At 39.0% G+C, this 115,343-nt stretch carries 100 protein-coding genes, 4 tRNA genes, 6 rRNA genes and 10 pseudogenes (2 of these 120 running past the window's edge); 34 read left to right on the plus strand and 86 right to left on the minus strand.

The genetic code is table 11. The annotated features are described in order from the left end of the window. Positions 1-92 carry the final stretch of a DUF6261 family protein gene (locus AC0IWE_RS16115; protein ID WP_471793830.1) on the plus strand. Its footprint begins 640 nt before the window's first position, so 92 of the gene's 732 nt are visible here — the last part of the coding sequence; the start codon falls outside the window, past its left edge; it ends in the stop codon at positions 90-92. 232 nt (positions 93-324) lie between these two features. Here AC0IWE_RS16115 and AC0IWE_RS16120 read toward each other — a convergent pair whose 3' ends face one another. The 10 genes and pseudogenes from AC0IWE_RS16120 to AC0IWE_RS16165 all read right to left on the minus strand — a co-directional run bounded on the left by AC0IWE_RS16120 (position 325) and on the right by AC0IWE_RS16165 (position 9,962). Then, positions 325-1,740 (minus strand): arylsulfatase, encoded by a 1,416-nt coding sequence (locus AC0IWE_RS16120; RefSeq protein ID WP_471793831.1) that lies wholly within the window; start codon positions 1,738-1,740, stop codon positions 325-327. A 6-nt stretch (positions 1,741-1,746) separates the two neighbouring features. Then, positions 1,747-3,237 (minus strand): RagB/SusD family nutrient uptake outer membrane protein, encoded by a 1,491-nt coding sequence (locus AC0IWE_RS16125; RefSeq protein WP_471793832.1) that lies wholly within the window; start codon positions 3,235-3,237, stop codon positions 1,747-1,749. Between the two features lie 9 nt (positions 3,238-3,246). After that, on the minus strand, positions 3,247-5,511 hold the full coding sequence (locus AC0IWE_RS16130) for a SusC/RagA family TonB-linked outer membrane protein (RefSeq protein ID WP_471794050.1): 2,265 nt from the start codon (positions 5,509-5,511) through the stop codon (positions 3,247-3,249). After that, positions 5,474-6,028 carry a TonB-dependent receptor plug domain-containing protein gene (locus AC0IWE_RS16135; RefSeq protein WP_471793833.1) on the minus strand — a complete coding sequence of 185 codons (555 nt, stop codon included), beginning with the start codon at positions 6,026-6,028 and terminating at the stop codon, positions 5,474-5,476. Before AC0IWE_RS16135 ends, AC0IWE_RS16130 begins: the two co-directional genes overlap by 38 nt. An 86-nt stretch (positions 6,029-6,114) precedes the next feature. Further along, entirely contained in the window at positions 6,115-6,618 is a 504-nt protein-coding gene (locus AC0IWE_RS16140) for a carboxypeptidase-like regulatory domain-containing protein (protein ID WP_471793834.1), read from the minus strand. 835 nt (positions 6,619-7,453) lie between these two features. Beyond that, positions 7,454-7,648 (minus strand): annotated as a pseudogene (locus AC0IWE_RS16145) (helix-turn-helix domain-containing protein); the annotation flags it as partial. Positions 7,649-7,667: 19 nt separating this feature from the next. Continuing rightward, the gene (locus tag AC0IWE_RS16150; protein WP_471793835.1) at positions 7,668-8,033 is read right to left on the minus strand and encodes a DUF2200 domain-containing protein; all 366 of its coding nucleotides are present in this window, start codon (positions 8,031-8,033) and stop codon (positions 7,668-7,670) included. A gap of 196 nt (positions 8,034-8,229) precedes the next feature. Continuing rightward, positions 8,230-8,763, minus strand: coding sequence for a DinB family protein (locus AC0IWE_RS16155; RefSeq protein ID WP_471793836.1), 534 nt, complete (start codon positions 8,761-8,763; stop codon positions 8,230-8,232). A gap of 19 nt (positions 8,764-8,782) precedes the next feature. Beyond that, entirely contained in the window at positions 8,783-8,944 is a 162-nt protein-coding gene (locus AC0IWE_RS16160; RefSeq protein WP_471793837.1) for a hypothetical protein, read from the minus strand. Between the two features lie 223 nt (positions 8,945-9,167). Further along, on the minus strand, positions 9,168-9,962 hold the full coding sequence (locus tag AC0IWE_RS16165; protein WP_055909609.1) for an SDR family NAD(P)-dependent oxidoreductase: 795 nt from the start codon (positions 9,960-9,962) through the stop codon (positions 9,168-9,170). Positions 9,963-10,183: 221 nt separating this feature from the next. Here AC0IWE_RS16165 and AC0IWE_RS16170 point away from each other — a divergent pair, with 221 nt between their 5' ends. Further along, complete coding sequence (locus tag AC0IWE_RS16170; RefSeq protein WP_471793838.1) at positions 10,184-10,822, plus strand: hypothetical protein; 639 nt, start codon at positions 10,184-10,186, stop codon at positions 10,820-10,822. Between the two features lie 125 nt (positions 10,823-10,947). Here the strand turns inward: AC0IWE_RS16170 and AC0IWE_RS16175 are convergent, their stop codons facing one another. The 13 genes and pseudogenes from AC0IWE_RS16175 to AC0IWE_RS16235 form a co-directional block, all read right to left on the minus strand. After that, complete coding sequence (locus AC0IWE_RS16175; RefSeq protein ID WP_055909604.1) at positions 10,948-11,490, minus strand: DoxX family membrane protein; 543 nt, start codon at positions 11,488-11,490, stop codon at positions 10,948-10,950. Positions 11,491-11,671: 181 nt separating this feature from the next. Then, positions 11,672-13,456, minus strand: coding sequence for an ATP-binding protein (locus AC0IWE_RS16180; RefSeq protein ID WP_471793839.1), 1,785 nt, complete (start codon positions 13,454-13,456; stop codon positions 11,672-11,674). Between the two features lie 147 nt (positions 13,457-13,603). Further along, positions 13,604-13,972 (minus strand): response regulator, encoded by a 369-nt coding sequence (locus AC0IWE_RS16185; RefSeq protein ID WP_055909601.1) that lies wholly within the window; start codon positions 13,970-13,972, stop codon positions 13,604-13,606. A gap of 186 nt (positions 13,973-14,158) precedes the next feature. Beyond that, complete coding sequence (locus AC0IWE_RS16190) at positions 14,159-14,524, minus strand: hypothetical protein (RefSeq protein WP_471793840.1); 366 nt, start codon at positions 14,522-14,524, stop codon at positions 14,159-14,161. Between the two features lie 165 nt (positions 14,525-14,689). Continuing rightward, positions 14,690-15,820 (minus strand): sensor protein KdpD, encoded by a 1,131-nt coding sequence (locus AC0IWE_RS16195; protein ID WP_471793841.1) that lies wholly within the window; start codon positions 15,818-15,820, stop codon positions 14,690-14,692. 6 nt (positions 15,821-15,826) lie between these two features. Further along, a complete protein-coding gene (locus tag AC0IWE_RS16200; protein ID WP_471793842.1) occupies positions 15,827-16,075 on the minus strand; it encodes a hypothetical protein in 249 nt (82 codons plus the stop codon). Positions 16,076-16,208: 133 nt separating this feature from the next. Next, the gene (locus tag AC0IWE_RS16205) at positions 16,209-17,279 is read right to left on the minus strand and encodes a porin (protein WP_471793843.1); all 1,071 of its coding nucleotides are present in this window, start codon (positions 17,277-17,279) and stop codon (positions 16,209-16,211) included. A gap of 138 nt (positions 17,280-17,417) precedes the next feature. Continuing rightward, positions 17,418-17,978, minus strand: a complete 561-nt coding sequence (locus tag AC0IWE_RS16210) for a K(+)-transporting ATPase subunit C (RefSeq protein WP_471793844.1) — start codon at positions 17,976-17,978, stop codon at positions 17,418-17,420. 36 nt (positions 17,979-18,014) lie between these two features. Beyond that, positions 18,015-20,043 (minus strand): annotated as a pseudogene (gene kdpB, locus AC0IWE_RS16215) (potassium-transporting ATPase subunit KdpB). An 88-nt stretch (positions 20,044-20,131) separates the two neighbouring features. Continuing rightward, on the minus strand, positions 20,132-21,850 hold the full coding sequence (kdpA, locus tag AC0IWE_RS16220; RefSeq protein ID WP_471793845.1) for a potassium-transporting ATPase subunit KdpA: 1,719 nt from the start codon (positions 21,848-21,850) through the stop codon (positions 20,132-20,134). 40 nt (positions 21,851-21,890) lie between these two features. Then, positions 21,891-21,968, minus strand: a complete 78-nt coding sequence (locus tag AC0IWE_RS16225; protein ID WP_082035969.1) for a potassium-transporting ATPase subunit F — start codon at positions 21,966-21,968, stop codon at positions 21,891-21,893. Positions 21,969-22,448: 480 nt separating this feature from the next. Beyond that, complete coding sequence (locus tag AC0IWE_RS16230) at positions 22,449-23,552, minus strand: M20/M25/M40 family metallo-hydrolase (RefSeq protein ID WP_471793846.1); 1,104 nt, start codon at positions 23,550-23,552, stop codon at positions 22,449-22,451. An 18-nt stretch (positions 23,553-23,570) separates the two neighbouring features. Continuing rightward, positions 23,571-24,176: an N-acetyltransferase gene (locus tag AC0IWE_RS16235; RefSeq protein ID WP_463492568.1), complete on the minus strand. Its 606-nt coding sequence runs from the start codon at positions 24,174-24,176 to the stop codon at positions 23,571-23,573. A 352-nt stretch (positions 24,177-24,528) separates the two neighbouring features. Here AC0IWE_RS16235 and AC0IWE_RS16240 point away from each other — a divergent pair, with 352 nt between their 5' ends. Next, positions 24,529-25,158: a Crp/Fnr family transcriptional regulator gene (locus AC0IWE_RS16240; RefSeq protein ID WP_471793847.1), complete on the plus strand. Its 630-nt coding sequence runs from the start codon at positions 24,529-24,531 to the stop codon at positions 25,156-25,158. A gap of 223 nt (positions 25,159-25,381) precedes the next feature. Here AC0IWE_RS16240 and AC0IWE_RS16245 read toward each other — a convergent pair whose 3' ends face one another. Both AC0IWE_RS16245 and AC0IWE_RS16250 read right to left on the minus strand, forming a co-directional pair. Further along, complete coding sequence (locus AC0IWE_RS16245; RefSeq protein ID WP_471793848.1) at positions 25,382-26,350, minus strand: phosphatidylinositol-specific phospholipase C; 969 nt, start codon at positions 26,348-26,350, stop codon at positions 25,382-25,384. A gap of 507 nt (positions 26,351-26,857) precedes the next feature. Beyond that, positions 26,858-29,248, minus strand: coding sequence for a hypothetical protein (locus tag AC0IWE_RS16250; RefSeq protein WP_471793849.1), 2,391 nt, complete (start codon positions 29,246-29,248; stop codon positions 26,858-26,860). A 249-nt stretch (positions 29,249-29,497) separates the two neighbouring features. On the opposite strand from AC0IWE_RS16250, the gene AC0IWE_RS16255 reads away from it, so the two are divergent. The 5 genes from AC0IWE_RS16255 to AC0IWE_RS16275 all read left to right on the plus strand — a co-directional run bounded on the left by AC0IWE_RS16255 (position 29,498) and on the right by AC0IWE_RS16275 (position 33,682). Then, positions 29,498-30,799, plus strand: a complete 1,302-nt coding sequence (locus tag AC0IWE_RS16255) for a hypothetical protein (RefSeq protein WP_471793850.1) — start codon at positions 29,498-29,500, stop codon at positions 30,797-30,799. A 104-nt stretch (positions 30,800-30,903) separates the two neighbouring features. Next, positions 30,904-32,091, plus strand: coding sequence for a glycosyltransferase family 87 protein (locus tag AC0IWE_RS16260; RefSeq protein WP_471793851.1), 1,188 nt, complete (start codon positions 30,904-30,906; stop codon positions 32,089-32,091). After that, a complete protein-coding gene (locus tag AC0IWE_RS16265; protein WP_471793852.1) occupies positions 32,084-32,389 on the plus strand; it encodes a glycosyltransferase in 306 nt (101 codons plus the stop codon). The genes AC0IWE_RS16260 and AC0IWE_RS16265 overlap by 8 nt, the downstream gene beginning before the upstream one ends. 14 nt (positions 32,390-32,403) lie before the next feature. Continuing rightward, positions 32,404-33,018 carry a glycosyltransferase family protein gene (locus AC0IWE_RS16270; RefSeq protein WP_471793853.1) on the plus strand — a complete coding sequence of 205 codons (615 nt, stop codon included), beginning with the start codon at positions 32,404-32,406 and terminating at the stop codon, positions 33,016-33,018. A gap of 1 nt (position 33,019) precedes the next feature. Further along, positions 33,020-33,682, plus strand: coding sequence for a polysaccharide deacetylase family protein (locus AC0IWE_RS16275; RefSeq protein WP_471793854.1), 663 nt, complete (start codon positions 33,020-33,022; stop codon positions 33,680-33,682). 136 nt (positions 33,683-33,818) lie between these two features. Here AC0IWE_RS16275 and AC0IWE_RS16280 read toward each other — a convergent pair whose 3' ends face one another. The 12 genes from AC0IWE_RS16280 to AC0IWE_RS16335 all read right to left on the minus strand — a co-directional run bounded on the left by AC0IWE_RS16280 (position 33,819) and on the right by AC0IWE_RS16335 (position 49,205). Beyond that, positions 33,819-35,585, minus strand: a complete 1,767-nt coding sequence (locus tag AC0IWE_RS16280) for a S8 family peptidase (RefSeq protein ID WP_471794051.1) — start codon at positions 35,583-35,585, stop codon at positions 33,819-33,821. Between the two features lie 386 nt (positions 35,586-35,971). Next, a 5S ribosomal RNA gene (gene rrf / locus AC0IWE_RS16285) occupies positions 35,972-36,083 on the minus strand. A 127-nt stretch (positions 36,084-36,210) separates the two neighbouring features. Beyond that, positions 36,211-39,089: ribosomal RNA gene (locus AC0IWE_RS16290) — 23S ribosomal RNA — on the minus strand. A gap of 412 nt (positions 39,090-39,501) precedes the next feature. Continuing rightward, a tRNA-Ala gene (locus tag AC0IWE_RS16295) sits at positions 39,502-39,575 on the minus strand. A 17-nt stretch (positions 39,576-39,592) separates the two neighbouring features. Further along, positions 39,593-39,667: transfer RNA gene (locus tag AC0IWE_RS16300), tRNA-Ile, on the minus strand. A 255-nt stretch (positions 39,668-39,922) separates the two neighbouring features. Beyond that, positions 39,923-41,444: ribosomal RNA gene (locus AC0IWE_RS16305) — 16S ribosomal RNA — on the minus strand. The 16S, 23S and 5S rRNA genes sit together here with 2 tRNA genes alongside, the layout of an rRNA operon. A 913-nt stretch (positions 41,445-42,357) precedes the next feature. Next, positions 42,358-43,224, minus strand: a complete 867-nt coding sequence (locus AC0IWE_RS16310; protein WP_471793855.1) for a DUF808 domain-containing protein — start codon at positions 43,222-43,224, stop codon at positions 42,358-42,360. 511 nt (positions 43,225-43,735) lie between these two features. Continuing rightward, positions 43,736-43,847, minus strand: a 5S ribosomal RNA gene (rrf, locus tag AC0IWE_RS16315). Positions 43,848-43,974: 127 nt separating this feature from the next. Beyond that, positions 43,975-46,851, minus strand: a 23S ribosomal RNA gene (locus AC0IWE_RS16320). Positions 46,852-47,263: 412 nt separating this feature from the next. Beyond that, positions 47,264-47,337, minus strand: a tRNA-Ala gene (locus AC0IWE_RS16325). Between the two features lie 17 nt (positions 47,338-47,354). Beyond that, positions 47,355-47,429, minus strand: a tRNA-Ile gene (locus tag AC0IWE_RS16330). Positions 47,430-47,684: 255 nt separating this feature from the next. Further along, positions 47,685-49,205, minus strand: a 16S ribosomal RNA gene (locus AC0IWE_RS16335). 1,011 nt (positions 49,206-50,216) lie between these two features. On the opposite strand from AC0IWE_RS16335, the gene AC0IWE_RS16340 reads away from it, so the two are divergent. The 3 genes and pseudogenes from AC0IWE_RS16340 to AC0IWE_RS16350 all read left to right on the plus strand — a co-directional run bounded on the left by AC0IWE_RS16340 (position 50,217) and on the right by AC0IWE_RS16350 (position 52,293). Further along, complete coding sequence (locus AC0IWE_RS16340) at positions 50,217-50,621, plus strand: lipid A-modifier LpxR family protein (RefSeq protein WP_471793856.1); 405 nt, start codon at positions 50,217-50,219, stop codon at positions 50,619-50,621. A gap of 326 nt (positions 50,622-50,947) precedes the next feature. Next, positions 50,948-51,184: pseudogene (locus AC0IWE_RS16345) on the plus strand (lipid A-modifier LpxR family protein); the annotation flags it as partial. Continuing rightward, entirely contained in the window at positions 51,184-52,293 is a 1,110-nt protein-coding gene (locus AC0IWE_RS16350) for an acyloxyacyl hydrolase (RefSeq protein WP_471793857.1), read from the plus strand. The pseudogene AC0IWE_RS16345 and the gene AC0IWE_RS16350, both read left to right, overlap by 1 nt. Here the strand turns inward: AC0IWE_RS16350 and AC0IWE_RS16355 are convergent. Genes AC0IWE_RS16355 through AC0IWE_RS16365 form a run of 3 tightly spaced genes read right to left on the minus strand, consistent with a single transcriptional unit; the run spans position 52,290 to position 54,732 of the window. Next, the gene (locus AC0IWE_RS16355; RefSeq protein WP_025145522.1) at positions 52,290-52,649 is read right to left on the minus strand and encodes a CoA-binding protein; all 360 of its coding nucleotides are present in this window, start codon (positions 52,647-52,649) and stop codon (positions 52,290-52,292) included. The two genes, AC0IWE_RS16350 and AC0IWE_RS16355, sit on opposite strands and share 4 nt — an antisense overlap. A 40-nt stretch (positions 52,650-52,689) precedes the next feature. After that, a complete protein-coding gene (locus AC0IWE_RS16360) occupies positions 52,690-53,157 on the minus strand; it encodes a DinB family protein (protein ID WP_471793858.1) in 468 nt (155 codons plus the stop codon). Between the two features lie 33 nt (positions 53,158-53,190). Continuing rightward, positions 53,191-54,732 carry an NAD(P)/FAD-dependent oxidoreductase gene (locus tag AC0IWE_RS16365; protein ID WP_471793859.1) on the minus strand — a complete coding sequence of 514 codons (1,542 nt, stop codon included), beginning with the start codon at positions 54,730-54,732 and terminating at the stop codon, positions 53,191-53,193. Between the two features lie 588 nt (positions 54,733-55,320). Here AC0IWE_RS16365 and AC0IWE_RS16370 point away from each other — a divergent pair. The 5 genes from AC0IWE_RS16370 to AC0IWE_RS16390 all read left to right on the plus strand — a co-directional run bounded on the left by AC0IWE_RS16370 (position 55,321) and on the right by AC0IWE_RS16390 (position 58,297). After that, the gene (locus AC0IWE_RS16370) at positions 55,321-55,902 is read left to right on the plus strand and encodes a LemA family protein (protein ID WP_055907879.1); all 582 of its coding nucleotides are present in this window, start codon (positions 55,321-55,323) and stop codon (positions 55,900-55,902) included. Between the two features lie 84 nt (positions 55,903-55,986). Beyond that, positions 55,987-56,430 carry a TPM domain-containing protein gene (locus tag AC0IWE_RS16375; RefSeq protein ID WP_471793860.1) on the plus strand — a complete coding sequence of 148 codons (444 nt, stop codon included), beginning with the start codon at positions 55,987-55,989 and terminating at the stop codon, positions 56,428-56,430. Positions 56,431-56,433: 3 nt separating this feature from the next. Beyond that, positions 56,434-57,207 carry a TPM domain-containing protein gene (locus tag AC0IWE_RS16380; protein ID WP_471793861.1) on the plus strand — a complete coding sequence of 258 codons (774 nt, stop codon included), beginning with the start codon at positions 56,434-56,436 and terminating at the stop codon, positions 57,205-57,207. Between the two features lie 108 nt (positions 57,208-57,315). Then, the gene (locus AC0IWE_RS16385) at positions 57,316-57,705 is read left to right on the plus strand and encodes a hypothetical protein (protein ID WP_471793862.1); all 390 of its coding nucleotides are present in this window, start codon (positions 57,316-57,318) and stop codon (positions 57,703-57,705) included. A 43-nt stretch (positions 57,706-57,748) separates the two neighbouring features. After that, positions 57,749-58,297: an NUDIX hydrolase gene (locus AC0IWE_RS16390; protein WP_471793863.1), complete on the plus strand. Its 549-nt coding sequence runs from the start codon at positions 57,749-57,751 to the stop codon at positions 58,295-58,297. Positions 58,298-58,351: 54 nt separating this feature from the next. Here the strand turns inward: AC0IWE_RS16390 and AC0IWE_RS16395 are convergent, their stop codons facing one another. From AC0IWE_RS16395 to AC0IWE_RS16410, 4 genes are all read right to left on the minus strand, one after another. Continuing rightward, positions 58,352-58,555 carry a hypothetical protein gene (locus AC0IWE_RS16395; RefSeq protein WP_471793864.1) on the minus strand — a complete coding sequence of 68 codons (204 nt, stop codon included), beginning with the start codon at positions 58,553-58,555 and terminating at the stop codon, positions 58,352-58,354. Positions 58,556-58,689: 134 nt separating this feature from the next. Continuing rightward, complete coding sequence (gene dnaA / locus AC0IWE_RS16400) at positions 58,690-60,120, minus strand: chromosomal replication initiator protein DnaA (protein ID WP_025145530.1); 1,431 nt, start codon at positions 60,118-60,120, stop codon at positions 58,690-58,692. 535 nt (positions 60,121-60,655) lie between these two features. Further along, positions 60,656-62,203, minus strand: coding sequence for an acyl-CoA mutase large subunit family protein (locus AC0IWE_RS16405; RefSeq protein ID WP_471793865.1), 1,548 nt, complete (start codon positions 62,201-62,203; stop codon positions 60,656-60,658). Positions 62,204-62,329: 126 nt separating this feature from the next. Beyond that, positions 62,330-62,860, minus strand: a complete 531-nt coding sequence (locus tag AC0IWE_RS16410; protein ID WP_471793866.1) for a DUF7935 family protein — start codon at positions 62,858-62,860, stop codon at positions 62,330-62,332. A 92-nt stretch (positions 62,861-62,952) separates the two neighbouring features. Between AC0IWE_RS16410 and AC0IWE_RS16415 the strand changes: the two genes are divergently transcribed. Beyond that, positions 62,953-63,306, plus strand: a complete 354-nt coding sequence (locus AC0IWE_RS16415; RefSeq protein WP_471793867.1) for a HesB/IscA family protein — start codon at positions 62,953-62,955, stop codon at positions 63,304-63,306. Positions 63,307-63,407: 101 nt separating this feature from the next. Continuing rightward, positions 63,408-64,637 (plus strand): ABC transporter permease, encoded by a 1,230-nt coding sequence (locus AC0IWE_RS16420; protein ID WP_471793868.1) that lies wholly within the window; start codon positions 63,408-63,410, stop codon positions 64,635-64,637. A gap of 175 nt (positions 64,638-64,812) precedes the next feature. Here AC0IWE_RS16420 and AC0IWE_RS16425 read toward each other — a convergent pair whose 3' ends face one another. Genes AC0IWE_RS16425 through AC0IWE_RS16445 form a run of 5 tightly spaced genes read right to left on the minus strand, consistent with a single transcriptional unit; the run spans position 64,813 to position 69,451 of the window. Further along, complete coding sequence (locus AC0IWE_RS16425) at positions 64,813-65,550, minus strand: tyrosine-protein phosphatase (protein ID WP_463492553.1); 738 nt, start codon at positions 65,548-65,550, stop codon at positions 64,813-64,815. A gap of 17 nt (positions 65,551-65,567) precedes the next feature. Beyond that, complete coding sequence (locus tag AC0IWE_RS16430; protein ID WP_471793869.1) at positions 65,568-66,125, minus strand: hypothetical protein; 558 nt, start codon at positions 66,123-66,125, stop codon at positions 65,568-65,570. After that, on the minus strand, positions 66,126-67,148 hold the full coding sequence (gene galE / locus AC0IWE_RS16435; protein ID WP_471793870.1) for a UDP-glucose 4-epimerase GalE: 1,023 nt from the start codon (positions 67,146-67,148) through the stop codon (positions 66,126-66,128). It lies immediately after the preceding gene. Position 67,149: 1 nt separating this feature from the next. After that, positions 67,150-68,139, minus strand: a complete 990-nt coding sequence (locus AC0IWE_RS16440; protein ID WP_055907923.1) for a UDP-glucuronic acid decarboxylase family protein — start codon at positions 68,137-68,139, stop codon at positions 67,150-67,152. 1 nt (position 68,140) lies between these two features. Beyond that, a complete protein-coding gene (locus AC0IWE_RS16445) occupies positions 68,141-69,451 on the minus strand; it encodes a UDP-glucose dehydrogenase family protein (RefSeq protein ID WP_471793871.1) in 1,311 nt (436 codons plus the stop codon). A gap of 122 nt (positions 69,452-69,573) precedes the next feature. Between AC0IWE_RS16445 and AC0IWE_RS16450 the strand changes: the two genes are divergently transcribed. Next, positions 69,574-70,833, plus strand: coding sequence for a 3-deoxy-D-manno-octulosonic acid transferase (locus AC0IWE_RS16450; RefSeq protein WP_471793872.1), 1,260 nt, complete (start codon positions 69,574-69,576; stop codon positions 70,831-70,833). Here AC0IWE_RS16450 and AC0IWE_RS16455 read toward each other — a convergent pair. From AC0IWE_RS16455 to AC0IWE_RS16495, 9 genes and pseudogenes are all read right to left on the minus strand, one after another. Further along, entirely contained in the window at positions 70,811-71,320 is a 510-nt protein-coding gene (locus AC0IWE_RS16455) for a gluconokinase (RefSeq protein WP_471793873.1), read from the minus strand. The genes AC0IWE_RS16450 and AC0IWE_RS16455 overlap by 23 nt on opposite strands. An 11-nt stretch (positions 71,321-71,331) precedes the next feature. Next, a pseudogene (gene hemH, locus AC0IWE_RS16460) lies at positions 71,332-72,345 on the minus strand (ferrochelatase). Between the two features lie 344 nt (positions 72,346-72,689). Next, entirely contained in the window at positions 72,690-73,364 is a 675-nt protein-coding gene (locus tag AC0IWE_RS16465; RefSeq protein WP_471793874.1) for a fatty acid desaturase, read from the minus strand. Positions 73,365-73,519: 155 nt separating this feature from the next. Next, a pseudogene (locus AC0IWE_RS16470) lies at positions 73,520-74,372 on the minus strand (4-hydroxy-3-methylbut-2-enyl diphosphate reductase). Between the two features lie 365 nt (positions 74,373-74,737). Further along, positions 74,738-75,436, minus strand: coding sequence for a carotenoid biosynthesis protein (locus AC0IWE_RS16475; protein ID WP_471793875.1), 699 nt, complete (start codon positions 75,434-75,436; stop codon positions 74,738-74,740). After that, positions 75,406-75,894: a hypothetical protein gene (locus AC0IWE_RS16480; protein ID WP_471793876.1), complete on the minus strand. Its 489-nt coding sequence runs from the start codon at positions 75,892-75,894 to the stop codon at positions 75,406-75,408. The genes AC0IWE_RS16475 and AC0IWE_RS16480 overlap by 31 nt, the downstream gene beginning before the upstream one ends. Next, a complete protein-coding gene (locus AC0IWE_RS16485) occupies positions 75,884-76,336 on the minus strand; it encodes a glycosyltransferase family 2 protein (RefSeq protein ID WP_471793877.1) in 453 nt (150 codons plus the stop codon). Before AC0IWE_RS16485 ends, AC0IWE_RS16480 begins: the two co-directional genes overlap by 11 nt. A 164-nt stretch (positions 76,337-76,500) precedes the next feature. After that, positions 76,501-77,124, minus strand: a complete 624-nt coding sequence (locus AC0IWE_RS16490) for a 1-acyl-sn-glycerol-3-phosphate acyltransferase (protein WP_471793878.1) — start codon at positions 77,122-77,124, stop codon at positions 76,501-76,503. A 236-nt stretch (positions 77,125-77,360) separates the two neighbouring features. Continuing rightward, a pseudogene (locus AC0IWE_RS16495) lies at positions 77,361-77,866 on the minus strand (phosphoribosyltransferase family protein). A 192-nt stretch (positions 77,867-78,058) separates the two neighbouring features. Here AC0IWE_RS16495 and AC0IWE_RS16500 point away from each other — a divergent pair. Further along, the gene (locus AC0IWE_RS16500; RefSeq protein WP_471793879.1) at positions 78,059-78,484 is read left to right on the plus strand and encodes a GIN domain-containing protein; all 426 of its coding nucleotides are present in this window, start codon (positions 78,059-78,061) and stop codon (positions 78,482-78,484) included. Continuing rightward, positions 78,396-78,764 carry a GIN domain-containing protein gene (locus AC0IWE_RS16505; RefSeq protein WP_471793880.1) on the plus strand — a complete coding sequence of 123 codons (369 nt, stop codon included), beginning with the start codon at positions 78,396-78,398 and terminating at the stop codon, positions 78,762-78,764. Before AC0IWE_RS16500 ends, AC0IWE_RS16505 begins: the two co-directional genes overlap by 89 nt. 121 nt (positions 78,765-78,885) lie before the next feature. On the opposite strand, the gene AC0IWE_RS16510 is transcribed toward AC0IWE_RS16505, so the two are convergent. The 3 genes from AC0IWE_RS16510 to AC0IWE_RS16520 all read right to left on the minus strand — a co-directional run bounded on the left by AC0IWE_RS16510 (position 78,886) and on the right by AC0IWE_RS16520 (position 81,092). Then, complete coding sequence (locus AC0IWE_RS16510) at positions 78,886-79,293, minus strand: hypothetical protein (RefSeq protein ID WP_055907966.1); 408 nt, start codon at positions 79,291-79,293, stop codon at positions 78,886-78,888. An 84-nt stretch (positions 79,294-79,377) separates the two neighbouring features. Continuing rightward, positions 79,378-80,787 (minus strand): 23S rRNA (uracil(1939)-C(5))-methyltransferase RlmD, encoded by a 1,410-nt coding sequence (gene rlmD, locus AC0IWE_RS16515; RefSeq protein WP_471793881.1) that lies wholly within the window; start codon positions 80,785-80,787, stop codon positions 79,378-79,380. 194 nt (positions 80,788-80,981) lie between these two features. Continuing rightward, complete coding sequence (locus AC0IWE_RS16520) at positions 80,982-81,092, minus strand: hypothetical protein (protein ID WP_025145553.1); 111 nt, start codon at positions 81,090-81,092, stop codon at positions 80,982-80,984. Between the two features lie 213 nt (positions 81,093-81,305). Here AC0IWE_RS16520 and AC0IWE_RS16525 point away from each other — a divergent pair, with 213 nt between their 5' ends. Genes AC0IWE_RS16525 through crtD form a run of 3 tightly spaced genes read left to right on the plus strand, consistent with a single transcriptional unit; the run spans position 81,306 to position 85,004 of the window. Then, entirely contained in the window at positions 81,306-81,764 is a 459-nt protein-coding gene (locus tag AC0IWE_RS16525; RefSeq protein ID WP_471793882.1) for a DoxX family protein, read from the plus strand. Positions 81,765-81,808: 44 nt separating this feature from the next. Next, complete coding sequence (locus tag AC0IWE_RS16530) at positions 81,809-83,512, plus strand: M28 family peptidase (RefSeq protein WP_471793883.1); 1,704 nt, start codon at positions 81,809-81,811, stop codon at positions 83,510-83,512. A gap of 4 nt (positions 83,513-83,516) precedes the next feature. Next, positions 83,517-85,004 (plus strand): 1-hydroxycarotenoid 3,4-desaturase CrtD, encoded by a 1,488-nt coding sequence (crtD, locus tag AC0IWE_RS16535; protein WP_471793884.1) that lies wholly within the window; start codon positions 83,517-83,519, stop codon positions 85,002-85,004. Between the two features lie 56 nt (positions 85,005-85,060). Here crtD and AC0IWE_RS16540 read toward each other — a convergent pair whose 3' ends face one another. The 5 genes from AC0IWE_RS16540 to AC0IWE_RS16560 all read right to left on the minus strand — a co-directional run bounded on the left by AC0IWE_RS16540 (position 85,061) and on the right by AC0IWE_RS16560 (position 88,831). Then, positions 85,061-85,561, minus strand: a complete 501-nt coding sequence (locus AC0IWE_RS16540) for a shikimate kinase (protein ID WP_471793885.1) — start codon at positions 85,559-85,561, stop codon at positions 85,061-85,063. A gap of 20 nt (positions 85,562-85,581) precedes the next feature. Next, positions 85,582-86,028: a DinB family protein gene (locus AC0IWE_RS16545; RefSeq protein ID WP_471793886.1), complete on the minus strand. Its 447-nt coding sequence runs from the start codon at positions 86,026-86,028 to the stop codon at positions 85,582-85,584. Between the two features lie 3 nt (positions 86,029-86,031). Next, a complete protein-coding gene (locus AC0IWE_RS16550; RefSeq protein ID WP_471793887.1) occupies positions 86,032-87,087 on the minus strand; it encodes an ABC transporter permease in 1,056 nt (351 codons plus the stop codon). 66 nt (positions 87,088-87,153) lie between these two features. Continuing rightward, on the minus strand, positions 87,154-88,242 hold the full coding sequence (locus tag AC0IWE_RS16555) for a BT_3928 family protein (protein WP_471793888.1): 1,089 nt from the start codon (positions 88,240-88,242) through the stop codon (positions 87,154-87,156). 37 nt (positions 88,243-88,279) lie between these two features. Further along, positions 88,280-88,831, minus strand: coding sequence for a DUF1599 domain-containing protein (locus tag AC0IWE_RS16560; RefSeq protein WP_471793889.1), 552 nt, complete (start codon positions 88,829-88,831; stop codon positions 88,280-88,282). Between the two features lie 93 nt (positions 88,832-88,924). On the opposite strand from AC0IWE_RS16560, the gene folP reads away from it, so the two are divergent. Beyond that, positions 88,925-89,779 (plus strand): dihydropteroate synthase, encoded by an 855-nt coding sequence (folP, locus tag AC0IWE_RS16565; protein WP_471793890.1) that lies wholly within the window; start codon positions 88,925-88,927, stop codon positions 89,777-89,779. 185 nt (positions 89,780-89,964) lie between these two features. Beyond that, positions 89,965-90,756 (plus strand): diadenylate cyclase CdaA, encoded by a 792-nt coding sequence (gene cdaA / locus AC0IWE_RS16570; protein ID WP_055907998.1) that lies wholly within the window; start codon positions 89,965-89,967, stop codon positions 90,754-90,756. Positions 90,757-90,976: 220 nt separating this feature from the next. Here the strand turns inward: cdaA and AC0IWE_RS16575 are convergent, their stop codons facing one another. The 12 genes and pseudogenes from AC0IWE_RS16575 to AC0IWE_RS16630 all read right to left on the minus strand — a co-directional run bounded on the left by AC0IWE_RS16575 (position 90,977) and on the right by AC0IWE_RS16630 (position 100,576). After that, a complete protein-coding gene (locus tag AC0IWE_RS16575; protein ID WP_471793891.1) occupies positions 90,977-91,387 on the minus strand; it encodes a BrxA/BrxB family bacilliredoxin in 411 nt (136 codons plus the stop codon). Between the two features lie 103 nt (positions 91,388-91,490). After that, a complete protein-coding gene (locus AC0IWE_RS16580) occupies positions 91,491-91,979 on the minus strand; it encodes a CCC motif membrane protein (RefSeq protein ID WP_200912292.1) in 489 nt (162 codons plus the stop codon). A gap of 8 nt (positions 91,980-91,987) precedes the next feature. Further along, positions 91,988-92,308 carry a DUF2752 domain-containing protein gene (locus AC0IWE_RS16585; protein ID WP_471793892.1) on the minus strand — a complete coding sequence of 107 codons (321 nt, stop codon included), beginning with the start codon at positions 92,306-92,308 and terminating at the stop codon, positions 91,988-91,990. Next, a complete protein-coding gene (locus AC0IWE_RS16590; protein WP_463492536.1) occupies positions 92,289-92,723 on the minus strand; it encodes a YkvA family protein in 435 nt (144 codons plus the stop codon). Before AC0IWE_RS16590 ends, AC0IWE_RS16585 begins: the two co-directional genes overlap by 20 nt. An 18-nt stretch (positions 92,724-92,741) precedes the next feature. Continuing rightward, positions 92,742-93,626: a YARHG domain-containing protein gene (locus AC0IWE_RS16595; RefSeq protein WP_471793893.1), complete on the minus strand. Its 885-nt coding sequence runs from the start codon at positions 93,624-93,626 to the stop codon at positions 92,742-92,744. Between the two features lie 16 nt (positions 93,627-93,642). Then, a complete protein-coding gene (locus AC0IWE_RS16600; RefSeq protein WP_471793894.1) occupies positions 93,643-94,275 on the minus strand; it encodes a DUF2306 domain-containing protein in 633 nt (210 codons plus the stop codon). After that, positions 94,276-94,683, minus strand: coding sequence for a hypothetical protein (locus AC0IWE_RS16605; RefSeq protein ID WP_471793895.1), 408 nt, complete (start codon positions 94,681-94,683; stop codon positions 94,276-94,278). It lies immediately after the preceding gene. A gap of 295 nt (positions 94,684-94,978) precedes the next feature. Further along, positions 94,979-96,496, minus strand: a complete 1,518-nt coding sequence (locus AC0IWE_RS16610) for a GH3 auxin-responsive promoter family protein (protein ID WP_055908018.1) — start codon at positions 96,494-96,496, stop codon at positions 94,979-94,981. A gap of 158 nt (positions 96,497-96,654) precedes the next feature. After that, a pseudogene (lptB, locus tag AC0IWE_RS16615) lies at positions 96,655-97,396 on the minus strand (LPS export ABC transporter ATP-binding protein). A gap of 87 nt (positions 97,397-97,483) precedes the next feature. Continuing rightward, a pseudogene (recJ, locus tag AC0IWE_RS16620) lies at positions 97,484-99,186 on the minus strand (single-stranded-DNA-specific exonuclease RecJ). A gap of 102 nt (positions 99,187-99,288) precedes the next feature. Further along, complete coding sequence (locus AC0IWE_RS16625; protein ID WP_471793896.1) at positions 99,289-99,960, minus strand: sulfatase-like hydrolase/transferase; 672 nt, start codon at positions 99,958-99,960, stop codon at positions 99,289-99,291. Next, positions 99,917-100,576, minus strand: coding sequence for a sulfatase-like hydrolase/transferase (locus AC0IWE_RS16630; protein WP_471793897.1), 660 nt, complete (start codon positions 100,574-100,576; stop codon positions 99,917-99,919). The genes AC0IWE_RS16625 and AC0IWE_RS16630 overlap by 44 nt, the downstream gene beginning before the upstream one ends. A gap of 151 nt (positions 100,577-100,727) precedes the next feature. Here AC0IWE_RS16630 and AC0IWE_RS16635 point away from each other — a divergent pair, with 151 nt between their 5' ends. Together AC0IWE_RS16635 and AC0IWE_RS16640 are read left to right on the plus strand one after the other, a co-directional pair. After that, the gene (locus tag AC0IWE_RS16635) at positions 100,728-100,892 is read left to right on the plus strand and encodes a hypothetical protein (RefSeq protein WP_471793898.1); all 165 of its coding nucleotides are present in this window, start codon (positions 100,728-100,730) and stop codon (positions 100,890-100,892) included. A 283-nt stretch (positions 100,893-101,175) separates the two neighbouring features. Further along, complete coding sequence (locus AC0IWE_RS16640; RefSeq protein WP_471793899.1) at positions 101,176-101,631, plus strand: hypothetical protein; 456 nt, start codon at positions 101,176-101,178, stop codon at positions 101,629-101,631. A gap of 501 nt (positions 101,632-102,132) precedes the next feature. On the opposite strand, the gene AC0IWE_RS16645 is transcribed toward AC0IWE_RS16640, so the two are convergent. Next, positions 102,133-102,435 (minus strand): YceI family protein, encoded by a 303-nt coding sequence (locus tag AC0IWE_RS16645; RefSeq protein ID WP_471794052.1) that lies wholly within the window; start codon positions 102,433-102,435, stop codon positions 102,133-102,135. Beyond that, positions 102,416-102,721 carry a YceI family protein gene (locus tag AC0IWE_RS16650; protein ID WP_471793900.1) on the minus strand — a complete coding sequence of 102 codons (306 nt, stop codon included), beginning with the start codon at positions 102,719-102,721 and terminating at the stop codon, positions 102,416-102,418. The genes AC0IWE_RS16645 and AC0IWE_RS16650 overlap by 20 nt, the downstream gene beginning before the upstream one ends. A 408-nt stretch (positions 102,722-103,129) precedes the next feature. On the opposite strand from AC0IWE_RS16650, the gene AC0IWE_RS16655 reads away from it, so the two are divergent. Continuing rightward, positions 103,130-103,696 (plus strand): eCIS core domain-containing protein, encoded by a 567-nt coding sequence (locus AC0IWE_RS16655; RefSeq protein WP_471793901.1) that lies wholly within the window; start codon positions 103,130-103,132, stop codon positions 103,694-103,696. A 437-nt stretch (positions 103,697-104,133) separates the two neighbouring features. On the opposite strand, the pseudogene gcvP reads toward AC0IWE_RS16655, so the two are convergent. Beyond that, positions 104,134-107,011, minus strand: a pseudogene (gene gcvP, locus AC0IWE_RS16660) (aminomethyl-transferring glycine dehydrogenase). A 350-nt stretch (positions 107,012-107,361) separates the two neighbouring features. On the opposite strand from gcvP, the gene AC0IWE_RS16665 reads away from it, so the two are divergent. Beyond that, positions 107,362-108,123, plus strand: a complete 762-nt coding sequence (locus AC0IWE_RS16665) for a hypothetical protein (RefSeq protein WP_471793902.1) — start codon at positions 107,362-107,364, stop codon at positions 108,121-108,123. Between the two features lie 116 nt (positions 108,124-108,239). On the opposite strand, the gene AC0IWE_RS16670 is transcribed toward AC0IWE_RS16665, so the two are convergent. The 3 genes and pseudogenes from AC0IWE_RS16670 to AC0IWE_RS16680 all read right to left on the minus strand — a co-directional run bounded on the left by AC0IWE_RS16670 (position 108,240) and on the right by AC0IWE_RS16680 (position 110,735). Continuing rightward, entirely contained in the window at positions 108,240-108,803 is a 564-nt protein-coding gene (locus tag AC0IWE_RS16670) for a hypothetical protein (protein WP_463492527.1), read from the minus strand. Between the two features lie 198 nt (positions 108,804-109,001). Next, positions 109,002-109,892, minus strand: a complete 891-nt coding sequence (locus AC0IWE_RS16675) for an EamA family transporter (RefSeq protein ID WP_471793903.1) — start codon at positions 109,890-109,892, stop codon at positions 109,002-109,004. A 125-nt stretch (positions 109,893-110,017) separates the two neighbouring features. Then, positions 110,018-110,735: pseudogene (locus AC0IWE_RS16680) on the minus strand (pyridoxine 5'-phosphate synthase). An 83-nt stretch (positions 110,736-110,818) separates the two neighbouring features. Between AC0IWE_RS16680 and AC0IWE_RS16685 the strand changes: the two are divergent. The 4 genes from AC0IWE_RS16685 (at position 110,819) to AC0IWE_RS16700 (ending at position 114,106) form a co-directional block, all read left to right on the plus strand. Further along, complete coding sequence (locus AC0IWE_RS16685) at positions 110,819-112,459, plus strand: ArnT family glycosyltransferase (RefSeq protein ID WP_471793904.1); 1,641 nt, start codon at positions 110,819-110,821, stop codon at positions 112,457-112,459. Between the two features lie 2 nt (positions 112,460-112,461). Next, complete coding sequence (locus tag AC0IWE_RS16690) at positions 112,462-112,842, plus strand: GtrA family protein (RefSeq protein WP_471793905.1); 381 nt, start codon at positions 112,462-112,464, stop codon at positions 112,840-112,842. A 284-nt stretch (positions 112,843-113,126) separates the two neighbouring features. Continuing rightward, a complete protein-coding gene (locus AC0IWE_RS16695) occupies positions 113,127-113,780 on the plus strand; it encodes a polysaccharide deacetylase family protein (protein WP_471793906.1) in 654 nt (217 codons plus the stop codon). 29 nt (positions 113,781-113,809) lie between these two features. Next, positions 113,810-114,106, plus strand: coding sequence for a polysaccharide deacetylase family protein (locus AC0IWE_RS16700; protein ID WP_471793907.1), 297 nt, complete (start codon positions 113,810-113,812; stop codon positions 114,104-114,106). A gap of 535 nt (positions 114,107-114,641) precedes the next feature. On the opposite strand, the gene AC0IWE_RS16705 is transcribed toward AC0IWE_RS16700, so the two are convergent. Together AC0IWE_RS16705 and ahcY are read right to left on the minus strand one after the other, a co-directional pair. Next, positions 114,642-114,983 (minus strand): DUF6370 family protein, encoded by a 342-nt coding sequence (locus AC0IWE_RS16705; protein ID WP_471793908.1) that lies wholly within the window; start codon positions 114,981-114,983, stop codon positions 114,642-114,644. 302 nt (positions 114,984-115,285) lie between these two features. Then, positions 115,286-115,343, minus strand: partial view of an adenosylhomocysteinase gene (gene ahcY, locus AC0IWE_RS16710; RefSeq protein WP_055908063.1) — the final stretch only. Its footprint extends 1,259 nt past the window's final position; only the last 58 of its 1,317 coding nucleotides appear in the window; the start codon falls outside the window, past its right edge; the stop codon is at positions 115,286-115,288.

Below are 115,343 nucleotides of genomic sequence, written 5' to 3' on the forward strand. Positions count from 1 at the left end.
ATAATATCCTGAACACCATTAACCAAGCACGCAAATCTTATTTTAACCTTACGGCCAAGCGAAATGCTAAACCTGATGTTGACCTGGTTTAGCTGATTCCTTTTTAGCAGCAATTGCTAAACCGCTAAACAAAAATCGTCATTGCGAGAAAGCATTTTAAACCGAGCTCCTGCAATGACGATTTTAACATATTTAACCGGGTAACGATAACCCATAGATGCATTTGTTTTATTATTTTAATTGTGTTTGCACCAACTGAAAACTACTTAAATAGAAGCGAATAATTACCTAAAAATCACGCCCGCCACCTATGGTTACACGGCTTTACTTCACCGTCCAATAAGGCGAATCAGTTCTGGCGGTTAAAAGATAATCCTCAATTTTTTTTACCACATCAGGATGCGCCGCAGCAACATCATTAGTTTCGCCAATGTCTGTTTTAATGTCGTAAAGTTCCAGCTTATGGTGTCTTTTTACTGCTTTCCATCGGCCGTACCGTACACCCTGTTCAAAGCCCAGCTCGAAAAACTCCCAATATAAAAACCGGTCAGTTTTAACTTTTGCTCCCTTCATTATCGGATAGATACTGGTGCCATCTGTACGGAATCCGGAGGTTTTACCGGCAATTTCTCCAAACGTTGGCATAATATCAGGAAAATATCCAGGCACATCGCTTGTTTTCGGGGCGTTTTTAATAAACGGTGCCCAGGCAATAAACGGGATTCTGATTCCTCCATCATACATATCCCTTTTGTAGCCTTTAAGCTTACCGTTCGAATCAAAAAATTCTGATACCGCTTTGAGCTGGCTCGTTGGCTCCGATCTTGGCCCGTTATCGGATGCAAAGAACACGATTGTATTCTCCGACAATCCGCTTTTTACCAGGTAATCTTTTATTTTTCCTACCGATTGATCTAAATAATACACCATTGCGGCATAGGTTTTCATATCTTCCGGCCAATTTTTATTCTTGTAAATGGCCTGGTCTGGCACATCAAGCGGTGAATGCGGATTGTTGAAGTTCAGCATTAAAAAGAAAGGCTTTTTATTGTTTTTCTGCGTTTGCAGATAGGTCAATGCTTCATCCGTACACATATTGGTTTCATAGTATCCTTTTTTTGCATCGGCATTTGGTGCCACGTTTACAAGTTTTCCGTTGATGTAACGGTGATCGGGCCAATAGGTGCTGGCATAGGTGGAAGGAATATTAATCAGCCAGCCCGAAAATTGATCAAAGCCCCTTTGTAAAGGTGTAGCAAGCGAATCGTAACCATCTACATGCCATTTTCCAACCAGCGAAGTTTCATATCCGGCATCCTGCATCAGGTTTCCTATGGTATAATCATCTTTGGTAAGGTTGGCGCGGTAAACTACATTTTTACCTTTCTTACCTGCAATTCCGCCTTGCTCGGTTGCATTGCCCCTAATGGTGGCATGCCCGGTGTTAAGCCCGGTAAGTATTGATCCGCGAGAGGGCGAGCATACCGGTGCCCCGGCATAAAAATCGGTAAAACGCGTGCCTTCATTGGCCAGCTTATCAATATTAGGGGTCAGGATCTGCTTCTGCCCGTACACGCCAACATCGCCATAACCCAGGTCGTCGGCCAAAATAAAAACAATGTTAGGTTTTTGCTCCGCCTTTCGCTGGGCAAAAACTGCTCCGCTGTAAAGCAGCGAAAAGCCTATGATGATTAAACTTCTTATGGTCATTTTATTAAAATCAACACTTGTAATTCTCATAATATACTAGTTATAACCCGGGTTTTGAATATATAGGCCAGGTGCTGTCTGAATTTCTGCCGCAGGTACCGGATAAATTACATAATTGGGTACAATTTCATTAATTTTAGCAATCCCATCGGCCACCCTCCAGGCATTCATCTGTGTAACGGCAAGTCCTTCGCGCACAAGATCGTTCCAACGGAGGCCTTCGCCCAAAAATTCTCTCTGCCGCTCCTGCATTAAAGTCTGTATGGTTACATTAGTTAATGCACCTACACCTGCCCTGTCCCTAACTTTATTAACCGCTGCATCAACATCGCTCTGCGTGCCTGCCGCTCCATGCAAAATACATTCGGCTTTCATAAGCAAAATATCGGTATAACGCAGTACGATAAAGTTAACAGACCAATCTTTGCCAGACAAGCCTTTTTTGGCTACATCGATATATTTTTTAATAAAAGGCCCCGCAGTATAGGTTGTGGCTACGTTAAATGGGTACCGCGTATCTGTTCCGCTAACCGTATTGGTGGTGTAAGCAGTAACAAGACTTTTGGCCACCGGAAAGGTACTGGCACCATAACCATTTCCAAAGCTGTTGGATATTCCGTTGCCCGTCCAATACGCTACAGGTACCAGATGTGAAGGAAAACCAGCTCCGTTTAAACTGGATGCAAACTGCACATCGAACACCACTTCACTGTTGTTTTCGTTGGTATACGAAAAGATGGAAGCATAATTAGCGGCAAAACTATAAGGGCTGCCGGTAAGTACCGCATCAAACAGGGCCGCAGCCTTATCATATTCGTTGCTGTTAAGGCCAGGTCCGTTTATACCATAAGTGGGGCCCGATTTGGTTAAATAAACCAAGCCCAATAAGCCTTTTGCAGCATACGAGGTTGGCCTTCCAAGGTCGGCACCTGTAAAGGTGGCCGGCAGGTTGGCCGCAGCATATTGCAGGTCCGATTCAATCAGCGCATACACTTCAGCTACCGGGCTTCGGGGAATACTGGTTACTTCTGCAGCACTCTTAACCGTTGCAATTAAGGGCACCTGCCCAAAGGTACGAACCAGGGAAAAGTAGTATAAAGCCCTCAAAAAACGAACTTCAGCTGCATACCTGGTGGCGTTTGCAGGGGTAAGCACGCTTCCTTTGGTTTCTAATGCTGCAAGTACTGTGTTTGCATTGTATATGCCATTGTAATTTGCTTTCCATGCGGTGGCGATGAAGCCTGTTGTGGTAATGCTTGGTGTAAAATTATTAATCCCATCCCAATCGCGGTTACCATCAGATGTGGCATTTAAGTTATCGCTCCGCATTTCACCTAACCATAAGGCCTGGCTTGGGTAATTACTCAATTGTGCATACACACCATTTACGGCCTGAAGAAAGTCGTTGTTGTTCGTAAAAAAATTATCGGTGGCTAAACTCGATTCTGGTGTTTGATTTAATTCCTTTTCGCAGCTGCTTAACAACAGTATTGCCGAGAACAGGGTTAAGTATATTTTTGTTTTCATCTTATTTTACTAAAAGCCAATATTTATACCAATTGATGCTGTTTTACTTAATGGTGCCGAACCGTAATCGCCAGATATTGCGTAGCTGGCATCGCCGCTTACATTTGTATTTTGCGCTTCGGGGTTGGCACCACCCTTGTAGTTATCATGACTGAAATAATTTTCTAACGCCACAAATATTCTTGCCGATGAGATGCCCCGTGTTTTAATCAATCCTTTAAGGTTATAACCCAAGGTGATATTTTGTACCCTGAAGAAATCGCTGGAGTATACCCAATCTGAAGTTACATTGGGATAGGTATAAGTTGCACCCAGTTTACCTCTTGGTGCATCTGAATTTGGATTTGCCGCAGTCCAGCGGTCTCTCCATACCCCAAGTACATTAGCTGTAGTACTTCCGGAAAAGTCTATTGCCCTGCCCAGGTACGAAAGTATCGAACCTCCATGCTGGCCATACAGCTGTACGCCAAGATCGAAGTTGCCATATTTGAAATTGTTTGTCCAGCCCCAGGTATACTTCGGAGAAGGCTGGCCGCCCACTACCCTATCGGCAGCACTTATTTTTCCATCTCCGTTGGCATCAACATACTTTGCATCTCCAGCTTTCTGTCCTGATACTTTTGCCACCACCGGATTGGCAACATCAGCAGCAGTTAAAATGCCATCCGTTTTGGTAATGTAATAGCTAAAAGCGGGCAGCCCTTCCCTTAACAGATATGGGGCATTGCTCCCGCTGTAAGCAGAGGCAATTTCAATATCAGCATGTGTAGGGCCAAGATCGGTTACCGTATTTTTGTTAAAGGCAATGTTGGCGTTCATTGTCCAGCTGAAGTTGGCCGTTTTTACGTTTACGGTATTCAACCCAAACTCTAAACCTTTATTTACAACTGCGCCTATATTTTGTAAGCTGCTGCTAAACCCACTTGCAGAGAGTACCGGCAGGTTTAATAATAAATCTGTATTCTTTTTATGATAGGCATCGAAAGTAAAATTGATTCTGTTGGCCAATAAACTGAGGTCTAAACCAAGATCGTAAGTGTTGGATGTTTCCCATTTCAGTGCTTTGTTGGCAAGGCCCGAAACCACCTGCCCGGTGGCTGTTGTTGGCGTATTGCCGCCAAATACATAGTTGGCATTTATCAGTGTGCTTATGGCGTTATAATCGCCGATGTTGTTGTTACCCGATTTACCCCAGCTTAACCTTAATTTTAGTTCGCTGATGGCTTTAACATCTTTAAGAAATGATTCTTCTGAAACTTTCCATCCGGCAGATACCGAAGGAAAGGTACCCCACCTGTTTTCGGTACCGAATTTTGAAGAGGCATCCCTCCTGATGGTACCCGATAACAGGTAGCGGTCTTTAAAAGCATATTGCAACCTGCTGTAGTAAGAAAAAAGCGTACTGTTTGCCGCGGTTGATGTTCCTGTGGTGGTAACACCTGCCGAGTTGGCAATGGCATTACTTAGGGTTTTAATGATATCATTTGCAAAACCACCTGCTGTTGCAAGACTCACGCCCTCGGTATGTACAATATTGTAAGATACCCCTGCAATGGCCGAAATTTTGTGTACACCAGCAATTGTTGTACTATAATTTAGTGTGTTTTCGTTCAGGAAATTTTGTTTTTTGATTACCGCATAAGAACCGGTTGAGTATAAGCCAGGGTTGGTTAATAAAGCCGATGCTGCGCCCACAGTAACCTGATCGGATGTATATTTTGAAGTGTTCCTGTCCAGGTTGTCGTAATTTACACTCGAGCGTAACGACAGGCCTTTTATAATCTGATAATCTCCGTATACGGAAGCAAGCAGTCTGGAAGTTTTCACTTTGTTAATGGCTGTTTCCAGGTAAGCATATGGGCTGATTATCCTTGGGCTGCCCCAGGTGTAGGTGCTGTAACCATAAGCACCGGAATTTAATCCTGCCGTACTTTCTACAACGGGTACCATTTGTAAGGCATTCATCAATTGGTTGTCTTTACCCTCGCCCGGCGGCGCATTGTTAACAGAATAAGATGGCGCGAGATTGATTCCGAACTTAAGTTTTTTACTGGCATTGGCTTCTACATTGGCCCTTAAACCATAGTTTTTAAAATTGGAGTTAATCAGCGTTCCATTTTGGTTGAGTACGTTACCGGAGATAAAGTAGTTTACGTTTTCCGATCCGCCACTTGCCGAAACCTCATAGTTTTGAAAAGGTGCACTGGTAAAAATTGCATCCTGCCAATCTACATAATCAAGCCCCAGGGTGCCCGGGCTGTGCCCACCTCGGATCCGTCATGTAACTGGTGTTTATTGTGCCTGCGGCCAAACCTAAAATAGCAGCTCTTTCTGCATTGCTTTGGCTGGCTGTTCTGCCCGTACCCGATGCTACCCATGCCGCGTTGGCCAGTTCGGTTGCCTGGGCCACCCATTCATCAGCATTGAGCATATCTATTTTTCTGGCAACTGAACTGATACCTGCATTGGCGTTTAAAGTAATTCGGGGTTTACCCGCCACACCTTTTTTGGTGGTAATAATCACAACGCCATTCGCCGCACGCGAACCATAAATGGCCCCGGCAGCAGCATCTTTTAATACCTGTACACTTTCAATATCGTTAGGGTTAAGGTTATCAAGCGGACTGTTGGAGATTCCGCCAGCGGCATTCTGACTGGCTACATCAAGCGGGAAACCATCCAGAACATACAGGGGTTCGTTACCTGCTGTAATAGAACCTGCCCCACGTACCTGAATGCTTAGGCCTGCACCGGGTGTGCTGCTTTGCTGCCTTACCTGCACACCAGCCATTTGGCCGATAAGTGCCTGCTCTCACCCTCGATATCGGCTTTTCTTCTACAGCTTTTGCATTAAAACTAGCCACAGCACCGAGAACATCACTTTTTCTTTGGGTATCCGTAACCCACTACCAGCACTTCATCTAACTTACTTTGATCGGGATCGAGTTTGATCGAAAGTTGTTCGCCTTTATAAAGAACTTCCTGGGTTTTGTAGCCTACATAAGTAAAAACTAATGTGGGTTGGTTCACCTCGGTAACCAATTGAAATTCGCCATCAGGATTGGTAGATACTGCCTGGGCAGTTCCTTTTACACGTATGCTTACCCCCGGCAACGGAAGGTTCTTTTCGTCGGTCACTTTTCCCTTAATCGTAATGGCATTCCATCGCTGATGAACAACATTTAGCACACCAGAAGTACTGTACACTGGTGGGTTTGCAGTTTGGGGGCTATTCGGGTACGCAGGTAGCTTACGATGTGTTTCTTTAATACTTTTATTTGCCGAAGCCGGTAAAATGGAGGAAAACAGGAAAAACCCTGTTAAACCTGGTAAAAAAAGTGTTTTTAACAAAGGTTTGTGATGCGAGTCCTTCCAGAACATTCCGCTTATTTTCATAATTAAGGTTGGTTTATGCCAATTATAAAATTGCAATGGGATTAATGGGATGAAAAAACTCCTGCAATTTTCTTAATTTTAGCATGATCATTGAATAAATAGACCGGGTGCAACGCCAATTGATCTCCGGTTAAATGGTTTAATATGAGGAATGTGCAGAAATGCATTTCCCCTATGTTGTAAATTATAACGCTGCGCTGTTGGTAAGCTTCTTTGTCTACCTCATATTGTGTTTACCTGCTTCATATGTATAACCAGGTAAATAGCTACGTTTATGTTCTGCTGTTTAATGCAAAGATCATACAGCCAATATTGATGATGAGGAAAATTTGCCGTGCTGTAACCTCACTTTCGATATGATTTGTTAAAAACAAAATCTATTAAGAAGCCCTTTGCCAGAGAAAAGATTAATTCAACAACAACTACAGCGGTTACTGTAGCAAATTTTTGGTATCAAACGGTAGGGGGTAAGGAGTGGTTCGGGATTCATAATATATAAAGTCTATCTTATTAGTAGACAAAATTATATTATCTTAACATGCCCCACAAACATTTAACAAATTTTACGATTTTGATAATTTTTGAACTTCCGGCAACGATGGCATAACCATTTGCAGGCTCAATAATTATTCTATTGATAAAAATATTCAGCAAATGGATTGTATTGCAAAAGTGATGGAGATTGGGAAAGTAATTAACGAAGGGAAAATGTCAAACCATTTATCCGATCTGCAATAAGCGGGCATTACCAATATGATGTTAAAACTAAAGCCCATCGTAATGAGCTTTAATCTTACTATTTCATGTATTAATTAATTAATTAATTAAAGGTGGCCCTAAACGCCAGCGGCGAAAGCTGCGTTTTTGCTTTAAACAGTTTACTAAACGATTGCGAATGTTCGAAACCCAATTGATAGGCAATTTCGCTGACTGATAAATTTGAAGTAGATAATTTTTCTTTGGCTTTTTCAATAAGCGTATTGTGCACATGCTGTTGTGTGCTTTGCCCCGTTAAAATACTTTACCGATACTCCTTATGCCTTTCGTAATATTTTCTCCATCGCTCTGCCCTTTGCCAATTCATCAACCAACTTATCCAGGTACCTGACTTGTTTGGTTAAAATATTTTCGATTTCCTCAATGCGGTACCCACAAATTAATCCGGTGATCAGGTATGCATTTGGATTTAATGTTGCCTGCTGAAAAAAGCTTTCAAAAGTTACTTTTTCATCAATAAGCTGCTGGAGTTTTTGCTTGTCGAAACCTGTTAACCAGGTAATCACTTCATCTAATTCTTCTTTTGTTCTGCCTTTTTTCTCCACTTTTGCCACATACATAGGATAAACGGAAGCAAATGTCATTTTTGCAATGCGCTCATTGTGGGTATCAGAAGTATTCATATGGATATGCTAATGTTAAACCTTATTGCTTATAGCGATACCAAATTTAACATTTATTTTTAGGAAGGATAAATCAATCTAGCATTCTTTCATATTGATGAATGGTAGCAATTATTACCCAAACGCACCTGTTTTCTGGTTTCCAAAAAAAAAGATGACACCTACAACACCAGGAAAACATTATTTGAAAAGCAGTTTAAGCCCGCTCTGAACCAACATAATAGTCTTTTTTAACTACGGCTGCGGTAACCATTAGCTGACCAACATGCCTCATGGTATGTTCGGCTGCATGGAATAACAAACCTATTACAGTTGAAGGGAGGCCTGCACGGCCCACTCCTCTAAAATCGGGCAGGGTAGATATATCTGTATTTTTTAGCTGCGCCAAGGCTAAATCGACCTGATTACTGAAACGGTTTACCAAATCGGCCACAGTGTATGGATCTGCCGCATCGTTACCTTCTTCTGCCAATTGTGCAAACTGAAATTCGGAAAGCCCTTGTGCCCTTGCATAAGTAAAAACCCGATCGAGTACGCCACTTAAGTGCTGAAGATGAAAACCTGTAGAAGCCATTCCGGCCGGGCGTTCCCAAAGTAAAGCTACCGGAAAATCATCCATGTATTCGTTAATCTCCTCTCTGGCCTGCAGTAATGCATGAGCAATAGGCTGTAGTAATGGATTAAACTCTGGCAGAGGACCTCTTTGCCAAACTTCTAACTTTTGCGACATATCTTAAATAAACATTGCTTTACAGGTAGGAAACCGTTATTATCACCAACCAGATTACGCTAAATGTGCCTCCAAAATAAACCATAGACATATTTTGTTTAAGGTTTTTCTTGATGAAAGCGGCATAAATCATCCAGCCGAAAAATGCAATAAAATATAACGGAACTGCGAATAACAACATAGCTTATAAATTGATAATCAAATATAAACAAAACCTGTGAGAAATTTCGTCTACCATTACGAAACGCAAGTGAAAACAAATCTTTGATTATTTATTGCGAACTTCTTTTTCAACTGAGATAAGGCATTGTAAAAGAATCAACAAATCATCATGCTGAACCAAGCGAAATGCCTTAGATAGTAAGTACCCAAAGATAATTCATCATGTTCAGCACAATATTATATTATAAGATCGATCTTACCAAACCACCCTCTACCCTAATGGCTGCGCCATTGGTGCCAGAAGCTAAAGGACTTACGTAAAAAGTAACGGCATTGGCTATTTCGCTTACATCAAGAAAGCGCTGTAACAATGAAGTAGGCCGCATATTCTTAAAAAAATCGGTTTCTACTTCTGCTATGCTAATGTTTCCTTTTTTTGCTAAATCTTCAATAAAACCACCCACCCCTTTTGATTTTGTTGGCCCTGGCAAAATTGAATTTACAGTTACTTCTGTGCCTTTGGTTAATTCTGCCAAGCCACGACTTACCGCCAGCTGCGCAGTTTTGGTCATACCGTAATGGATCATCTCATCCGGAATAAACACAGCCGATTCGCTTGAAATAAAAATAATTCTGCCCCAGTTTTTCTTTAACATTTTAGGGAACAACTCGCGGGATAACCTGATGCCGCTCATTACATTTACCTCAAAAAACCTGAACCAATCTTCGTCGCTTATCTCTTCAAAGGCTTTGGGTTCAAAAATTCCAGCATTGTTAACCAGAATATCGATTTCAGGAAGCGCTGCAATCAGCCTGTTTACGTCTTCGGCACTCGAAAAATCAGCAGCAATACCCGAAATAAATTCACTGCCTGCAATACTTTCCAATGCTTTAACTGCATCATCTACACTTTGCTGCGAACGGCCATTGATGATTACTTTTACCCCTTCTTTTAACAAACTTTCGGCAATTGAGAATCCAATACCAGCGGTAGAGCCGCTTATAAAAGCTGTTTTATTCTTTAATTGTAGATCCATTTCTAGTTTTTAAAATGTTAATCATAATATTAACTGCCATTTGGCATGTAAAACTTTTTAACTAAGTTGCTTTGAGCTATACAAACTGAACAATTTTCTGCTTAAAATGTGTCATTTCAATATGCTAAAAATGAATAATCGTTAAAGCAATCCGGGCATCATTTTTGAACACAGAGTCTGGCTATCATAAACATATAGCTAAAACGTAATCAAATCTATTTATGAAAAAAACAGCAATCGCTCTCGCCCTAGGGGTAGCTCTGGCCTCTTGCAACAATAAAGAGAAAAAAGCAGAAGAAAATCTTAAAGATAGTACCACAACCAGTCAAACTGAACCATCAAAAACCAGCGGAAGTGTTGCCGCTACCGAAATCGACTGGAAAACTATTCCTGAGGTTAGAGAAATTGGCGAATTTCCTTTTTTTAAAGCTCCGGAAGGTATAAAAATTGTAGATGAAAAAGCCGGACTGACTGATGTTTTTGAAAATGAAATGTTAGAAAACTATACTGGCACTGGCGTTTACACCACCAAAGGGAAACTTGGGGTTATTGCTTTTGCAGATGAAAAGAGTCAAAATTTTAATCAACGCTTTTTTAATCAGGAGTTTACTGAATATATAAATAAAATAGGTGCGAAACAGTTATACAGTGGGAATTATCCTGCCAACAATACTGCTAATGAGGCTTTGAGGCAAAAATTGAAAGGAAATATTTGGAACGGCAAAGGGCATACTTTCGCACTTTCTGATGATGAACCTTTTGCCGTATATGCATTTAGAAATAATGGTAAAAATTATATCGTTAATGTGCAAACAAACTCTGCCCAAGGGTATATTTTTATAATGGAGTTAAAAGCTTAATTGGTTATAAACAAAAACAGACCTTGCTGAGCAAAGTCTGTTTTGTAAATGTTTACGGTAGATGTATTGATATAACACGATACCTTTTTTATTGTTTTAATTATTGCAAAATAATTAATCAAAGTTTAAATGGCTTGCAGATTAATGATACGCCTGATTCTACCAAAGCGTTTTTCGAGTTTTAATGACTTCTCATTTAATTGTGTTTTAGCTACTAACTTCGCCCCTTTTAATGTTGCACCAATTAAAATCCCGCCAGAAATCAACACAAAATTCTTAATTATATATTGCCCCAGCAGTGTTGGAACCAGTATCGAATGATGAAAGGTTTCATGAGGGAAGAAAATTAGCGGAAGAAATGTACCAGCCATCTGCATGTACAATAAAATTAAAGTTAGTCTAAGCCAGGCTTTTGTAATTAAGCCAATACCAATAACGCATTCCCAGATTGCTAATATAGGCATAGAAATGGAGGGTTTGATGGCCCCGAAAGTAAGTTTAAGTATGGTGCGCCCTGCAATTTCTTCTGCGGAACTCATGCCAGGGAAAAATTTAAGCATTCCAAACCAGATAAATATAATACCCAGGCATATACGCAAAATATTAATGCCGTTTCGTGCTTTCCAGGCTACAATTCTTGATTCTGTTATTCTGAGGATACTGAACATGCTATAGGTTTTAGACCTTAATATACGTCGATTAACATCATTGAGTTTACTTCCAAAAGGGGTTACCTACTCGTTTATGATGTTAAAGCATGGTTAATCGCTAAAATGCTATACCAGTTATTGTAGAGAATAGAAGATGTGATTTATATAAAAAAGATTAGAGGCTGTGGGTCGTTTTGTTTTAAAGTGGCAAACTGAAATAGAAAGTTGAGCCAACCCCTAATTCGCTTTCTACCCAAATTTTTCCTCCATGGCCACGGATAATCTCATCACAAAGGTAAAGCCCAATCCCAAAACCGCTGATATTGGCCATTTGCTTACTATCTACCCTAAAAAAACGATCAAATAATTTATCCTGATCTGTAGGCAATACACCCATACCTTCGTCTTTTACACTCACCTGTGCAGTTTCATTAACCCTTATACAGGCTACATTAATGGTAGAGCCAAGTGGAGAATATTTTACCGCATTGTTAATCAGATTGGTAATTACCTGCCCAACTTTATCTTTATCGGCTACAACAGGTGTTGTTTCTACAGGTGCAAAAATAATATTGTGGGAAGAGATGGTGGCCAGCGATTCTACTTCGGCCTCTTTAATTAAGTCGGCCATATCAAATAATTTCAGGTCTATGGGTATTTTTCCTGTATCAGCCCTTTTCATATTCAAAAAACCATCTATCATGGTGCTCATCTTCTTGGTTTGAATATAAGCCCTGCTCAGAATATTCCCACTCATGCCATCTTTATTTTTATCGGCACGCATTTGTAACACCTGGATATAACCACCCATTGAGGTAAGCGGTGTTTTAAGTTCATGACTTACCATACTGATGAAATCATTTTTGCGCTGTTCGTTTTCTTTCTGCTCGGTAATATCCAATACAGTACCAGAGAAATATGATTTCCTTCCCTTTTCGGCAGGGTTCAGTTTCCCTGTTGATTTTACCCAGCGTTGCCTTTTGCTCCTGAATTCGATAATGGGATATTCAAGATCGTAGGATTTATTATTAAGAAAAGCCTCGTTAATTTTTTCTACCACCTTGGCACTATAATCTTCTCTGATTTGAGAAACCGCAGCCTCGTAAGGCATTGTTTCATCTTCATGGTAACCAAAAAACTGCTTTAAGCGTGGCGAAGGAATAAATGCCCTTGTATCGGCATCGATGTACCAGATGCCTAAATCGGCTTGTTCGATTGCCATATTTTTCAGGTTTTCGCTTTCTGCCAGTTTTGCATTTACCAATAATAAACTGTTTTGCGTAACCTTGAGGGCGTGATTTACAGAGAGCAATTCTTCATTTGCAGCACGGATTTCGCTGTTGGTTTCAGATAATTCGGCATTTAGCTTTCCCACTTCTATCTGACTGCGGATTAACTCCTCATTAGAAGCCAGCAATTCTTCATTTGAAGCCGTAGTTTCTTCCATTAACTGGTTCTGTAACTCTACTTCACTGATAGAAGAAAGACGCAATTCGATTTCATCCATCACAATTTTAGCCATGCTTTTTAAAATGGCCCTGCTGTGCGCATCAAATTTTCTGGGTATTTTATCTATAATGCATAAAGTACCAATCCTGAAACCATCAGCTGTAGTTAATGGTGCACCTGCATAAAATTTTAAACCAAAACTGCCTGCAACATTTGGGTTGGTAAGCAAACATGGCTCATGTGGTGCATTTTCGAAAACGGTAACCTCCGGATCTAAAACAGCCAGTGAGCAGATACTTACGCCCCTTGGTGATGTAGTTGCCTTGCCCATACCAACATTGGCTTTAAAATAAACCTGTTCTGCATCTACAAGTGAGATTAAAGAAACGGGTACATTAAATATTTGAGTAGCCAAACCCGCAATATGATCAAAGCAATGCTCTGGCGGGGTATCTATAATTTTGTAACGCTTGAGGGCTTCAACACGCTCGACATCATTATCGGGGATAATATTCTTTCCGAACGTATTTTCCATTGTTATAATTTACTTTAAAGCAATTAACTACCTTTAAGTGAAGGTTTTATTAAAAATAATATTATGATTTATCTAGTATTGTAACAGCCAGGCGACACAAATGTTTGGCACATCAATTAATATTCCTAAGGCTTGTACGAGATCTATTTAGTGAGGATTTGTAAGGTGATAATCTACCTTTTTAAGCAAATCAAAAATATCAAAAGGTTTGGCAATAAAATCTTCAGCTTTGCAGTTGCGTTTCATTTCATTTAGGCCTGCATGGGCACTCATCATCATAATGGGTATCTTTTTAGTGGCCTCGTCATTTTTTAAATCATCGCATACAAGTAAGCCGTTCCCATCAGGCAACCTAACATCAAGGAGGTACAAATCCTGTTTTCCCTTATCCTTAAAGGCCATAAAGTCTTTTATGTTCGAGAATCCATAAACCTCATATTGTTCATCGGTCAGTATCATTTCGATAATCTCACGTATGCCCTCATCATCTTCCAACAAACATATTTTCTTGCCCATAACTATATCACCCTTATTTGTTTAACTAAACAGTGATAATGTAACAACACTTGCCAGATAATGTTTTAGCTGTTACACTATAGGAGTACAAAAAATGATGGTATTAAAAAAAACGGCTAAACGCTATGCGAATTTTCCATTTTTTGAATGAAATTGTGGTTTATTTACAATAGTAAAAAAGCGTGATTAATTCCCGATTGCTCTTTTTGCAGGCTTAAATTGTGTAGCCAATAATACACCCCCAAGTGCAGCGGTTAAAAATACCCCTTCAATAATTGCTAAACGTTTTTTCTTTCTAAAACCACGGTAAAAGGAGTGTGCAGCGATTATGCCCAAGCCCGCAAATTCTATATTTCTCTGTACACGTTTAGAAGAATCTTTACTTTTAACCAATACCAGGTGCAAAAGTTCGTCAATTAAACTTATGTTTTTCGAAATGCCTCTTCTAACTTGTGCCTTACTTGCAGATGCACCAAATTTTTTTGCAGCAGTTTGTAAGCCGGCAGTCGCAATTTCATTAATCAAATGTGTTCTAGTATCTTTTTTTTCCATATCAATTCCATAGGTCCTATTATTTGAACCCAATTGCTGAGATATAGTTTTGATTAATTTGAGAAAGACTTAATGCCATAGCATTTAGCAACTTTAGTGTTAGCGGACAGCAATTTTATATCGTGATGGGTTTGACAATTCACAAACAATTAAAAAGTAAGGGTTTTAAGATAAAATAACGAGATCGATATCCCTCATGGCCAGATTTTTTAAAAGACCATTAAAAACTGCGGTACGGAGAATTACCTGGAAAATATTAAGGTGTGGCTTGCCGATGCAAATGGTGGTAACTTCTTTTTCGGTGGCCACATCGATAATGGTTTTGGTTATTGCATTACTTTTTACTTTAATCACTTCTGCACCAAGTTCGGTTGCCAATTTAAAATGATTGATAAGGTGCCGCTGTTTATCCAGCTTAATGCGCTCCAAGCTTTCGTTATCACTTTGCACATACAATACGATCCACGGAGAACGGTAGTAAGATGCCAATCTTGCTGTTTTGCGGATTACCACACCAGCTGTTTCTGCATTTGAAGAAATACAGACAAGAAATCGCTCGGGCCGGAGTTTTATTGATTTGGGAATTTCTGTCTGGATTTTCCGTTCTACCTGGTGCACTACTTCTTTAAGGGCAAGTTCGCGAAGTTGGAGAATTTTGTCTGACTGGAAAAAATTGCCTAATGCCCTTTCAATTTTAGATTGATCATAAATTTTCCCTTCTTTAAGCCGGGTAACCAGTTCATCAGCTGTGAGATCGATGTTTACAATTTCATCAGCAAGTTCCAATATTTTATCGGGAATGCGTTCGGTAACGGCAATTCCGGTAATTTGTTCAATTTCCTCATTTATGCTTTCGAGATGTTGGATATTTACTGCGGATATTACACTGATCCCGGCTTCGAGCAGGTCGAAAACATCTTGCCAGCGTTTGGTATTTTTGCTGCCTTCGGCATTGGTATGGGCAAGTTCATCTACAATAACGATTTCGGGATGGCGGTTTATAATTCCTTTCAAATCCATCTCCTCTATTTCTTTGCCCCGATAAAATATTTTTCGCCGTGCGATAATGGGAAGGCCTGCAACAAGTGCTTCTGTTTCTGCTCTTTTATGGGTTTCTACATAACCGATGCAAACATCAACTCCGTTGCGCAACAGCGCATGTGATTCTTGAAGCATGCGGTACGTTTTGCCCACCCCGGCACTCATTCCGATGTAGATTTTAAGTTTCCCGCGCCTGGATTTTTTAACCAGATCCAAAAAGTGCCTAACCGATTCTTCTTTTTGTTCTTCTTCCATAATCTTTTACCAGGTAACTATTACAATTCCTTTTTCTATTAATATGCTGAAGGCAACAATTATTACAAGGGTAAACAATATAACCTTAAACCTGAATGAAATTTTCCTGGTAAGCAAATTAACATGTTTATGCGCTGTATAACTTCTTTTGAGGTGAGATGCCTTGCTCCTTTTTAACGCATTCAATTTTCTGATCATTAACGTACCAGTAATGGCTAAAAACAGGCTGAAGATGATTTCTATATAAGGATGCATTGTTACAATTGATGATTACAGAAATTATTTTTAAAATAGCCGTCATCTCGACCGATTGCAACGGAACGGAAAGATCTACAATAGACTTATCGACTCCCCCACGCTCTGCCCGAAATGACGACGCTATTAAATGCTAAAACGAAACTGCTATGCTTGCCGTAAGGGTAGCATTTGCATTTACCGCAGCATTTTCTCTTGCAAATATTTTGTCTTTGCTATCGTAAGCTTTTCCTTCTAATCGAATTACAGCGTTTGCTATTGGCGCATAATCAAGATTTAATGAATAACCCTTGGTTTTGAAACCATTTGTTGTTCCTGTAGCGATAAAAATGCCGTTTTTGTCTTCGTAATACTCAAATCTTCCGGCTACAGCCCATTTAGGTGCAAATTTGTATTGAAGAATTGCCACTGGTGAAATCACTTCATTTTTATCATCGCTTCCTTTTACTTTCTGTTGGGTGCCATAATCAAAACCAACTGTTACGCCAAATTTATCAGTAACCTGGAAAATGCCGTAAATATTGTGGTAAAACCTGTTTACCCGGGCCGAATCGGCACCTTCAGTTCCGAGATAATTGCTATAATTAACGGTAATTTTATCGGTTGGTTTCCAGGTAAGCTGAAGTCCGCCGGCAGGTTTATTGTTTCCATTTTGGCGTGTAATACGCTGCCATCCGTTAAGGTAAAGTGCTGCAGCAGAAAACTTACCATCTTTTGTTCCATAGCTGATTTTAGCCCCAGATTCATAATATGGCGTATTCTCTGAAGAAATATTCCTGGTAAGCACCCAACAGTCTTTTGAAACTGCACTTTCAAACCCGATATGAGAAGAGAAAATTCCGGCATCAACCCAAAGGTTTTCCGATTTGGATAATTTTACTCCAGCGTTGGCCTCAAAAATGTTTTTTAGTACACCAGGCTCAGCAGCAAGGTTTGCATTGGCATAGGTTCCGGCCATTACCGCTAAATTAGCGCGGATATTGCCACTATCATAAGCTGCTTTAATAAAACCCAGGTTAAGGTTCACTTCGTTTGCACGGTTGTGCGAATAAATAAATGCCGGGCGGTTATGATCGGCTGGTTTGTTAAAATCATATCCGTAATAAGCTTCGAGGTAACCCGTTACTTTAATTTTTGGTTCTTCCTGTGCTTTCGCGAAGAAACCTGTAGTAAGTGTAGCAGCTAGTAATAGTAATTTTTTCATTTTATCTGATTGTTTTATTAAGTAAAGTTTAATGTGAGCGTCATCTCGGTCTGATAGCTATCGGATGAATGCAATGAAATAGAGCGATCTAATTCAAAAGATTTCTCTAATACGGTCGAAATGACGTTCGTGGATTATTTAAAGTTCATCAAGTGCAATGTTTAATTTCAGCACATTTACTGATGAAGGGCCAAAAACGCCCATAAAAGGTTTAAGGGTATTCATCGCGATAAGTTCTTTTACTTTTTCCTCATCTATATTTCTGGCTTTCGCAACCCGTTGGATCTGAATGGCTGCACCTTGCTCAGAAATATTAGGATCGAGCCCGCTACCTGATGCAGTAACCATATCGGCAGGAATATCTGATTTTTTGATACCTGGATTGTACTTCAATAAAGTATCAATACGCGATTGTACTTCTTTTAAATAATCAGGATTAGATGGACCTTTGTTAGATCCGGCAGAGCCAGCTGCATTGTAAGCCACTGCTGATGGCCTTCCCCAGAAATATTCTGGCTTGGTAAACGACTGGCCCAGTAATGCATAACCCACAGTTTTACCGTTTTTAGTGATTTTTTCTCCTCCACCGTTTCCTTTAGACATTTTACCGATAAAGGCCACACTGATGGGATATATTACGCATAACAGTACCAATAGCACAAGGGTTAAGCGGATAGATTGAATGATGTACTTTTTCATTTTATTAAAATTTATTTTACTGATAAACAGATTTTTTTAGACAAATAACCCCACTAATAAATCGATTATTTTAATGCCTATAAAGGGTGCTACAACGCCGCCAATACCATATATAAACAGGTTTCTGCGTAATAATGCAGTGGCACCGATAGGCTTGTAAGCCACACCTTTTAAGGCCAGCGGGATTAGGATCGGAATAATAATGGCATTAAAAATTACTGCCGACATAATGGCCGATTCGGGGCTATGTAGGCCCATGATATTTAAACTTTGCAAAGCAGGTATCGAGGCGATAAACAATGCCGGAACGATGGCGAAATATTTGGCAACATCATTCGCAATAGAGAAGGTTGTTAGCGTACCACGGGTAATTAACAATTGTTTTCCTATTTCTACAATCTCAATTAGCTTGGTAGGATCGTTATCTAAATCGACCATGTTACCAGCCTCTTTTGCTGCTTGTGTACCACTGTTCATGGCTACACCAACATCGGCCTGGGCTAAAGCAGGCGCGTCATTGGTACCATCACCCATCATTGCCACCAGTTTACCAAGTGCCTGTTCATCTTTAATATAATTCATCTTATCCTCGGGTTTAGCCTCGGCAATAAAATCATCTACACCAGCCTTTTCAGCAATATATTTAGCCGTTAATGGATTATCGCCTGTAACCATTACCGTTTTTACACCCATTTTTCTTAAGCGTTCGAATCGCTCGCTTATACCTGGTTTAATAATATCCTGCAATTCGATTACGCCAAGGGCTTTTTCATTTTCTGATACTACAAGGGGTGTACCGCCATTGGTTGCAATTGCCTTTACATGGTTTTCAATGTCAGATGGAAATATATTTCCGGCCTTTTCTACTATATTTCTAATCGAATCGAAGGCCCCTTTTCTGATTCTTCTTCCATCAGCAGTATCTAATCCACTTGAGCGTGTTTCGGCAGTAAATTTTATAAAAGTTGATCCTTCAGGTGTTCCTACAGATTTTATACCTTGTTCTGCAGCCAGTTCGATGATGGATTTTCCTTCAGGGGTTTCATCTGCCAATGAGCTTTAGCACACAGGCATCGGTAAAAGCTTTAATGTTTACGCCAGCAGTTGGGTAAAAATTGGTGGCTTTACGGTTTCCGATTGTAATTGTTCCGGTTTTATCTAAAAGCAATACATCAATATCGCCTGCGGTTTCTACTGCTTTACCCGATTTTGTGATTACGTTGGCCCTTAATGCCCTGTCCATTCCGGCAATGCCGATGGCCGATAAAAGTCCGCCGATGGTGGTTGGAATTAAACATACAAAGAGGGAAATTAATGCGGCAATGGTAATCGGTGTATTGGCGTAATCGGCAAAGGGTTTTAAAGTAACGCACACAATGATAAATACCAGGGTAAAGCTTGCCAGCAAAATGGTTAAGGCAATTTCATTTGGTGTTTTTTGGCGCGAGGCACCTTCTACCAGGGCAATCATTTTATCTAAAAAGCTTTCTCCAGGAGCAGTACTTACCTGAACTTTAATCTCATCAGATAAAACTTTTGTTCCTCCTGTTACCGAAGATTTATCACCTCCCGATTCGCGGATAACCGGAGCAGATTCACCAGTAATGGCCGATTCGTCGATTGTAGCAATACCTTCAATAATCTCTCCATCTGTAGGAATGGTATCTCCGGTTTCACAAACAAAAACATCACCTTTTTTCAACTGGTTAGAAGAGCGGATTTCGATTATACCATTTGGCAAAAGCACTTTTGCAGGCGTTTCCTCTCTTGTTTTACGTAAACTATCTGCCTGTGCTTTGCCCCTTGCCTCGGCAATGGCCTCAGCAAAATTTGCAAAAAGTACAGTAAGCAAAAGCACCAAAAAGATGAAGAAATTATATAATGGCGATCCTTGCCCGCTGTGGCTAAATGAATATACTGTAACATAAGCCATTACCAGGGTTCCGATTTCTACAGTGAACATAACCGGGTTGCGGACCATTACCCTTGGATCGAGTTTGATAAAAGATTGTTTAAGTGCGGTCTGCACTAAGGCAGGTTCGAACAATTTATTATTGGGTTTCATATTTGAATTTTATTATTGTTTTGTCGTGCTGAGCTTATTGAAATACTAGTAATTGCGTCTCGAGATACTCAACTGCGGCAATTCTTATTTATTTAAGCATGGTAAAGTATTCTGCCAATGGCCCAAGTGCCAATGCAGGGAAATAAGATAAAGCGTTCAGTACCAATATCACTGCAAAAGTCATCAAGGCAAAGGTTTTGGTATCTGTTCTAAGTGTACCAGCCGATTCAGGAATGAATTTTTTGGCACCCAATAATCCGGCAATGGCAACAGGACCAATAATTGGCAAGAAACGGCCAATGAAAATCACAATACCGGTAGATAAATTCCAGAATATATTGTTATCGCCCAATCCTTCAAATCCTGAACCGTTATTGGCGTTAGAGGAGGTCATTTCATAAAGCATCTCTGAAAATCCATGGAAACCAGGATTATTAAGCCAGTTTTTAGGTTGAACGGCCCATGCCGCATCGCCATGATTGGTAAAAATGTAACTGGCAATTGCAGTACCTGCAAGAATCAAAAACGGACTTAGCAAAGTAATAATGGCAGCGATTTTAATCTCTCTGGCCTCAACTTTATGTCCAAGAAACTCCGGCGTTCTACCTACCATTAATCCAGATATAAATACGGCAACAATCAGGTAAATAAAATAATTTAATAAACCCACACCACAGCCTCCATAAAAAGAATTGATCATCATGCCAAGTAATTGCCACGTCCCCGACATTGGCATGGTACTATCGTGCATACTATTTACAGATCCTGTAGAAATAATAGTAGTTACCGTTGCCCAGTAAGCAGATGCAGCGGGACCAAAGCGGACTTCCTTCCCTTCCATTGCTCCGGTAGTTTGAGAAATGCCCATTTTTGCCAGGGCAGGACTTCCACCAAGTTCTGAACTTAGCATAGGCAAAAGCAGCATAAACAAACCAATTGTCATTACTCCAAAGATTGTCCAGGCCAGTTTTTTCCTGCGGATAAAATATCCGAAAGCAATCACCATTGCAATCGGAATGATTACCTGTGCAATTAGCTCGGCCATATTGGTAAAGTAACTTGGGTTTTCGAATGGATGTGCTGAATTTGCTCCAAAATATCCGCCTCCGTTAGTACCCAAATGTTTAATGGCAATCATTTGAGCGGCAGGCCCTCTCGAAACATTAACCGTATCACCCTGTAAAGAAATAAACTTGTCTTTACCATCATAACTTGCCGGGGTACCGTTAAAAGTTAAAATTAAGGCCATCACAAAAGATAGCGGCAACAATAAACGGGTAATTGATTTTACAAAGAACTCCCAGAAATTTCCAAGTTCGGTTGTTGTTTTATCTCTAAAGGCTTTAAAAAGCACAACTGCAGCAGCTATACCTGTGGCAGCACTTACAAACTGAAGAAACATCAGTACATATTGCTGGGTGAGGTAACTTACACCACTTTCGCCTGAGTAATGCTGAAGATTACAGTTGGCCACAAAACTGATAATGGTATTAAATGCTAAATCTGAAGTCATTCCAGGATTTCCATCCGGGTTGAAGGGAAGTTTATCCTGAAAAATGAGTACAAAAAAGCCATAGAATAACCATAATATATTAATGGTGAGCAAAGCTTTTAATTGCTGCTTCCAGTTCATCTGTTCTTTAATGTTGATTCCGGAAAGTTTGTAAATACCAGTTTCCAATGGTTTTAAAAAATCTGTCCAGACTTTTTCTCCTGCAAAAACCTTTGCCAGGTATTTACCCAAAGGTATTGCGATGGCCAGGGTGAGCAAGAATGTGGCGATAATGCCGGTTAATTCAGTGTTCATTTTTTTGATGTGTTAATTGTTCTCCAGGAAGGAGAAAGGATTAAAATTTTTCGGGTTTGATCAGCACGTAAATCATGTAGATAAATACGGCGATGGCGATAATAAATAATGCGATCATAGTGTTAGATTTTTTCGAACCAGTCGATTGATTTGTAAATTGCCCAACAGAGCAAAATGAGAATTAAAAAAAGTAGTATTGTCATGATTGTATTTGCTTTGCATGCCATTAGCCAACTGTTATACCAAAAAAAGCAAAATCAACATAAATCATTAATTTTCAGTTACTTATAAACAAAACACATAATTATAAGAAATTAAGGCATAAAAAAACCCTTCCATTTTGGAAAGGTTTTTTTCATTTGGGGAAATTAATTCGTCATTGCTGAGGGGAAAATCTCAAGTCTTAGCGAGACACTAAGACTAGAAAAAGAGATCCTTCGAATACGCTACCATTAACAGGCTTCAGTAAAGCGGTCGTAATTGCGAGGTACGAAGCAATCTTTCATGCTAGTGAGCCTTGCCATAAAGATTGCTTCGTCGGCTGAAAAAGCCTTACAGCAATGACGATATCCATTAAAGTCTTAGCGAGACACTAAGATTAGGAGAGCTCCAAAGTTTCGAGTAAACTAATATAAATATCAATCCCTTCTTCAATTTCTTCAATACCGATAAACTCATCAGCAGTATGCGAACGTGCAGAATTGCCGGGCCCCATTTTTATTGATGGCATATCCAGCCAGCCTTGATCTGAACTAGTTGGCGACAGGTATGTTTTTCTACCCAATGATAGCCCTGAAATTACAAGCGGGTGAAGAATATCAATATAAGATGGTTTTAATACATTGGCGCGAATAGTAAAATGGCAAGATGTGTGGTTAATTATCGTATTTATAATTTCCCTTTCGGTATAATTGTGATCGAAGCGAATATCTACTGTAAACCTGCACTCATCAGGAACAATATTGTGCTGAATTCCGCCTTTAATCTCCGTAACCGTCATTTTTACGGGTTGCGGCTGATCATCCATAATGGGAAATAAATAGTGCCTGAACCATTCAATATCTTTAAACGCATGGTAAATAGCATTGTCTCCTTCTTCCCTGGCTGCGTGGCCCGCACGGCCTTTCGAAACACAGTCTATTACCATTGATCCTTTTTCAGCAATAGCCATTTGCATACAAGTTGGTTCGCCCACAATTGCAAATGATATTGTCTTCATATCATTTAAGATGCTCCGAATGCCTAATTCTCCTGAGGTTTCCTCTTCAGCAGTAGCCGCCAAACAAAGGTTAAAAGGAAGCTCTTTCCGCTCAAAGAAATACAAAAAAGTGGCAATTAAGGCTACAAGAGGCCCTCCAGCATCATTACTACCCAGCCCGTGTATCTTTTCATCTTCAATAACCGGGTTAAAAGGATCTCTTGAATATTGTCCGTTTGGCCTCACCGTATCGTGATGGGAGTTTAGAAGTATGGTGGGTTTCGAAGCATCAAAATATTTATTGTAGCACCAGATATTATTATGTTTTCTGAAAGTATTTATGCCATGTGTGTTTAAAAAAGATTCGATTTCATTTGCGGTAAATGATTCTTCGCCGCTAAAGGAAGGAATAGTGATTAAGGTAGAAAGTAGCTCGAGCGATTGCTGATACAACTGGTTAAGATCAGTACCCTGGGTAAGGTGAATTTTACTTATGGTATTCATGGTAATGTAATGGGGTGATTAAGAATGTGTAACTTCCTGATAAATTTCTGTTTGCTGATACACAATTGGCTGAGCATCTATAAAATATGCCGGATCGAAAAGCATTGCGGTACAGAGGCAGTTGCATTTTTTCTTCCGCTCCAAAATATCATAGTTTACACAGCTTTTACAGCCTTCCCAAAAATGCCCGTCGTGTGTAATTTCAGCAAAACTTACCGGAAGAAAACCAAGTTTGGTATTCATCCGCATAATTGCCGGCCCTGATGTGATACTAAAGATTTTTGCGTTGGGATATAATCTTCTCGACATTCGGAAGATCTTGTTTTTGATTGACCTTGCAACACCAGAATTTCTGAACTTTGGCGCAACAATAAGACCGGAATTGGATACAAAACGTTCGTTTTCCCAGGTTTCGAGGTAAGAGAAGCCAACCCACTCTCCCGTATCGGTTAGGGCAATAACAGCTTTGCCAGCCGCCATTTTCGAGATTACCGATTCTACCGTTCTTTTTGCAATACCCGAGCCGCGGGCAAGTGCCGATTGTGCTGTTTCCTGTATAATTTCTTCAGCGTAATGTGCATCGTTCTGATTTGCGGTGCGCACAAAAATAATGTGGTTATCCATTGTGATTAAAATTTCATGCCAGGCCGATTACAAAGGAAATGCCTAAACACGATTCTACATCCAAAATCTGGCTTTAAACAACAATATGAAGCACTATTAATTTATCAATAGGAAGCTCCCACCACAATACCTTACCAAAATGAAAGGGTTAGTTCCATAACGGAAAACCATTAACAGTTGAATAAAAAAATCAATGATGCGGTATAATCTTGAATCTAACCTATAGGATAATAACTTACAGTCAAATATTGATGTACTAATACTAATATTTCGGATTTTTTGGCGTATAATAGATTTTGCAAGACCATTAAACTTCTACAAAAATCAAACTTCGATCCCAAAAGTTGATATTATGATGCTCAACGCTAACAAAATTTCCTTTGTAAAGCCCCTTAAACAGTATATGGAGCAATACCATACTTTTCCCGACGATCTCGCAGCCCAATATGAAAAAGATTGTACTGTGGTTATGGTAAAAAAGAATAAACATATTGTTTCACCAATTGATAGTAATGCGGCTCTTTACTTTGTAAAAAGCGGTATTGTACGTGGTTTTGTAAAAGAAGGGAGTAAAGATATTACCACTTGGTTTAGTTTTGGAAACAATATTGTGGGTGCTATACGCCATCCCGATGCACCGAGCAATCAATCTATAGAATATTTGCAGGCCCTCGAAGATTGCGAACTGATCCGCATTCCCTACACCCTGATTGAATATGGATATGCTAATTTTAAAGAAGCAAATATTATTGGCAGAAAACTTCTGGCACTTCATTATTATGCAGCTTCTGAAAGATCTATTCTCGCCAGAATACCGAATGCACTGCGGAGGTACAGAAAATTGGCAGAAAGCAAAAAAATTGACTTGAATAAAATCCCTCTCCGTTACCTGGCCAGTTATTTAGGGATGAGAATAGAAACGCTGAGCAGAATTAGAAGTAAAGAATTTAGTAAAAACACTGAACCTAACGTTGAACTATAGAAGTTGCGATTGGACGTATACCAATCGTAATTTTGAACTTAAACTAACTATATTTTGTTTAAAAAACCGCTTATAAAAGGAAAAGTACAATTCTATATTTCTATAAATTTATGAACTGATATTTCCCACTCACAACTAATTAATTATAAGCATCCCAAAAAAAAGGCACACCCATAATGAGTGCGCCGTTTTTACCTGAACCCATAAATCAATTGGTTTTAGTTTAGAAATTTGTGTTTACAATTAATTGACTGCGACTTGCATCAACAAAATCAAGCGGAATAATTCCATATTTACCATGTATATTATTGGTAAAAAAGGTGGTAATTTTTGGATTTACAGCATTCGAAACTGTAGTAATGCTAGGAATACTGAATACTCCTGCTTTATATCCACTCGCGTAATTAAGATAAAGCTTGTTCGAAGAATCATTTTTTGCCTCGTTTAACAGCGTTTCAATTTTAGTCCATTTGGTATTTACATCGTTAACATTGTAAAAATCCTGCACTTTTAAATTGGCAGCAGCGTTGGCAATGTCGAAAGTAGTATTATCCGCCCAGGCAGTAGCATCAATTCCTTTTGGAGATGAGCCAGAGAACCTTCTTAATAACCTGATTTTTCCACGGATACTACCCAGCGTAGGAATGTTATTGCCCAAATCCCATTTACCAGGGTTTTGCTGTACATAAGCATCAAAAGTCTGCTCAAATGAGCGGGTATTATTTGATGGCGTATGTTCTTCTTTCACACTCATAATGATTGTTTCGGTTGGATGGCTGTTTAAAAAATTAATACAGGCATTCAATACATCATTAAAATTAAGGTTTTGGTAGATGGCTCCATGGTGGATCGCGAAAGCATTATCAATATGCCTGCAACGGATATCCAGATAGCGAACACCTGCATTTAACTGGTCGGCAATGCTTAGGTTCTGGCATTTTGCAGTACCAGATACAGGTTCTATAGTAGCACCAGAATCGTGTGTGCCAGGAATAGATATTGCCGAAATGCTGTTTTGATCTGCCAGTACACTCATCCAGTTGTTTAACGAAACGCTTAACAGTTGCGCTGCCGGACTCGAATTACCTTTAAGTTTTGGACTTACAAAATTTTCTTTTGATTGTTCTTCTTTTTTACAGGCACTAAAGGTTAATACCAAGGCCACAAAAAGTGGTAGTTGTAATTTTCTCATAGTTTTTTTAAGGAAGGTGATGATTTATTTGGTTCAGTATTATAAAACTAGTAAAAGGTTTTACTAAAACAGCACATCCTAAATAATTTCATAATTCGTTAATATAGATTGGGTTATTAACATTTAGGAATAATGATTTTTGTGTAAGAATCCGAAATACTTAAATGCTAAAAAGCCACAGTACTTAACCGTGGCTAAGGTAATGCAATTGATTGTATAACATTTGTGGTTTGAAAACTGAATTAAGGCTTATTAACTTTGAATTAAATTCACGTTAATGCTTTTGGATTGTTAAAAGAAAAAATCAGGTACAAGGGCAGATGCCCTTGTACTGATAGCGTTGAGTATCCCTAAACTTCGCTTTTAGATATCCCTATATATCCAAGTGAGCTGCAATAATAGATGCTTATTCCGAATAATTATAATTTATGCCCGTCCATTTGTTTGTCCAAAAATATGAACGGCTAAAAAATTAATAATGAGCATTTTACAAATTAAAAAAAATAATTAAAAGTAGGTAAATGTAACCGTCGCCTGGCAATTTTTACTTGCTACTGCCCTTATCCAATGCGCACTGAAACCTGCTGGAAATGTGTAATTTAAATTTTGGCCAGCTTTGATTGAGAATTTTTTGTATTGATGAAAACCCGTTAAATCAAAATCTACCTCCAAAGTAATTTCTACATCTTGATCGGTTGCAATCCTTACTTTTTTCTGATCGTAACCAGTCATTAAATAAGGTAATGATGGATTATTTGCTTTTACTGCGGTATTTTTCCATACACTCCCTTCGCCAATCGGTTTACCCATTTTCCACAAATCATCTATACCACCATACCATAATCCATTGGTTTCATTGCCAAAATATTGTCCATCAGGTTTAGCACCTATTTTGGTACCACTTAATACCAATAAGCCTCGCCAGGTACAAAAATCGATTATTTTTTTGCGATGTGTAGTAACCGGGCGAATGGCAGCATAGCCAGATTCACGGCCAACTTCATAAAAAGTACCTTGTACATTCAACATAAAACGTTCCGATTCCACCTCCCGTTTATCTCGGTAAGGAAAACGCTCATATTCATCAGATCCCTTTGGCAAGCGAAAAGTTCCTGTTTTATCTTTGATGATAACAGAAGCCTCATCAACAGTATAATTTTTATTTAGCACTAAAAGCTTTTCCATTTGCGCTATACTATCAGCCGGATTGGTTAGAAACGATAATTTTTCATCAACTTCAAAATATTGCTTTTTTTCCTTTGAAGTATTTAAAACCTGTAGATTTTTGTTGTACCCTGATGGACGGATCAAATTCTCGTTAATTGGAAATTTCTCATTGATCCCTGCCAGCGTATTGAATAACTGATCTTGTATTTTATGTCCCTCCCCGGTGAAATGGAAAAATGCAGAGGCATTACAATCCTTATTTACCTTAAACCGAACCCATGTGGCCTTAAAATCAGCAGGGAAGATAAAATACTGATACGCATTGGCAGCAACGGTGATCTTTTTATAATCTTCCCACTTGTTATTTCCTGCCCTATCTATTTGAACTGTAAAAATTACAGGTTGATCTGATTTTTGAGTAAGATGCAACACCTTTTTATCAAAACCGTTTATCAGAAACGCATCAGATGGTATATTTGCTTTTATAGCATCGTTATCCCACGGGCCACCCCAACCTGTTGCAGCACCCCAGTTTTTTAAATCATTCCACTGCCCAAACCAAAGATTGGATTGTGCCCTGCCAGCCATAGGATTTTCTAAAACAGTGGTTTCGTCTGTAGCTATTACAATTTGATTATTCCAGCTACAAAAATCAGGAATATAACGTAAATGGCTATTTAAAGGCATAATGCCACTGCTGTTGTTCCTTGAAAAAGATTTAGGAAAATCATACATCATGCCGTGCATATCCATCAACATTTTATTATTTCCAACTTCACGGATACGTGGCCATTCGGTATACCAGCCACCTCTATGATCATAGGTATGGGCAGCTTTTGGCAAACGATATGTATACCATTGCCCATGATCCAATAATTTCAGCATTACAGAACGTTTATCCCAACCTATACTCCATAACGGGCTTTCATCATTTGGCGAACCGTAAATACCACCAGGACCAGTAACATCTGTAAACTGTTTTCTTTCAATTATTTTCCAGGTATTACCATCCCAACTTGCTAAAACGCCTTTTTCTTCATCATTTTTAGGTAAATCTCCGGCTTCAAGCATATCTTTTGTAAGCTTAAAAACAGCTTCTTCGCCATTATTTGCAACTACCAATTGTTTTTGCGCAGTGTAAGCACCCTTTCCATGCCAGCCTGGTACAGGTTTATTGAAAAGCTTTTTTACCGCAAGGGTATGCACATTTGTTTCGTATAACATGCCCTCCATATCATAAAAGTAAACCATATTGGCCGGGTTAGTTAAGTGCCGTGCTGTAGCCGTCATTCTGCCAGGCATAACCGAAAATGGAATAGTCCTCACAATTCCTTTATCATTTATAAAATAGTTACTCGTTATTAACTGGTTAGACTCTTTGTGGATCATCCGGTTTGCAGGTGTGCCACCAATGCTTTCGGGATGAATGGTAACATTGAGGCCATTATCAATGCTATACAACTTATCAGAACTTCCTTTAGGCATGTGTGGCGAATAAGTAACCATCCAAAGTTTGCCTGCCCATGGGGTAATGGCTCCAATACCGTTTTCGCCACCATCACCATTTGTTTTTTTTATACTCCCGGGCAGAGACCAACTTTCGTTAAATGTGGCTAAATGTGGGTAAACTCCACTTACTTTTAAGGGCTTATTTTGTGCAAATGCAGCAGTTACCGTTAAAATAGCTGCGCTGATTAATAATGTTGTTTTTAATCGTAGTTCTTTTTTCATTAGAGTTAAGTAATTGGGATTTTAGTAAATCATCAGCTCACAAAAGCTGTATTACCAGGAGCATTAATTTTCATTTAATTTGGTTAGTTTTATAAAAAATAGTTTGTTTTGCAGCAATTGGTTTCAACCTTTGATTTTGCTTTTATAAACTTAGGCAATGATTTATATCACCAAATACTAACCATTTGTACAAATGTTTGCCAATATTATTGACAATACAACAAATTAAAAATCAGTCAATTAAACCAAATGAATAACGAGTTTGTACAAGCCGAAAATTCTGTTTTTTTTAAACAGCTGGATATTTGCTGTAAAAAAGTTGCCAAGGAGATTAGTGAAAAAAGCATTTCTGAATGGAGAAATAGCGACTATATCAAGCTTAGTGGTTTATTGCATCGAAAAACAAAAGTTCATTTGAGTGAAAACACCCTAAAACGCATTTTCGGAAAGCTCAAAACATCAACACGTTATTACCCACAAAAAGCAACAAGAGATGCCCTTGCTCAGTTCATTGGTTTTAGAGATTGGTATGAATTTGAACTTTTACATCCATTAAATGAAAAGGATACTTTAATCGATACTCCTATTAAACCAGAAATAAAACCAGCGACTTCGAAGCATAAGAACAAAATCTATATCTACGTTTTGTTAGGCTTTGGCATTATAATGACCGGCATAATTTCCTTCCTTTTCTTAAGTGGTAACCAGAGCGTTAGCAATGTTAAATTAATCTGTTTAAACCCGGAAGGTAAAAGTCCGCATTCTGCCATTTTTAAATTGGATGTATTGGGAAATCTACCTGATGATCCATCAACTTTTATAATAGACTTTGGAGATGCTAAAACCAAACGATCTGCTTCTGCAAATGCTGTTGTTAATCATTATTATGAAACTCCGGGGCGTTATTTCCCAATATTATACCACAAAAATACACCTATAGATACCGCTTATGTTTACCTGCAAAGCAAGGGATGGGATGTGATTGCTACAATACAATATGATACAACTAGGGTATATCCAATATTAAAGAAAATTTCTACCGCGCCTGATTATCATGTTACTACCAAAGAATTACTGAATGCAGGTATCGATACCAGTAAAACCTTTTTTGTATCGTTTGCAAATGTAAGACCCACAGCTATTAGTGCTGATAATTTTGAATTTAGTGCCGATATTAAAACCTCGGCCGAAAGACCAGGTGTTCGCTGCTCTCAGGCCGATATTGTGATATATGGCGAAAGCGACAGTCATTTTCTAAGTATTATCAAACCAGAATGTATTGCGTGGAGTGCTTACAGATTTTCTGAGCAGTTTAAAAATGGAGATAAAACTGATTTAAGAGCATTCGGACATGATTTAACCAATAGTAAAAATGTTAAATTACAAGTAAAAAATCAGCACGTATCCCTATTAATAGATAATAAGGAAGTTTTTAAAACCACCTATCATAAACCCATTGGAAAATTAATGGGCTTTAAAATTATGTTCGCAGGGATTGGCTCTTTTAAAAACTTCAACCTTGCGGACTTGAAAACGGGCGAAAAGTTTTAAGCATATATCTGCCAATGGCAAAAAATACCACAATTATCATCAGTTAATGGAATAGATGATTATGCGATATGTTAAAATGGTTATATTGCAGCACTAAACCATTAATGAACAATCTCAAAAAAGCTAATTTTAATAAATTATCGTCATTTCTGTTAAAAAAGGAATGCATTTTTGCCATTTACCTAATATTAGCTATTGTAGCAGGTTATAAGCAATATCATCACCATACTTATAACAATTATCTGATTTTTAAATATGTATACTGGCATACTGTAGATTTACAAAACTTATATAACAATTATCCCGAATATTTGGATAGTAACCACTACGGCCCCATATTCTCTATTTTTATTGCCCCATTTGCTTTACTTCCTGATGGTTTGGGCACCATTCTATGGAACATTTCTAATGTATGTATATTACTGTGGGGTATTTACAGCCTACCCATTTCAATAAATAAACGTACTATAATTGCCTGGATCTGTGCTCACGAAACTTTAACTGCCCTATTCAGTTTTCAATTCAACATTGCCCTAACCGGAATAATATTACTCAGCTTTTCTTACCTGATCAAAAAGAAAGAAATACAATCAGCCTTTTTTATTGCCTTTGGCACGCTTGTTAAACTCTATGGAATTGTAGGACTCGCATTTTTTTTCTTCGCTAAGAATAAATTAAAATTTATTGTAGGCTGTTTTATTGCGTTCACCGCACTCTTTTTATTACCAATGGCGCTCTCATCACCAGCATTTATTTTTCAATGTTATTCCGATTGGTACCACTCACTCGCGCACAAAAATGAAATAAATGCTTCTTTAACTTCCTTTCAGGATATTTCTTTAATGGGGATTGTAAGAAGAGTATCCGGGAACGTAAATATCCCAAATACACCATTTTTATTGGGCGGTATGCTTTTGTTCTGTTTACCATATCTGCGGATCAATCAATACAAAAATTTAGGTTTTAGGTTAATGCTTCTGGCATCTACCCTTATTTTTACTGTTATATTTAGCAGCGGGTCGGAATCGCCAACTTACATTATCGCATTCGCCGGTGTTGCCATTTGGTTCGTGGTGCAACAAAAACCCAAAAAAGTATGGGTAATTGCATTGTTTGTTTTCGCTTTTATCTTAACCAGCTTATCTCCAACTGACATTTTCCCGAAATCAGTAAAAGAATTTATTCGTCTATATTCCCTTAAAGCCCTACCTTGCGTAATCATTTGGCTAACCATAATATATCAAATGATGAAAGAAGATTTTAAATCTTATCTGATTGCCGAGAATGAATAAATTAGTTTCTATAGTAATCCCTGCCTACAACGAAGCCGATAATATTTTTGTAATTGCAGAAAGTATTAAAAATGTTTTTTCTACGATCAATTATCGTTACGAGATTATCCTTGTGGATGACGGAAGTGCCGATCATACCCTAGAAAAAATAAAAGACCATGCATTAACCGCAGATAATATATTTTTTCTGGAATTTTCTAAAAACTTCGGTCATCAACTGGCAGTAAAAGCGGGTATGGATCATGCTTTCGGAGATTGTGTTATTTCTATGGATTGTGATATGCAGCATCCACCATAACGTCGATTCCACAAATGCTCCAAAAATGGGAGGAAGGTTTTGAAGTAGTCTATACCATCCGTGAAGAAGATAAAAATTTGTCAAAAAGTAAAAGAGGTTCATCTAATCTGTTTTACAAAACCTTAAACTGGCTTTCGGATATTGACCTTGAGCCGGGAGCGGCTGATTTCCGTTTGCTCGACCAAAAAGTTGTTTCTGTTTTTAGAAATTTTCATGAAAATGAGCCTTTTTTGCGTGGATTAGTAAAATGGTTAGGTTTTAAACAATTTGCCATCAGGTATAACCCTGCTGCCCGGTTTTCAGGCCAAAGTAAATACACGTTTAAAAAAATGATGAGGCTAGCACTTCATGGTGTTACTTCTTTCAGTATAAAACCGCTTTATACTGCCGTTTACCTTGGTTTCACCCTTTCTTTCGCTTCGGTGCTATACATACCCTATATTATTTATGCATTCGTAAATAATGTTGAAGTTTCCGGCTGGGCATCAGTAATTATGACCATTGTTTTTTTTGGAGGATTACAACTCATCATTTTAGGTATTATAGGCATCTACGTCGGTAAAATGTTTATGCAATCTAAAAACCGTCCAAATTACATCATCCGTTCAACAAATATTCAACATAAATAAAATGGTGCTTTTAAGTTTTGATATCGAAGAGTTTGATATGCCTTTTGAATATGGAAAAGACATTTCTTTTGAAGATCAGATTTCCATTTCGAGGGTAGGAACCATTGCCATTTTAGACATTCTGGATAAATACAATGTGAAAGCCACGTTTTTCTGTACCGTTACTTTTGCCGAAAATATTCCGGATCTGATAAAACGAATTACAGAAACAGGTCACGAACTCGCTTCCCATGGATATTATCATTCCGATTTTAAACCAGAACACCTGCTTCAATCTAAACTTAAATTAGAAGAACTCTCTGGCAAAGAAATTACAGGATACCGAATGGCCAGGATGATGCCTGTTGATGAAAAAGAAATTGAAAAAGCCGGATACAGATATAATACATCTATTAATCCAACTTATTTACCAGGGCGCTACAATAATTTTAATATTTCGAGAACACATTTCATTAAAGATAATGTACTACAAATTCCAGCTTCGGTAAGTCCGCTGATCCGTTTTCCATTGTTCTGGCTTTCCTTTCATAACCTACCATTAAGCATATATAAAACATTAGCCAGCTGGACTTATAAAAAGGATAAATACTTGAATATTTATTTTCATCCTGGGAATTTACTGACCTGGAAGATTTTGAAAGATTTGGTTTCCCCACTTATGTAAGGAAAAATACCGGTATGAAAATGATTAAACGCATGGAAAAACTTATTTCATGGATGAAAGTTAAAAATTATACATTCGGAACGTTTCAGGATTTTATCCAAACTATTTCTGTAAAATAAAAATTTATAGCTGAGAACTATTTATACGTTTCAGCCAATTTTAAAGCATTATAGGCATTAACAATACCTCCGCTCACACATACCTCACTAAAAAGTACCCGAACATTTTCACCTTTTTCGTTTTTGTATTTTACTTTGTGTGCAACTTTTGAAACGGATTTCATAATAATCTCACGTATTTGAGCAGGCTTTAATTCCGGATAGTAGCTTAAAATTAGTGCTGCCAAACCTGCAACAACAGGCGAAGCCATACTGGTACCATCCGCCTCCTCATACTTATTGTCGGGTACGGTTGACTTTATTAAAAATCCTGGCGCAAAAACATCTACATTGTATTTACCATAGTTTGAAAAATCTGCTTTAAGGTTATCATCATCCTTGTAAGCACTTGCACCAACCTCAATCCAATTGCTGGCATGTGGGAGATTAAACTTAGCAGTATCTACCGGAATAGCTTTAATCAATGCCGACCTTTCGAAAGGTGGCCGCATGCCCATTCCATTATTTTGTGCCATTGGTTTAGGAGGTGTAAAATCTGGTTTAGTTGGCTTTTTGTTTGCTTGTTTATAAGCTTCAGCTTCCTTACTATCGAAGAACTTATTAGGATAATTTTCTTCTAAATCATTATTTTGATTGTCGTTTCCAGCAGCATGCACCAATAGAACACCTTTTTCTTCCGCATATTTAACAGCAGAATCTACTGCTTTTTTATCCCATTTATAACTTTTGCCAAAGCTCATGTTAATCACCTTTGCGCCGTTATCTACCGCATACCGGATACCATTGGCTACATCCTTATCGCGTTCATCACCAGTGGGCACAACCCGGATAGCCATAATACTTACATTATTGGCTACACCAAAAATGCCTTCAGTGTTTGTGCGATCTGCACCTATAATACCTGATACATGGGTTCCATGGAACGCATCTGGCCCTTTTACATCATTATTCCCGTAGTTTTTTTGATAAGGATTGCTGTAATCGTCACCCACCAATTCAGCACGCATATCATATTTAGGATTTAAGTTATATTTTAACATTGCATCGTATTGCTTATAACCTTCTTTGATGCTTTTGTAAAATTTATCAAAACTTCCATCCTCTCTAGATCCTTTTCTGATGATATTTTTTACCTGTTCTTCGGTCTCATCATCTGCTTTATAACGATCAACATCCTCCAATGTAGGTATTTCCTTTTTATTGATTTTAGCTACCGAATCCAAAACTTTGTTAATTGCAATAAGTACAGAAAATGTGTTACTGGCATCTTCATACTTTTTGCCGAAGTCGCCTACCATTTTTTTATACAATTTAAATTCTTCCTTCTGGCTGCTATCCAAAGGTGTTAGATTGGTTGTAGATTGATATTTTGGTGTATAAATTCTTAATAAGCGTACCAATTCTAAATTATCATACTCGAGATTTCCTTTTTTTGATCCGATAAAATTCCAGCCATGAATATCATCAATGTAACCATTTCCGTCATCGTCAATTCCGTTTCCAGGAATTTCTTTTTTATTCGTCCATAATATGCGTTGTAAGTCAGGATGCTTAATATCTACTCCCCCATCAATTACAGCAACAATGATATTTTGTTTTGGCTTTTTATCTTTCAAAATATCGCGATAAGCCTTTTCCGTACTTATTCCAAAATATCCATTTTCTAACAAATCGAGATTAAACCAATTTGCAGGAAGTTGTACATTTTTACTTTGAGCAAAAACGGAGGTGTTTATGCACAAAATTAAAGCAAGAAAAGTCAATGTCTTAAAGTTCACATTCATCATGATAGTATGTACGAAATACTACAATAATACGGTTTTATTACCTTGAGGGTGAATAATTTTACATTTTTTAACAAGTCATAATGAAGTATACCAACAACTTAATTTTGGAAATATTTCTGCATCATAACATTCATGGAAGAGTCTGTTTCGATATGATCCCTTAACTTTTCTCAACTCCTTAATGGTAGAGAAAAGAAAACCATCTTCGTAATCAGCGGGAACCTAACCATCAACCATTAAGAAATTAAGGTAATTAAGAAAGGGATTCCAAGTTAACGTTGTGCTTAACTCCATAATGTCGGGAAGAAAAATTAGAAAGGCTAATAGGACTGCCTTAAACGAAGAAAACCCTTCAGCATTTCTGCTGAAGGGTTTCTTTTAAGATTTGGCACCGACCTACTCTCCCACGTGTTACCGCAGTACCATCGGCTCTGGTGGGCTTAACTTCTCTGTTCGGAATGGGAAGAGGTGGACACCACCGATATAGGCACCTAAATATTTTATTGAGGTAGAAGGTGGAGGGTGTAAAGGTGGAGGGAAACCCTGAACCTTAAGCCTTTCGCCTTAAACCTTAAACAGTATTGAAAGAAGTTATTATGAAGAACAAACAACAGTCTGTTTGCTTTGAAAGCTTCGGATGATTAGTACTACTCGACTGTGCTGTCACCAGCTTTACATCTGTAGCCTATCAACGTAGTAGTCTTCTACGGTCCTATATGGAATTCTCATCTCGTGGCTAGTTTCGCACTTAGATGCTTTCAGCGCTTATCTATTCCCAGCGTAGCTACTCTGCAATGCCCCTGGCGGAACAACAGATTCACTAGAGGCTGGTCCAACCCGGTCCTCTCGTACTAAGGTCAGCCCCACTCAAAATTCCTACGCCCACAACAGATAGGGACCGAACTGTCTCGCGACGTTCTGAACCCAGCTCGCGTGCCACTTTAATCGGCGAACAGCCGAACCCTTGGGACCTTCTCCAGCCCCAGGATGTGACGAGCCGACATCGAGGTGCCAAACCTCCCCGTCGATATGAGCTCTTGGGGGAGATCAGCCTGTTATCCCCAGCGTACCTTTTATCCTTTGAGCGATGGCCCTTCCATGCAGAACCACCGGATCACTATATCCGTCTTTCGACCCTGATCGACTTGTCTGTCTCACAGTCAAGCAAGCTTATGCTATTGCACTCCGCGTACGGTTACCAAGCGTACTGAGCTTACCTTTGAAAGCCTCCGTTACCTTTTTGGAGGCGACCACCCCAGTCAAACTACCCATCAAACAATGTCTCCCGAATGATCGGGATTAGACACCGAATACAGAAAGGGTGGTATTTCAACGTTGGCTCCACGACGCCTAGCGACGCCGCTTCAAAGCCTCCCACCTATCCTACACATCCTGTATCCAATGTCAATGTTAAATTGTAGTGAAGGTGCATGGGGTCTTTCCGTCCCGTTGCGGGTACCCGGCGTCTTCACCGGGACCACAATTTCACCGAGCTCATGGCTGAGACAGCGCCCAGATCGTTACACCATTCGTGCAGGTCGGAACTTACCCGACAAGGAATTTCGCTACCTTAGGACCGTTATAGTTACGGCCGCCGTTTACTGGGGCTTCGATTCAATGCTTCTCTTACGATGACATCCCCTCTTAACCTTCCAGCACCGGGCAGGTGTCAGGCCTTATACCTCATCTTTCGATTTTGCAAAGCCATGTGTTTTTGTTAAACAGTCGCCTGGGCCTTTTCACTGCGGCTTACATTGCTGCAAGCGCCCCTTCTCCCGAAGTTACAGGGCCATTTTGCCGAGTTCCTTAGCCATGATTCACTCGAGCACCTTAGAATCCTCTTCCCGGAGTACCTGTGTCGGTTTGCGGTACGGGTTTTTATAACCTGAAGCTTAGCGGTTTTTCTTGGAAGTCTGATTACCTGCGCTATCCGCTTACCCGAAGGCTCGCGGTACTATCGACTTTCAGCTAGATCGGCGGATTTGCCTACCGTTCTAATACCTACTGTCTTTAACGATCTATTCCGTCAGATCGCGGCAGTGTCACTACTCCGTCCCCACATCGCAGTTATAAAAAGTACTGGAATATTAACCAGTTGTCCATCGAATTTCCCCTTCGGGTTCTCCTTAGGTCCCGACTGACCCTGATCCGATTAGCGTTGATCAGGAAACCTTATCCTTTCGGTGGGCGGGTTTCTCTCCCGCCTTATCGTTACTTATGCCTACATTTGCTTTTCTATACGCTCCAGCACCCATTACCAGATACCTTCGCTGCATATAGAATGCTCCCCTACCGATATATTTCAATCCCATAGCTTCGGTGAACAGTTTAATGCCCGTTTATTATCCATGCCCGATCGCTCGACTAGTGAGCTGTTACGCACTCTTTAAATGAATGGCTGCTTCCAAGCCAACATCCTAGCTGTCTGTGCAATCGGACCTCGTTAGTTCAACTTAACTGTCACTTGGGGACCTTAGCTGATGGTCTGGGTTCTTTCCCTCTCGGCGCGTGACCTTAGCACCCCGCGCCTCACTGCAGATCATATTTCATAGCATTCGGAGTTTGTCTGGATTTGGTAGGATTTGACTCCCCCGCACCCAATCAGTAGCTCTACCTCTATGAAACTTAATATCCACGCTGTTCCTAAAAACATTTCGGGGAGTACGAGCTATTTCCCAGTTTGATTAGCCTTTCACCCCTACCCACAGATCATCCGGAAACTTTTCAACGTTTATCGGTTCGGTCCTCCAGTACGTGTTACCGCACCTTCAACCTGTCCATGGGTAGATCACAAGGTTTCTGGGTCTATCCCCTCCTGACTATACGCCCTGTTCAGACTCGCTTTCGCTTCGGATCCGTGCCTGAAGCACTTAACCTTGCCAGAGAGGAGTAACTCGTAGGCTCATTATGCAAAAGGCACGCCGTCACACCACTTGGATGCTCCGACCGCTTGTAAGTACACGGTTTCAGGTTCTATTTCACTCCCCTGTTCGGGGTTCTTTTCACCTTTCCCTCACGGTACTGGTTCACTATCGGTCTCTCAGGAGTATTTAGCCTTACCGGATGGTGCCGGCAGATTCCCACAAGGCGTCTCCGACCTCGCGGTACTCAGGATACTACTAGACTGGTATTCTATACGTGTACAGGGCTATCACCTTGTGTCGCCGGGCTTCCCATCCCGTTCCACTTCTGTTTACCAATGCCACATCGTAGTCCTACAACCCCCACTTTGCCGTAACAAAGTAGGTTTGGGCTCTTTCCCTTTCGCTCGCCACTACTTAGGAAATCATTGTTATTTTCTCTTCCTCTGCTTACTTAGATGTTTCAGTTCGGCAGGTTTGCTCATTATATGTGACTAGTCTTCAACTAGCCGGGTTGCCCCATTCGGAAATCTTCGGATCAGTTCCTATTTGCAAATACCCGAAGCTTATCGCAGCTTATCACGTCCTTCATCGCCTCTGAGAGCCAAGGCATCCCCCGTGTACTCTTTATTACTTTCTTCTACTCATATGCCTTTTGCGCCATATGGTATGCTTTTTTTGCTCTTGTCATGATGTCTCATACTTATCGGTTTCTTGCGATCCCTTTAAGCGAGCACAAACACAACAGTCGCCTATTGTTGTTTGCTCTTCTTTTTTAACTTCTTCCAATATGTCAAAGAACTTTACTGAGGCTGAAGGCCGAAGGTATAAAGGCGGAGGGTTTCATTGTCCCCAACCTAAGCTCCGTTTCAGCTCCGTTAGTAAAAAACTGCGGTCTCGAACCGTTCCATACATTTGATCGTATGTGCCCCATGGCGTTTCTTCTTTTCTTAATCTTTATGTCAATGTATATTATCTATCCCGATAATAAGGTTGTATTATGTGTTTTTTGAAAGCTTTCAGCTTTGGTCTTTAAGCTTTATGCTCAAATGTGGAGAATAACGGAGTCGAACCGTTGACCTCCTGCGTGCAAGGCAGGCGCTCTAGCCAGCTGAGCTAATCCCCCAAAAGGATCTTAATGTGTAGTCCCGTCCAGATTTGAACTGGAGACCCCTACATTATCAGTGTAGTGCTCTAACCAGGCTGAGCTACGGGACTTCTTGATTTTAAGGTAGGCTTAATAGTTGCAGTATATAGTATCTTACCGCTACTGCTTCCCTTTTTGGCTTACCCTTCATGTCTCCGTTGCGCTTGCCTTTATAGCAGCCCACCGTTTTCTTCTGGGTGTTTCTTTTTTCTCTTGTTTTTTTAAAGTATCCGGTATCTGTGCCCTCCGCCTTTCAGCTTTGGTCTTTTACCTTTTACCTTATTTGAAATATCATGTTGCGTGGCGAGTAGGCGGTGCTACTCCAGAAAGGAGGTATTCCAGCCGCACCTTCCGGTACGGCTACCTTGTTACGACTTAGCCCCAGTTATCGGTTTTACCCTAGGACGCTCCTTGCGGTTACATACTTTAGGTACCCCCAACTTCCATGGCTTGACGGGCGGTGTGTACAAGGCCCGGGAACGTATTCACCGCGTCATTGCTGATACGCGATTACTAGCGAATCCAACTTCATGGGGTCGAGTTGCAGACCCCAATCCGAACTGTGAACGGCTTTGTGAGATTCGCATACCGTTGCCGGCTAGCTGCCCTCTGTACCGTCCATTGTAGCACGTGTGTAGCCCCGGACGTAAGGGCCATGATGACTTGACGTCGTCCCCTCCTTCCTCTCTGTTTGCACAGGCAGTCTGTTTAGAGTCCCCACCATAACGTGCTGGCAACTAAACATAGGGGTTGCGCTCGTTGCGGGACTTAACCCAACACCTCACGGCACGAGCTGACGACAGCCATGCAGCACCTAGTTTCGTGTGATTGCTCACTCATTTATCTCTAAATGATTCACTAACTTTCAAGCCCGGGTAAGGTTCCTCGCGTATCATCGAATTAAACCACATGCTCCTCCGCTTGTGCGGGCCCCCGTCAATTCCTTTGAGTTTCACTCTTGCGAGCGTACTCCCCAGGTGGAACACTTAACGCTTTCGCTTAGCCGCTGACTGTGTACCGCCAACAGCGAGTGTTCATCGTTTAGGGCGTGGACTACCAGGGTATCTAATCCTGTTTGATCCCCACGCTTTCGTGCCTCAGCGTCAATAAGACCATAGTAAGCTGCCTTCGCAATCGGTGTTCTGAGACATATCTATGCATTTCACCGCTACTTGTCTCATTCCGCCTACCTCTAGTCCATTCAAGCCCATCAGTATCAAGGGCACTGCGATAGTTGAGCTACCGTCTTTCACCCCTGACTTAACAGGCCGCCTACGCACCCTTTAAACCCAATAAATCCGGATAACGCTTGGATCCTCCGTATTACCGCGGCTGCTGGCACGGAGTTAGCCGATCCTTATTCTTCCGGTACATTCAGCTTCCTACACGTAGAAAGGTTTATTCCCGGATAAAAGCAGTTTACAACCCATAGGGCAGTCTTCCTGCACGCGGCATGGCTGGTTCAGAGTTGCCTCCATTGACCAATATTCCTTACTGCTGCCTCCCGTAGGAGTCTGGTCCGTGTCTCAGTACCAGTGTGGGGGGCCATCCTCTCAGATCCCCTAGTCATCGTCGCCTTGGTGGGCCGTTACCCCGCCAACTAGCTAATGACACGCATGCCCATCTCAATCCCATAAATGTTTGATCATTGGATAATGCCATCCTGTGATTTTATGCGGTATTAATCCGGATTTCTCCGGGCTATCCCCCAGATTAAGGTAGGTTGCATACGCGTTACGCACCCGTGCGCCACTTTCAAATCCAGCAAGCTGGATAATCTCGTTCGACTTGCATGTATTAGGCCTGCCGCTAGCGTTCATCCTGAGCCAGGATCAAACTCTCCATTGTAAAATGTGTTGTAAGATGCTGACCAGTTTTAACTATTGTTAAAAATAGTCTTCTTTTTTGTTATGTTGTCTGTTAGACACCACCTTTAAAATAAAGCTACGTAATCATGTACTTTGATCGGTACTCCATTACCTCGCTACGCTACATTGACATCTCTTTTAAGAACTTGTTGACCTGGTAACCTCACGGCCGGCCATTTTATATATCTTCGGTATCAGTTTGGAAAAGTCTTGTTCGTCTTCCCCGTGTTTCATCCGTTTCAATCTTTTTTCTGTTCGCTTTCCGCAACATCCGCTGCTCAGCTTTTTGCCCTTCCTTTCGGTTGGGAGTGCAAAGGTAAGGATCTTTTTCAAACTTCCAAATAAAATAAATTTTATTTTTTTACTCTCTTTTTTCCTTTCCCCTTATTTCAATAGGCTGATTTTAGTCAGCCTTTCCGTCCTTCCGGAGCGGGCTGCAAAGGTAGCAATCTTTTCTTCACCTGCAACATTTATTTTAAAATAAATCCTGCCCTATCATCACCCTCTGCCATCCTTTCATTCAAAACCCTTCCTCCGAAGCGGGATGCAAAAGTAGGGAATTTCAGCTTATCCGCAAAGGAAATCCACGGAATATCAACAGATCCGACGTAACTCGATGGTTTTCAATAAGAAAAATTTAATGGGGAAGGCAAACTTTTTGGAAGTTAACGTGTTTATAGCGGTTTTGTTCACGGGGGATTGCACGGTTTTATCTGCGCTCGACTGTTTGAAAATCAGAAAGACCCTGCTAGCTAAACCCGGCAGCAGCGGCAGCGCCCGGCTTTTCGCCGCGACTACAGCGAATGACTTTTATAGTAGTACGGAATAGACTTTACAAAAAAAAATAAAAATCCTTTTAAGATGGGTTAATTGATCGATAAAAACCCTACGAATTAAGATTTAATAATAACAATCAATTTTTTAACTAAAGTAATGATTGCAACCAAAACAATTCCAGCAACGAGACCAAAGCCAAATTCTCTAATAATTGATGGACAAGTAGGGAAAACATGATGTAAAAATGCTATGTTATGTGCAAATATTCCACCTGACACCAGGATTAAAGCAACGGTACCAACTACACTTAATATTTTAATTATAATTGGTAACGACTGAACCAACAACTTTCCAATGCGTGACAGTATCCCCTTTTCACCGTAAGCTTTGATTAACCTGTAACCAACATCATCCATTCGAACAATTGCTGCTACAATTCCATAAACACCAATTGTAGCCAATAAAGCGACAACAGAAACGGTCATAATCTGAATAGCAAGTTTTTGATCTAATACGCTGCCCAATGCGATGATTACGATTTCTATTGAAAGGATAAAATCAGTGGTAATGGCAGATCTGATTTTTACCTTTTCTGCAGCTTCTCCTTCCTGAATAACTTCCTTTGCTTCTGCTTGCGAAGATTTGGCCTTATGAAAAAAATATTCTACTATTTTTTCCACTCCTTCAAAAGCTAAATATAAACCACCGAGAACCAAAATCACTTTAATCGCTACGGGAAAAAAAACATTTAAGAGTAATGCTATTGGAACAATAATAATTTTATTAACTAAAGACCCTTTTGTGATTGCCCAAAGCACTGGCAGTTCTCTAGATGAAAGAAAACCAGTTGATTTTTCTGCGTTCACGGCTAAGTCATCACCCAAAATTCCAGCAGTCTTCTTAGCAGCAACCTTTGCAGTTACTGCTACATCATCCATTAACGCACCTATATCATCTAAAATCGCAAAAAAACCCGAAGCCATATCTAATTATTAATGTTGCAAAATATCAATTCCTTTTTAGATTATCTTATTAAATTAAAAATCCCTATCGTTATAATATATCCAAACTGGATTAACTAAATTTAGGAGTGGAAGTAATTATTATAAAATTTAAAATGATAAACCAAGAACATCGGAAGGAGGGTTTAGTTTGAATATTTATTCAAAAAAGTAAAACGGGTAAAGTCTTTTCGTAAATCAGATAATCAGCGGGAACCTAACCATCAACCAGTTAGAAATTGAGTACAGCTCCGTTTCGATATGATCCTTTAAGTTTTCTTAACTTCTTAATGGTTGAATAAACAATCTGCGGAGATCTGCATAATCTGTAGGAAACAGCCTTCTTACTATTTAGAAATTGAGGTAAATAAAGAAAGGGTTTCCATGCCAACATAGTGCTTCTTCATGCCGGGAAGAAAAATCAGAAATGCTGATAGGACTGCCTTAAACGAAGAAAACCCTTCAACATTTCTGCTGAAGGGTTTCTTTTAAGATTTGGCACCGACCTACTCTCCCACGTGTTACCGCAGTACCATCGGCTCTGGTGGGCTTAACTTCTCTGTTCGGAATGGGAAGAGGTGGACACCACCGATATAGGCACCTAAATATTTTATTGAGGTAGAAGGTGGAGGGTGTAAAGGTGGAGGGAAACCCTGAACCTTAAGCCTTTCGCCTTAAACCTTAAACAGTATTGAAAGAAGTTATTATGAAGAACAAACAACAGTCTGTTTGCTTTGAAAGCTTCGGATGATTAGTACTACTCGACTGTGCTGTCACCAGCTTTACATCTGTAGCCTATCAACGTAGTAGTCTTCTACGGTCCTATATGGAATTCTCATCTCGTGGCTAGTTTCGCACTTAGATGCTTTCAGCGCTTATCTATTCCCAGCGTAGCTACTCTGCAATGCCCCTGGCGGAACAACAGATTCACTAGAGGCTGGTCCAACCCGGTCCTCTCGTACTAAGGTCAGCCCCACTCAAAATTCCTACGCCCACAACAGATAGGGACCGAACTGTCTCGCGACGTTCTGAACCCAGCTCGCGTGCCACTTTAATCGGCGAACAGCCGAACCCTTGGGACCTTCTCCAGCCCCAGGATGTGACGAGCCGACATCGAGGTGCCAAACCTCCCCGTCGATATGAGCTCTTGGGGGAGATCAGCCTGTTATCCCCAGCGTACCTTTTATCCTTTGAGCGATGGCCCTTCCATGCAGAACCACCGGATCACTATATCCGTCTTTCGACCCTGATCGACTTGTCTGTCTCACAGTCAAGCAAGCTTATGCTATTGCACTCCGCGTACGGTTACCAAGCGTACTGAGCTTACCTTTGAAAGCCTCCGTTACCTTTTTGGAGGCGACCACCCCAGTCAAACTACCCATCAAACAATGTCTCCCGAATGATCGGGATTAGACACCGAATACAGAAAGGGTGGTATTTCAACGTTGGCTCCACGACGCCTAGCGACGCCGCTTCAAAGCCTCCCACCTATCCTACACATCCTGTATCCAATGTCAATGTTAAATTGTAGTGAAGGTGCATGGGGTCTTTCCGTCCCGTTGCGGGTACCCGGCGTCTTCACCGGGACCACAATTTCACCGAGCTCATGGCTGAGACAGCGCCCAGATCGTTACACCATTCGTGCAGGTCGGAACTTACCCGACAAGGAATTTCGCTACCTTAGGACCGTTATAGTTACGGCCGCCGTTTACTGGGGCTTCGATTCAATGCTTCTCTTACGATGACATCCCCTCTTAACCTTCCAGCACCGGGCAGGTGTCAGGCCTTATACCTCATCTTTCGATTTTGCAAAGCCATGTGTTTTTGTTAAACAGTCGCCTGGGCCTTTTCACTGCGGCTTACATTGCTGCAAGCGCCCCTTCTCCCGAAGTTACAGGGCCATTTTGCCGAGTTCCTTAGCCATGATTCACTCGAGCACCTTAGAATCCTCTTCCCGGAGTACCTGTGTCGGTTTGCGGTACGGGTTTTTATAACCTGAAGCTTAGCGGTTTTTCTTGGAAGTCTGATTACCTGCGCTATCCGCTTACCCGAAGGCTCGCGGTACTATCGACTTTCAGCTAGATCGGCGGATTTGCCTACCGTTCTAATACCTACTGTCTTTAACGATCTATTCCGTCAGATCGCGGCAGTGTCACTACTCCGTCCCCACATCGCAGTTATAAAAAGTACTGGAATATTAACCAGTTGTCCATCGAATTTCCCCTTCGGGTTCTCCTTAGGTCCCGACTGACCCTGATCCGATTAGCGTTGATCAGGAAACCTTATCCTTTCGGTGGGCGGGTTTCTCTCCCGCCTTATCGTTACTTATGCCTACATTTGCTTTTCTATACGCTCCAGCACCCATTACCAGATACCTTCGCTGCATATAGAATGCTCCCCTACCGATATATTTCAATCCCATAGCTTCGGTGAACAGTTTAATGCCCGTTTATTATCCATGCCCGATCGCTCGACTAGTGAGCTGTTACGCACTCTTTAAATGAATGGCTGCTTCCAAGCCAACATCCTAGCTGTCTGTGCAATCGGACCTCGTTAGTTCAACTTAACTGTCACTTGGGGACCTTAGCTGATGGTCTGGGTTCTTTCCCTCTCGGCGCGTGACCTTAGCACCCCGCGCCTCACTGCAGATCATATTTCATAGCATTCGGAGTTTGTCTGGATTTGGTAGGATTTGACTCCCCCGCACCCAATCAGTAGCTCTACCTCTATGAAACTTAATATCCACGCTGTTCCTAAAAACATTTCGGGGAGTACGAGCTATTTCCCAGTTTGATTAGCCTTTCACCCCTACCCACAGATCATCCGGAAACTTTTCAACGTTTATCGGTTCGGTCCTCCAGTACGTGTTACCGCACCTTCAACCTGTCCATGGGTAGATCACAAGGTTTCGCGTCTACCCCCTCTGACTATACGCCCTGTTCAGACTCGCTTTCGCTTCGGATCCGTGCCTGAAGCACTTAACCTTGCCAGAGAGGAGTAACTCGTAGGCTCATTATGCAAAAGGCACGCCGTCACACCACTTGGATGCTCCGACCGCTTGTAAGTACACGGTTTCAGGTTCTATTTCACTCCCCTGTTCGGGGTTCTTTTCACCTTTCCCTCACGGTACTGGTTCACTATCGGTCTCTCAGGAGTATTTAGCCTTACCGGATGGTGCCGGCAGATTCCCACAAGGCGTCTCCGACCTCGCGGTACTCAGGATACTACTAGACTGGTATTCTATACGTGTACAGGGCTATCACCTTGTGTCGCCGGGCTTCCCATCCCGTTCCACTTCTGTTTACCAATGCCACATCGTAGTCCTACAACCCCCACTTTGCCGTAACAAAGTAGGTTTGGGCTCTTTCCCTTTCGCTCGCCACTACTTAGGAAATCATTGTTATTTTCTCTTCCTCTGCTTACTTAGATGTTTCAGTTCGGCAGGTTTGCTCATTATATGTGACTAGTCTTCAACTAGCCGGGTTGCCCCATTCGGAAATCTTCGGATCAGTTCCTATTTGCAAATACCCGAAGCTTATCGCAGCTTATCACGTCCTTCATCGCCTCTGAGAGCCAAGGCATCCCCCGTGTACTCTTTATTACTTTCTTCTACTCATATGCCTTTTGCGCCATATGGTATGCTTTTTTTGCTCTTGTCATGATGTCTCATACTTATCGGTTTCTTGCGATCCCTTTAAGCGAGCACAAACACAACAGTCGCCTATTGTTGTTTGCTCTTCTTTTTTAACTTCTTCCAATATGTCAAAGAACTTTACTGAGGCTGAAGGCCGAAGGTATAAAGGCGGAGGGTTTCATTGTCCCCAACCTAAGCTCCGTTTCAGCTCCGTTAGTAAAAAACTGCGGTCTCGAACCGTTCCATACATTTGATCGTATGTGCCCCATGGCGTTTCTTCTTTTCTTAATCTTTATGTCAATGTATATTATCTATCCCGGTAATAAGGTTGTATTATGTGTTTTTTGAAAGCTTTCAGCTTTGGTCTTTAAGCTTTATGCTCAAATGTGGAGAATAACGGAGTCGAACCGTTGACCTCCTGCGTGCAAGGCAGGCGCTCTAGCCAGCTGAGCTAATCCCCCAAAAGGATCTTAATGTGTAGTCCCGTCCAGATTTGAACTGGAGACCCCTACATTATCAGTGTAGTGCTCTAACCAGGCTGAGCTACGGGACTTCTTGATTTTAAGGTAGGCTTAATAGTTGCAGTATATAGTATCTTACCGCTACTGCTTCCCTTTTTGGCTTACCCTTCATGTCTCCGTTGCGCTTGCCTTTATAGCAGCCCACCGTTTTCTTCTGGGTGTTTCTTTTTTCTCTTGTTTTTTTAAAGTATCCGGTATCTGTGCCCTCCGCCTTTCAGCTTTGGTCTTTTACCTTTTACCTTATTTGAAATATCATGTTGCGTGGCGAGTAGGCGGTGCTACTCCAGAAAGGAGGTATTCCAGCCGCACCTTCCGGTACGGCTACCTTGTTACGACTTAGCCCCAGTTATCGGTTTTACCCTAGGACGCTCCTTGCGGTTACATACTTTAGGTACCCCCAACTTCCATGGCTTGACGGGCGGTGTGTACAAGGCCCGGGAACGTATTCACCGCGTCATTGCTGATACGCGATTACTAGCGAATCCAACTTCATGGGGTCGAGTTGCAGACCCCAATCCGAACTGTGAACGGCTTTGTGAGATTCGCATACCGTTGCCGGCTAGCTGCCCTCTGTACCGTCCATTGTAGCACGTGTGTAGCCCCGGACGTAAGGGCCATGATGACTTGACGTCGTCCCCTCCTTCCTCTCTGTTTGCACAGGCAGTCTGTTTAGAGTCCCCACCATAACGTGCTGGCAACTAAACATAGGGGTTGCGCTCGTTGCGGGACTTAACCCAACACCTCACGGCACGAGCTGACGACAGCCATGCAGCACCTAGTTTCGTGTGATTGCTCACTCATTTATCTCTAAATGATTCACTAACTTTCAAGCCCGGGTAAGGTTCCTCGCGTATCATCGAATTAAACCACATGCTCCTCCGCTTGTGCGGGCCCCCGTCAATTCCTTTGAGTTTCACTCTTGCGAGCGTACTCCCCAGGTGGAACACTTAACGCTTTCGCTTAGCCGCTGACTGTGTACCGCCAACAGCGAGTGTTCATCGTTTAGGGCGTGGACTACCAGGGTATCTAATCCTGTTTGATCCCCACGCTTTCGTGCCTCAGCGTCAATAAGACCATAGTAAGCTGCCTTCGCAATCGGTGTTCTGAGACATATCTATGCATTTCACCGCTACTTGTCTCATTCCGCCTACCTCTAGTCCATTCAAGCCCATCAGTATCAAGGGCACTGCGATAGTTGAGCTACCGTCTTTCACCCCTGACTTAACAGGCCGCCTACGCACCCTTTAAACCCAATAAATCCGGATAACGCTTGGATCCTCCGTATTACCGCGGCTGCTGGCACGGAGTTAGCCGATCCTTATTCTTCCGGTACATTCAGCTTCCTACACGTAGAAAGGTTTATTCCCGGATAAAAGCAGTTTACAACCCATAGGGCAGTCTTCCTGCACGCGGCATGGCTGGTTCAGAGTTGCCTCCATTGACCAATATTCCTTACTGCTGCCTCCCGTAGGAGTCTGGTCCGTGTCTCAGTACCAGTGTGGGGGGCCATCCTCTCAGATCCCCTAGTCATCGTCGCCTTGGTGGGCCGTTACCCCGCCAACTAGCTAATGACACGCATGCCCATCTCAATCCCATAAATGTTTGATCATTGGATAATGCCATCCTGTGATTTTATGCGGTATTAATCCGGATTTCTCCGGGCTATCCCCAGATTAAGGTAGGTTGCATACGCGTTACGCACCCGTGCGCCACTTTCAAATCCAGCAAGCTGGATAATCTCGTTCGACTTGCATGTATTAGGCCTGCCGCTAGCGTTCATCCTGAGCCAGGATCAAACTCTCCATTGTAAAATGTGTTGTAAGATGCTGACCAGTTTTAACTATTGTTAAAAATAGTCTTCTTTTTTGTTATGTTGTCTGTTAGACACCACCTTTAAAATAAAGCTACGTAATCATGTACTTTGATCGGTACTCCATTACCTCGCTACGCTACATTGACATCTCTTTTAAGAACTTGCTGACCTGGTAACCTCACGGCCGGCCATTGTATATATCTTCGGTTTCAGTTTGGAAAAGTCTTGTTCGTCTTCCCCGTGTTTCATCCGTTTCAATCTTTTTTCTGTTTGCTTTCCGCAACATCCGCTGCTCAGCTTTTTGCCCTTCCTTTCGGTTGGGAGTGCAAAGGTAAGGATCTTTTTCAAACTTCCAAATAAAATAAATTTTATTTTTTTGATCTTCTTTTTCCTTTCCTTTATTTCAACTTGCTGATTTTATTCAGCTTTCCGTCCTTCCGGAGCGGGATGCAAAGGTAGCAATCTTTTCTTCACCCGCAACATTTATTTTAAAATAAATCCTGCCTTATCATCACCCTCTGCCATCCTTTCATTCAAAACCCTTCCTCCGAAGCGGGATGCAAAAGTAGGGAATTTCAGCTTATCCGCAAAGAAAATCCACGGAATATGGAAAGGTCCGACGTAACTCGATGGTTTTCAGAAAGAAAAATTTAATGGGGAAGGCAAACTTTTTGGAACTTAACGTGTTTATAGGGGTTTTGTTCATAGGGATTGCAAGGTTTCATCTGCGCCCAGCTGTTTCAGGTTACCGGAAAACCCTGCAAAATAAACCCGATTAAAATGAAAAGCCCGCAGCGCAGTGAGGACTTGTAATGAAAAGCGGGAAGAAACTTATATAGTAGCAAGGAACAGGCTTTACAGATAACAATAAACACATTGGTGGATTTCTGAAATTCTACAACATATATTAAAGCTTACAAATGCTTATGCCTACCTATATAGTAACAATAAATTTTAAACAATATTTAATACTTTTATGCTTTTATTATAATTATCCCCAAAAAACATGAAGTTCCTATTCAAACTAAACCTTTCTCTCCTTTTTATCGGAATAGTTGAGGTTGGTTATGCTCAAAATTACAAAAACGAGCTTGTTATTATTTCTGAAAACGACGCTTACATAGATATTACAAGTGACCGCTATTATACTAATGGCGCATTTATTAAATATAGGCATGCATTAAACGGAGAAAATTTAAAAACGGGAAGAAGCAAGGAGATTATCGGTTTCGAACTTGGTCAAAAAATATATAACCCTTATTATAGTTTTGTACCAAACCCTGCGCTGCACGACCGCCCGTTTACAGCTTATCTTTATGGCGAGGCAAATTATAGCCGTTACTTCACCAATAAACAGATGCTTAAGGTTTCTGCACAGGTTGGAATTACGGGTAAAGATGCCCTGGGGTGAACAATTTCAGAAGGCATTTCATAAATTAGTTGGGCAAAATCAAATTGAGGGTTGGGAATATGGCTTAAATAGCGAACCGAACGTTAAACCTAGGTGCAGAATATAACAAGCTTCTGATTGAAACAAATAATAAAATATTTGATGTTACCGGAACTGCTTCGGCTGCACTTGGCAATGTAATTACGAAAGCAAACCTGGGCGCAATGTTCGGTTTGGGCAGATTTAATGATATGGATGGCTCAAGCTGCCTTTAACAGTTTGGTAAGTAATAATAATGTAAACAAGGCGCAACGGAAGTATGAGCTTTTCTTACTGTAAGTCCGCAGTTACATGCTATTGCTTTTAATTCCAGTTTACAGGGTGGCTTATTTTTAAATGATAAGGGCCCAATTACCTTTAAACCCAAACCTATAGTATTTACCACACAGGTTGGTTTAACTTTTGCCATTGCACGTTGGACGGCCAATTATACTGCTACCTTTACTTCTAACGAGGTTAAAAATAGTGCTACTGGCTATCGCTACGCCTTTTATAGTCTTGCTTACCGTTTTAGTAAAAGCTAATGAAAAAAAAAATACTCATTTTAGTTATAGTGCTTACTGGCTTCACATTTGCGAAAGCTCAAATTGCGCCAGAAAATCATTCGATTATTTTGAAGCCTGTATTTGGTACGCACGTAAATAGTGACCAAGGACACTTATTTCAGGATCAGATTACGGGTTTTGATGCGGCTTATTTTAAAGATATTAGCCAGAACAGCGATAAATGGATTGATTTTATTGGGGCAAAATCATACGGGATTGGTTTTATTTTCAGAGATCTGAGTAAATTGAAGGGTACTAAGGATACTTCTGAACATGCGTTCGGGCAGGTATATGGCCTGGTTGCACAAATGGATTTTGAGTTGTTTAAAATTGGGAAAGTCAAATTTAACTTTACACCGGGTGTTGGCCTGGGCTATACCAATAAGTATTATTATAACAACACCAAAAATAGATTTTTAGGAAGCCCTATTAATGAAACGATAAAAGCTGATTTGGGCATAGAACTGCCGATAAGCAAATATACTGATTTAATGGCGGGCTTTGGTTTTTTGCATGTATCTAACGGTGGCGCAACTGTTCCAAATGGCGGATTGAATACCGGAAATGTTTACATCGGGCTTAAACTAAACAATCAAAAGGCATTAACAGCTGAGCGGAAGAGTACATATACTACGCTCCAAAGAAATTCTGTTGAGCTTAGTGCTGGTTTAGGTGCAAGGGGATTATTTGGCGACCGCACAAAAAGCTTATATAAAAGCGGATTGTATGCCGGTTACAATTTCTACCTTAACGATGTAATATCTTTGAAAGCAGGAGGAGATGCTGTTTACTATTTCACCACTTTTGATCCGAACAATTATGCCGGTACTTTCCAGAATTACGGCTCATCGTATGATAAATGGCGTACAGGTATTAGTGTGGGTGCAGATATTAATTTATGGCGTATTACAGTTGCAGCTCAAATCGGGAAGTATATCCACTATAATAGGTTAATGGAAAAAGCAACATGGTACTGGACATTCGGCCCCACCTATAACATTACGCCACATTTGGGTTTACAAGCAAAAACCTATATGCACTTTGCCCAGGCAGATTATGTTAACTGGGGTATAGTTTACAGGTTTTAATATTGCCCTGTACTTAACAATACTAAGGTGCATGCTTCAACTGGCTCAATATCATGCTGATCCAGAAGTTTTTCGAGTTCATAATTCTCGGTACCTGGATTAAAAATTACGCGTTTGGGTTTAGTTGCCAAAATATAATCGTGGTATTGTGGCTGCAGCGCAGGACCGATATATAAGGTGATGGTATCAATATCGTTGTAAATTTCGCCGGGTTTTTCAATTTCTACCCCCGCAACCTCTCCTTTTTTTATCCCAACATTTACAATTTCGTGGTTAAAACGTTTGAGCATATTTGCTGCTTTATATGCGTATCTTGATGGATCTGGCGATGCACCTATAATTAGGGTCTTTTTCATTTTTTAGTAAATTAAATACACAGTTTGAGTATTACTGAGATTAAAACTTGGAAAGTAAAGCAATTTGCCCTGAATGATAGGCATGGTGCTGTGCCAATCCACTTACAAGTTCTACATTGGTTACAGCTGTTCCTAAAGCTGGGTTTCGTTCGCTTTTCACTTCATCATCCCACTGGTTATCTTTAATTGCTTCGCAAACCCTGATCAATTCTTCATTTGCAATTTTAAAATTGAAGATAATACGCTCCCAATCTTTTGGCGTTCTACCTTCTGGCTCAGGCCAATCACCCATTGCAGGTTCTTCAGCTGGTTTACCTGTTAATCTTGAAGAAACTTCTTCCGTCCATGCGGTTAAATGCAGGGCAATTTCAGCAATAGAATGGGCACCTGGAACAAAATGATTAAATGCACTTTCGGGATTAACGTTATTAAGCGTTTGCATTACATGATTACCATGCCAGGCATCGCCATTAAAGGCTTTTTTTATTTCATTCGTGATATTAAACATACCAAAACAACAATTGGTACAATATAAAGTTTGTTATGATGCGCTTAATATTGCATTTGCACAATTAATGCCATCTATTGCCGCCGATACAATTCCACCTGCATAACCGGCCCCTTCGGCACAAGGATACAAACCTTTTACCTGTGGATGCTGATAGGATTCTTTATCTCTGGGAATTCTGACCGGTGAAGATGTTCTACTCTCTACCCCAACTAAAATTGCCTCGTTTGTATAATAACCTTTTATCTTTTTGCCGAACAAAGGCAGTGCTGCACGCAAACTATCGGATACAAAATTGGGCAAAATATTATCGAGCATTGAACTTTTGGTACCTGGGAGATATGAATTTTTCGGCAGATCGATAGATAACTTATTGTTTACGAAATCGACCATGCGTTGTGCGGGTGCTACCAAGTTACCTCCACCAGCCTCAAAAGCCATTTTTTCAATTTCTGATTGAAAATGCAACATCCTTAAGGGATCATAGCCCTGAACATCATCCAAAGTAACCTGAACCACAGTACCAGAATTGGCATATGGATTATTACGCTTTGATGGCGACCAGCCGTTAACTACAATTTCATTTTCGCCTGTAGCACAGGGAGCGATAATGCCTCCCGGACACATACAAAAAGAAAATACACCACGGCTACCTACCTGCTCTACCAAGCTGTAATATGCCGGCGGTAAAAATTCTGAACGGATATCGCAATGGTATTGTGCGGCATCAATAATTTGCTGAGGATGCTCAATCCTTACACCCAAGGCAAAAGGCTTGGCCTCGATCAGGATATTTTTACGGTTTAACAGTTCATATATATCTCTAGCTGAATGACCGGTGGCAAGGATAACCTCGTCGGCAAACAGCTTTTCTTCAAAATTGATTTCTATTCCTTTTACTTTACCAAATTCGACCAAAATATCAGTCATCTGGCTATCGAACATCACCTCACCCCCAGCATTTAAAATCGTATCTTTAATGGAAGTGATGATATGCGGAAGTTTGTTTGTACCGATATGCGGACGGGCATCTATGGCAATATCAGGCTCTGCGCCGTGATTTACAAAAACCTGAAGCACTTTATTAATATCGCCACGTTTATTGGATCGGGTATATAATTTACCGTCTGAGTAAGTACCCGCACCTCCCTCTCCATAACAATAATTAGATTCGGTATTTACCAATCCTTGTTTATTAATGGCAGCTAAATCTCTGCGGCGCTGTTTTACATCTTTACCACGCTCGATAATAATTGGTTTCAATCCATTTTCGATACATTGCAAGGCAGCAAATAATCCTGCCGGACCAGCTCCAATGATAATTACGGGTTTAGCCGCACTTACATTTGGATAATTTATTGTATACACTTCCGGAATGGCTTCTTCATCAACAAAAACTTTTATTTGAAGGCGGAAGATAACTTTTCGGGAACGGGCATCAATCGATCTTTTAAGAATTTCGTAGCCTTTGATTCTAGCTTCGGGTAGCTTTAAAGCTTGAGCAAGTTTTTGGTTGATCAGCTCGGTTTGCTCTACCTCATGAGGGAGCAATGTAATTTCGATGTCTTTTTGCATAACATGTCGGGTTTTTATCCCGAACAGTACAAAGATAGATATCTGACAGCATATTTGATGATTTCAGCTTATGAATAAAAACTATTAGCAGACTAAGTAATGCTTTTATTTTTGGAAAGCAATTGCAGTATTTCATTGGAAACTATAGTCCCGCTCCCTCTTCTGCCGACTGAAGAAATCGGCATCTCGCTCCGATCGGGTTTAATGAGGTTATTTTCTGCTACTATGCCGGTTTTCAGTGCTACGAACCTAAGTTTATAGCCCCGATCGGAGCGGGCATCCCGATTTAAGCACTGGTTTATGTTATATTTGGTGTGCTTGCTTGTTTCACAGGGTTTCTATCGGGATAAAGCAAAGAGCGGGACAACCATACAAAAAAGCGAAAAGCTTTGCGCTCCCCCAAAAAAAAGAACAGGCTTATATACTTAAATTACCTAATCAAAATATCCTGATTTTTCCTTGTTAAATTTAAGTAGTTTCTTGTCAAGCTGTCAGATAAATACCTAAACTGTAACAAAGGCATGCAATTTGATATCTAATTCGTAAATTGACCATAATTCAATTCGATAAAAGACAAAAACCATAAAAATGAAAAGATTAATATTTGGAATTCTTGCTGCAGTAATTGCGGTTAGCACTTTAAGTTCATGCGGTTACAACAGCATGGTTAAATTGGATGAGAACGTTAAATCGAAATGGGGAACTGTACAAACCCAATATCAAAGAAGGGCAGATTTAATTCCTAACCTTGTAGCTACCGTTAAAGGTGCAGCAAAATTTGAACAAGGTACTTTAACTGCCGTAACAGAGGCCCGTGCCAAAGCAACACAGATGACGGTTAAGGCTGATGAATTAACACCAGAAAACATTCAGAAATACCAGGCTGCTCAAGGGCAATTAAGCCAGGCTTTAGGAAAATTATTATCCATCACTGAAAATTATCCGGAATTGAGGGCTACACAACAGTTTAGCGATTTATCTGCTCAGTTGGAAAGTACTGAAAACAGAATTACTGTTGCACGTAAGGATTTTAATGATGCTGTACAGGAGTATAATGGTAAAATAAGGTCGTTCCCTACCAATTTAACTGCAGGTATGTTCGGTTTTAAACCAAAAGGATATTTTGAAGCAGATGCTTCTGCTAAAGATGCACCCAAAGTAGAATTTTAATTTTTTAAGTACAATAGATAAGGGTAGTAAATGTTTATTTAACTGAACATTTATTACCCTTTTTACTTCATATAAAATATACACATGCCTTTATTTTCAGATATTGAACAGGAAAAAATAGCTGATGCGATTTCCAACGCCGAAAAAGCAACTTCAGGAGAAATCAGGATCGCTATTGATAAACATTGCGAGGGTGATCCATATGAAAAAGCCATCGAATATTTTGCAAAACTTGATATGGATAAAACAGCCAAAAGAAATGGCGTATTGATTTATCTGGCACATGCCGATCATAAATTTGCCATTATTGGCGACGTTGGAATTAACCAGGTGGTACCAGAAAATTTTTGGGAAACCACAAAAGTTGCGATGACGGCCCACTTTGCAAAAGGCAATTTAGGAGATGGCATTATTGCCGGTGTTGCCTTGGCTGGAGAAAAGCTGGCTTTATTTTTCCCTCCTCAAAAAGGTGATATTAATGAGTTGCCAAATGATATTGTTTTTATGGATAACCTAGAGAACAAATAAAAGATGAAGAAAATATTCCTTTTATCACTGTTTAGTTTACTATTCACTTTTGCTTTTGCGCAAGATTTTCCGGAAAAGCCAAGTACGTTGGTTAATGATTACGCCAATGTATTATCTACAGAGCAAAAACAGTCGCTCGAAAATAAATTGGTAACCTTTAACGATTCTTCATCTACTCAGATAGCCATAGCCATATTAAAATCTGTAGGTGATTACGACATTAATGAATATGCTGTAGAATTGGGGAGAAAATGGGGCGTTGGGCAAAGTGGCAAAAACAACGGGATTATGATCGTTGTGGCTGTAGGCGACCGAAAAATTTCAATACAAACCGGCTATGGTTTAGAAGGTGCCTTACCCGATATTTACGCCAAACGTATTATAGATAATGACATTAAACCCAATTTTAAAGCAGGAAATTATTATGCCGGTTTAGATGAAGGTACCACTTCCATTATAAAATATACCAGGGGCGAATATAAAAATGACAACCCAAAAGCTTCTTCAAAGAAAGGCGGCTCAGGCAGTATCGTTATTATTATCATCATTGTTATTATCATCATCATTATTATGCGCAAAGGTGGTGGAGGCGGAAGCGAAGTAATTGGCGGTCGCGGAGCATCTAATGCTTTATTTTGGGCCATGCTTTTTGGAAGCGGTGGCGGTGGCCGAAGCAGCGGTGGCTGGGGAGGCGGTTCTTCTGGTGGAGGCGGCGGTGGATTTGGCGGCTTCGGAGGAGGAAGTTTCGGCGGTGGCGGAAGCAGTGGAAGCTGGTAGTCAGTTCGTATTTCATAGTTCATAGTTCATAGTTCATAGTTTGGAAAGTTTTTCAATAGCATGTTACACCGTATTTAAACTTTGCACCAATTTTAATATTGCAAATTAATGTACAGAAGAGATTTAATCACAGCAGAGATACAGAAACTTGCCCAGGTTCTGGCCCGCATTATGGGCCTTAAATTGGAAGGCAAATTAGCAGAAGCAACTCAAATTTTCGACGAAACCATGAAAAGCGGCTTTCAGTTACCTAAAGAAATTCTGGAAGGTGAAGACCTCACAATTTTTGAAAAATGGTTATCAGAAGGCAATCTACCGCCCGAAAAGCTCGATTCGTTAAGTGAATTTCTTTACTATGAACTTGGAGTGAGCGACGACCGCAATAAAATAATTGCACCAAAACTCAATTTAGTTTATCAATATTTGTCAGATCAGCACAAGATTGTACATTTGGTGAACCTGCACCGCCAAAAAACTATACAGCAGTATATCAGTTAATTTGGCGGTTTTCAGTTCAAAGTAAATTCAATAAACACAGAGAATGATTATAGAAAAGTGGCAGAAGATTGCCTCTAAATATTTAGTAAGAGAAAAATGGGCTACCCTAAGGGTAGATGAAGTGAAGCTTCCGGATGGCATTGTAAAAGATGACTATTACGTTTTGGAATACCCGAACTGGGTTAATGCAATTGCATTAACTGAAGAAGGGAAAATAATTATGGTGCGCCAATACCGCCATGCGGCTGATATTGTTTCGCTTGAAGTTCCGGGTGGTGTAATTGATGGTGATGAAGCACCTGAATTTGCCATTAAACGTGAGCTTTTGGAAGAAACTGGTTATAGCTTTAAAACCTGTAAGTTTATTACTGAACTCTATCCAAATCCGGCAACTTCTACTAATAAAACTTTTACCTACTTTTTAACTGGCGGCGTTAAAACACACGAACAACATTTAGATGAACATGAAATACTAAATGTTGAAGAATATACAGTTGATGAGGTTAAACAGTTTATTAAAGAAAATAAAATTGCACAGGCACTTCATGTTGCTGCTTTATTTTACGGGCTTGCCGAACTAGAGCAGCTTTAAGGGTATACGATTTATAAATAAAAGCTCCTTAAATTTAAAATTTATGGAGCTTTTTCATAAACGGATAGTTTTATTTTTTAATACCTCAAATGCCTTTTCGAGATACAGTTGTTTATCTGTTCCCTCATTTCCACTTAGCTGGTCAATTTGAATATCACCAACCACACCTTTTCCAATTTCGGCATATTGTTTTAAATTCCTATCAATGGTAATCCCTTCGATGCAATTATTCCACTTGGGGATGTTTACAAAGAACAATTTTATAAATTAATTGAAGGAAAACAATAAAGGCCCGATAAATTTATCGGGCCTTTATTGTTATTGCATAAACTTTGAACATGAACGAAAGGTTTTAATTTAAACCCTTTTACCTTTCTGCTCCTGAACCTGGTTTAGCTCATTTTTAATTTCTTTTGGATATCGTGTACGTAAGCTTTAAACTTTTTATCGGTATCAATTAAATCTTCTACTGTTTGACAGGCGTAGATTACAGTACTGTGATCCCGGCCGCCGAAGAAAGCACCGATTGTTTTCAATGATGATTTTGTATGACTTTTAGAAAGGTACATCGAAATCTGACGTGCCTGAACAATTTCGCGTTTACGTGTTTGCGATTTAACCATATCAACAGGAACTTCGAAATACTCACAAACCAATTTCTGGATATACTCCATTGAAATTTCTTTAGAGGTATTTTTTATGAAGTTTTTCAACATCTGTTTAGCAAGGGCTAAATCAATTTCTTTTTTATTTAAAGTTGCCTGTGCTAAAAGAGATACCATAGCACCTTCCAGCTCACGAACGTTGTTATCAATGTTATGCGCAACATATTCTACAACCTCGCCCGGTAACTCAATACCATCGGCATACATTTTCTTTCTTAAAATAGCAATACGCGTTTCCAAATCAGGAATCTGCAAATCAGCAGAAAGTCCCCATTTAAAACGGCTTAGCAAACGTTCTTCCAGGCCAGCCAAATCTTTCGGTGCCTTATCAGATGTCAAAATTACCTGTTTGCCCGATTGGTGTAGGTGGTTAAAGATATGGAAGAAAATATCCTGTGTTTTTTCTTTACCGGCAAAGTTGTGCACATCATCCATAATGATTACATCCATTGCCTGGTAAAAGTTAACGAAATCGTTAATGGTGTTGTTTTTTAATGAATCTACAAATTGCTGGCAAAATTTCTCACAGCTTACATAGATCACCAACTTATCTGGCATGCTGCGTTTAATCTCGTTACCGATTGCCTGTGCCAGGTGTGTTTTACCCAAACCTACTCCACCGTAAATCATTAACGGGTTAAAAGATGTACCTCCCGGTTTAGCTGCTACAGCGTAACCTGCAGAACGTGCCAGGCGGTTGCAATCTCCCTCAATGTAATTTTCGAAAGTATAATTAGAGTTTAATTGTGGATCAACATTTAATTTTTTTAATCCAGGGATAATGAACGGATTTTTAATATCCTTATTAATGGAAACCGGAATTGGCATCGATTGTACCTTTGCCTCCGCACCATTTCCATTTGAGGGCATATTGGTAGTATAAGGATTACCGCTGTTAGATGATTTATCTACAACGATGTTATATTCCAACCTGCCATCCTCTCCAAGTTGCTTTTTTACAGTCTTGCGTAACAAGCCTACATAATGTTCTTCAAGCCATTCGTAAAAGAACAAACTTGGCACCTGTATGGTTAAAACCTTGCCTTCCAATTTAAGAGCCGTGATTGGCTCGAACCAGGTTTTGAAACTTTGGTTCGGAATGTTATCCTTAATAATTTGAAGACAGTTCTTCCATACTTCTGTACAAGTTTTTTCCATTGCGATTTCTATAATTTATTGGTTTACAGTGCCGATTCGAATTAAAGGGATGGTCCGTTTCGGGACTACGAATATTGACAAAATTATCAACATTTTAAACAAAAATTTCAAATAAATCGTAACGTACTGATAAGGAATATGGTAGCCCGCTTAACCTCAATTTTTTATGTTGATAACTATTTATTAACACTGGTTATCCACATTAACGATTATTTAACGCCGATTACTCCTATTAATTCAAACCACCAATGAAAAAGCAAATTCTAAGCCATTTAAGCCATATTTATTCCTTTTTACCAAAATAATCTTTAATTATCTTTAAATCAAAGTTATAGCCAGAAAGATACAAATTAGCCATAATACCTACTGTACAGACTTGATTTTATTTAAAAATTTTAATTGGATATTGTATGAATTCTACGACAAGTCAAAGCATTTTTTCTAAAGCTACTGAGGAACATAATTTTTCAGCCATCTTAATGCTGATGGTAACAGTGAAACGAGTATTCAGCGCAAAAACAATGAAACCTGAAGTTTAATAAATGCCGAAACGGCTTCTAAATACATCAGCAATTTCGCCAAGGGTGGCATACTTTTCAACGGCATCAATAATTAACGGCATCAGGTTGGTTTCACCTTGGGCGGCTTCACTTAATTTGTTCAGTGCCTCCTCTACAGCAGCGGTATCGCGGGTCGCTTTTAACTGGCTGAGCTTTTCTGATTGCAGCTTGCGTATGGAGTCGTCTACATTAAAAACCTCAGTTATACCTTCTTCTTCCTGCGTAAACTTATTTACCCCTACCGAGATCCTTTCTCCACTTTCAATTTCCTTTTGATATTGATAAGCGGCACTGGCAATTTCATTTTGCATATAATCGCTTTCAATTGCATTTACCGAACCACCCATGGCATCAATACGATCGATATAAGCCCAGGCAGCAGCCTCAACCTCATCAGTTAGTTGCTCTACAAAAAATGATCCTGCCAATGGATCCACAGTATCTGTAACACCACTTTCGAAAGCGATAATCTGCTGTGTACGCAAGGCAATCTTGGCAGCAGATTCTGTGGGCAAAGAAAGTGCTTCGTCGTAACCATTGGTATGTAAAGACTGTGTTCCACCTAAAACTGCGGCCATAGCCTGGTTACTCACCCTGATTACATTATTTAAGGGTTGTTGTGCTGTTAAAGTAGAACCACCGGTTTGGGTATGAAACCTTAACATCTGGGCTTTTTCGTCGGTAGCGCCTAAATCTTTGGTAATTTTTGCCCACATCCGTCTCGCAGCCCTGAATTTTGCAATTTCTTCAAAGAAATTATTGTGGCAGTTAAAAAAGAAGGATAATCGTTTAGCAAATACATTGATGTCCAAACCTTTATTTAACGCTGCTTGTAAATAAGTTTTGCCATTAGCAAGTGTAAAGGCAAGTTCTTGTACGGCGGTTGAGCCGGCTTCGCGAATATGGTAGCCAGAAATGGAAATGGTATTCCATTTGGGCACTTCTTTGCTACAAAACTCGAAAATATCGGTGATTAAACGCATCGATTGTTTCGGTGGATAGATATAGGTTCCTCTTGCAGCATATTCTTTTAAAATATCGTTCTGTATAGTCCCTGAGATCTGCCTTAGATCGGCACCCTGTTTTTTAGCCAAAGCAATATACATCGCCAGCAAAATTGAAGCCGTTGCATTGATCGTCATTGATGTGGTGATATCTTTCAGTTCAATACCATCAAATAAAATTTCTATATCTTTTAATGAATCTATGGCTACACCAACTTTTCCTACTTCGCCATCGGCCATTTCATGATCAGAATCGTATCCAATCTGCGTCGGGAGATCGAAAGCAACCGACAAGCCCGTTGTACCCTGAGCCAATAAATAATGATAACGCTTATTGGATTCTTCGGCAGTTGAAAACCCTGCATATTGCCGCATGGTCCATAAACGGCCACGGTACATATCCTTTTGAATTCCTCTTGTAAAAGGAAATTCTCCAGGCTTTTCTTCCATCGGCTTCACCTCTGTATAGAGCGGCTTAATTTCTATGCCCGAGGTTGTGGTATGCTTCTTATCGCTCATATCTGGTTAGTTCATTAATTAAATGGCCATTTGGCCAACAACGTATTGCATTATGGTTCCAAAGGTAAATTGTTGAAACTACTCAAGTGGTTAAATGAATAGGTTCAATTAACCCCTTAACCCAATTTAAAACAAACTATGGATATCCTTTTTAATCAGTTCAATGGTTAAATCGTATGGATTTTCATCAATACTGGCCATGTGCTGTAAAATTGCCTTGCTTAATTCAATTCCATTTGCATCAGCCGGCAAACCTTGCACTGCGTTGTTTACCATGGCTATGGTATCGTCTTTTAATTTACGCACCACAGTCCAGGTTACACTATCCACATATAATTGCTGGGTAATGTTATGCTGATATTCTGAACGCACTTCATTTAAGATGCCTGCTTGCAACGTTGCAATGGCAATTCCTTGTTGATGAAGGCGTACAAGTAAGTTAGCAGGATTAATCCGATCGATAAAAATGATCAATCGTTCGTGCGCCTGTAAACGTAAGGGTAAAATATGGGCTTTACTCTCTTTATTCAATTCAATGGTTTTTAGGTTAAAGAAACGTTGGATATCGCTCTTTAAAATATAATAAACGGCAATTAATGCGGCGAAAATGCCTGCAAATAAGATCACTACATCAATTAAAATCTGTTGGGTATTCATAAGTATTGTTTATATACGGTAATATTAACGAACCGTTAAAAGCAAAAATGTGCATTATTATTTATATTTGTAACAGATAAAATTTAAATAACATGAGCACAACAGTTGATACAGCATTTGCACCAGTTACTTTTTCAGAAGGAGCAGCTAAAGAGTTATATAAATTAAAAGATCAGCAGGAGATCGGTGAAGATTACGGATTACGCGTTGGCGTAGAAGGCGGAGGTTGTGCCGGCATGAATTACATCTTAGGTTTCGATCAGAAAAAAGATGGCGACCAGGAATATTTCATTGAAGGCATTAAAGTTTTTATGAATAAAGCACACCAAATGTATTTGATGGGCATGATGATCGATTGGCAGGATGGATTAAATTCTCGTGGTTTTACTTTTGTTAACCCTAATGCTACCAGCACCTGTGGCTGTGGTACGAGTTTCTCGGCATAAATAAAATATTATTGTAACATATAGTGCAGTCCCCTTGTCTAAACATCGGGACTTTTTTTATTTTTACAAGCTTTGCCCGCAAACGCTTATCGCAATACTAAATGAATTACAGAGAAAACATCAGACTGGCACTAGAATCCATTAAGGGTAACCGCTTGCGTACCATGCTTACTGCCTTAATTATTGCCATTGGTTTAATGGCTTTGGTTGGGATTTTAACCACACTTGATGCTGTAAAGAAAAGTATGACTGATGCTTTTAGTAGCATGGGGGCCAACTCATTTACCATCAGAAACCGTGGTACGGGTATTAGGATTGGGAATGGCAAAAGGCCCAAACCGTTTAAAGCTATCCGTTATGAAGATGCTGTTAAATTTAAAGATAGTTTAAATACACCGGCAACTGTGGCTGTAAGTGTTTTCGCCAGCGGTGGTTCTACCATTAAATATGGAAGTTTAAAAACCAACCCCAATATAAATGTTCAGGGAATTGATGAAAACGGTTTGGCCTCACAAGGCTTAAATTTATCACAAGGTAGAAATTTCAGTGTTTCTGAAATACAGTTAGGAAGCAATGTTTGCATTGTTGGTGGTGAAGTGGTTGAAAAATTATTTAAAGATGCCGATCCACTGGATAAACTGATCAATGTTGGTAACAATCGTTTTAAAATTGTTGGTGTACTCGAGAAAAAAGGATCGAGTATGGGCTTTAGTGGCGATAGGGCAGTTTATGTTCCTTTGTTGAAAGCGAAACAGATAAATGCCAATGCAAATCCATCTTACACCATTACGGTTATGGTTCCAAGCAATGAAATGCAGGAAAACATTATTGGCGAATCTACCGCCTTATTCAGAAATATCCGTAAAGTTAAAATAAACGAAACCAATAATTTTGAGATCACAAAGAGTGATGCCATTGCGCAAACATTATTCGAAAACCTGGCTTTCGTTGCAATTGGTGGGGTGGCAATTGGTATCATTACCTTAATTGGCGCATCTATCGGCTTAATGAATATTATGCTTGTTTCGGTTACAGAGCGCACGCGCGAAATCGGAATCCGTAAGGCAATCGGCGCAAATCCTAAAGTAATCCGCCGTCAGTTTTTGATTGAAGCGGTAGTAATCTGCTTAATGGGCGGTGTGTTCGGGATCTTTTTAGGCATTGTGCTGGGCAATTTGATTTCGCTCGCTATGGGCGGCTCTTTCCTAATTCCATGGCTTTTTATTATTGGTGGCTTTGTACTGTGCGTTTTGGTTGGGATTTTATCGGGATACTATCCTGCTAAAAAAGCATCAAAGTTAGATCCTGTAGAGGCGTTGAGGTACGAATAACCCCCAGCCCTTAAAGGGGAGTTAATTGCAGGGAGTATATAGCAACGGTAAATCTATCTTTTACCCTTCGTTTAGTTCTATCCAAAGTTATTTAACTAACAAAATTAAAAACTGTTTTTTAAAGATTTGCTATTACCGTCAGTGAAGCAAAGTCCCCTTTAGGGGATTTAAGGGTCTAAAGAAACACGTTATTAAGTTGATGTTGTGTAAGCAATTGTTGCATTAAAGGAGTGCTGAGACTATCTTCAAGCGCAGCGGCATGTTTTAAATGGTGCATATCGCTACCCAAAAAATCAACCATATGGTTTTCAGCCATTTCTTCTGCTACTTTTTTCGCTCCCGAACCATAATATCCTGTTAAGGCGATGCTATTCATCTGCAACAAACAGCCGGTTTCTCTGATCTGGTGGTAACTTTCGAAAGAATGATAATAATAAGGATACCTTTCGGGATGGGCCAACACAGGTTTATATCCGGCATCCTGCATCATTTTAATAAAATCGATCAGGCTTTGCGGGGCATTGATGTAAGAAAGTTCGAACAAAAGATAGTTATTGCCAAAAGTGAGCACCTCTTTTTGCCTGATTTTTTTTTCTAAAGTTTCGTCAAGGTAATACTCGGCAGCAGCATCAACTTCTAAATCAATTTCTGCATCCAACAGGCCTTTTCTAAGCGTATCCAGGCCCCGGTTTATGGTATCGGGTGTATTGCGGAAATAATCGGCCATAATGTGTGGCGTAGCAATCAGCTTTTTAAACCCTAAAGTTTTAAATTTTCTGGCCAGCATTAAGGCATCTTTAACATTTTGGGCACCATCATCAATGCCCGGAATAATATGCGAGTGCATATCTGTTCCGATACCGGAAAAATTAAATTCGGGTGCTATTTTTTTCTTTTTAAATAATCCGAACATTATGGTAGGTTATAGCTTTAACTGATCTCTTTTGGCAAATTACTTGCCTCTGCTGCACTGGCTAATTTAGAGGAATAGATTTTATCGAGCAAATTATTTAAGTCTTCACTTAAATCGAACTGCAGATCTTCATGCAGTTTCTTAAATTTATTGATGGTTACCGCAACTGTTTTTAAGTAAAAAATGCTAAACAGCATCATAAAATCGCGGTAACCAAAAATTGATTTTTTATAATCGAAAGGAATGGCATTGAGGATATACAATTTAAGTTCTACCTCACCAACCGGATCTTTGGTCACTTTATAAAAGTGGTTAACCGATGTAATCATTTTCCTTACTTTTACCAATGCTTCTTTGGCATTCAGTTTTTTAAGTTCCGGAATCTGTTCATCTACATCGGCTTTTATCCGTTCTTTCCGATCATCTAAATCGGTTTCATTTTCTAATAATTTATAATGAAGATGTTCTGTAAGCACTTTATCTTTCGCCACCAAACGCAACAACAGCTTGTCTTTCTCTTTAACAGGTAGTTCAGTTATGGCGGCTTTTAAATCTTTGTGCTCAGATAACTTCATTTAGAAAGGGTTAGCCTTAATGTATTTTTCCCACTCCCATGCCGAGCGCATCATTTCATTGATATCAAGATTGGCTTTCCAACCGAGTTCTTTGTTGGATTTTTCTACATCACCATATACCTTTACAACATCTCCAGCTCTTCTTGGTCCGATTTTATACTCAAGTTTTTCTCCGTTTACCCTTTCAAAAGCCGAAATAATTTCCAGTACAGAAGAACCTTTTCCGGTACCAATGTTGAAAACATCGTAATTGGTTGCTGCGTTGCCTTTTTCTAACTTTTTAATGGCAGCCACGTGTGCTTTTGCCAAATCAACCACATGAATATAATCGCGGATGGCAGAACCATCTGGCGTATCGTAATCATTGCCATATACTGTAATCGGGCCACGTTTACCAATGGCTGATTGTGTGATAAAAGGAACAAGATTTGCAGGAACACCGTTTGGCAATTCACCAATCAAAGCGGTTTCATGTGCGCCAACCGGATTAAAATAACGCAATGCGATTACATTAAGATCAGGAGTTACCGCAGCAGTTTCTGCTAAAATTTCTTCAGCAATCTGTTTGGTGTTTCCATAAGGAGACTCTGCTTTTTGTACTGGGGCAGCTTCTGTTACGGGTAAAGTTTCTGGCTGACCGTAAACTGTACAAGATGATGAAAATACGAAATCTATTTTTCTGTTAAATGAGGTTAACAGATTAATCAGACTGTAAAAATTGTTTCTGTAATATTTTAACGGTTGCTCTACCGATTCGCCAACAGCCTTATAAGCTGCAAAGTGGATAATTCCATCAATGTCGGTATTGTTTTCTGCAAATTCCTGAACAGCTTTGTCATCCTGAAGATCGATTTCATGAAAATCGAACCATTTGCCGGTGATGGCATGAAGCTGGGTTAAAATTTTAATATTCGAGTTGGAAAGGTTATCGATAATTACAACTTCGTATCCTGCGTTGTGTAATTCTACTGCTGTGTGCGAACCTATATATCCTGTTCCACCAGTAACTAATATTTTTGCCATTTTAACGGTTAAATGTGGTAAAATCTTTATGCTCTATTTTCTCCAAAGCTTCTGGAGGCAATGATTTAAAATATTCGTATGTAATTTTCAATCCTTCTGCACGGCCTATTTTTGGCTCCCATCCCAGTATCTCTCTAGCCTTGGTAATATCGGGCCTGCGTTGCTTAGGGTCATCTTGCGGAAGTTCTTTATAAACAATTTTTTGGGTGGTACCCGTAAGTTTAATAATTTCTTCGCAGAATTGTTTGATGGTAATTTCATCAGGATTACCAATGTTTACCGGTTGTGCATAATCACTCATCAGTAAGCGGTAAATTCCTTCTATAAGGTCATCAACGTAGCAGAAAGAGCGTGTTTGACTTCCATCACCAAAGATGGTTAAATCTTCGCCCCTTAAAGCCTGACCAATAAAAGCGGGTAAAACACGGCCATCGTTAAGGCGCATTCTTGGTCCGTAAGTATTGAAAATTCTAATGATTCTTGTTTCTACCCCATGAAAAGTATGGTAGGCCATGGTAATGGCTTCCTGAAAACGCTTGGCTTCATCGTAAACGCCACGCGGGCCAACCGGATTTACATTACCCCAATACTCTTCGGGCTGAGGGTTTACGTTAGGATCGCCATAAACTTCGGAAGTTGAAGCGATTAACATCCTTGCGTTTTTATTCCGCGCTAAGCCCAAAAGGTTGTGTGTACCAAGCGAGCCTACTTTTAAGGTTTGAATTGGAATTTTAAGATAATCGATCGGGCTTGCCGGCGAAGCAAAGTGAAGGATATAATTAAGCTTACCGGGAATGTGTACAAACTTGGAAACATCGTGATTGTAAAATTCGAAATTTTCCAGCTTGAACAGGTGTTCGATATTTGCCATATCGCCTGTTATCAGGTTATCCATTCCTATAACATGATAACCTTCTTTCACAAAACGATCACATAGGTGCGAACCTAAAAATCCCGCCGCACCGGTAATCAATATTCTTTTTTGACCCATTTTAATCTATTAGTTTTCTACCTATGCTATTATAATAATAGCCAAGATCGATCATTTTTTGCAAATCATACAAATTTCGACCGTCGAAAACCACTTTATTTTTTAAAATGCCGTCTATCTTGTCAAAATCAGGGTTTCTAAACACCGACCATTCTGTTGCAATCAACAGTGCATCAGCATTTTCGAGTGCCTCATATTGGTTTTTAGCATAATGTACCTGATCGCCAATTATATTTTTAACATTTGCCATTGCTTCCGGATCAAATACGGTAACGGTAGCTCCGTTTTTAACCAGGGCATCAATAATGTATAAGGCAGGTGCCTCACGGATATCGTCAGTTTCGGGTTTGAATGCCAATCCCCATAGGGCGAAATGTTTACCATGTATATTTCCTTTGTAGTATTTCAGTACCTTATCAACAAGGATGGTTTTTTGGCGCTCATTTACTTCCATAACCGATTTCAGTATCTGAAAATCGTAAGCATAATCATCTGATGATTTTACCAGCGCCTGAACATCTTTCGGAAAGCATGAACCTCCGTAACCCACCCCCGGAAAAAGAAAACGTTTACCAATACGGTCATCAGAACCAATACCTCTTCTTACGGCATCAACATCTGCACCTACCAGCTCGCAAAGATTTGCAATTTCGTTCATGAAAGTAATTTTGGTGGCAAGGAAAGAGTTTGCAGCATATTTGGTCAGCTCAGAAGAACGCTCATCCATAAAAAGAATGGGGTTACCCTGACGAACGTATGGGCCATACAATTCTGTCATCAGTTTTTTTGCTTTTTCGCTTCTTGTTCCTAAAACCACACGATCGGGTTTCATAAAGTCATCAACTGCTACTCCTTCCCTTAAAAACTCAGGGTTAGAAACCACATCAACTTCAACTGAGGTATTTGCTGCAAAAACGGCTTTAACTTTATCGGCTGTTCCAACCGGAACGGTTGATTTATTTACAATTACCTTGTATTCGGTAATCAGTTTGGATATATCTTTTGCGGCACCTAAAATATAAGAAAGATCGGCTGCACCATCTCCACCCGGAGGCGTTGGTAAAGCCATAAAAATAATCTGAGCATCTTTTACGGCATCGGCAAGGTTGGTGGTAAAGGTTAATCTTTCCTGCTCAATATTTCTGTGGAACAAAAGATCCAAACCAGGCTCATAAATCGGCACTTCGCCTGCCTGCATCTGTTTTACTTTTGCTTCATTAATGTCAACACATATTACATCATTTCCTGTTTCTGCTAAACAGGTTCCGGTAACTAAACCTACGTATCCGGTACCAATAACGGCTATCTTCATCTGTTAAAGTTATTTTGGCTGTATAAAAGCAATCATGATCTGTCTATTTATTGCGTTGAATGCTAGGCTAAATCGCGAGGGCTCTATATATTTTTAAGCTTTTTAAATATATTCGTTTTATCTTGGCACGAAGATATGAAATTACACTAATGCTTTTGCTTTACATAATCGGAATTCGGGTTTACACTTTGCTTATCAGGATATTTTCTTTATTTAATCCTAAGGCAAAACTGTTTATAAACGGACGTAAAAATGTTTATACACAAATTGTTCAAAAAATTAACCCTGCCGAAAAACATGTATGGTTTCATTTCGCTTCTTTGGGCGAATTTGAGCAGGGCCGGCCAGTTTTAGAGAAATTAAAAACCCTTTATCCCAACAAAAAAATAGTGGTTACGTTTTTCTCTCCTTCGGGATACGAAATCAGGAAAAATTATGCGCTCGCGGATGTGTTTTATCTCCCGATTGATACTGCTGCCAATGCCAAACGTTTTATCACAAGCATTAATCCCGAAATGGCCATCTTTACCAAATATGAGTTTTGGCATTTCTATTTTAAGGAACTGAAACAGCGGGATATTCCCTTGTATGTAATATCGGGTATATTTAGAGAGAGTCAGGCTTTTTTTAAATGGTATGGAGGTTTTTACCGCAATATTTTAAAATCGGTTACCTATTTCTTTGTACAGAACGAGGAGAGCAAAACCCTGTTAAAATCAATCGGTTTAAATCATGTTACCATAAATGGTGATACACGTTTTGATCGTGTTTACGAAAATGCACAATCGCCGAAACAGCTTAGCATTATTGAAAGTTTTATCGGCAACTCTCCTACTCTTGTTTGTGGAAGTACCTGGCCAGAAGACGAAAAAATATTATCGGTTTTACCAGGTAAATATCCCGACTGGAAATTTATCATCGCTCCGCATGAGGTACATGAAAGCCACATTGAAAGCATTGAAAAACAATTTCCGATTAATAGTGTGCGGTATTCAATTTTTAGTTTGTCTGATCAAACGCCAAATGCCGAACACCAAACGCTAATCGTAAACAATATTGGCATGCTTTCTTCGCTCTATCAGTACGGAAAGGTAGCTTATATAGGTGGTGGTTTTGGAACAGGAATACACAATACGCTTGAAGCCGCCGCATTTGGTTTACCGGTAATTTTTGGCCCCAAATACGATAAATTTCAGGAAGCAAAAGATTTAATTGCGCTGGGTGCGGCTAAAAGCATCTCAACAGCTGATGCATTAATAAACGCTTTTGATGATTTAGCAGCAAATGGTAATGCAGCAAATGAAGCCAGAAAATATGTGGCAGATCAAAAAGGGGCTACAGATGAAATTATTTTGATGATTACGAAATCAGATCGGCCTTAGCAATTTCCTCCACAATTTCGGGGATACGCTGATCGATGGAAACCGTTACCACATCCTGTTCATCAGTTTGCGGCTCTTCCAATGTATCAAACTGGCTTTTCAACAAACTCGAAGGCATATATTGGTGAGATCGGTTGGTTATCCGATTGTGTATTAAATCAAAACTTCCTTTTAAATAAACAAAACGGATGGATGCATTATCCGTTCTTAACAAATCGCGATAAGCCTTTTTAAGTGCAGAGCAGGCAATGATGCAGGTTGTACCATGGGCAGCATGCTCGCGGCCAACTTTGGCAATCAGCTGTAACCAATCTAACCGGTCGGCATCTGTTAAGGGAATACCGGATGCCATTTTATCTACATTGCGTTGCGAGTGCAGGTTATCGCCATCTATAAACTCGGCATTTAGCCTTGGTGCCAAAGCTTTTCCAATAACGGTTTTACCACTTCCAGAAACGCCCATCAAAATGATAAAATTTGCCATCATTAAAGCTATAATTATTTAACCATTCCGGCAAGTGCCTCAATAAACACCGGACTATCATTTAAACTTTCTACCAGCTGAACATGTTCGCCACCTAAGGTTTTAAACTCTTCGTGGTATTCTACCGTAATTTCGTAAAGTGTTTCTAAGCAATCGGCCACAAAAGCGGGACTAAAAACCAACAGGCGTTTTTTGCCTTCAGCGGCTAATTTTTTCAGCACATCAGTAGTATAAGGCTGCACCCAAGGCTCCTTACCCGAATCGCGATTGAAAACAAACAGTATATTGATCTCTTGTGAGGTTTAATTCTTTAGCAATTAACCTGGCCGTATCATGCCCTTGTGCAGAATAGCAGAATTTATTGGTATCGTTTAAAGTTTGACAGCAATCGGCAGTTTTTAAGCAGTAACTGCCGGTATGATCGCACTTTAACAACTGGCGCTCTGGCAAACCATGGAAACTAAACAATACATGGTCATAACTTTCTACATTATGCTTTTTCGCATTTTCTGCAAATACTTTAATCATCAATTCATTATCGTGAAAAGAATTTACAAAAGATATTGGCGGAACTGTTGGCCACTTGCTTACCGAAGCTCCATAACCAGCTGCATTACCGACCCGGTGCTGGCAGAAGCATATTGCGGAAACATCGGGATTACCTGTATGCTTTCTACCAAACCTGCTTTTAAGTTGGCCAACGCTGATGCTATGGATGGGCTTTGGTAACGCATGGCCAGTTCTACATGGTAATCGTTCCCTAATCTTTCTTGCAGCATTTTGGCTTGCAGCCTGCTATAATACAATAGTGGCGAGCCACTTTCATTCCAGATTTCTTTGTATAGTTTTGCTGTTTTAGGACTGCGGAAGGGAACAATAATTCCTTTAACCAATAATGTTCTGTTTAATTTAGGGATATCAATTACCCTTTCGTCCATTAAAAATTGATCCAAGTATTTTCTAACGTCAGCCGTTGCCGGACTATCAGGTGTTCCTAAATTTACCAGTAAAATTCCCTTTTTGCTCATCTATACAAGAAATATGTTTTGTGCCGCTAATATCGGCTTTTTATTGCTTTTTACCTACGTTTATCATATGATTGCCGACATTTTTAGTCAGATAAATGTTATATAATATTGATTGATGCTATTGGTATCAATTGGAAATTATCATGAAAGTTTCGCGCTATGCGCAGCGGCAAATCATGAGTATCATGAAACCTTCCTGCCATGCGCAGCGGCAAATTATGAGTATCATGAAACCTTCCTGCCGTGGGCAGCGGCAAATCATGAGTTTTAGCTTAATTTTTGGTGTAAGTGTTTGATATTTTAAATTTGATGTAGGATGTTACCATCCAACTCCACAACCAAAACTATCCTTTTGTTTTATAAAGCTGCCACCAGGGCATGGCGGGTTTTTGATGGTGTTCTAAGTGATAACCGAAAAAGTAACAGGTTATGAAGGCGATAAAATGATTTTTTTGTAACGTGGCTGCATGGTATTCATTATCATGTTCGCCTTTGTGAGGTAAGTAGGTTCCGAAATAAAACAGCTGAAAAGTGCTTATCAGCGATGGAAGTACCCAAAACAACAGCAGGTTTTTTTGATCAATCCAAATTTTTAATACATTAAATGCAACCGCCATTATAACCAATTGAATTACCGTAACATAATTTAGCATAAAGCGGAAATACCATTTCCAAAAACCATGAGGCGCAAAATCAGGATCATCTTCGGTATGTACATGCCTGTGGTGCTGGTGGTGTTTGGCATATAAGCGGTTGTAAAAGAATCCTGCGTAAAGAAAAACAGCAAGGTAACCGATGAAATTATTTGCAGTTTTGTTAGCAGAAATTGTTCCGTGCATAGCATCGTGGGCTGTAATAAACAAACCGGTATATAAATGCATCTGAACAATAACCATCAGGTAAACTAATGGATTGCTCCAAACAAAATCCCAGCTAAGCAAAAAATAAAGCGAAATAAACCAACAGGCAATTACGGTTAACGCAACCAGTATTCCGATATGTGGGTTTATAGTTTTCAAATTCTATTATTTTAATAATGTGGTAGTCATCCGGAGCGAAGTGCAACGAAGTCGAGAGGTCTATCAAAACAAATCTCTCCATTCACTGAGAGCCAGTCGGGATGAAAATACTACTATATAAACTATTATTAATTCTTTTGAGATCTTCTTACCATTTAATACTGCTCCAGCGCAGCCTTAACTTTCTCCATCAACCACATTGGCGTAGAGGTGGCTCCACAGATACCCACTTTATCATTTTCATTAAACCAGGCTTGATTTAACTCTTCTACATTGGAAATGAAATATGAATTATCGTTATGCTTTTTACAAACATCATAAAGTACTTTTCCATTTGATGATTTTTTTCCGGAAACGAAAATAATTCTGTCGTAATGGCTTACAAATTCTTCGAGTTCTTCGTACCGGTTAGATACTTGTCTGCAAATGGTATCGTTGGCTTTAACTTCATAACCACGACTTAATAATTCATCTTTAATGTGGTAAAATTTATCGGTGCTTTTAGTGGTTTGACTATATAAGGTAAATTTAGCTGGAAGTTCTACATTGTCTAGTTCAGCCAGATCTTGAAAAACAATCGCCTTACCATCTGTTTGCCCTTGCAACCCGATTACTTCGGCATGGCCATGTTTACCAAAAATAAGTACCTAGCTCATCATCATCGTGTGAGTTTTTGATCCTGTTTTGCAGTTTAAGCACAACCGGGCAAGAGGCATCTATCAGGGTAAGGTTGTTTTCTAAAGCAAGCTGATAGGTTGAAGGGGCTTCGCCATGTGCCCTGATCAGCACTTTTTCATCCCTCAAGTTTTTTAAAACCTCGTGGTCGATAATTTTTAATCCACGTTTGGCTAAACGCTCAACTTCTTCATCGTTATGAACAATATCGCCAAGGCAGTATAAATAACCTTCATTATCTAAAATATCTTCAGCCATTTCGATAGCATATACTACCCCAAAGCAAAAGCCTGATGATTTATCGATGTTAACCTGTAAGTTTAAATTGCTCATTTTTTTTCAGGATTACTTATTTATCGTCGTAATGTTCCTTTGCAGAAATTATAAAACTGTAATAATCTCTTCATTGATCCTATAGACTAATCTATCTTTTTATTTATTTGACCCAGTAGCCAAAAATCAAATTTTAACTGTTCGTGTTTACGTACGCCTGATAAAGGATGAACGCTTAATTTTATAAATATTTGCTGAAGTTTCTTAATTAAAGCCCTAGCGCCTGATTTAAGAATGATTGCCAGTTGTTTTTAGCCTTTTTCTTCCTTAAAAGTTATATTTAGCAACTGTAACACAGCCTCGATTGCCAAAAGTTGTTTGATATTTTTAGGCTGCACCGATTAGTGTTTCCATAATTATTTATATTATCCGAAATCAGATAACAAAATTAAGCAAAAATATTTGTTCCGGTTGTCATGTATAAGACAACAAAAAAAGATTAGCTGTGCCGCAAACATGGTTACGCCGATATATTTTTGTTGCTTTAAACCCAATGCATAGTAAAACTTCAATAAAATTAATGAAACTATAAACCAGGCAACATAATTTTGCACAGGAATTTCGTGCCAGTCCCATTGCCAGTAATTAAATTTCATGGCTACGGGCTCTAAAAAGAAATCGAAGCCAACCAATACAAAGGCACCGATAACGGAGGCTAAAATACTGTTCCTGATCTTCATGCTTTTCATCATCTGGCCGATACTAAAAATCAGGATCACCCAATTAACGCCCATAAGCAAAGGAACCGCAGCAATTTTATACCCTAATGTATCGCCATAATAATAGCTGCCGAATATTTTCCCTGTATGCACGCCCAAAACTTCAACCAAAAAACCGCAGAGAAAAACGCCCGAAACAAATAATAAAAGCCGTTTTACATCGGCATTGTATGCAAAAACAATTACTGCAAACATGAGCAATAAATGAAACGGAACAAGTTTAATGAAATAAGGCTGAGCGGCAGGAATTAAAAAACCGAACAAGCCAACCAAATGAAAAATGATAATTACCGCAACTGCAATCCTTTTAACCTTTAAATCACTTTGATCGTTCTGCCCTTCCATGTGCCTGTTTTAAAAATATGTTTTTTTATAGAGATGATTGAAATGATTAAGAAGAAAAACATCTGAAACGGATGCAAAATCATATTGATCAAAACATTTTGTCCCGATAAATAAGAGATCATCATTCTGCTTAATACTATTAAAGTTAATGGTAATACAAGTAAAGCAACATTAAAGTTTAAGATTAAAATTAAGGGCCCTACGATTACCAAAAGCTGGTAAAGTAATAATATTATGATGTTATTACCAAAACCCGCAAGTAAATTTTTACTAAAACCGTTCACGCTTTCCCCCAGATTTTTGTACATCCTGCAATAAATCAGTCCGTTGGCAAGCAGTGCTTCCGCATTAAATTTTTCTTGCTTTACCAGTTTCATAATCTCCACATCTTCTACAACCTGGTGTTTAACACGTTCATGCCACTGGTTTTCTTTATAATTACCAGCATTAAAAAACATACATTGACCACTTGCTGCCGCAAAAAGCAGGATTTTTCGACAACCTTACCAAACGTAAAGGCAATAAGTTTAAAAGTATAAAATGCATTAACGGTACAGTTAAGCGCTCACCAATTGTTTGCATTACCTGGTTGGTAAAAACACTTATCAAAGCCAGGTTACCTATTTCCATACGCGCAATTAAACTGTTGATCAACCCTCTCTTTATCGTTTCATCTGCATCGATAAACAAAAGATATTTACCTGTGGCCAATTCGCTGAGCTGATGGCAGGCATAGTTTTTACCGAGCCAGTTTGGGGGGAGGTTATTTCCTTTAACCACTTTAAACTGCGGATTGGTTGAGCAAAAATCAGCTACTAGCTTAAAAGTATCATCACTGCTATTGTCGTCCAAAACAATAACTTCATAGTTGGAATAATCCTGATTTTTTATCGAATTCAACAATTCCAATATATTACACGCTTCATCCCTAGCCGGTATCAATATAGAAATTTTATCATGGTAATGCTTAACCACCCTGGGCAGTTTCGGGTTGGAAAGAAAATTAAAAACGGTGACAGAAAACCGGATAACCAGAAAAATTAAAACTGCGTAAATAAAAATTGTCATTCAATAATCTGAGTTTGTTTAACAAGCGATTGATCGTAATGTTTATTATAGGCACTTTTTAATAATTGTAAACTCACGTACTCCTCATCCTCCCATTGCTGCAGATAAGTATAGGCGGATGGTTTCCTGTTGGCAAAATAATCTATAAAAGTAGCAGCAAAAATAATATTGATTTTCTTTTTACTGGCGTTAATCATCTGCATAACACCTTTTTCAAAGCTAATATTTTTCACATGGTTCGAATACAATTTCCCCTGAGGAAACACAAGTACCATGTTATTTGGATCATTTAACAGTTCGCCAGCATAATTAAGCACTGTTAAAACATCTTTACCTTTATTTTCGGCAGCAAAAGCGCCTAGGTATTTCAGAAAACCGACTTTATTATAGTTTTCGGCATTTACCAGCACATGAAACTGCTTTTTGAATAGAATTTTATTAATGTAAAAAATAAAAAAACCATCCCACCAGCTAAAATGATTGGCTAAAATCAAAACAGATAAATCTTGCTTAACCGGAAGTTTATCGAAATTAAATGCTGTAAAATCTTTCTTGATAATGAACTGAATGTACCAGGAAAAAAAGTTGAAGATTAAATTATTTTTTCTGGGTTGATACATTTGGGGAAATTGCAAAAAAATGAGGTTAATTGCAAATCTGAATAGTTATAGTAAGCCATAGTTATCGTTTATAACGAGAATTGGTGAGATCCAAATTTATAATGTGGTGGATAAATTAAGTACTAGCGATAAAATCGCTGTTCTCATGCATCTTTGCTACAAACGAGGACGATTTAACGAAATAAGGCAACTGATACGATTCTATAAATCATCTTGCCTCTTCAACGCCCTAACAATTAGCTCAAATACACACGGTCTTCCTCACCTTCAACATCCATTACCACATCTACATGCTCTTTTAATATAGTGGCGAGCTCCAACCCTACGAAATCAGTTGCGATTGGAAAAATTTTATGACTTCTATCTACAAGAACTACTGTACGAATTTTTTTATGAGGTGTATTTAAGAAAACACCCAAACCGTAAGCAAGGGTTTTACCACTGTTCAATACATCATCTACAATAATAATCACCTTATTTTTCCAATGGCTTTCGTCTAGATCCGTCGAAGCGACCAATTTGCTGCTTTCTTTTTGAAGATCGATGCGCAAAAGGGTTAACTTAAAACCTGAAATCTTTTTAAGTACCTTTTCCAATCTAACGGCAAGTTTATAGCCTCGGTCCCAATGCTGGCAAGTACAATTTCTTTTTCATTCAGGTTATCTTCCAAAATCTGATATGCGATGCGGTCTATTTTCTGCTGAATCTGTTTCTTGTTAAGAATAAGTAATTGCGATGCCATTGTATAAAAAGGATTGAATACAAAAAGAACGATTTTAAGGCTGAAATTCAAACTATTTAAAAAATAATTTCGATTACTTGCAACGTTTCGTTTAGAGATGCGTCTAATCAATAACCAAAACACAAAATCATGAAATATCGTTCTGCAAACACAGCGAATCGATAGTTCAGCATTATTTAACAAAATACAATTATGAAAACCCTTATCAAATCATCCGCAATCTTATTTATGATCGTAACCAGCTATATTGCTAGAGCACAGGAATCGAAAAATTTCCCTGTGAAAAACTTTAGCGGGATAAGCGTAAGTAGCGGAATAGATTTATACCTCACACAAGGAAACAGCGAAAGCGTAAGCATTAAATCTGATTCAGAAACCCTTAACGATATCGTTGTTGAACAAAACGGCGATAATGTGAACATAAAATTTAGAGATGGCATTAAATGGAGCGGCATGTTTAAAAACCGCGTAATTAAAGCTTATGTAAGTTTTAAAACATTAACAGCACTTGCAGCGTCGGGAGGATCGGATGTTTTTACGCAAAACCAGATTAAAACAGATAAACTGGCTATCCGGCTCTTCGGGTGGATCAGACTTAAAACTGACTATATCATGTAACGACCTTTCCGTTCAATCCAGTGGTGGCAGCGATATTGATTTGAAAGGCAAAGCGTCAAACATGACCATACAATCAAGCGGTGGCAGTGATGTTAATGCTTATGAACTGGTTACAGATTATGCAAAAGTGCAGGCCTCAGGTGGTTCTGACGTTAGTTTAAATGTAAATAAAGGCTTGGAAGCAAGCGCAAGTGGTGGTGGAGATGTAAGTTATAAAGGAAATGCTTCACTTAAGAAAACATCAAGTTCGAAAAGCGGAGAAGTACACCACGTAAATTAAGAGTTTAGTTTAGTTAATGATAATACGCTGCTTTGTGGATGCAAAGCAGCGTTTTTTATATTGAGTATACAGATTAATGATTATTGAGTTTTACTTTTCATAAATAGACTCAAATTACGCACTATTTTTTCTTATACGGGTAATAAATAAAATTGGCGCCTTCGGGAACAATTACGAATACACACATATAATCTTCCGGTTTTTTATAAACCTTTAAAAACGGATCTTTTTTCTCTTTACTGATAATTCCTTTTTCTACAAATTCTTCCAACGTAGAAGCTTGTATGGTCCAATCGGTATTGAGTTCTTCTTTATTTAAAATAAGTTCGCCGATATTTACTTCGTGTTGATGTGCAATAAAAATCGGGTAGGCAGAAATGCCCTCAACCATAATTTCTATAGCCACCTCTTTAATGGCATCAGCATAAAATTCCAGGTCTTTCTCTAAACTTACCAGCGGACTTTCCTGTTTCTTTTGCGGGTCTCCGCTATCTTCGGGCGTTGCGCTTAATAATTCTTCTCTATTCATACCTAACTAATTATTGAATGTTGAATGATTTAATCTTTAGGCATTTGGCACATTCAATTATTCTCTCATTCAATCAATTATACCTTATTTTAATTTCAACAATACCACGTTTTCTACATGTTGCGTGTGCGGAAACATATCTACCGGTTTAATGCGCACCACATCATACTTTTCTTTCAGCAACTCCAAATCACGCGCCTGGGTAGCTGCATTACAACTTACATAAACAATTTTTTCTGATTCCATTTCCAATAAACGCTGCACCACATCTGCGTGCATACCAGCACGGGGTGGATCGGTGATTACTACATCAGGTTTACCATGCGCAAGGATAAATTCAGATGTAAGAATATCTTTCATATCCCCAGCATAAAAAATCGTATTGTCGATCCCATTTAATTCTGAGTTAAACTTTGCATCTTCAATAGCGGTGGGTACATACTCTACCCCTACAACCTGTTTAACATTTTTGGCTATAAAATTAGCAATGGTTCCTGCACCGGTGTATAAATCGTAAACCAGTTCATCACCTTTAAATCCGGCAAAATCGCGGGTTATTTTATATAGTTCAAAAGCCTGTTCCGAATTGGTTTGATAAAAAGATTTTACGCCAATTTTAAACCTTATTCCGTCCATTTCTTCGAAAATGTGATCGCGGCCAGAAAATACCATCACCTCCTGATCGAAAATGGTATCGTTTTTCTTTTGATTAACAATATAAAGTAATGAAGTTACCTGAGGGAACTCAGTTTTTAGGAAATTCATCAATCCATCAATCTGCTCCTGTTCCGGATACGCAAAAACAACCGCTACCATTACTTCACCTGTACTGGAAGTACGGATAATCAGGTTACGCAAAACACCTTCATGGTTACGCAGGTCGTAAAACGACAAACTGTTTGCTAATGCATATTTACGTACGGCGTTTCTGATTGAATTTGAGGGCTCATCCTGTAAATAACAATGGTCGATATCTAAAATTTTATCAAAACGCAACGGAACGTGAAAACCCAATGCATTCATATCAAAATCTTCTTCGCGCTCGATATCGGTTTTTTCCAACCAACGTTTGTTCGAAAAAGTAAATTCGAGCTTATTGCGATAATACCTGTTTTTTGCAGAACCTAAAATGGGTTCAGTACCGGAAGTATCTATTTTACCAAGACGCTGCAACGCGGCTTCAACATTTTTCTGTTTAAACTTTAATTGAGCATCGTAGCCCATGTGCTGCCATTTGCAACCGCCACAGGATCCGAAATGAGGACAGAAAGGATCGGTACGCAAGGCTGATTTTTCGTGTAACTGTTCGATGATGGCTTCGGCAAAATTCTTTTTCTTTTTGGTTAACCTAACATCTACCACATCACCGGGAACGGCTTTATCAACAAAAATGACTAATTCGTCGGCTTTGCCCACACCTTTTCCTTCTTCAGCAATATCGATTATCTGTACGTTTGGAACAATAGTTACCGTACCTGGTTTTCTTCTACTCATTATTTTGCAAAGATAAGGCTAAAAGCTGAAAGAGGAAAGGGCAAAGACTAAACCTGAATGCTAAAGTTGGAATGAATATAAATAATTGAAAGGATAATGCTCAAAAGCGCAAACAAATCAGTACGTGTAAAAGATTAGGCAATACTTTTCCATTCAGTTTAAAATACCTGATAAAATATTGTTGATTTTAGAAATTATTTTCCAAAAAATTTAAACGCTGCTCCCCAAAAACCATCCAGCCAATTAAATTTCAAGTCAAATTTTTCATCTACCTGTACAGAAAACTCTAATATTTCTTTGCTCATGATAAAAAACCTATCTATTTGAGCAATACTACTAATTTTATACCAAAAACCAAAACGGTATAAATTAATTTTATGTTAATTTTACATCAATAGGTAAAAGCATTACTAAATCCTGAAATTAAAGTGTGAAGTATTGATTTTCAACACATTATTTGCAAAATCAATTAAAATCCGTAACTTAATGTATCATTCACATAAAAATGGAGGTTCATTATGAACGTTATCCGTAAAATTGAACATTGGGGAGATGTTCATTACTCAAAATGGCTGGATTATCTTAGGATTGTACTCGGCCTGATCATTTTTGGAAAAGGTGTTTCTTTTATTAGCGATACTTCGGTACTTCAGAACATGATTACACAAAACAACGTTTTTGGTTTTTCGGGCATGTTAATCAGCGTCGCCATTCATGTTGTTGCATTTGCACATTTGGTTGGCGGTGTTTTAATTACGTTGGGATTAGTTACCCGATTTGCCGTTGTAATTCAAATCCCGATCTTATTGTTTGCCGTATTTTTTGTTAACCTTACACCTGGCTTTTCTGGTCCGAATTCAGAATTATGGTTTTCAGTATTGGTTTTATTCCTGCTGATCATGTTCTGGGTGGTGGGCTCCGGACCATTATCAGTTGATGAAGGCCTGAAGCGTAAAACCGGCAAACGGTACGCATAAGTAACATTAAATATTCTTAGTATCTTTCGCTTCTATAAATAATTATGAAAACGAAGATACTTTTTGCACTGCTTTTAACGGGATTGGCCAGTTATGCCCAAAACCCTACAGAAGGATATTTTAAACTGACAAGAGCTGGCTTTCGAGAAAATAACGCATTCGAAACCACTGCTTTTGTAGAGAAATATTTTCGTGTACCTGGCAACACAGGCTTTAATGCAAGTATCCATTATGTAGAAAATATCCTAAAAAAAGCTGGTTTTGTAGAGCAGAAACAAAATGAATCAGAAGCTCCTTTAACGTATCGCATCGAAAAACGAGCAATGAAAAACAATACCTGGGAGCCAGTTGATGCCAATATTGATATTATAGGAGAATCCCAGCCGCTTATTTCTTACAAAACCAACCGCAATATGATCCCGATTAATTGCGTATCTACCCCTGAGGGAGGTGTTACGGCAGATGTGGTTTACATCGCTAATACAACACCTGCTGAAATAGAAAAATTGGATTTAAAAGGTAAATTTTTATTCGCTGAGGCAAATCCATCACGCTTACTTCAAATTGCCACCAAAGCAGGAGCAATCGGTGTATTGGGTTATTCGATGCCTAAATACACCCAACCAGAACTTCATCAAACCTCTATTCAGTTCGGAAGCATGAAAGCCAATAGTGAAGTATGGACTTTGCTTTTATCTTTTGCGGCTAAAGAAAAATTAAAAGCAGCCTGTTTAAAAGGTAATACTAAATTAAAAGTTAACATTCAGACTAAAATTTATCCTTCGGAGGAATTAACAATTGTTGCAAACGTTAAAGGCAGCATTAACCCTAACGAACGTTTTGTTTTCAGTGCCCACGTACAAGAGCCTGGTGCAAATGATAATGCCAGCGGTGTTGGCACATTGGCCGAAATGGCAAGGCTAACTGCAGAATTGTATCAGGCTAAAAAGATAAACCCCAAACGTACCTTAACTTTTTTATGGGGCGATGAAATTGTATCTACCCGAAGGTACATAACTGAAGATACTACACGCGCAAAAGGCATTATGTGGGGAATGAGTTTGGATATGGTTGGCGAGGATACTAAAAAAACAGGGGGCTCTTTTCTGATTGAGAAAATGCCAGATCCATCGGCCATCTGGACAAGGGGCACGGATAAACATACCGAATGGGGAGCAGGAGATGTTAGCGAAAAAGACCTTTTTCCGCACTACTTTAACGATTTTATTTTCGACATCTGCCAAGCGCAGGGAAAATTTGCCAACTGGACGGTAAATTATAATCCGTTTGAAGGTGGCAGCGACCATACCCCATTTTTGCAAAACAAAATTCCGGGTTTACTAATGTGGCACTTCACAGATGTATTTTACCACACAGATAACGACCGCATCGATAAAGTTTCATCAATAGAGATGAAAAATGTTGGGATAAGTGGTTTAACTGCTGCTTACACTTTAATTTCTGCAGATGAAAATACAGCAATTGCTACTGTTGCTCAGGTTAAAACCGATGCCTTAATTCGTTTAAAAACTGAGTTTGAATTGAGCAAGAAAGCAATTACAGGGGGTAAACTGCCAAAGGATGAAAAACACATTATCGAAGTTTGGGCCAAATGGTATATAGATGCCCTGGCAACGGTGAATAAAATGCCTGTAAAACCACAAACTACAAGAGTTGGTTCGGCCATTAAATTTGCCAGCAGCGAGATTGAAAAACAAACGAATGTGTATTTAAAGGAGTTGAACTAATTTGATGCCTAAACCAAAAGCAATAGTTATCGGTGCCGGAATTGCAGGAATTGCCTCTGCCATACGCTTTGCCGTAAAGGGTTACACAGTTGACGTTTTTGAAGCCAATGCTAAACCCGGAGGTAAACTAACTGAAATAAGTATGAACGGATTTAGGTTTGATGCCGGTCCGAGTCTTTTTACCATGCCGCAGTATGTTGATGAACTTTTTAAACTGGCGGGTAAAAAGCCTGAAGATTATTTCGAATACATTAAACTAAAAGAGATTTGCCGTTATTTTTATGAAGATGGTTTAAGGTTAAATGCAAGTACTGATCTTAATAAATTTGCACAAGAAATTGAAGAAAAAACTGATTCCACTAAAACAGAAATTGCGCACTACTTAAATAAAAGCAAAACCATTTACGAGGTTACCCACCGTGTATTTCTGGAAAGAAGTTTGCATAAGCTGAAAAGTTACTTCCATTGGGATACCTTAAAATCTATTTTCCGTTTCGGGCAAATCGATGCGTTTAGAACTCAGGCCAAAGCAAACCAATCATTTTTTAAAGATGATAGAATAACACAGCTTTTTAACCGTTATGCCACTTACAATGGTTCAAATCCCTATCAGGCACCAGCTACATTAAATGTAATTCCGCATTTTGAATACCATTATGGTGCCTTTCTCCCTAAAAATGGTATGTATGGCATAGTTACGGCCTTAGTAAAGTTAGCGGAAGAATTAGGCGTGAAATTTCACTACAACCAAAAAGTTGAAAAAATTATACATACGAACGGGAATAAACCAAAAATAAGCGGCATTAAAGTTAATGATAAAACCCATTTTGCAGATGCCGTTATCTCTAACCTCGACATTTGGTTTACTTATAAAAATTTACTTAAACAGATACCGCAACCTCAAAAACTTCTCAACCAGGAGCGTAGTAGTTCTGCATTGATTTTTTATTGGGGAATGGATGGAAATTACAGTGATTTAGGCTTGCACAATATCTTTTTTACAGCAGATTATCACAAAGAGTTCAATTCCATATGGAAAGACAAAACCATTGCTAACGATCCTACGGTTTACATTAATATTACCGCTAAACACATCAGGGGTGATGCACCTTTAGATACTGAAAATTGGTTTGTAATGATCAATGTTCCTGCAAATAACAACCAAAACTGGGATTTGTTAATTAAAGAAGCACGTGTAAATATTATTAAAAAAATCAGCCGGATACTGAACCGGAATATTGAAAAGGACATTATCTCTGAGCAAATCCTCGATCCCAGAAGCATAGAAAGCAAAACCGGTTCTTATCAAGGCGCACTATATGGAAACAGCTCCAACAATCAGTTTTCTGCCTTTTTCAGGCATCCTAATTTTAGTTCGAAAGTTAAAAACTTATATTTTTGTGGTGGTAGCGTACATCCGGGTGGTGGAATTCCGCTTGCTTTGCTATCTGCTAAGATAATTGATGATGAAATTGATGCAGTAGTGCGTTAGTTATTGGTCATTAAAGGAATTCTAAAAAGAAGAATTTTTTTTATCGAGAAAATATATCAATTATGCTTAATCGCTTCTTCCAATTTTTCACCATCTAAATCGAATGCATCTACAATAAATTTTGCCTTTGTATAAAAAGGATCACGCTCTTTTAGTTTTTCTTTAATGAACTCTAAAAGCTGTTCATCATTTAAATCTTTAATTAAGGGCCGTTTTTGACGGTTATGCAAGCGCGATACCAGGGCAGCAGGTTCCATTTGCAGGTAAACCGTTTCACCGTGGGCATTCATCCATTCCATATTATCAAAAAAACATGGCAATCCGCCTCCGGTAGCTACCACACAGGTTTCTGGATAATCGAAGGTTTTAAGCATTTCACTTTCATAATCTCTAAAACCACTTTCTCCAAATTCAGCAAAATATTCGGCAATGGTTTTACCTGTTTTTGAAACAATTTCGGCATCAAGATCTATTACCGGGCATTCTAACCGATGTGCCAGCTGTTTAGCTTTTGTACTTTTGCCGCAGCCCATATATCCGATGAGGAAAATCTTCATTTGTATTTTTTATTACCGACCTACAATAACTGGTCGCGTTTTAACATTATATAGTCTGTTACAGGTGGCGTAAAACCGTATTTTTTAAGTAAGGTAACAACTTGTCCGCGATGATAAGTAGAATGGTTAAATAAATGAAATAGAATTTCATCCAATTGGTTCTCATACTGTACACCTTGCGAGTTGCTATATGCAATCCGTTTATCTAAAGTATTGTCTAGTAATGCGATCCTGATCAACCTGATATTATCCGCAGCGATACTTTCAAAATTATTTTTATTATGAATGTCCCAAACACCATATTCTGGTTTCTGGCCCGAAATACGGTGTGCCCAAATGTGCTGGGCATTCAAAACATGGCTGAACAAACGTTCTGCATCAGGCATTTCGATGGTTGCCAGCTTAAAAATCTCAATGATACGCTGATCTGCGAGTTCAGTATAATTTATAATTTCTTCTTCACGCATGGCTTAACTTAATTTAACCCTTGGATCCACATAGGCATATAAAATATCAACCAGTATGTTGATAATCACAAATACGAAAGCAATAAAAAGAATAGATCCCATTACCACAGGAAAATCAGACATTTCTAAAGCGGTTACTGTTGTTCTTCCCAAACCATTATAACCAAAAATATATTCCACAAAAAACGAACCGGCAAGCAATGAAGCAAACCATCCTGAAATAGCCGTAATTACTGGGTTCATCGCATTTTTTAAAGCATGTTTATAAATTATTGCATTTCTGCTTAAACCTTTTGCTCTTGCCGTTCTGATATAATCCTGTGCAAGCACATCCAGCATGGCACTTCGGGTAAGCTGTACAATAATGGCTAAAGGCCTTAAGCCAAGCGTAATCATTGGTAGCCATAAATTTCTAAGGGTTAATACTTCGCCGTTAAAAGGATCGTAAGAATATAAACTTCCGCTCATTTTTAGTCCGGTGTAATTGCTCAACACAAAACCGAACAGCCAGGCAATTATAATCCCGGCAAAAAAAGAAGGTGCCGATATGCCCAGAATGGCAAATGCATTGGCCGATTTATCAATCCATGAATCTTTATAAACTGCAGACAGTACACCTAAAAAAACACCAATTATCGTGGCAAAAATCATTGCTGTTAAAGCAAGAATAAATGTATTGGGAACGGTTTCGGAAAGTATTGCGGTTACATCACGTTTGGTTTGGTATGAACTGCGCAGATAAGGCCATTTTGCAACCAGCACCTTCTTATCAAAACTGATCAGTTTTGCATAATGGTATTTTTTCATGCTGGCGCTATCATTATCCAAGATACTGATTGGCGATAAATCATTGATGTACAAAACAAACTGTACAGGTTTGGAACGATCTAAACCAAATTCTTTACGTACAGCCTCAAGAGACTGTACATCGGCCCTTTGCCCCATTGTCATCCGGGCAGGATCGCCTGGTAAAATATTAAACAGCACAAAAACCACGAGTATTACCCCACCCATTACAAGCAGGCCGTACAAGAGCTTTTTTAATGCATATCCAATCATATTTATTTATCGAAATATTTTCTACTGAGCTGATCGAAAGTTGGTACGTTATGAAAATGCCATTTATTAATTACTACACCATTTTTCATCAATAAAACACCCGGATTTGCCCTTACCATACTCTTGAGCTGGAACGGCATCAGCATAAAATACTTCTGAAAACAAGTTATTCTTTTTAATAAATGCCTGCGCATCCTGGGCAGAATTGGAAGTTAGCAACACCGTACGGATATTAAACTGTTGCGTAGCATTTAAGGCAAGTGCATTTAGTTTTCCAATGGCAGCTTCATTTGTGGCATGAAGATCGTAAGCTACAAAAATTAAATTGTAGTATGGGTTTTCGATCAGTTCTTTGGTGTAATCGGTACCGGAGGCATCAGTGATATTAAGATCTTTAATTTTAGGTTCGAAACCCTTTTTCACTAAATTTTTTGTCGGCTCTCCAATAATTTCCCAATTGTTATCCTTCCAGATTTCAGTTTTAAGGTAAGCCTTATCACTCATATCCTTTTCTTCTTTTGTTTTCTTGTTTTTTAAGTGATATATGATCTCAAATTCATCTGGTTTTTCTCCCGGAGGGATCACCATTAACGATGGAAGATGTGCACCCACTTTATAAGGCAGGAAATCGATAATTGGAAGTACATTGTAAGTGTAAAGTCCGAAGCCTAAGGAAACAAGCGTTACGGCAATGGCAATATTACGCTGAGTTGCTTCTTTACTGAAAATCGGCTGGATGAGATTCTTATTCAGGAAAATTACGATGATCAATGCCAGTAGAACAAGATCTTTACTAAACGATTGCCATGGGGTAAGCGGAATGGCATCGCCAAAACAGCCGCAACTGGTAACTACCTTAAATGCCGCAGAGATAAATGTTAATAGCGTAAAAAAGATAATTAACAATAACAATCCCCAGGCTACCTTTTTACTCCAGAAACCTAAAAGCAATAGCGCGCCGAGTACAATTTCTAAGGTACAAAGTAAAATAGCAATACCAGTGGCCATTCCACTTAAAAAATTCATATGAAAAACCTCAAAGTATTCCTGAAGTTTATAGCCAAAACCAAGCGGATCGTTTGCTTTGATCAATCCTGAAAATATGAATAAAGCACCGACAAAAATCCTTGAGAATCTTAAAAGTATATTCCGCATCTGTATGTATCTATTTTATAGGCAATTACTGGTAATACTATTTAACCCCAAGTTTGATCAATGCAAAAACCGAATAGTTCAGCATATCCTGATAATTAGCGTTAACACCCTCAGAAGCCAGCGTTTGCCCTTCGTTATCCTCTATTTGTTTAACCCTAAAAATTTTCATTAAAATCAGGTCTGTTAACGAACTGATCCGCATATCGCGCCAGGCTTCACCATAATCGTGATTTTTGGCAAACATTAAATCCTTGGTTTCTGTAATTTTTTCTTCAAATCTCTTTTCAACTTCCTCATAAGGCAGTTCATTGGGGTGGTGTGCTGTAAGTTCAAGCTGCATCATAGCAATTACGCAATAGTTTACAATGCCGATATATTCTGATACTACTCCCTCTCCTACTTTATTAACTTTTGTTTCTTCTAAAGTACGTATGCGCTGTGCTTTGATAAAAATCTGATCAGTAATCGAACTTGGTCTTAAAATCCGCCATGCAGTGCCATAATCTTTAGTTTTTTTTAAAAATAATGATCTGCAAACTGCAATCACTTCATCAAATTCGGTAGAGGTATTTGTTTGTGCCAAAGCCAATAATTATTTAGTTTTTAATGTATTTTTGTCGTGAAAAAACAAAAGCTAAAGATACATTTTTAAAGCGAAACCCAAATCCCGTGAGGGTTTATTATGGCAGAAAAAAACTTTTTTGAGCCCAAACAGAGCTTAAACGTAAACGGTAGACTTATCGATTTAAGTACGCCAAAAGTGATGGGTATTTTAAATATTACGCCAGATTCTTTTTATAGCAACAGCCGTACAAAAGCAATTGATGAAGCCTTAACCAAAGCTGATGAGTTTTTAAGCGAAGGTGCTACATTTATTGATGTTGGCGGATATTCTTCGAGGCCTGGAGCCAAAGATATTAGCACGAGCGAGGAAGTAACGCGATTGGTACCGGTGATAGAAGGTTTAGCAAAAACCTTTCCCGAAGCCATAATTTCTATCGATACCTTTAGGGCTAAAGTTGCAGAAGAAACCATTTTGGCTGGCGCGCATATCATTAACGATATTGCTGCGGGTGATATGGACAAAATGATGTTCGAAACCGTGGCCAAATTACAAGTGCCTTATATGATTATGCACATGAAAGGTACGCCTCAAAACATGCATCAAAATCCAATGTATGGCAATGTGTTGCTAGAGGTAATCGATTACCTTGCAAAAAAAGTAGAGTCGCTTAAGGCACTGCATATCCATGATGTAATTATTGACCCTGGTTTTGGCTTCGGAAAAACTACCGAACACAATTACGAACTGCTTAAACATTTAGAAGATTTTAAAATTTTTAAACTGCCGCTGTTGGTGGGTTTCTCGCGTAAGGGAATGATTTACAAAACACTTGGCACTTCTGCCGCAAATGCACTAAACGGAACTTCGGTACTTAATACCATCGCTCTGCAAAAAGGCGCAGGGATTTTAAGGGTACATGATGTAAAAGAGGCGGTGGAATGTGTAAAGTTAGTAGAGAGGTTAACTGGTTAATGTTTGGCCATGATTTTTATATAAAACTGTGGCACGCTGCTAAATTCTCCTTCAATTCATCCTGCTAAAATTGTTTCAACATCTATTTTTGAGCAATAACCCTGAAATAAATTTAGGGTTACGATCTTTCCTAAACAATTAACCTAATCTTGTAAACTGAAAAGCATTTTACTATCTTGCCATTAATGAAAGGTTTTGATTTCGACTTCCTTAAAGTATCGCCAACTGATATCGTTGATATCATTTTAGTAGCCTTATTAATTTATTACGTTTACACCCTTATCCGCAATACGCTAGCCGTTAACCTGCTCGTTGGGATGTTTATTATTACAGTTTTTTACTGGATAGTAAAAGCATTGCACATGGAGTTGTTAACCGCTATCATAGAGAAATTTATGAGTGTGGGCATTATTGCGCTGATTGTGATCTTCCACCCGGAAATTAGGCGTTTTCTTTTGCTGATAGGAAAAAATGCGTTTCTCCAGAAAAACAAAGCCTGGTGGGGTTATTTATTTGGCAGAAAAGAGATTGAAAGGAATAATTTAACACGCATAAAACCAATTATTGATGCTTGTAAAAGCATGAAAAAAACACGTACAGGTGCATTAATCGTTTTTGTTAAATTTTACGATGAACAATTTTTCGCAAATAGCTGCGAACTTGTAGACGCTAAAATATCGAAACGTTTACTGGAAAGTATTTTCCAAAAAAACAGTCCTTTACATGACGGTGCCGTAGTGATTTCGGAAAATAAAATTAAAAGTGCGAGTTGTATTTTGCCTTTAACGGATAATGATCAACTGCCATCACAATTTGGATTAAGGCATCGGGCAGGCATTGGTGTTTCGGAAACAACAGATGCTGTTGCTGTAATTATATCTGAGGAAACCGGAGAAATATCGTATGCCAAACAAGGCAGGGTAAGAATGAATGTTTCTTTCGGGGAACTGGAGAAATTATTAAACAAGGATTTTTAGCAAGCACAGCTTAAAAGATTTTATTCGCATCGTCACCTTGAATTTATTTCAGGATATTAAAATTACCTGTATGATGCTGGAATGAATTGAGCATGATGGCCGCAAGACAATAAGCTAATCTGCTCCATTAAACGCAAAATGGTGAATGCTTCCATTCACCATTTCATTATAATTTAAATACTTTGTTATCGGTGTAACCCAATAACTGCGCAATTAATCGTTAGCAATATTGCTCAAAAGCTCCAATCAGGTTATCAGCAATCATTTGTGCTGGTCTGCCTTCAATCTGATGACGCTCAATCATATGTACCAATTTACCATCTTTAAATAACGCCATTGCCGGAGATGACGGAGGGAAAGGCATCATGTAATTTCTTGCCTGATCTACAGCTTCTTTTTCCATACCTGCAAATACAGTAACCAATTTATCAGGATGTTTTTCGTGTGCTGCTGCTGCTCTGGCTGCCGGACGCGCATTTGCTGCCGCACAACCACAAACCGAATTCACCACTACCAACACAGTTCCTTCGCCTTTAATCGCTTGATCTACGTCTTGTGCATTTTTTAATTCTTGAAAACCTACGTTAGTTAATTCCTTACGCATTGGCTCTACTAAATATTCTGGATACATTATCTTAGTTTTTTATTTACAATTTGAACGATACAAAAATAAGAAAATCGAATGGTATGCACCATCCGATTTATATTTTTAAGGTAAAATTAAAATGCTATTTTTATTGTAATCCTTTTAAAATTTCCTGCATTTTATGTGGATCGCTTAACATTCCTGAACCGAATATCACAATAATGGCAGCATAGTAAAGCAATGACAAAATGTTAAGAATCAGACCTATAATTGCACAAATTCTTCCGGCATTTAAATTTTTAAAGGAACTTAAACTATATGCAGCAGGGTTAACTGCATACAATGCCTTATCTTTTTTACTAAGTACCAACGCAATAATTGCAGGAATTAAGCCTAGTATACCATAACAACAACAAAATGCTATCGAAAGAATACCTAATACAAGTACAATTGTTGAATTTGGTAGATTTTGTTGCCCAAAGCCACCTCCAAATTGCCCAAAAGGTGGCGGTTGCTGAAAAGGTGGTGGGGTTGCAGGTCCATTACCAAATGGTTGAAAAGGTGCTGGTTCCGGATTCTGACCTTTAGAAAGATCTATTGGCTTATTTTCTTGAGGGGTTTCCTGTTCTTCTGACATAGTTATATTTAGATCAATTGGTGAGTATATATTTTGTAAATGTAATTGATTAAGATAATTACTGCAACCCCTGCAAAAACGATTTTTATCAGCTGCGCTCCAAATTTGAAATCGAATTTGAGGTGAATGACTGTAAAAAGCACTATAAAAACCAATGGTATTGCAGCTGGGTACAACTTAAATGATGCCATTAAATCACCGCTGAACAAAGCCAGTACGGAACGCTGAAAACCACAGCCCGGACAATCGAATCCGAATTGCGCTTTAAAGGGGCAGGTTAAAAGATGCCCGCTTAACCAATCGAGAAAGCTATGTTGCTGTTGAGCCATCTATATTGCCAATAACCTTGATCTGCGCATCTTTCCATGCTTTATATTTTTCTAAATCCTTAACAACCTGTCTGTAAACAAGGTTTAAGATGTAAATGTCATCAACAAAACCCAATACTGGCACGAAATCTGGAATCACATCTATAGGCGATAAAAAATAAACCAATCCGCCCAGGATGGCTATAATTGATCTTTTTGGAATTTCCGTATAATCGCCATTTACATAATCTTTAGATACTGCAAATAATAGCACTAGCTTAGACCATACTCCTTCGAGATCACCTTTATTGGTTACCGCTTTTCCTAAGGCATCTTTAATGGTATTGCTCGCCTTGGTTTTATCATTTAAGATTAGCGAAGCTTTACTTTCTGACTTTTTAAAGAAACCCAATATTTTTTCCCTGTTCAATTTCATAGTTAATCGTATTACAAATTAACGGCCAAAAGCATCATAATTGTCTTCAGCATATTTAGTAAAGCGATCCAACAACTTTATATTTTTGTTTTCTATCGCGGTTAGATCATTATCCACATTGTTTTTAACGGGTACATACCACTCCACAGGATCAAAGAAATTTCTGAATGTTTGTTTTTTAAAAGCATAACCATGTCTGGCAAAGATGGTATTTTTGATAATCTGCAAATCTAATTTTCTTAGATTCTTTAACTCATCTTCACTAAGCAAAGTGGTTGAAGCGTTTAATTTAAAAATCTGATCGGAGGCACTCCTGTAAAAAGAATTTGCGCTCAATGAATCAATGGTTCCATCTTCAAGTGTATCTATACTTTTAACCATTTTTTGATCGCTCCAGTCTACATATTCCATTTCTGTTGGCAACATACGACCTGCATTATATTCGAAAGCTTTTTTCAATAGTTTAAATTCTTTTTCAGGCCATTTTAATTCTTTTTTGTATGCATTCCATTTGCCGATCAGCGTATCGCCAACGAGGGTAATTTCAAATTTTCCATCATATTTATCTGTGCCGGGTTCATCAAGCACAAAAGTAATTTTGCTTCCATTTTCGGATAATTTGCCCAACAAAGGGCGGCTGTTGCCAGAAACTACGCTTTGCGCAATCACCGTATCTTTTGTTATTCTTTTAATATTGATATTCAACTTTTTAACAGCATCTGCCATGTCTCCTTCATACTCCAATTCATCTGCTGTATAAAAATCACCTACCCAAAAACCATAAAGTTCTTTGTGGATTTCCTGTTGTGCAATGCCCGATGGTTTTTCTTTTTTAGTTTTTTTAGTATCTCTGCAAGAAAGCATCAAAAAAGGGATGAGTGCGAATAATAAGATTTTTTTCATAATTAATGTAACTGTTTCAGCGGGTAAATGTTTTGTGTTTAATTAACCATTCAGCGATCAATAAATTGGGTATCCAGCCCAACCAGGCAATAATCTGATAAACATCCATTGGGGCTGGATGAAATAAATATACTAAAATAACTTTCCACAGCCTTAAGGTAATGGCAGAAGTAGCTAAAGCAAAGCTACGGTACATAAATTTTTTATGGTTTGTTATTTTCTTTTTTATAATAAGCAGAAGGGCTTTTAAAGTGAACCAAAACCACAACACGCCCAAAATTACAAACGAGGTTTTAGCCATTAACCCTCCATTGGCAAAGCAGCCAATAAAAATACCAGATGGTGCTGCAAGCAACAATACTAAACTTACATACAAATAGCCCAACCACCTATGCACTTTTGGATAGCTTGCTAAAATTTTATTATTAAACTGAGTAAAACCAGCCAGCAGTACAAATATTGCACTGTAAACGTGGAGGTAAAATATAGGGAGGTAAATTTTAATGCCTGATACTTCAGTTTGTTTAATTTGAAGAAAAGATACTTCGCTATTGAAAGGGATGTAGCGCAAGGTAAGCTGCAGCATTAAAATAAAAAAATAGGAAAAAAATAATAGCCAGGCCAACCACTTATAGCTAATGTTTTTCATTTATTTTTTATTGAACAGTAAAAGTAGTTTTTTATCAAAGGGAATGGCCACCAATTGTGCGTTTACTACATCATCTTCGTAAAGTTGTTGCTTTTTCGGATCGAACACAAACCTGGCAATCACCGGCATTCTATCAGCATAACTTTCGTGCAGATTAAAATTATAGGTTTTGGAGTATTCTTGTGAAGGGTCGGTTTTGGGGTTGGGACTACTTTCGAGCATCACACCATAAGCGGTACCTCCGTTCTTAACGATTCTTTCGTAAAGCCCTTTGGTAAGCTGCTTACATCGTGGAGAAGTTTCTACAATTTTATAAGCAATCTGTGCTTTATGGCTTTCTTTAACCTGAGCTCTTGATTGGTATGTAAATGAGCCGAAAATTAATAAAATGATGAGGATGTTTTTCATTATTGAGCTGCGCTATTAAATATATAATTTTAAGTGTGGCTTCTTAAATACCTTTAAAAATTTTCTACAGGCTATCATTAACAGTCTCCAGTAGAACAGTCGTCATTGTTGAGGTATGAAGCAATCCTAAAGCGCATGTAGTAGCGATCGTTTTAAGATTGCTTCGACGGCTGAAAAAGCCCTCTCGCAATGACGATACTTTGAGGCGATTTAACTACATTATACCTGTAGTTTATATTGATTTTATAAAATAAATTAACCCCTCAGACTGACAAGAATGTATTATTATTAAATTTTATGATGATTTCATCATTTCCAATATATCATCTACATATTTACGCTCATTGGCCAGCCGTGGTACTTTATGCTGTCCGCCCAGTTTATCTTTCGCCTTTAACCAGTTATAAAATGTGTTTGAAGGGGCATTGTGCACTTTAGGACGGGCTAAAGCCATATCTTTAAAACGTTTGGCATCATAATCAGAATTCACCTCACGCAGTGTATTGTCCATAACATCTACAAACTTCTCAAAATCGTTCGGCTGTTTATCAAATTCTATAATCCATTCGTGTCCACCGGCTTTTTCATTTTTAAAATAAATCGGTCCGGCAGTATAATCCTTTATTTCAGCACCAGTTTCCTGGCAAGCTTTGGTTAAAGCCTGTTCTGCATTGTCGATTATGACTTCTTCACCAAAGGCATTGATAAAGTGTTTGGTTCGGCCTGTAATTTTAATGCGGTAAGGCGAAAGTGAAGTAAATTGGATGGTATCACCAATCATGTAGCGCCATAAGCCACCGTTAGTCGAAATTACAATGGCGTAATTTTTATGCAGTTCTACTTCTCCCAATAATAATGCTTTAGGGCTTTCTTCGCCTATATTTTCAAGCGGAATAAATTCATAGAAAATTCCATAATCGAGCATTAACAACATTTCTTCTGAATGATCCTGATCCTGGATACCAAAAAAACCTTCTGATGCGTTATAGGTTTCGAGGTAGTACATTTCATCGGATGGAATAAGCTGCTTAAACTGCTCGCGGTAAGGTGCAAAGTTTACCGCACCATGAATGTACAATTCGAGGTTTGGCCAAACTTCTAGCAAGTTCTGTTTTCCGGTGAGTTCGAGTACTTTTTTAGCCAATACGATGGTCCATGTAGGCACACCAGAAATGCTGGTTACGTTTTCATTGATGGTAGCTTCAGCCATTCTATCCATCTTAATTTCATAATTATCCATCAATGCGATAGACATATCGGGCGTGCGATAATATTCGGCCCAGATGGGTAGATTTTTGATCAGCACCGCCGATAAATCACCATAAAAACAATCTTCATTTAATTGGTTTACCTGGTGACTTCCTCCTAAAACCAAACCTTTACCGGTAAACATTTGGTTATCAGGACGGTTATTGCAATATATAGAAAGCATATCCTTACCACCTTTAAAATGGCATTCTTCCAATGATTCCTGCGAAACCGGGATAAATTTACTCCGATCGCTAGTGGTACCAGATGATTTTGCAAACCACTTGATATCAGATGGCCATAGAATATTCTGTTCGCCATTGAGCATACGCTCAATATATGGCTTTAAAGTATCGTAATTTTGAATAGGAATACGCTCCTGGAATTGCTGAGGTGTTAAAATCGTTTTATAATCGTATAGTTTGCCCCATTCTGTATTTTCTGCACTATCGATTAAAGTATGAAACCACTCTTCCTGAACGTCGTGCGGATACTTCATAAAAAGCTCGATCTGATGGATCCGCTTTTTCATTAACCAGGTAAAAATTGAATTTACAAATGCCATATCAAAAAATAAACAGCTGACTTTTACCACAGATGTTGACAGATAAACACGGATATTGTCGTTTTTGTTGGAACGATAATAAAATCTCTGTACCTGAAAGCAATTGATCTGTGTTAAGCATCTTTAAGCCCAAAAACCGGGACAAGAATTGGTTAGAATTAAACATCAAATTTTTTACGTTTCAGCACAAAATTCGATCCAAGATAAACCTTTCTTACCATTTCGTTTTCAGCTAAAACCTCCGGAACGCCTTGTTCTAAAATTTTACCTTCGAAAAGCAGGTAGGCACGATCGGTAATTGATAGTGTTTCCTGCACATTGTGATCGGTAATGAGGATACCGATATTTTTATGTTTAAGTTTGGCAACAATACTCTGAATTTCTTCTACCGCAATCGGATCTACCCCTGCAAAAGGCTCATCCAATAAAATAAAGTTAGGATTTGCAGCCAAAGCACGTGCAATTTCGGTACGCCGACGCTCGCCACCTGATAATAAATCGCCACGGTTTTTACGCACCTTGTGTAAACTAAATTCGTTAATCAGTTCTTCAAGCTTATCGCGTTGTTCCTCCTTACTCATTTTGCTCATTTCCAAAATGGCAAGAATATTGTCTTCAACGGTAAGCTTTCTGAAAACGGAGGCTTCCTGTAGCAAGATAGCCAATTCCTTTTTGCGCCCGGCGGTACATTGGATCTTCTGTAATGTCTTCTTCTTCGAGGAAAATTCGGCCTTCATTTGGTTTAATCAAACCTACAATCATGTAAAAAGAAGTTGTTTTTCCGGCACCGTTTGGACCGAGAAGACCAACGATTTCTCCCTGACTAACGTTAAAAGAAACATTATTAACAACAGTACGCTGCTTATATTTTTTAACCAGATTTTCGGCTTTTAATATCATATATAGATCGATCCGTCATCCTGAATTTAGTTCAGGCTCTTTCTAATAGATGCTGAAACAAGTAGAGCATGACGGTTTATTTTAAAATTAATTAACTTTTATTCCTTTAATGTTTAACTGCAAACGTTTCTTATCGCGCCAAACATTCTCTTCTAACGTATAACAAACAGAAAATGGTACTCTTGGTTGCAAAAGGTTTTGAAATTCTGCCAATCCGAACGCAATGCCTTCAAAAATAGGCGAATTTTGTTGTTTTATATTAATTTTTAGATGATTTTGACCAACTGCCATGGCATGTTGCGCAAGGTATACATTATGGGTAACAAATATCGGTGCCATATTCTCTGGTCCGAAGGGCCCCATTTGAGATAATACCCGAAAAAATTTACCATCAATCTGTGTCAGTTCAATTTCGGCATCAATCCTGATCATTGGCGTAAGTAACTCTTCTGTAATACTTGCAGATACAATTTCTTCAAACTTATCGGCAAAAGCATTTACATTATCCTGTTGCATGGTTAAGCCGGCGGCAAATTTATGCCCTCCATATTGATCCAATAAGTGGGCACAACCACTTAAGGCTTCATATAAATCGAAGCCCACTACCGATCGGCAAGAGCCTGCAACATGGCCGTTTGATTTTGTTAATACAATGGTAGGCCGGTAATATTTTTCTGTTAAACGCGATGCTACAATCCCAATTACTCCTTTATGCCAGTTTTCGTTAAATACAACCGTTGTTTTTTTGTTGATCAGGATATCACTTTCACCAATCAGTGCCAAGGCTTCACGCGTAATGTCCTGATCGTATGTTTTTCGTTCTGTATTTTTCAGATTGATGAGTTCGCTCTGCTCCAATGCATTTCCATCTACCTGGCAAAGCAACATGGCTACGGCATGCTTGGCATGATCCTATCCTCCCGGCAGCATTAATCCGCGGACCTAAGGTAAATACTACATCAGTAATGCTGTAATTTTCAGTTTTACCCGAAACTTCCATCAGGGCACGTAAACCTTCGCATGGATTGGAGTTTAATTTTTTTAATCCATAGTAAGCTAAAATTCTGTTCTCGCCAACAACCGGAACAATATCTGCTGCAATACTCACCATTACCAGATCTAAATATTGCAGATAAGTTTCTTTTGGGAGCTGATGTTTTTGTGCGTAGGCCTGCGCAAGTTTAAAACCGATGCCGCAGCCGGCCAATTCTTTAAAAGGATATGGACAATCTGATCGTTTAGGATCTAAAACCGCAATGGCCTGAGGCAATTCATCTCCAGGTAAATGGTGGTCACAGATAATAAAATCGACTCCTAAAGTATTGGCATAATCAATTTTATCGATAGATTTTATTCCACAATCCAATGCAATAATTAATGAAAATCCGTTTTCACTTGCGTAATCAATACCTGCTGTAGAAATGCCATAACCCTCTAAATAGCGATCGGGAATATAATATTCTATATTTTTTGTAAGCTGAGAGAAGAAACTGAAGGCAAGGGCAACTGAGGTTTGTACCATCTACATCGTAGTCGCCGTAAATCAATATTTTTTCGTGGGTTGCCAATGCGGTTTCGATACGGGCAATAGCAACATCCATATCCTTCATGATAAAAGGATCGTGAAGATGATCAAGATCTGGCCTGAAAAAATCTTTCGCCTGATCGAAATCACAAATATTACGCTGCACGAGAATCTTTGCAAGTGAGCGGTCTATGTTAAGTTGTTCTGCTATTTTTGTTACTGTATCATCGTTACAATCTGATGCCAGCACCCATCTTTTTTCCATTTAAGTTTATCTCCGAACAGTAAATATACATTTTAATTGGATATGATGGCGGTAATGTTAGTTGAGCGATAAACAAGGCCTTCATTAACAAAAAATTAAATTTTATTTCGAATTACCCGGGTAAGCCTGATAAAGTTTCATCAGGTGTGCTTTCTGAGCTGCATATTTTGCGTCGTCGATTAAATTTACACGCTCTGCAGGGTCCCAGGATAAATTGTACAATTCCGTTAATTCCTGATCATCCTTTTTGGTAATCCTCAATTTCCAGTCGCCATCCTTTACCCCTTCCAATACGTAGTTGTGGTAATAAATTGGTCGGTGCGGTTTATTGTAGTTTTTGGTGGTAAGCAAGGCCGATACCGATTCGCCATCGTATACCTTTGCTGGCAATTTACTTTTAGTCCACTCGGCCAAGGTCGGAAAAACATCCAGATTTGAAATTGGTTTGGTTAGTTGGTTATTATTTAGCGTATGGCCTTTCCAATACATAATAAAAGGCACACGGTGACCGCCTTCGTATGAAATCCCTTTCGATCCCCTGAAAATACCTGCCGAACCTACATGATAAAATTTGGTAAAACCGTCATCATACATCCGCTGTGGCGCATTAATCCACGGTCCATTATCGCTGGTGAAGATAAAGATAGTATTATCTGCCTGTCCTGAGGCCACTACCTGTTTCCAGATTTCAGCCAATCCGGCATCCATATCTTCAATCACATCACCAAGCTCAGCACCTGCCGACGGGGTTTTTCTGACTCTTTTGAGCGGCAAAAGCCACAGGTAAATGCGGCATGTTTTGTGCTAAATAGAGAAAAAACGGTTTTTTGGCCGCAGCATTTTTTTTGATAAATTTAATCGATTCGCGGGTGTAAGAACTGGTTAAAATACTATCGTGGGGCTTATAAATTTCTGGTTTGCTATTTCTGAAAATCTTAATTGTTGTATCTGTTTTTACATAAGGTGCTCTATAATCGTGACTATATAAAAGGCCATAAAATTCATCAAATCCTTTTTTGTTGGGAAGCGAAACGCCATGATCGCCCAAATGCCATTTACCCACCACCGCGGTAGCATAGCCCGATTGCTTTAGCATCTGCGCAATTGTGATTTCATCTTCCGGTATTCCACGTTTATCGCCCGGACCAATTGGTGAAGGCAGGTCCATCCTACTGCAATACCTTCCCGTTAGTAATGAAGCTCTTGAGGGGGTGCAGGTTGGCGAGGTGGTAACGAAGTTGGTCGCTTTTACGCCTTTTGCAGCCATTGCATCTAAAAACGGAGTCTTAATCAGCGGACTTCCATAACATGAAATATCGGCATAACCCATATCATCAGCCAATACAATAATTACGTTTGGTTTCTGCTGCGCTTTTAACTGTATAGACAAACTGAGCGCAAGTATAAAAATTAAGCTACGAAGATTCATGCCCGAAATTTAAGCATCATATTTTACAAAAAAAGGAAGTATCCAAGCTTTTACCGAAACAAATACTCCTGATTAGATTGTTATCTTTGTAAAAACATTAAAGATCCATATTTTGCAAGTTCACACCCTATTCGAAGGCACCTATTCTGTTGATGCATCAAAGAAATTTGTACCATTCGACCCCGCTATACATACTTTTAAAGACAGACCCGCTTCATTATTTATCAATGTTCAGCCTTTTTTGGTTGAACTGAAAAACGACCTTGTTCTTTTTTGATACGGGCTTAGGTTTTAGTGATGACCATGGTGAGCTAATTTTACATAAAAACATCCGCAATGCTGGTTTCGACCCCCTACTGATGTAACTAAGGTTTTAATGTCGCACTTACACTATGACCACTCTGGGGGCACGATCCATAAACAAGGAAATGATAGAGTTGAATTGAAGTTTTCCTGATGCTGAATATGTAATTAACCGTGGCGAATGGGAAACGGCTTTCAGCAGTACTTCATCTTCTTACCATACCGATATATTTGATTTCGTTCAACGCAATGCGCAATTGAAATTTGTTGAGGGCGATGGCGCACTGGATGAAACCATTAGTTACGAATTCACTGGCGCACACTGTCCAAATCACCAGGTTTTTCTGTTGACAGAAGGAAATCAAAAAGTTTTTTTTGGCGGCGATGTATTGCCTGAGCCTGTAGGTAAAAACTGGTTAAAAATTTTATTGCTAAATACGATTTTGATGGGCGTAAAGCGATGGAATTACGCAAAGAATTTGGCAAAAGAGCTGCGGAAGAAAATTGGGAATGTTTTGTTCGACCATGGCAAAAGTGCCGCAACGGGTTTTGTAGACGCTGTTGAAGGTGGATTTAGAATAAGGCAAGTCTACTCTTTTTTACTGCAAAGCGCGCGAAGAAGAAGAAGCGCAAAGCACTCAAAGTTGATTTTTTTACCACAAAGTACACAGAGAGGATCACGAGAGGTCATTGAGTTGTGTTCTTATAGCTAAAGAGTTTCTGTGGCCTCTGTGCCAAACTCCATGCCCTCGGTGGTAAAACTTAACACTCTTATTTCCGTGCTTTCCGTGCTTCCGTGGCTAAAATTTTAACACACAATTCAAAGGTCACGGAGTCTTTTACCACAAAGTACACAGAGAGGATCACCGAGGGTATTGAGTTGGGTACTTATAGCTAAAGAGTTTGGTGCTACTCTGTGCAAAACTCCGTGCCCTTGGTGGTAAAACTTAACACTCTTATTTCCGTGCTTTCCGTGCTTCCGTGGCTAAAAATGTAGAAGCTAATTCGAAGGTCACTTGTTTTTTTACCACAAAGTACACAGAGAGTATTGAGTTGGGTACTTATAGCTAAAGAGTTTCTGTGTTTCCTCTGTGCAACACTCCATGCCCTCGGTGGTAAAACTTAACACTCCTTATTTCCGTGGCTAAAAGTATAATCCACAAAAAAGCCTCAACGAATGTTGAGGCTTCCTCTTCTTTCCGGGAAGGGAATAATTATTTCTTAGCTACCAATTTAACAGCTAATTCGAAGTTATCATCAATTGCTTTGTCGCCAATGCTATCGAAGAATGATTTTGAACCATATTTAATATCATATTTAGTTCTGTCAACAACAATTTTACCAGCTAAAGCTGAAGCTGTACCATCTGCATTAACCGTTACAGTTGCAGGGAAGCTTAATGGTTTAGTAATGCCTTTGATAGTTAAATTACCTGTTACAGTTACGTTAGCACCTGAACCAGCAACTTTAGTAATTACGAAAGTTGAAGTAGGGAATTTAGTTGTACCAGAAGAAATCGTCTGCTTTTAAGTGACCTTCTAATTTAGCGCTGCCATCAGCATCTTTAATTGAAGTCATATCGATAACGAAAGTACCACCAGTTACACTTTTACCATTAACAGCTAAAGTACCTGATTGTAATGCGATTGTTCCGTTATGAGAACCTGTTACTTTTTTACCAACCCAAGTAATGGTAGATTTTGCTGCATCTACAGAAAAGTTACTGGTTTTAGTAGGGTTTTTAAAAGCTGACAATGCTACTACTGCCACTAATAAAAAAATTGAGCTAATTTTTAATTTCATTTTCTGGTTTTTTAAAATTTGATACAAATATAGATTAAAGCACGATCTCTTGTTATTGACCTATGTTAAGTTTTTCAAATTAATCGGATTTATTTAAAATCATTCTATTGACTGCATGATTACAGGAAAGGTTTAATCGCCTTGAAAAAAGAAATGATAGAACGGTATTTGTTTTATTGCCGATAGGAATCTGATTAAATGATAATTACCCAGGCATCATAATTAACAGAAAAAAAATATTCTATATTTAGTAAAAATCTTAGAACGCTCATGAAAAATAAATTTTACATTCCATATTACCTGTTATTGCTTGTAATTCCTTGAACGGGTTGCAATTTTAACAGCACCTACATAAACCGTGAAGAAGATAAAAAAGATGCCGAAAAGGTATCCGATCAATTTTACACCTTGCTTGAGCAAAAAGATTTTAACAAACTATCCCCATTACTCAGCAATCAATTTAAAGCGGTAACCAGCACAAAAAAATTAAATGAATATTTAACAGGCACAGTAAGTAAGTTGGGCGAAATAAAAAGCAAAAAGCTAGATCACTGGGAAACAAAAGTGATCAAAGGTTCCAATTCATCTGCAAAATATGTACTCTATTATCTTGTAGAAAGGACAAAATTTCAAGCAAAAGAAACAGTCACCTTAGTTGCAGAAAACGATCAGATAAAAATATTAGGTTATAATGTTAATTCTGAAGGTTTGTTGTCAAGCAAAAACTTACCCGATCATTTAAAAAATGGCATTGAAGCACTTTCGGGCCATTCAATGGACGATGTTAAGGTTCATTACAATTCTGCTAAACCTGAGCAGTTAAATGCACATGCCTATGCTCGAGGTACTGACATTCATTTAGCATCGGGCCAAGAGGAAAATTTACCACACGAAGCATGGCACGTTGTGCAACAAAAACAAGGCAGGGTTAAAGCAAGCCCTCAGATCAAATTTAATGCAGTTGTTAATGAATGACGCTAACTTATAAAAAGAAGCTAACGAAATGGGCAAAAAGGAGCGGATCTTTAAGGATAGAATTGAATGGCTCTCTCCACCTATTACTTTACACTCCAAACACCTCCATTCCTAAAAACCTCTGAAAGGAGCGGAAATCCTCTTTGTTGGCATTTACATTAAAAAATCGTTTCGTCGTTCCTCCTCAGCAATGACGATATCGCGAGAGCAGAAACCATAAAAAGATTAAAGCGAATGGCAGGGCTACAGCTTCCGATGGGAAACTGCCAATATGTTTCTCTAAAAAAAATCTGCAAGCCTTATAAATGAATTATAAAACTTGCAGATGATTTATCTAAATAGATTCCCGCGTCGTTCCTCCTCACAATGACGAAAAGAGAAATTAAGACGATGAAAAGGAAAACCTCAAACGCTCTACCTTCCCGCCTTCTATCTTGCTAAGGAACGATTTCTTCTAAATAACTCTCAACCGGAGGACATGCACAGATCAATGATCTATCGCCATGACTATCATTTACACGACCAACTGATGGCCAGAACTTACGCTCCAATACATAAGGAAGTGGGAATGCAGCAGTTTGACGGCTATAGGCATGATCCCAATCATTTGCAGTGATTACTGATACGGTATGTGGTGCATTTTTTAAGGGATTATCAACTTTATCTAAAGTACCATTTTCTACTTCGCTAATTTCATTTTTAATCGCGATTAAAGCATCACAGAAACGGTCTAACTCATGTTTAGGCTCTGATTCTGTCGGCTCAACCATTAAAGTACCCGCAACCGGGAATGAAACCGTTGGTGCATGGAAACCATAATCCATTAAACGTTTTGCAATATCAGTTACTTCGATACCAAAAGCTTTAAATGAACGGCAATCCAAAATCATCTCGTGTGCGCAACGCCCCTGAGCACCCGAATAAAGTACCGGATAATGCTGTTCTAAACGGGCTTTCATGTAGTTTGCGTTTAAAATGGCGTATTTAGTTGCGTTTGTTAAACCTTCAGCACCCATCATCGCAATATAAGCATGAGAGATAATTAAGATCGAAGCCGAGCCCCAAGGTGCAGATGAAACTGCTGAAATTGACTTTCCTTTATCGATATCTACAACAGCATGACCCGGAAGATAAGGAACCAAATGTTTTGCAACACCGATTGGGCCCATACCCGGACCACCACCACCGTGAGGGATACAGAATGTTTTGTGTAAGTTTAAGTGGCAAACATCGGCACCAATATTGGCCGGACTGGTTAATCCAACCTGCGCATTCATGTTTGCACCATCCATATAAACCTGGCCACCATTAGCATGAATGGTTTCGCAGATTTCGATAATGCTTTCTTCGAAAACACCGTGTGTAGATGGATAAGTTACCATTAAACACGATAAATTATCTTTATGTAATTCTGCTTTAGCTTTTAAATCTTCAACATCGATATTACCGTTTTCTAAAGATTTAACCACAACAATTTTCATATCGGCCATTGCTGCAGAAGCGGGGTTTGTTCCGTGCGCTGAAGCTGGAATTAAAGCTACATTGCGGTGGAAATCACCTCTATCGTGGTGATAAGCACGGATAACCATTAAACCTGCATATTCGCCTTGTGCACCAGCATTTGGTTGTAAGCTGCATTGCCGCAAAACCGGTAATTTCACTTAACCATTTATCCAATTCATTAAAAACTGAGTAATAACCCAATACCTGATCGGCAGGGGCAAACGGGTGAATGCGACCGAAGTGAGACCAGGTAACCGGAATCATTTCTGCAGTAGCATTTAATTTCATGGTACAACTACCCAAAGCAATCATAGAGTGGCAAAGCGATAAATCTTTAGCCTCTAATGATTTGATATAACGCAACATTTCATGCTCCGAATGATGCGAATTAAAAACAGGGTGGGATAAATAAGTCGAAGTACGTTGTAACGTAGCCGGAATAACCGTTTCTACATTTTCTTCAACCTCAACCTGATCAGCTGCAATCGCTTTAACTTTAGCAAATATTTTAGCAATTAAAGCTACATCTTCGAAAGTGCTGGTTTCATCGAACGATATAGTTGCAACATTACCAACATAATTTAAATTGATCTCGTTATCAATACAACCAGAATGAATACCGCCTTTTAAATCGCCTAAATCGAAACGGATAGTATCGAAATAAACTGAATTTAACTGCTCAAAACCCAAGCCGTTTAAAGTAGCAGCTAAGCTGATGGCCAAACCGTGCGTACGTTCTGCAATGGCTTTTAATCCTTTCGGACCATGGTAAGCTGCATAAAAACCAGCCATAATGGCCAGCAATGCCTGCGCAGTACAGATATTTGAAGTTGCTTTATCTCTACGGATGTGTTGCTCGCGGGTTTGCAAGGCCATACGTAAAGCATAATCGCCATGGCTATCAATGGTTACACCAATAATACGGCCCGGGATATTACGTTTGTATTCTTCTTTTGTGGCAAAAAAAGCAGCGTGTGGTCCGCCAAAACCCATTGGAATACCTAAACGTTGTGTAGTACCAACTACCACATCTGCTCCCCACTCGCCTGGAGGCGTTAATAAGGTTAAGCTTAAAATATCAGCAACTACGGTTAATTTAATATTGAGATTGTGCAACTCAGCTGCAAAGTTTTTATAGTCGAAAACCTCACCGTTTCCTGCCGGATACTGAACAATAGCACCAAAGAAATCTTCAGTGGCTACGAAATCTAAATGACTTCCGATAACCAGTTCTATACCGTAAGGATTAGCACGGGTTTTTAAAATATCAATCGTTTGAGGGAAAACCAGTTCGGATACGAAGAACTTTTTAGCCGCCTGGTTTTTACGCAAGCTGTATTGCATAAACATTGCTTCGGCAGCAGCAGTACCTTCATCCAGTAAAGATGCATTGGCAATTTCCATTCCGGTTAAATCGATAACCATCGTTTGAAAATTCAGCAATGCCTGTAAACGGCCTTGTGCAATTTCTGCCTGATAGGGCGTATATTGAGTATACCATCCTGGGTTTTCGAATACGTTACGTAAAATTACACCTGGCGTAATCGTATCATAATAGCCCTGACCGATAAAGCTTTTGAAAACTTTATTTAACAATGAAGTTTGTTTTAAAGCACCAAGATATTCAGTTTCTGATTTCGCTGCCGGCAAATTTAAAGGCTGTTTCAACCTAATTGCTGTTGGTACAGTTTGATCAATCAGCTCATCAATAGAATTTACGCCAACAGTTTGCAACATTTCGGCTGTATCTGCCTCATTTGGTGCGATATGGCGATTTTGAAAATCTTCCTTGTAGTGGATATTTAAGCTCATGCGGTATGAATAATAAATTTGCGTGCAAATGTAGCAAAAATGGCGTTGTATTCCACTATCAATCAGTGTAAAAAGGTGTCTTATTTATGCTTAAAAGCGACAAAATAGGTAGATTTTATTCATTTACAGAAAGACAAACGTTTGTTCATTTCCGTTTAAGAATCCTATTATTTGGAAAGCAATATCTATGCTGAAATTTAAATCTGTTTAGGTTGCTATTATCAGTGTTTTTTAAACCTGCTTACGCTTAACTGATGCGGCCTGAAGTGTAAAATAGAAGCCAATTAAGGCAAGTAAAAAAATCCATTTTCTTACCTTTGAGCAACATTTATCTAAATGTGTTTATATTTATGCAAACAGCTAAAAATAAGGTTGCTCTTCTTGTTCATGCCTGCGATCGTTATGAATTTCTTTATAAAGGCTTTAATTTTACATTTACAGAAAACTGGGATTTTAATATTCCATGCAACTATTATTTTGCAACCGAGGTAAAAAACGCAGCTATAAATGGCTTTACCAATATTAAATCGGGCAATGGCGAATGGGCCGACCGCTTAGCAACGCTTTTAAACAATATGGAGGAGGAGTATGTACTTTACTTCCAGGAGGATATGTGGCTCACTAAACCGGTAAATGCAATGTTTTTTACCACACTCTTTGAGGAGGCAATTCAAAACAACTGGCGCCAGGTTAAACTGCACAGCATGAATGTTTACAAAACAAAAGCAAGCAATAACAACATCGAAGGCTTTAATGTTGCTGAAATCGATAATGACGCATCGCAATATTTAATGTCGCACCAAGTTACCCTTTGGAAAAAAGACTTTCTGCTCGCTCAACTTCATAAAAAAGAACATCCATGGAGAAATGAACGTAAAGGCACCAAGAGATTAAAAAGGTTAAACCCTTTGATTCTTCATGCCGATTATTTTGCAGAAAACGGCGCAGCAGAAATAAACAATAATAAAAACCCATTATTAAGAAGCGAGTATTATGCTGTTTCATTTAACAGCACCTTAAATAATAACATTCTTCGCTTCATCAAATGGCTTAAAACGGGCAGTACCGCTCAAAAAAGAATATGCTGCAGAATTACAAAACCACTACGATAATAATTTAACCCACGATGGTAATGAGCGACCAAAAAAAGTGGATATATTCAAAAAAATTAAAAATTTTATTCAGAAAAGAGCTGGCAAGTAATTCTTGGTTATCGTATAATTTTAAATTATTTCTGCACTTTCCAGCCTTCATCCTTACTCAGCTTTAATTTATACGTTTTTGTAATAAAACTGCTGTTTTTGTCTGCGTCTTTATCAAAAGGTTCAAAATCTGTAGTCGTCATTTTAAGTGATACCGTAACTTTTGCCGTGCTTGAGTTTACCTGTGCAAAATCTACTGGTTTCTCATCCGATAATACATATTCTACAACTTTAACGGTAGCTCTATCACCATCCTGCTTTAAAACCAACGGACTGGCCTTATCAGTTAAAGTGATCTGATAAACGTAGCTGCTATCTTTTGAAAGGAACTTCTTTTTAGCTTCTTTTAAACTTAACGTAACTAATCCTTTACTGGCCAAAGATTTATATTTGCCCAATTCGAACATATCATTGGTACTGTTAAATTTCATCTCCCCAAATTTAAAACGGGTTGTTTTATATTCAGGATTAGCTTTTAAATAATCAATAATTACCTCTGATGCTTCATCCTGATTAATGGTTGTTTTGGTTTTACAAGCTGCAAGCCCAATAATAATAAATGAAAGAATATAGATAGTAAGTTTTTTCATGTGTGTATGCTTTATACTTTTTAAAGATATTTATTTTTAGTTTAACCGCAAAGCGCGCGAAGTTTATTAGTCTTTACAGTTGTAACCACAAAGGCGCAAAAAACACGAAGAATATATTCAAGTCATGATATGAATGTATAAACCCTCCTTTGCACCCTCTGCGTTTTTCACTTTGTGGGCTTTGCGGTAAAAGCAGACCTAAGTCCGTTTTAGGTATTTTAAATTCGGCAAAATCATCGCCGATAGAATCACCACAACACCAACCCATCTTAAAAATGATACTTGCTCTTGAAGCACAAAACCAGCCATCATAACGGCCACAGGCAATTCTGCCGCACTTAATATTGAGCTAATGGCTGTCCCGATTTTGGGCACACCTTCTGCATAAAATAAAGGCGGAATTACTGTCCCAAAAACTGAAATAATTAATCCCCACTTTAATAGGCTCCCGCCCAAAGCACCATTAAACAAAAACGCTGGTGGAAAAATAATGAAAATCAAAATGCAAGCTCCGGTAATCATTAAAGCGCTTTTATGAAGTGCCGGATATTCATTTCCAATTCTTCCGCTAAGCAATAAAAAGCCTGCGTAACATATTGCGGCCAACAAACCGAAGCCGATTCCATTGAGGTTCATACTACCGATACTGCTTTCTACCATTCCGCTCGCCAAAACTGTTCCACCCAAAACCAAAACAATGGCCAAAAGCTGTAATGCTGTGGGTTTCTTTTTAAAAATGAGGTATTCCATTAAAATACTCATCCAGATAAACTGCATCAATAAGATAATGGCTACTGAATTTGGCACAAGTTTTACGCATTGGTAATAAAAAATACTTACCAAACCGGTGCACGTTCCTGCCAGCAACATTTTCCACCAGGGTGTTTTATTTGTAATTATTTTCGTTTTGTAACCAGCTGTTCTGCTTTGAAAAAAAAACAAGATCCACAAAATTACTGCTCCAAAAAAAGCCTGGGCACCAGTAACATCACCCAGTGTATAACCTTCATGATAAGCCAGTTTTACGAAAGTAGAGAGGATACCAAAACTACAGGCACCAAAAAAAACAAGGAGAATTCCTTTTAACATAAATTCTATATTTAACCGCAAAGGACAATAAGATTTTAGCAAAGCATCACAAAGATTAATTAAATCGATATACTCGGCTTCGCGTTTCTTTGCGCCCCTTTTCTTTGCAGTATTGCGGTTAAAAACTAAACCAATTGTTGTAAATATTTCTGAATGGTAGGTTCTAAACCTAGATATAGTGCATCGCTAATTAAAGCATGCCCGATAGAAACTTCTAATAATCCGGGGATGCTTTGCGCAAAATAATGCAGATTATGTAAATCCAGATCGTGACCAGCGTTAATACCCAAACCTAAAGTATTGGCATGATGCGCTGCAGCAATGTAATTTACAATTGCCTTTTCGCGGTCTGCATAATAATTGTGCGCATAAGCTTCGGTGTACAATTCAATACGATCTGTGCCGGTTTCTACTGCTCCTTCAACCATCTCTACCAAGGGATCTACAAAAATAGAAACGCGGATGCCTTCTTTTTGAAAAACAGCAACCATTTCTTTAAGGTAATCTTTATGTTTAATGGTATCCCAACCATGATTTGAAGTAATCTGACCCTCGGCGTCAGGCACCAAGGTAACCTGAAGCAGGTTTATTGGCCAAAACCAAATCAACAAATTTATCCTCCTTACAATTGCCTTCAATATTAAATTCTGTAGCAATAACAGCTTTTAAATCGTAAACATCCTGATAACGGATATGGCGTTCATCTGGGCGTGGATGTACAGTAATTCCCTGTGCCCCGAAACGCTCACAATCTAACGCAACTTTAACTAAATCAGGATTATTACCTCCGCGACTGTTGCGAAGTGTAGCAATTTTATTGATATTAACCGATAACTTTGTCATAAAGCAAAGATAAGGCTTTGCCCTTGTTAATCTTAAACCTTAAAAAAATTTGACTTTTTTTTGCTCATATTTGCTTCTTGTAAATGAACATAAAAGATACAACGCTATATAAACTTCTGATCGTTTTACTCGCAATTGCAAGTATTCCGGCACTTTTTGGTGGCGTATTGGAACCCGATGGAGCATTATATGCTTCTATGTCAAAAAATATCATCTTGTATAAAGATTGGCTTAACCTTTATGGCCGTGGCGCAGATTGGCTGGATAAACCTCACCTCACCTTTTGGATTTCAGCCGCATTTTTTAAAATTTTTGGCATTTCGTCATTTGCTTATAAATTGCCATCATTTTTATTCGGTTTACTTGGCGCAGGGTATTTATACAAGTTAGCTAAAGATATATATGATGAAAAAACAGGATTAATCAGCGCGGTGATTTTTATGAGTGCCTTACACATCATCACTTCTACTTTTGATGTAAGGGCCGAAATTTACATTACCACTTTTACCTTAGCTTCAATTTATCATTATTATAAAGCACATCAAAACTCTTTTTGGCACATTGTAGCAGGTTCATTTTTCGCAGCCTGCGCAATATTGATTAAAGGTATTTTTGTACTGATTCCGGTTTTTGCAGGCTTTATAATTTACTGGCTTTTTACCAAACAATACAAGCAACTTATAAAACCGAAATGGTATATCGCCATCTTGCTGATTCTTGTTTTCATTACGCCAGAGCTATATTCGCTTTACACACAATTCGACCTTCATCCTGAAAAAATTGTTTTTGAAAGAACTGGCGTTTCTGGTTTAAAATTCTTTTTTTGGGATAGTCAGTTTGGGCGTTTTTTTAACAATGGGCCAATTAAAGGAAAAGGAGATATTTCATTTTTTCTACACACCACGCTTTGGGCGTTTCTGCCCTGGTCTGTATTATTTTATACTGCTGTTGTAAATCTCTTCAATAAGAAGAACAGAATTGCCTTGGCTCCTGAAAGCATTATAATTTGGGCAAGTGCAGCGGTTACCTTCCTTATTTTTTCGTTATCCAAATTTCAACTGCCCCATTATATTCTGATCATTTTCCCACAATTTTCAATAATAACAGCACTTTACTTAAGGAAGCTTAGCAGCAAAGGCTTAAAAACCTTCTTCATTATCCAGAACATTATTTTTATTTTGGTTATTGCCTTGCTTTCTGCGCTGACATATATTTTTGGTTTCGAAAATCCATATTTAATCATTGGGATTATGATTGTTGTTTTAGCGTTGGCATTTTTGTTATTTAAAGGCTTTTTGTTGGAAACAATAATCGCCAGAAGTGCTTTTTTATCAGTTGGCTTAATGATCTTTCTGTTTGTTTTTTTCTATCCTGCGTTGTTGAAGTATCAATCGGGTATGCAGGCCGGTAATTGGTTAAAGCAAAATTATCCTACTGCTAAACCTGCAGTATTAAATTATATAGATGCATTTTCTTTTGATTTTTATGCACCCGGAGAAGTAAAGTATTTGCACAATTACAATGATCTCGACCAATCAAAGCACTTGAAAGATTTAGTGATATACATTTCAGAACAAGAATTGCCAAAGCTTAAAAGTGAGTACAATGCTGAAGTGCTTAAATCGTTTGAATACTTTCATACGACCAAACTGACGGGGAGATTTTTAAATAATAAAACCCGTTATGAGGTTTTGGAGCACTTTTATTTGGTTAAAATACATTAAAAATGGATTTATTCTTCCGGATCTTAAAATTTGGCCTGACAGGTTTCCTGGGAATGGCAATCGATTTCGGTGCCACCTGGTTATGCAAGGAGAAGATTAAAATAAATAAATACATTGCAAATGCGATGGGTTTCTCGCTCGCGGTAACCAATAATTACCTTATTAACCGGGTTTGGACATTCGAGAGCACCAATATCCATTGGGCAACTGAATTTAGTAAGTTTTTAGTAGTGAGTTTAATCGGCTTAGGATTAAATACTTTTATCATTTATCTTTTTCACCAGCGTAAAAACGGAACCAACTTTTATGTTGCCAAATTTTTCGCAATTGTGATTGTTTTCGTGTGGAATTTTTTAGCAAATATGCTCTTTACTTTTAAATAACAGATTTTGGATTGACTATTCATGCTGATAATTTCAGAATGACGACTTAGTTTTAAAATTCGCATGGCTAAATGAACTAATGACTAACAATCAAAGAACTATTTAAGTGACCTTTTTGCCGATAAAATAGAATACAACAAGCCATATTAATCCTTTAATCAGGAAAAAAAGAAACCCGACCAGACCTACCCTTTTAAACCATAATTTTACTTTCTCTTTGTTCATGGGATACTTGTAAAGATAAATGATTTGCATTAAATTAGAAAGATTTTAAATAAGGAATTATGAAATTATCTAAATCACTGCTGCTCATCATCATATCAATTTGTTTTTTCGAGGTTAAAATTTTTGCGCAAAACTTTAATGATATAAAACGCTATAAAGTAAATTTTGCTCTCGCCAGCAGTGGTACTGAAAAACTGATCACATTCAGAAGCTTTACTACAAATAATCAAAAATATTTATTACTGGTAAATCCTGAAACTTTAGATACCAAAGTAGATCTGGCTAGTAATTACACTACAAACAGTTTGCAATACTCAAATGTGCTGGCAATTTTTAAAAATACAGCCTACATAAAGGCGATAGAAGCCGCTGCTGCGAAGGATATACAACTTCAAAATGCGGGAATTGATCATGCCATCCCAAACGAAAAAGGAATTACCTTAACCATCGACCTTTGTCCATCACATAAAGCGCTAGACAGAATCATTTTTCAATCTATTTTCGATGAATTTAAAAAAACCGAGCAACCTACTCCCTTAGCTGTTTCAGTTTCTGGCAAGTGGATGTTAAAACACCAGGATGACCTGAACTGGTTAAAAAGCCTGGTAGAGAAAAAGGAACTTAACATTACCTGGGTAAACCATACCTATAATCATGAAGTGAATAAACTGCCTTTGGCCGAAAACTTTTTATTGTCCCCGGAACAAATTTAGATGTAGAGGTATTGGAGAATGAAAAACTGATGCTAAAAAATGGTTTGATACCCTCTGTTTTTTTCCGTTTCCCTGGATTGGTGTCGGATAAAACAATTGTAGAAAAAATCGAGGCTTATGGTTTAATTCCTGTAGGAAGTGATGCCTGGCTTGCAAAAGGACAACAGCCTAATGCTGGCAGTATTGTATTGATTCATGGCAATGGTAATGAAGAAATTGGCGTAAAAGATTTTATTCAGTTATTGAAAACCAAACAGGCTGATGTGAAAAGCAAACAATGGCTGCTTTTCGATTTGAGGCAGGGACTGGAAAAGGAATTTGAATAATTTATCGAGTTTTTAACCGCAAAGAACACAGAGAAAAGGCACAAAGAACACAAAGATGGACGCAGGGATGATATTTGGCTTTGCACCTCTTTGCGAAAAACTTTGATTTTATTGTGGTAAAAAGAAATTAGAATAATTTATCAAGTTTTTAACCGCAAAGAACACAGAGAAAAGGCACAAAGAACACAAAACTGGCCTCCGGGATAATATTTGACTTTGCACCTCTTTGCGAAAAATTTTGATTTCTTTGCGTAAATGGAAAAGGAGTTTTAATAGCCGCGTTTTCTTAACCACTGAGTACACAAAGAAAAGGCACAAAGAACACAAAGCTGGGCGCAGGGATAATATTTGGCTTTGCACGTCTTTGCGAAAAGCTTTGATTTCTTTACGGTAAATGGAAAAGGAGTTTTAATAGCCGTGTGTTCTTAACCATTGAGTGTACAGAGATAAGGCACAAAGAACAAAAAGCTGGGCGCAGGGATAATATTTTGCTTTGCACCTCTTTGCGAAAAGCTTTGATTTCTTTGCGGTAAAACTACTTCTTAACCGGCAATAACTTTATTTCTTTTGCTTTAAATCGGTTATTTACAATTTCGCCGGTAACTTCTGCTTTACTTACGGCATTGCAAAAACCATGTTCACCATGTGCATCGCCAAAATCATCAATACCTTTACCATCAACAAAATAAGGTTTACCATCAATTTTCACGGCCAATTCACAATCTTTACCTTTCATTTTAAACTGGCATTCGCCACAGGCAATATCAACCACCTTTTTGGTTACCACTTTTGCAGTCGCAGCTTTTTGAGGTGTGGTTTGTGCATTCGCAGAAAATGCAGATACAACAAGCACTAAAACAAACATTAACTTTTTCATTATAAATTCTTTTTTCAAATGTAAGTTTTCAACAGCAAAAGAACCAGATACCTGTGTAAAATAAACCTGATGGAAACGGACATCCCGATTCTTCCATCGGGATAAAGTGGACAGCAGGACTGAAACCTTCCGAAGAGAATAGGAACCAACCTTTTCTGATTTTCAAGAAAAATCGCTTGCCACATTAGAATACGCTGTCGTTCTTACACCCCTCTATGAGAAAGCAATAAAAAAAGGGATATGCAGATCTGCACATCCCTCTTCGTAATATTGACTTCAGACTCTCGACTAAAGACTTAGGACTAGTACCTGTATGTATCTGCTTTGAAAGGACCTTCAACAGGTACGCCAATATAATCA

Source organism: Pedobacter sp. AC402 (assembly GCF_979252805.1).

Coding starts and splice junctions, on each gene's coding strand:
- AC0IWE_RS16120 (WP_471793831.1), bottom strand. CDS start 1,740: ATGAGAATTACAAGTGTTGATTTTAATAAAATGACCATAAGAAGTTTA.
- AC0IWE_RS16125 (WP_471793832.1), bottom strand. CDS start 3,237: ATGAAAACAAAAATATACTTAACCCTGTTCTCGGCAATACTGTTGTTA.
- AC0IWE_RS16135 (WP_471793833.1), bottom strand. CDS start 6,028: ATGGCTGGTGTGCAGGTAAGGCAGCAAAGCAGCACACCCGGTGCAGGC.
- AC0IWE_RS16140 (WP_471793834.1), bottom strand. CDS start 6,618: ATGTTCTGGAAGGACTCGCATCACAAACCTTTGTTAAAAACACTTTTT.
- AC0IWE_RS16150 (WP_471793835.1), bottom strand. CDS start 8,033: ATGAATACTTCTGATACCCACAATGAGCGCATTGCAAAAATGACATTT.
- AC0IWE_RS16155 (WP_471793836.1), bottom strand. CDS start 8,763: ATGTCGCAAAAGTTAGAAGTTTGGCAAAGAGGTCCTCTGCCAGAGTTT.
- AC0IWE_RS16160 (WP_471793837.1), bottom strand. CDS start 8,944: ATGTTGTTATTCGCAGTTCCGTTATATTTTATTGCATTTTTCGGCTGG.
- AC0IWE_RS16165 (WP_055909609.1), bottom strand. CDS start 9,962: ATGGATCTACAATTAAAGAATAAAACAGCTTTTATAAGCGGCTCTACC.
- AC0IWE_RS16170 (WP_471793838.1), top strand. CDS start 10,184: ATGAAAAAAACAGCAATCGCTCTCGCCCTAGGGGTAGCTCTGGCCTCT.
- AC0IWE_RS16175 (WP_055909604.1), bottom strand. CDS start 11,490: ATGTTCAGTATCCTCAGAATAACAGAATCAAGAATTGTAGCCTGGAAA.
- AC0IWE_RS16180 (WP_471793839.1), bottom strand. CDS start 13,456: ATGGAAAATACGTTCGGAAAGAATATTATCCCCGATAATGATGTCGAG.
- AC0IWE_RS16185 (WP_055909601.1), bottom strand. CDS start 13,972: ATGGGCAAGAAAATATGTTTGTTGGAAGATGATGAGGGCATACGTGAG.
- AC0IWE_RS16190 (WP_471793840.1), bottom strand. CDS start 14,524: ATGGAAAAAAAAGATACTAGAACACATTTGATTAATGAAATTGCGACT.
- AC0IWE_RS16195 (WP_471793841.1), bottom strand. CDS start 15,820: ATGGAAGAAGAACAAAAAGAAGAATCGGTTAGGCACTTTTTGGATCTG.
- AC0IWE_RS16200 (WP_471793842.1), bottom strand. CDS start 16,075: ATGCATCCTTATATAGAAATCATCTTCAGCCTGTTTTTAGCCATTACT.
- AC0IWE_RS16205 (WP_471793843.1), bottom strand. CDS start 17,279: ATGAAAAAATTACTATTACTAGCTGCTACACTTACTACAGGTTTCTTC.
- AC0IWE_RS16210 (WP_471793844.1), bottom strand. CDS start 17,978: ATGAAAAAGTACATCATTCAATCTATCCGCTTAACCCTTGTGCTATTG.
- kdpA (WP_471793845.1), bottom strand. CDS start 21,850: ATGAACACTGAATTAACCGGCATTATCGCCACATTCTTGCTCACCCTG.
- AC0IWE_RS16225 (WP_082035969.1), bottom strand. CDS start 21,968: ATGATCGCATTATTTATTATCGCCATCGCCGTATTTATCTACATGATT.
- AC0IWE_RS16230 (WP_471793846.1), bottom strand. CDS start 23,552: ATGAATACCATAAGTAAAATTCACCTTACCCAGGGTACTGATCTTAAC.
- AC0IWE_RS16235 (WP_463492568.1), bottom strand. CDS start 24,176: ATGGATAACCACATTATTTTTGTGCGCACCGCAAATCAGAACGATGCA.
- AC0IWE_RS16240 (WP_471793847.1), top strand. CDS start 24,529: ATGATGCTCAACGCTAACAAAATTTCCTTTGTAAAGCCCCTTAAACAG.
- AC0IWE_RS16245 (WP_471793848.1), bottom strand. CDS start 26,350: ATGAGAAAATTACAACTACCACTTTTTGTGGCCTTGGTATTAACCTTT.
- AC0IWE_RS16250 (WP_471793849.1), bottom strand. CDS start 29,248: ATGAAAAAAGAACTACGATTAAAAACAACATTATTAATCAGCGCAGCT.
- AC0IWE_RS16255 (WP_471793850.1), top strand. CDS start 29,498: ATGAATAACGAGTTTGTACAAGCCGAAAATTCTGTTTTTTTTAAACAG.
- AC0IWE_RS16260 (WP_471793851.1), top strand. CDS start 30,904: ATGAACAATCTCAAAAAAGCTAATTTTAATAAATTATCGTCATTTCTG.
- AC0IWE_RS16265 (WP_471793852.1), top strand. CDS start 32,084: ATGAATAAATTAGTTTCTATAGTAATCCCTGCCTACAACGAAGCCGAT.
- AC0IWE_RS16270 (WP_471793853.1), top strand. CDS start 32,404: ATGCTCCAAAAATGGGAGGAAGGTTTTGAAGTAGTCTATACCATCCGT.
- AC0IWE_RS16275 (WP_471793854.1), top strand. CDS start 33,020: ATGGTGCTTTTAAGTTTTGATATCGAAGAGTTTGATATGCCTTTTGAA.
- AC0IWE_RS16280 (WP_471794051.1), bottom strand. CDS start 35,585: ATGAATGTGAACTTTAAGACATTGACTTTTCTTGCTTTAATTTTGTGC.
- AC0IWE_RS16310 (WP_471793855.1), bottom strand. CDS start 43,224: ATGGCTTCGGGTTTTTTTGCGATTTTAGATGATATAGGTGCGTTAATG.
- AC0IWE_RS16340 (WP_471793856.1), top strand. CDS start 50,217: ATGAAGTTCCTATTCAAACTAAACCTTTCTCTCCTTTTTATCGGAATA.
- AC0IWE_RS16350 (WP_471793857.1), top strand. CDS start 51,184: ATGAAAAAAAAAATACTCATTTTAGTTATAGTGCTTACTGGCTTCACA.
- AC0IWE_RS16355 (WP_025145522.1), bottom strand. CDS start 52,649: ATGAAAAAGACCCTAATTATAGGTGCATCGCCAGATCCATCAAGATAC.
- AC0IWE_RS16360 (WP_471793858.1), bottom strand. CDS start 53,157: ATGTTTAATATCACGAATGAAATAAAAAAAGCCTTTAATGGCGATGCC.
- AC0IWE_RS16365 (WP_471793859.1), bottom strand. CDS start 54,732: ATGCAAAAAGACATCGAAATTACATTGCTCCCTCATGAGGTAGAGCAA.
- AC0IWE_RS16370 (WP_055907879.1), top strand. CDS start 55,321: ATGAAAAGATTAATATTTGGAATTCTTGCTGCAGTAATTGCGGTTAGC.
- AC0IWE_RS16375 (WP_471793860.1), top strand. CDS start 55,987: ATGCCTTTATTTTCAGATATTGAACAGGAAAAAATAGCTGATGCGATT.
- AC0IWE_RS16380 (WP_471793861.1), top strand. CDS start 56,434: ATGAAGAAAATATTCCTTTTATCACTGTTTAGTTTACTATTCACTTTT.
- AC0IWE_RS16385 (WP_471793862.1), top strand. CDS start 57,316: ATGTACAGAAGAGATTTAATCACAGCAGAGATACAGAAACTTGCCCAG.
- AC0IWE_RS16390 (WP_471793863.1), top strand. CDS start 57,749: ATGATTATAGAAAAGTGGCAGAAGATTGCCTCTAAATATTTAGTAAGA.
- dnaA (WP_025145530.1), bottom strand. CDS start 60,120: ATGGAAAAAACTTGTACAGAAGTATGGAAGAACTGTCTTCAAATTATT.
- AC0IWE_RS16405 (WP_471793865.1), bottom strand. CDS start 62,203: ATGAGCGATAAGAAGCATACCACAACCTCGGGCATAGAAATTAAGCCG.
- AC0IWE_RS16410 (WP_471793866.1), bottom strand. CDS start 62,860: ATGAATACCCAACAGATTTTAATTGATGTAGTGATCTTATTTGCAGGC.
- AC0IWE_RS16415 (WP_471793867.1), top strand. CDS start 62,953: ATGAGCACAACAGTTGATACAGCATTTGCACCAGTTACTTTTTCAGAA.
- AC0IWE_RS16420 (WP_471793868.1), top strand. CDS start 63,408: ATGAATTACAGAGAAAACATCAGACTGGCACTAGAATCCATTAAGGGT.
- AC0IWE_RS16425 (WP_463492553.1), bottom strand. CDS start 65,550: ATGTTCGGATTATTTAAAAAGAAAAAAATAGCACCCGAATTTAATTTT.
- AC0IWE_RS16430 (WP_471793869.1), bottom strand. CDS start 66,125: ATGAAGTTATCTGAGCACAAAGATTTAAAAGCCGCCATAACTGAACTA.
- galE (WP_471793870.1), bottom strand. CDS start 67,148: ATGGCAAAAATATTAGTTACTGGTGGAACAGGATATATAGGTTCGCAC.
- AC0IWE_RS16440 (WP_055907923.1), bottom strand. CDS start 68,139: ATGGGTCAAAAAAGAATATTGATTACCGGTGCGGCGGGATTTTTAGGT.
- AC0IWE_RS16445 (WP_471793871.1), bottom strand. CDS start 69,451: ATGAAGATAGCCGTTATTGGTACCGGATACGTAGGTTTAGTTACCGGA.
- AC0IWE_RS16455 (WP_471793873.1), bottom strand. CDS start 71,320: ATGATGGCAAATTTTATCATTTTGATGGGCGTTTCTGGAAGTGGTAAA.
- AC0IWE_RS16475 (WP_471793875.1), bottom strand. CDS start 75,436: ATGGAAGGGCAGAACGATCAAAGTGATTTAAAGGTTAAAAGGATTGCA.
- AC0IWE_RS16480 (WP_471793876.1), bottom strand. CDS start 75,894: ATGTTTTTTAATGCTGGTAATTATAAAGAAAACCAGTGGCATGAACGT.
- AC0IWE_RS16490 (WP_471793878.1), bottom strand. CDS start 77,124: ATGTATCAACCCAGAAAAAATAATTTAATCTTCAACTTTTTTTCCTGG.
- AC0IWE_RS16500 (WP_471793879.1), top strand. CDS start 78,059: ATGAAAACCCTTATCAAATCATCCGCAATCTTATTTATGATCGTAACC.
- AC0IWE_RS16505 (WP_471793880.1), top strand. CDS start 78,396: ATGTTTTTACGCAAAACCAGATTAAAACAGATAAACTGGCTATCCGGC.
- AC0IWE_RS16510 (WP_055907966.1), bottom strand. CDS start 79,293: ATGAATAGAGAAGAATTATTAAGCGCAACGCCCGAAGATAGCGGAGAC.
- rlmD (WP_471793881.1), bottom strand. CDS start 80,787: ATGAGTAGAAGAAAACCAGGTACGGTAACTATTGTTCCAAACGTACAG.
- AC0IWE_RS16520 (WP_025145553.1), bottom strand. CDS start 81,092: ATGAGCAAAGAAATATTAGAGTTTTCTGTACAGGTAGATGAAAAATTT.
- AC0IWE_RS16525 (WP_471793882.1), top strand. CDS start 81,306: ATGAACGTTATCCGTAAAATTGAACATTGGGGAGATGTTCATTACTCA.
- AC0IWE_RS16530 (WP_471793883.1), top strand. CDS start 81,809: ATGAAAACGAAGATACTTTTTGCACTGCTTTTAACGGGATTGGCCAGT.
- crtD (WP_471793884.1), top strand. CDS start 83,517: ATGCCTAAACCAAAAGCAATAGTTATCGGTGCCGGAATTGCAGGAATT.
- AC0IWE_RS16540 (WP_471793885.1), bottom strand. CDS start 85,561: ATGAAGATTTTCCTCATCGGATATATGGGCTGCGGCAAAAGTACAAAA.
- AC0IWE_RS16545 (WP_471793886.1), bottom strand. CDS start 86,028: ATGCGTGAAGAAGAAATTATAAATTATACTGAACTCGCAGATCAGCGT.
- AC0IWE_RS16550 (WP_471793887.1), bottom strand. CDS start 87,087: ATGATTGGATATGCATTAAAAAAGCTCTTGTACGGCCTGCTTGTAATG.
- AC0IWE_RS16555 (WP_471793888.1), bottom strand. CDS start 88,242: ATGCGGAATATACTTTTAAGATTCTCAAGGATTTTTGTCGGTGCTTTA.
- folP (WP_471793890.1), top strand. CDS start 88,925: ATGGCAGAAAAAAACTTTTTTGAGCCCAAACAGAGCTTAAACGTAAAC.
- cdaA (WP_055907998.1), top strand. CDS start 89,965: ATGAAAGGTTTTGATTTCGACTTCCTTAAAGTATCGCCAACTGATATC.
- AC0IWE_RS16575 (WP_471793891.1), bottom strand. CDS start 91,387: ATGTATCCAGAATATTTAGTAGAGCCAATGCGTAAGGAATTAACTAAC.
- AC0IWE_RS16580 (WP_200912292.1), bottom strand. CDS start 91,979: ATGTCAGAAGAACAGGAAACCCCTCAAGAAAATAAGCCAATAGATCTT.
- AC0IWE_RS16585 (WP_471793892.1), bottom strand. CDS start 92,308: ATGGCTCAACAGCAACATAGCTTTCTCGATTGGTTAAGCGGGCATCTT.
- AC0IWE_RS16590 (WP_463492536.1), bottom strand. CDS start 92,723: ATGAAATTGAACAGGGAAAAAATATTGGGTTTCTTTAAAAAGTCAGAA.
- AC0IWE_RS16595 (WP_471793893.1), bottom strand. CDS start 93,626: ATGAAAAAAATCTTATTATTCGCACTCATCCCTTTTTTGATGCTTTCT.
- AC0IWE_RS16600 (WP_471793894.1), bottom strand. CDS start 94,275: ATGAAAAACATTAGCTATAAGTGGTTGGCCTGGCTATTATTTTTTTCC.
- AC0IWE_RS16605 (WP_471793895.1), bottom strand. CDS start 94,683: ATGAAAAACATCCTCATCATTTTATTAATTTTCGGCTCATTTACATAC.
- AC0IWE_RS16610 (WP_055908018.1), bottom strand. CDS start 96,496: ATGGCATTTGTAAATTCAATTTTTACCTGGTTAATGAAAAAGCGGATC.
- AC0IWE_RS16650 (WP_471793900.1), bottom strand. CDS start 102,721: ATGAAATTAAAAATTAGCTCAATTTTTTTATTAGTGGCAGTAGTAGCA.
- AC0IWE_RS16665 (WP_471793902.1), top strand. CDS start 107,362: ATGCAAACAGCTAAAAATAAGGTTGCTCTTCTTGTTCATGCCTGCGAT.
- AC0IWE_RS16670 (WP_463492527.1), bottom strand. CDS start 108,803: ATGAAAAAACTTACTATCTATATTCTTTCATTTATTATTATTGGGCTT.
- AC0IWE_RS16675 (WP_471793903.1), bottom strand. CDS start 109,892: ATGTTAAAAGGAATTCTCCTTGTTTTTTTTGGTGCCTGTAGTTTTGGT.
- AC0IWE_RS16685 (WP_471793904.1), top strand. CDS start 110,819: ATGAACATAAAAGATACAACGCTATATAAACTTCTGATCGTTTTACTC.
- AC0IWE_RS16690 (WP_471793905.1), top strand. CDS start 112,462: ATGGATTTATTCTTCCGGATCTTAAAATTTGGCCTGACAGGTTTCCTG.
- AC0IWE_RS16695 (WP_471793906.1), top strand. CDS start 113,127: ATGAAATTATCTAAATCACTGCTGCTCATCATCATATCAATTTGTTTT.
- AC0IWE_RS16700 (WP_471793907.1), top strand. CDS start 113,810: ATGCTAAAAAATGGTTTGATACCCTCTGTTTTTTTCCGTTTCCCTGGA.
- AC0IWE_RS16705 (WP_471793908.1), bottom strand. CDS start 114,983: ATGAAAAAGTTAATGTTTGTTTTAGTGCTTGTTGTATCTGCATTTTCT.